The following is a 115,343-nucleotide window of genomic DNA, read 5'->3' on the forward strand; positions in this document are numbered from 1 at the left end:
CAGAAGGCTATGTGCTAGGGGTTCGCGAAAAAATACTTCCACGGCGCATGAGTGCGTGCCGTGGTGCACAGCAGACGTTGGAACTTTTCGCCGGAAGCATCGAGATGCTTCGCCCGCGGCGCGGCGATCATCTAGTGTGGAGACCGATATGATGATTCATACCCGGATCGTGCGCGTGATAGCTCTAGCGGCATTGCTCGCCGGTTGCGCTACTTCAGTGCCCAAGCAGATGGAATCGATCGTCGCCACGCAGCGCGAGGCTGATGATGCTTACGCGCATGGCGACATGCCCTTGGCGTTGCAACGTTACCAGTCACTGACCAAAGCATTGCCGAAGGAGGCTTCCTACTGGTTTCGCCTGGGCAACGTGCAATTCAAGCTGATGCAGCCCGATGCTGCCATCGCGTCGTATCAGCAGGCCATCACACTCAGGCCGGGATATACCGAGGCGTTGTACAACCTTGGCATCGTGCGCTTGCGTTTGGCGCAAGCGGCTTTTGTACAGGCTTCTCGGCAGAATGCTGCTCATGATCCGCTCGCCGAGCGTAGTGCGCACTTCGCGTATGACATCGCCATATTGACGAATCCCACAGCCGCCGCGTTGCATACCGACGAGCCGGCCACTGCTACTTCGTCAGCGCAGGCGCCAACATCAGTGCAACAGAGGGGCGCGGCGCAATGAAGCGTAGATGTCTTGCTGTGTTGCCGATCGCCGCCAGGCGGCGTGTACGCGGTCAGAGCCTGATCGAGTTCGTGATATGTATTGTTGTCCTGGGGCCGCTGTTGTTGGGCTTGTTCCAGGCAATTTTGTTGTATCGCGCCAAGGCGACGCTCGACTATGCCACATTGCAAGCGGCTCGTAGAGGAGCGACGAATTTCGCGCAGATCAGTGCAATGTGCGACGGGTTAGCAGGCGGACTCACGCCGTTGTATACGCACCAGGCCACGGCAGGCGCGGTGCTTGCGTCTTTTTACGTGGCCAAGGCCGACGTATGTGCAGGCAGTGCAGCTCAGATCACCATCATCAGTCCTACGCAGGCAGCCTTCAGCGACTGGAAGGAGACTCAGTATGACGGCGTGTCGGCGATTCCCAACGATAGCCTCCCTTATCGCGGCAGCAAGGTGGGCTCACGTAGCGGCATGACGGTGCAGGATGCCAACGTTCTGAAGATCGCCGTCACCTATAAATACCCGCTGATCGTGCCGGTGATCGATCGCATGGTTGGTACGCTGGATCTGGTGCGGTCGGCCACGGAGGGGCATACCGTCTATAGCCTGAGCATTGCTTCGCAGGCAATCGTGCGCATGCAGACCCCTATCCGTGACCCCAGCACGTTGCCGAACAGTTGATGGCTAGGGAGTTGCTTTGTCGATGTCCAACATGAAGAGAAACGCGTGCCTGCTCGCCATAGCAATGATTTGGCCGTGGGGGACGCTCTTGGCTGGCGACACGCCGGTGCCAGACGTAACGGTGAAGGCGATCTTGTCGGGCGATGGCATTCAGTCGCATGGGACTGGCAACGGCGGCGCCGGGGTGATGGCGGAAACGATCTCGCTAAAGGGCTCTAACGCGCGCATTGACTATGATGGTGGCTCACAGCTGCGCGGGAGTATTTTCCGAATCGGTGATCGTATTTGGTTGTTGCCGGCGGGTAGCAAGCGGCCGTTGCCCGTGAGTCATTTGCCGCTTGCCTCGGTGACGCATCTCAATACCGACAAGCCGTGCTGGGAACTGGGCTTCCCTTGCCTGCAAGTGGAGGATCGACTCATCGCTGGACGCCGCGCTACCGGCTGGCGCTACGACCACGCGGGCAAGGCGGGTCCTGACGGCACCGATAGTGGCGTGTTCTGGATCGATCAGGAAACCGGCGTAGTGCTGGCGATCAAAGCGAAGGACACCAGCGATCGGGCTTACAACATGGACACGATGGCGGTCGAGTATGCGCCGGTTCCGGACAGCACGTTCGCGGTGCCCTAGGCGATAGGTTTCATGGTCACTTTGTCGCAAGAAACGGCTGTCCGAGCCCGTCATGTGGAGCCGATCGCGTAATTCTGCGGCGTCGGTAGGCAAGACCCATTTAGGAGCGCGCGGAGGCTGCGAACACTCTGGCGGCTGCTTCGGTGCCTGGGCTAGGGGCCGTGGACCCGGCGGTCTTGGCCGTGGGCCAATGGAAGTCGCATGTTATTATTACAGGAATACCTGCCGATGCCTTATCAGAGCATTGTGCCGGGCAGGGGGATGTTGCGCTAATCGTTGCATCTTTGTTGGCGGTAGTAGGCAAATGCAGCTGCGCTGTGTGCATTCGGATGTCCATGACTCCGATGCGTGTGCCTGTTTTTGAGCGGAAGACGACTGGCGATATGACATTCAGGAAGGACATCAACGGCCTGAGGGCCGTCGCCGTTGTTCTCGTGCTTCTGTTTCACGGTGGACTGACCGCGTTTCCCTCCGGATTTATCGGGGTGGACGTGTTCTTCGTCATCTCCGGTTTTCTGATCACGTCCATCGTGAGGGCCGATCTGGCGGCCGGCAAATTTTCGTTTCCTGGCTTCTACGTGCGCCGGCTTTGGCGCATCCAGGTTGCGCTACTGGCGGTGATCGCCGCGACCTTTGTCATCGCGGCGGTCTTCTATTTGCCCGACGATTTCAACGTCTATTTCAAGTCTGCGATGCAGACGATGGGGCTGACGTCGAATTATTTTTTCGCCAAGACCACCACCGCTTACGCGGCCACTGGATCGCAGACTTTGCTGTTGCTGCATACCTGGTCGTTGTCGGTGGAGTGGCAGTGGTATCTGGTGATGCCGGTGGCGATGTGGTTGTTGTATCGCTATGCGTCGCCGCTGCAGACACGCATCGTTTTGCTGGTAGCGTTGTTGCTCGCGGCGGTCTTTGCATTGCGCCAGCCGGTGATGCACGGAGATGCGGCGTATTTCTGGTTCTCCGGCCGTATCTTCGAATTTTTGTTTGGCGCCCTGCTTGCCGTAATGATGGAAGGCCGAGCCAACCCGTCGGATACGCCGGCACTGAATCTGCTGGGCTTGCTTGGGCTTGCGCTGATTTTTGGCATAGCGATGAAGCCGGGTGTGATCGTCGAGTATCCGAACCGTTATGCCATTCTGCTGAGCGCCGCCTGTGTGGTGGTGTTGTGGATGGGGGGCAATGAGCGCTCCTGGGTCTCGCGGGTACTGTCGCTGGCGCCGGTCGTGTTCGTAGGCGATATCTCTTATTCGCTCTATCTCTGGCACTGGCCGATCTTTGCAACCTGGCGCTATCTGGAATTGCCGGAAGGCGCGGGATATCTGTTGCTGTGCTTTGCGCTGACGTTTGTGCTGGCTTACCTCTCTTATCGCTTTATCGAGGAGCCTTATCGACGGCTTCGTCCGAGCTTCGGCAAGTCGGTGCTGGTGCTGGTTGTCCTGCCGCTGCTGGCCGTGGCTGCGGTGTTTGGCGTTGCGCAGAAGTACGCTTTTTTCCCGGGGCGTTTTGGTCCGGAACTGGCGTATGTAGATAGCTCACTGAGCAAATACGAACCCGCCTTGCGCCGGCACTGTCTGCAAGGGCGCGGCACCAATGGCGGAAACGTGGATCTCCATTACCTGGATGTCTGCGTGGTAGGAAAGAAAGACGCGCCAGTGAAGAGCTTGATGATTGGAGACTCGTACTCCAATCAGTACTGGAACTTCATCGGTTTGCTGTCGAATGCTGCGGATATGTCCGTGGCCTCTTTGGCCACGCCCTCGTGCCTTGCGCTTCCAGGCATCACGCTGTACGGCTGGGATTCGATCAATTACCAGCAATACCGCGTCTGTGAAGATCGTACCAAGCACTACTACAGCATCATCCAGTCACATAAATTCAAGTACGTGATCCTTGGCGAGAACTGGGGGTATTACGAATTCCCGGCGCTCGTGAATCAACCTGGCGATCCTCAATCCGAGGCGCTGGGACAGGCGCGCATGGAGGCGGCGATACGGCACGCGCTGGACATCATCACCTCGACAGGTGCGATACCGGTGGTGATCAAGAGCGCGCCCACCATGCCTGGAGACTTCGATGGTTGCTTCTATCAGCACTTTAAATTGCGACAGAAGACCGGTGGAACCGATTGCACCCTGGGAAGCAGCAAGAGCGAGGCGGATATCTGGTACGACCATCTGTTCGAGCGCCTGCAAGCAAGCTATCCCACGCTGGTGCTGATCGACCCGCGGCGCGTGCAGTGCTCCGGCAACAGCTGCATGACCACCTACAAAGGGGTGCCGATCTATCGGGATACCGGCCATATGTCCGACTACGGCTCGTACCAGTTGGGGCAGCTGTATCTGCAAAGCCAGCCCAATCCTTTTACTGGCAATGCAGCTGAGGCCGGGCCGTCGGGTTAACGGTGGTCGGAGGGATGGTCTGGGCGTGGGGTAGAGGGATGCCAGCGGGATTTGAGGCGCTCCAGCGCCAGCGGGACCAGCGATAACAGTGCCAGCACACCCAGCGGGACCATCACGCTCGGATCGAAGATCAGCCCGATGCCAAACTGCTGCCCCTGGCTGAGTGCGTGGCCCAGGCCGGAGCCGATCGAGGTCTCGAAGGCGAGCATCAAAGTACCGCCGAACCAGGTGGCGCCCAGGAACAGCCAGAGCGAACAGCGCAACCAGGCCAGTGCCACCGTGATTAATCCGAAGGGTGCCACCGGCACCAACCGCAGGAACAAGGTGTAGACGACCGGGTGGCGTTCGAAACCGTGGTGCAGCCTTTCCGCGATAGCTGGGGGATGCTTGCTGCCGGCGCCGAAGGCATAGCGGCTGGCCAGGAACAGGATCAGCGAACCCAGGGTCAGTCCGATGGAGGAATACGTCGTGCCCTCAACGACGCCGAAGGCGAACCCTCCAGCCAGGATCAGCACGATGGTGACGGGGATGCCGGTACAGGTCGCAAGGGTGAGCAGGCCGATGTAGATCAGCCGGCTCAGCCAAGGGTTGTCGTGGATGTGCTGATGGAACTCCTGCTGATGCGCGACCAACTGCTCCGGATGGATGCGATCGAACACACCAGACGCCAGTAGCGCGATGCCTGCTGCGATCAGCAGGAGCAGCGGCAGCGCTGCGCGCAGGCGGTTCAATAGTGCTCCCCGCTGGCGCCGTAAGCGGCCAGGACGGTGCGGGCCTCACGACGCAGGATGTCGCGGCGCACGGTGATGCCGCGGCGTTCCAGTTCACCCACCCAATCGGCGGGCAGGGGACCTTCATCGAATTCGGTAAGTTCTTCCACGTCTTCGGAACGAGCGCCAATCAGCAGAGTGTCGATGCCGGCCCACACCGTTGCGCCATAGCATTGGCAGCACGGCTGGGAACTGGTCGCCAGAGTGTAATGGCCACCCTGTTCGTTGAGTCGGTAACTGGCCAGACGTTGCTGGGCGCTCATGTAGGCCAGCATTTCCGCGTGCGCCACGGAGCAGGTCTGAGGGACCACCCGGTTGGCAGCGGCGGAAATCAACCGGCCGTGCTCGTCAAATACGGCAGCTCCGAACGGGCCGCCGGTGCCGTGCTGGATATTGTGATGCGACAGCTCGATCGCCAGCCCCACGCGTTCCTCGTCGGTCAGATAGCGCCGACTTGCGTCGGCCACTTCTTCGATCCAGGGCGGCAGGGTGAGGTGGATCTGCAGCGGTAGCATCATGCAAAGAGCCTGTTTACGGTCTCGGCGTAGCCCGCGTTGTCACGGTGCGTCCGCCAGGTGGTAGTGCGCGGCGCAGCGCTTGCCTGGCTGGCAAGCCAAGCTGCGCGCTGCCGCATGGTGGACGCACCGTGACAACCCGAAGGGTCGGGTCTGTTTGCCCGCCGGGCTGCGTCCTCACTCAGTTGTGTATCGACATACACGTCTTCGTTCCTCCTTGCCCGACAGGCAAACAGATCCCGACGCGGGCCACGCCGAGACCATAACCAGGCTCTACCGGGCCCACGTGTCGCGCAAGGTAACGGTGCGGTTGAACACGGGAGCCTCCGGGCGGTGGTCGACGCGATCGGCCACAAAGTAACCCAGGCGCTCGAACTGGAAGCGCTGCTCTGGTTCGACGCCGGCAGCGGAAGGCTCCAGCCAGCCGCGCACGGTGCGCTTGGCATCCGGGTTGATGTGTTCGATCCAGGTTTTGCCGTCGCTTTCGTCATCCGGCGTGGCCACGTTGAACAGGCGGTCGTAGATGCGGATTTCCGCCGGCACGCCGTGTTTCGCGCTAACCCAGTGGATGGTGCCCTTCACCTTGCGATCGGCGCCGGGCATGCCGGAGCGAGAGTCCGGGTCGAGCGTGCAGTGCAGTTCGGTGACGTTGCCTGCTGCATCCTTGATGATCTGCTCGCACTTCACGATGCCCACGCCGCGCAGGCGTACTTCGCCTTCCGGCTTCAGGCGATGAAAGCCCTTGGGCGGTACTTCGGCGAAATCCTCGCGTTCGATCCACAGCTCGCGCGACAACGGGACTTGGCGTGTACCAAAGCTCTCATCCTTGGGATGATTCGGGAAGGTGAGGGTCTCTTCGTGACCTTCCGGCAGGTTGGTGATCACCAGCTTAAGCGGATCGATCACCGCCATGCGGCGCGCCGCGCTAGCGTCAAGGTCCTCACGCACGCAATTCTCGAAGATGGCGTAATCGATCACGCTGTTCTGCTTGCTCACGCCCAGGCGTTCGATCAGCAGGCGGATACCGCCTGGCGTGAAACCGCGGCGGCGCAGGCCGCGCAGGGTGTTCATGCGCGGATCGTCCCAGCCATCCACATGCCCCTCGCTCACCAACTGGGCCAGCTTGCGCTTGCTGGTGATCATGTAGCTGAGGTTGAGGCGGGAGAACTCGATCTGTCGCGGCTTGGCCGGTTCGGTGCGGAAGCCGGCGTCGCGCATGTGCTGCCACAGTTCCGGATGGTTCGGCAAATCCACGTTGTCCACGAACCAGTCGTAGAGCGGGCGGTGGTCCTCAAACTCCAGCGTGCACAGCGAATGGGTGATGCCTTCCAGCGCGTCCGACAGGCAGTGCGCATAGTCGTACATCGGGTAGATCGGCCACGCATCGCCCGTATTCTGGTGGGTGACCTTGCGGATGCGGTAGATCGCCGGATCGCGCAAGTTGATGTTGCCCGAGGCCATGTCGATCTTCGCGCGCAGGGTCTTGCTGCCATCGGCGAACTCGCCTTCGCGCATGCGGCGGAACAGATCCAGGTTTTCCTCCACGCTGCGATCGCGGAAGGGCGAATGACGGCCCGGCTCGGTCAGCGTGCCGCGGTATTCGCGCATCTGCTCGGCGGTGAGGTCATCCACATAGGCGTGGCCGTCCTGGATCAGCTTGATCGCGGCACGGTAGAACACTTCGAAGTAGTCCGAGGCATGGCGCAGGTCATGCCACTCATAGCCCAGCCAGCGCACGTCATCCTTGATGCCCTCGACGAACTCGGGGTCTTCCTTGCCCGGGTTGGTATCGTCCAGGCGCAGATTGCACCAGCCCGCGAACTCTCGGCCGATGCCGAAATTCAGGCAGATCGACTTGGCATGGCCGATATGCAGGTAACCGTTCGGTTCCGGCGGGAAACGGGTGCGGATGGCGGTGTGCTTGCCCTTGGCCAGGTCCTCACGAATGATCTGGCGGATGAAATCGCGCGGCCCGTCGGTCTCAGGGGTTTCAGCGGGCTTGGCGGCTGCAGATTCGGTGGACATCGGGTTCAAAGGTACGCACAGGGGGCGGAACCCCCAAGTTTAACCGTTTGAAAGGATGACGTAACCGCTTGCCAAATTGGCGGGTTTTCCGATGGTGTGTGGGTGAAAGCGCGCGGGAACGATGCTAGCGCCGGTTGGCCGCCAGCATGAGATAACGTTCGTGCAGGGCGGCAACCTGTGCGTCCAGTGCGGCTTCCGACCCGGCGTTGTCGATGACGTCGTCTGCCAGCGCAAGCCGGGCCGAGCGTGTCGCCTGGTTCGCCAGGATACGAGTCGCCAGATCCTCGTCGATCCCGTCCCGCGCCATCAGCCGCTGAACCTGAACCGTTTCTGGCACATCCACCACCACGACCCGGTCCACCCAGCGGTAATGGCCGATGTTCTCGGTCAACAGCGGAATGGAGAGCATCACGTAGGGCCCTTCGGCGTGCTGCGCCTGATCAAGCATCCACTGCCGCACACGTGGGTGGACGATCGCTTCCAGGGTCTTACGCGCTTTTGGGTCGGCAAAAATACGCTGACGCATTGCCGGCCGGTCCAGACGGCCTTGCGAATCCAGCACATCACGGCCGAATGCCGCCACGATCGCAGCCAGTCCATCACTACCGGGATCCACCACGACACGTGCCGCATAGTCCGCATCGCAAACAGGAACGCCCAACGACCTGAAGCGCTGCTCCACCACGCTCTTGCCTGAAGCAATGCCGCCGGTGAGTGCCACGTTAAACAGCATCGCCTTGTTCACCCGATACCAGAAATACGCATATAGGCATGCCACAGGTCATCACCTGCGACAAACCAGATCCAACCCGCCATGGCGATAAAAGGGCCAAATGGCATCGGCACTTCGCGGGCGTGTTTGCGCAACGCGATCAGAGTACCGCCGACAAGAGCGCCTACCAGGGAGGAGAGCAGTATTACGGGGAGCAGCGCACCTGGTCCCATCCACGCTCCGAGTGCCGCCAGGAGCTTGAAGTCGCCAAAACCCATGCCTTCCTTGCCGGTCAGGAGCTTGAATAGCCAGTACACGCTCCACAGGCTCAGGTAGCCGATGGCGGCGCCGAGAATGGCTTGTTCCGGATTCGCAAACAGGTGAATCAGGCTCAGTAATAAGCCAACCCACAAGAGGGAAAGGGTCATTTGATCGGGAAGCAACTGGGTATGAAAGTCGATGCCCGACAGGGCTATCAACATCCATGTGAGGAACAGCCCGGCCAATGCCACCCAGGTCGGACCGAACTTCCAGACGATGACAGCACTGAGTATCGTGCTCAGTAGTTCAACAAGGGGGTACTGAATGGAAATAGGTGTCTGGCAGTAGCGGCAGCGACCGCGCAGCAACAGCCAGCTGAAAAGTGGAATGTTGTCGTAAGCAGCCAGCGGATGCTTGCAATGTGGGCAGTGCGAAGTTTCTCGGACGATGCCAGGGGGGAACGGTTCACCTGATGCTTCTATGCCTAAAACATCGTGAGCTTCTTGGCGCCAGAGGGCATCCAGTCGTTTGGGTAAACGAAGGATCACCACATTAAGGAAGCTGCCCACCAACAAGCCGAGCACACCAGCAAAAGCTACCCAGATGGTCAACGGCAAATCGGGCATGCCCGGATCCTGATCATGAAAACGCCCCACATTATCGCCACAAAGCGACAAAATGAGGCGTTCAAGGTGTTGGCAGATTAGAACGTGCCGGCAAGTTTGAAGATGGGGAGGTAAAGCGCAATCACTATGCCACCGACCACCGTGCCCAAGATCACCATCATCAAAGGTTCGAGCAGTGAAGCCAGGGAGTCGACGGCGTTACTGACTTCCTCTTCATAGAACTCGGCGCATTTGAACAACATGTGGTCCAAAGCGCCAGATTCTTCGCCGATCGCGACCATTTGCGTGACCATGTTTGGGAAAAGGCCGGTCTGACGCATGGCCAACTGCAGTTGGTGACCTACGGCCACGTCATCGCGCATCTGGTGTACTGCCTCGGCGTACACAACACTACCCGTTGCACCCGCGACGGCGTCCATTGCCTCAACGAGGGGCACACCTGCCCGGAAGGTAACACCCAGAGTGCGCGAAAAACGTGCAATGGCTGACTGACGGAGGATGTTGCCCATCACGGGTATTTTCAGGGTGACACGGTCAAGGAAATGCGCAAATTTCACCGATCGCTTCTTTGCCATGATGATCGCCACAATACTGCCGCCAACGCCGACGATAAGAAGCCACCAGTACTCCTGCATGAATTGCGACATTGTTACAAGCAGCTGAGTAGGCGCTGGCAGCTGTGCGCCGGCATCCTTGAAGGTCTTGGCAAAAACGGGTACCACGAACAACAGCATGATCATGATGACCGCAACAGCAACCACCATCACCATGATGGGATAGAAAAGTGCTTTCTTGATCTTGCCCTTGATGCTTTCGGTTTTTTCTTTATAGGTGGCAACGGTATCGAGAATCGTATCCAGCACACCTGCCGATTCACCTGCACGTACCAAGTTGCGGTACAGCTCGTCGAATTCGACCGGATATTGGCCCAGCGCTTCATGCAAGGCTGAGCCGCCCTCGATGTTCTGTTTGACATCGACCAGCATATTTTTGAAGCGGGGATTCCTCTGACCATCGGCGATGATGTCGAAGGCCTGCACCATCGGTACGCCTGAGGCCATCATGGTGGCGATCTGTCGGCTGAAGATCGCCACGTCGCGCGCTTTGACCGACTTGCCAGTACCGGCAAACAAGGGTTTGGATCGTTCCCGTACCGTTTGCGGATTCATGCCCTGCCGGCGCAATTCGGCTTTCACCAGAGAGGCGTTCTTGGCCGGCATGGCGCCCTTCATGCGCTTGCCGCGCTTGTCCAGAGCGACCCAGTCGTAGGTCGGCATCTGGCTGACCTGGGCTCGCTGGATGCCTTGTTGCCGGGTGTTTTTCGTGGCGGCGGTAACCGTAGCCATGCACATCTCCCCCAATGGTTCAGTCCAGCACCGCCGCAGATGCGGAGGCAGGAAAGTCTTCAGCTTACGTCACTTCCAGGGGACATTTTCGTGGTCTCTGGCGCAAGTCCAGCATGAAAATGATCCCGGCGGTTTATCAGTCCTTAGTCACGCGGTCGATTTCGGTCAGGCTGGTGACTCCCTGCTTGACCTTGAGCAACGCCGAGGCACGCAGGTCATTGATACCTATTCTGCGAGCAGTTTCGGCGATCTGCAGGGCATTTCCACCTTCCAGCACGATCTTCTGGACCTCTTCGACCATTGGCATGACCTGGTAGATACCCACCCGCCCCTTATAACCCTCGTTGCATTCGGGGCAGCCATTTGCTTCGTAAATGGTCAGTCCTGCATCAATATCTTGCTGTGTGAATCCCGCGGCCAGCAGCACATGGGGTGGCAGCGTTATCTGCTTCTTGCAGCCGTGCAGGCGCCGTGCCAAGCGCTGGGCGATGATCAGGGTGACCGACGAGGTGATGTTGTACGGTGCGATGCCCATGTTCATCAGACGGGAAATGGTCTGAGGGGCGTCATTCGTATGCAGGGTGGACAGCACCATGTGGCCGGTCTGGGCGGCCTTGATGGCGATCTCGGCTGTTTCCAGGTCACGAATTTCGCCCACCATGATCACGTCCGGATCTTGGCGTAGGAACGAACGCAGGGCGGCCGCGAAAGTCATGCCCCGCTTCACGTTTTGCTGGACCTGGTTGATGCCCTCTACGCGGATTTCGACCGGGTCTTCCACCGTGGAGATATTGCGTTCGGCAGTATTGAGGATGTTAAGCGCGGTATACAGCGACACCGTTTTACCCGAGCCGGTGGGGCCGGTGACCAGTACCATGCCGTAAGGTTTGTGGATGGCGTCGAGGTAAAGCTCTTTTTGGTCCGTTTCGTAACCGAGCTTGTCGATACCCAGCTTGGCTGATGAGCTGTCCAGAATACGCAGCACTATCTTTTCGCCAAACAGCGTCGGCAGCGTGCTGACGCGGAAGTCCATCGCATGGCTCTTGGACAGGTTCAATTTGATGCGTCCGTCCTGCGGCACGCGCCGTTCGGCAATGTCCAGGCCGGCCATAACCTTGAGGCGTGATGAGATGCGGTTGGCAAGCTTTATCGGCGGGCTGGCCACGGCGCGCAGCATGCCATCCATGCGCAAACGAACGCGGTACAGGGTTTCGAACGGTTCGAAGTGGATGTCGGACGCGCCGCGTCGTATGGCGTCTATCAAAATCTTGTTGACGAACTTCACGACCGGGGCGTCGTCGTTGGCGTTGGCATCAATCCCGCCGCCTGCGCCCTCATCGTCACCGTTCCCGCTTTCAAGCGCAAGATCTTCCAGGTCGCCTCCGCCCAGGTCCGGCGTCGCGTTGTTCAGCGTGCTGACGGCGTTTTCGATGGCACGGGTGAGCTGGGTACGCTCGACCAGGATCGGTTCCACCATGCAGTTGGAGTGGAATTTGATCTCATCCAGGGCATGCAATTGCATCGGATCGGCGATCCCGACAAACAGCCGCTTACCGCGCTTGAGCAGCGGCAGTGCCTGGTGCTTGCTGATCAGTTCCTGGCTGATCAGGCTCAATGGCATGCTGGCAGGTGCAAGCGCTGTCACGTCCATCATCGGCATGCCGAATTCGGCGGACGCGATTTGAGCGAGGCGAATGTTGTCCACCAAGCCATGATCCAGCAGCCATGACGTCAGCGTTTTTTTCTGCTGGTTCGATTCTGCAACGGCTTTACGAACATCCGCCTCTGGCAACAAGCCTTCGGCCACCAAGCGGCGAGCCATGCCGGACAGGCCTAGCGTGGTGGACTGTGGTTGCGATGACATGTTGAAACCTGCTTAAAACCCCTGATTAGACTCGAATTTAGCGCACATTGAGCCGGCAGGCTATCGGTACTGGCCGGTTTGGCAAACTCAGGCACATCCAGCGTCGTTCCTGGCTCGCCAGGCGGCGCTGTCAGGGGATGCGTTGCCTTGGGAAGGGTGACTTGGACAGCAGTTCGGCCAGAATCTTTGAAATCCGGGCGATTGGCGCGGTACGTGCTTCATGCGTCACGCGTTATTATCGGTTGCCTCATGGGGAATCGACCTGTTTGAACAGTCTCAGCATCATCCTGCCTGCCAAGAACGAAGCGCCCGCCCTGGCCGAACTGCTGCCCCGCCTACGCGCTGCGCAGCCGCGCGCCGAGATCATCGTGGTGGACGACGGTTCTACCGACGATACGCGGACCATATGCGCCGGTAACGGTGTGAAGTGCCTGAGCTCTCCCTATTCCATGGGCAACGGCGCTGCTATCAAGCGAGGAGCCCGGGCCGCGACTGGCGAGATTCTGGTTTTCATGGATGGCGACGGCCAGCATGATCCCGCAGATGTGGCGCGCCTGGTCGAAAAGCTGGGGCAGGGATACGACATGGCGGTGGGAGCCCGTGATTGGGGTAGCCAAGCTGGAGTAGGTCGGGGCGTTGCCAATACCTTATATAACTGGCTTGCCACTCGGATGACCGGACATGAGGTGGCGGATCTCACCTCCGGTTTCCGAGCCGTCAAGGCGGACCGGTTCCAGGAGTTTCTGTATCTCTTGCCGAACGGATTTTCCTACCCTACGACCAGCACCATGGCCTTCTTTCGCAGCGCCTATCCCGTAGTCTATGTGCCCATCAAAGCGGCGCAACGAGTGGGTAAGAGTCATATCAAGCCATTGCGCGATGGGTTGCGTTTTTTGCTGATCATTTTCAAGATCGCCACGCTTTATTCGCCGTTGAAACTGTTTGTCCCCGCGAGTGCGTTATTTTTCTTGCTCGGTTGCGCCAACTATGCGTGGACCTATATACGCGAGGGTCGGTTGACGAACATGAGCACGCTGATGTGGAGCGCTGCCGTGATCGTTTTTCTGATTGGGCTTATTTCGGAACAGATTACTGCGCTGATGTATCGGCGAGATGCGTGATCCACAACACCACCGTCCGCTAGCGTTGCTAGTAACGCGCAACTTTCCGCCTTTGCTTGGCGGCATGGAGAAGGTCAATCAGCATCTCTTGGCTGAGTTGCAACCTGATTGGCGAGTTGCCCTTTGTGGGCCAGCCGGCAGTGCGCTGTATGTGCCGTCTCGAATCGAGGTAAAGCAAAGTCGCATAAGACCTCTGATCATTTTTCTGATTGCGACGTTGTGGCAGGCTTTCCGGATGGCGCGAAGGAAGAGGCCGGCATTGGTTTTGGCTGGAAGCGGCTTGACGGCACCCATTGCCTGGCTGGTGGCTCGCTGCAATGGCGCGAAAGCCGTAGTTTATTTGCATGGGTTGGACATCGTGGCGCCCAGCCGCATTTACCGTTGGTTCTGGCTGCCATTCATTAGACGCTGCGATATGTCATTAGCAAATAGTGGTAATACAGCGCACTTAGGTAAATGCATCGGTATCCAGGCAAGCAGTTTGCGCGTTTTGAATCCAGGAGTTGAGTTGCCATCTCTGGATGTGAGATTGGCCGACAATTTTCGCCGAGTGCACGGTTTCGGGGTACGCCCAATTTTGCTTTCCGTAGGAAGGCTTACTGAGCGCAAAGGGTTGGCTGAATTTGTGACGAGGGCGATGCCAGTCATTAAATCCAGTCACCCTGATGTTTTGTTGCTAATTATTGGCGAAGATGCGACTAATGCTTTGCACGCGAGAAGAACTGGTGAACGAGAGCGGATACTGGCTTCTGCTGAGAAGGCTGGGTTAGAGGAACATGTCAAGTTTCTTGGTCGGTGTGACGACGTAACTCTAAGCGCGGTGTATCAAGCTGCGGATTTGCATGTTTTTCCCGTGCTTGAATTGCCCGGTGATGTCGAAGGTTTTGGCATGGTGGCGCTTGAGGCGGCTGCTCATGGTCTGCCAACAGTTGCATTCGCAGTAGGCGGAGTTCCCGATGCAGTACTGGATGGACGTACCGGCACATTAATCGAGTCAGGTAATTATCTTGATTTTGCGAAAGCAGTTGTTCAAGGTCTTAAGAAAAATCGCGATAAAGAAGTTATAGCTGCTTGTCGTGCATTCGCTGCCAGCAAGGTATGGACTAAATTTGGAAATCAGTTGCGCGAGTTTCTGCGTGAGCTCCATGACTGACGCATCCCAAAATCGCGACGAAAGACATGATGCTCACTCGGCGAGCGAATCTGAACGGCGTTTGCCGCATGCGGTGCTTGATTTGCCTTCGCGTCGCCTTAAAGGGCTAAAAATTGAACGCTTGCTCGATCTAAGCAGCCGTCGGCAACCGCTGCGACTGCTTGAGGTCGGCACAGGCTCCGGAGGCATTGCACATTACTTCGGGACTCATCCTGATCTGAAGCTTTGCGTGGAAGCTGTTGACGTTCAAGACAATAGGCTGGTGACCGAAGGTTACACATACCAACAGGTAACAGGTACGCGGCTTCCATTTGCTGAAAGCTCCTTTGATGTGGTGCTTACGAACCATGTCATTGAGCATGTGGGTGATATCAGGGCCCAGCTGGCACATCTTGCGGAGCTTCGCCGAGTTCTGCGAGCAGACGGTATAGGTTATCTGGCGGTGCCTAATCGATGGATGGTCGTGGAACCACATTACAAGCTTCCCTTCCTGAGCTGGTTGCCTCGCGGATGGAGAACGCCATATTTGCGTATGATGCGCAGAGGAAATCTTTACGACTGTGAGCCGCTTGAACTGTCGCAGCTCGAAGACTTGCTTCATGGGTCGGGTTTTCAATACCGCAACCTTTGCCTGGAGGCGATGAGGTTGACGTTCGAGATCGAGAGGCCCCGGTCAATGGCAACACGCGTTTTGCACTATGTGCCAGATGGCGCTTTGAGGTTTACGTGTCCCGCCATTCCCACTTTGATTTACAGTTTCTGGCGCTGATTGTGTAATTAAATGTCGGACCACATTCGTTTGTCTCCAGATATAGATATTGGACAGATGCTTGATACGAAACAGTCGAAGTCTTTGCGCATCTGGCTGCCAACGATTCGTTCGGGTAGCGGCGCGGACGTATTTACCTTGCGCTTGGCCGAAGGATTGCGCAACGCAGGGCATGAGCCCATTTTGCAATGGTTCGACCTAGGCTATGAATTAATGCCGTGGCGCCTGAAAAAGGTGATTGCTCCGCCATCTATTGATGTCGTGCATGCCGGGAGCTGGCAGGGTTTTGCATTCAAGCGCCAAGGTATTCCATTGGTGATTACGGAGCATCAATACATAGCTCATCCTGAATTTGGGAAATCTCGTAATCTACTCCAGACGATCTATCATCGCTTGTTCGCCGAGCGATGGATGAGAGCCTCTTATTCTTGTGCCGATGCGATTGTGGCGGTTAGTGAGTTTTGCGCAGAACCCATGCGAAGAGATTTGGGTAGACGAATAGAGGTCATCCATAATTGGATCGATTTGGAGAAATTCTCACCACTATCGCGAGATAGCATGGCGACCATAAGCGCGGAGCACACGAAGCCGTTTAAATTAATATTTATCGGCAATCCGTCGCGTCGCAAGGGTGCGGAGTTGCTGCCTGAGCTAGCCAGGTTGCTGGGGCCATCGTTTCAGGTTTCCTGTCTTGGTGGGCTGCGCAAGTCCTTCCAAGACGACCGAGTGACAACAAATATGCGGCTGCTGCCACGTTGCGCGCCCGCAGATATGCCTTCGATTTATCAGTCTGCGGATGCTGTGTTGGTGCTTTCGCGCTATGAGTCGTTCGGTTATGTGGCCCTAGAGGCAATGGCATCCGGTGTGCCGGTTATCGGCTTCAATACCGCAGGCACTGGTGAGATATGCTTGCACGGTGAAACTGCCCTTCTTGCACCGCTGAACGACTTGCAAGAAGTGTCAAGATTCGCTCGCCAACTTGCCGAAGATCCGATCTTGAGAAGGCGGCTGGGACGAGACGGGCGGCGACGTGCCGAGAAGTATTTTGGTGAGCCTAGCGCAATAGATGCATATTTGGACCTGTATCGTCGCGTGATAAGAGATAATTGAAATGACGATTGAGGCCGAAAGCACCAAAGGCTTTTGCTCTTATGAGCTTGAGGCAGTTCCGGCATGCCCAGCCTGCGGCAACGAGAGCGGGAAAATTCGGTATGAAGGGCTGCAAGACCGACTTGAAGGAGTGCCCGGACGCTGGAATTTACAGGAATGCATGGCCTGTGGTTGCTTATTTCTCGATCCACGCCCCATGCGTGATGTCATTGGGAGGGCATACAGGTCTTACTATACCCATCTGTCGGGGGCGGTGTCATTCGCAGACGATAATGGTAATTCGTTATTGTGGCGTCTGGCGAACGACTACATGAATGCCCGTTACGGAGCGCATCGTTTTCCGGTGATGAAGATGGGGAGCGTCGCGATATCACTGGCGCCGCCAATCCGGCAGCAACTGGATTACTTCTATCGGCATCTTCCCCGTACCCCTGGACGGCTTCTTGACGTTGGTTGTGGAAATGGAGTTTTCCTCCGGCGCGCGAAGAATGCGGGCTGGGACGTCTCGGGGTTGGAGCCTGATGCGGATGCGGTAAGAGCGGCTGTTGAAGATGGTTTGGACGTATATCTTGGTGGTCTTGATGACTATCGGCCAAATGCGCCTTTTGATGTCGCAACGGCGGCTCATGTTATCGAACATGTGCATGATCCCAAGCTGTTTCTGCAGCAAATATGGGGCTTATTGGCAAAAAATGGCCGAATTTGGCTGGCGACGCCGAACGTTCAAAGTCTCGGACACAAGCGATTTGGAAGGGCGTGGCGCGGATTGGAGCCGCCGCGACATGTCGTTCTTTTTACGGCAAAAGCGCTGCATGCACTTTTGACAACAACAGGTTTCACCAACATTCGCTTTTTAAGGCGAGGACGGGGGGCGCGATATATCATCCACTCTTCACGTGAGCTTTCCGTTCTAGAGGGGCTGCGCAAGCAACGAATGTCGGCGAATTGGGTTGATTTGCGGGCGTCTATCTCAGCGGCGGCGTCGGAAGAACTGGTCGTCATTGCGGACAAGCTATGTTAGTGCAACGGCAGGTGGCTGGTCTTTTATTGAATTTTCGCGATGCGGGACGGAGTGTCGCCTGCGTTCAATCCCTGCTCGTCCAGCAAGTAGTGCCAGTGTTGGTTTGGGATAATTCGGAGGACGGCGGTAAATCGGCAGAAGAGATAAGCGATCATTTCAAGGGTGATGATCGAGTGAGTGTTATCGTAAGTGATCGAAATTTAGGGTTCGCAGGCGGGGTGAATCGTGGCATCGATCACCTGAGGAAAGTGTGCCCAAATGCATGGGTGTTGCTGATCAATAATGATGCGAAGCTGCTGCAAGGCGCGGTATTAAAGCTTTTGGGCGCGCTGGAGCGGAATTTGGACGCCAGGGTCGCTTACCCAAATATCAATCACGGTGAACGGATTCTAGGGACTGGGTACTACCAAAAGTTTCTTGGATTGCTGTTGTGGCAGCGGCGGCGCGGCTATTTTGCGTATCCCAGCGGATGTTGTTTCTTGATTGCGACGGAGCGGACCGCGTCTCCGCTTCTTGATGAAGATTTCTTTATGTACGGAGAGGATTGGGAGTTCGGTTGGCGACTTTCGAGAAACCCAGGTTCTATTGCACATGTCGATGAAGTACTCGTGATACACGAGGGGGCTGCGAGTAGTAGGATAGGCTCATTGTTTTATGAGTCGCATATGGTGGCGGCTCATTTGATTCTTGCTAGAAAGCTGGCCCGTAGTATTCCCGAATTATGGTTGCTACTGCTGCTGCGTGTGTTGATATTACCTTTGCGCGCGCTGGTTAGAGTCTTCCGTTTTCATTCGTTGATACCATTGCGAGCGCTTTGGCAGGGCACAAAAATAGCGTTGAAGCTATCCTAGGGTTAGTGGTGCAGGTTTGTCGGGGCCGATTGCTCGGAGCCTTTTGCTCACCATGTGCCAGCCAATGATAGCCATGCTTGATTCGGCGAAGCTCAAAGCAATGGCGAGCCCAAAGGCACGATAGTGAGGTCCCAGAAGGACCATGCTTGACACGAGAATTAGTACGCCGAGTACCTCAAATACCAATCGTTCAATGGGCTTCCCCAGCGCAACAAGTATCGTTCCTGCCGCCAATCTTAATGAAATCCCTGGGGCTGATAGCGCCAGCCAAGGCATCAGCCCTGCTGTTTCTACAAAGGCTTCGCCAAATAACCAAGGCAATAGCGGACTGCAAAGGACAAGCACAATCCCACTGATCAAGCCCCAGCCCAATGATAAGAGAGCGATCACCCAAATTAACCGAAGTCCCTCGTGGGTGGGCTTATGGGCGTGCCGAAACAAGCGCGGCTGAGCGGAAAGCAACATGCCTATGACTGGGGTAACACAGGAGGTCATCACACGAGTGGTGGTCGCATAAATGCCAGTGTCATGAGCGCCGATTAAGCGAATTGCGACGATTTTATCGATTTCGGACGGATTGGCTGCCACTAAATTCATGGCTGCATAGGCGGCCCCAGCGCGAAGTTCTTGCCGGGATACGAGCCGCGGTCTCCAGTTAAGCTCGACATAATGATGCGCAATGGCAAGCGCAAGAAGGGTTGCCAGAAATGATGTGAGCAACTGTAATGTTACATATGTCTGAAGACGTGATGATGCTTCCAGTGAGAGGCATAAGATGGCGGCAACGATTCGGAAAGAGAGCGGCAGCCATTGAACAAATTGACTTAGGGGCACTTTTTCGCGTGCTTGCAACGCATAGCTGGCCAAGTATGTCATTGGCGTCAGCAGTAATTCGGATGCCCCAACCATCAGCAAAAGTGTGGCTGGTAGGGGAGGGGTAGTGAGCAGCCTAGCAATCAGTACATAAACCACCAGGAGTGCAATGCCGACGGAAAGAGTCGTGGGCCATGCATAACGCCACACCGCTCCGATACCATTGGCGTCTTGTGCTCGTCGCGCTAACATCACGAAGCCACTCCCAAATGTTGGCAGCGTGCCGATAATTAGAGCCAAAGACGCAATGGCGCTAAAGTTGCCGAATACTTGTGGACCGAGTATTCGGGTGAGAAGGACAAGCACCGTGGCTTGTGTAACGATACGTACACCAAGCCAGAAAGTGGTTTTTAGGCTGCTGAGAGCGAGTTGCCCTTTCAAAGGTGGTTGACCGTTTCGTTGGAGGTGGGGGCTTTTTGCATCGCATGCTCCAGCTGATCAATATCGTTATTCAGCCGGCCACCCAGATTGAGTTCTTGAAGCGCGTCCAGTTGATGGCTGGCCTGACCCAGCTCTCCGTTGGCGATCAGCATTCTTATGAGGGTAATGCGATAAGCTGGCTCAGACGGTGCCGCCTTAACGGTTGCTTCAGCCATGCGCAGTCCGAGTACATCATCATCCAGAACATTCCAGGCATAGTCAGCGTACATCGATAGCAGACGCGCGCTGGGGTTGGGATGTGAGAGGGCTGCTAAATAAGCATCGATCATGCGATTCGGCGGTAGGTTGCAATCGTGATCGCGGGCACATCCGGTAAGGGCGCCGAGTGCGCTTTCATCCTGCACGCCTAGAGGGCGAGATTTAAGTTTTGCGATCATACTATTCCACCATGCATCTTTCAGCGGCAGATGCATACGCGAATTCATGAAAATTAGCGCTTGTTGCGGAAGGATGGACGAGTCAGGCAGCGCGGCGGCACGCTCTAGGGGTGCATAGGCCATGGCGGTGAATGGCGAATGCGGGTCGTATTGCGAGTAAATGATATAGGTTCGACCCAACTCGTATTCGGCACGTGGTGAATCTGGCGCGCGAGCGGCTAACGTTTCGGCCAGCTTTAACGGGGAGCCCCAGGCGGCGGCGGTAATGGCTGTTTCAAAGCTCCATAGCATTAAAAGCGTTATCAAAGTCGTGCTGCGCGCAAGGATGAAGCTTTGTCGCGATTGTGATGTTGTGCACGGTATGCCAGTGACAAGTACGGGAACCACAGCGAGCATCAGGCCGAAACTGGCGAAATAGTTGCGGTGCTCGTAGACAAGTTCCAACGGTAGAATGGTGGCCGTGAGTACGTGGCAGCTTAGGAATAGGGCCAAACCTAGCGATGCAAGTGGCCACCGCCTGCGCAGCATGGGAACCGATACAGCCAGGGTTATTAAAATCAGGATGCTCGGGAGCGTCGTCCACGGGTACCAAAGTCCGGTGGAGACGATGAAGTTATCGTGGTAGAAAGATAGTGCATCAGGTGTGGGTACTAAGATCCAGGCTATATAGTCGACAACTATGCGGGCTTCGCTGAGTAAGCGTGTGCTTAAGGTAAAGTTACGCGCTGCCCAGTTTTCCGGCCTCAGCACGTTCGGTAAAAGCCACGCAAGGCCAGCAATAAGGGGGATAAGCAAGCCGACTAAATAAAGGCAGATCAGGCGCCAGTCCTTTGACTGGCTATCGTGCGAAGCAGTATCGGTTTGTCTGCGAAAGCCGAACACTATCCATTCGAGCATAAACGCATAAAGCGGCAGCATCACTGCGGTTTCTTTTGCTAGCAATCCTGTCAAGGTAAACAAGGCAAGGCTGAACGCGCAGATGCCAAGCCCGGCCAAGTCTGATCGGCGCATGCCATGTTGCGTTTGGTCCGCTTTGGCGAGCATGTGCTTGCGCCCTACCACATAGCCGAGCAAGCCTAGCAGCACAAACACATTGGCCAAGCTTTCCATGCGCTGTACGACGTAGAGCACACTGGTAAGGTTGATGGGTAGTAGCATCCAGGAAAATGCGATTACGGTAGCGATGAAGCCGGCATTTTGTCTGTGGCGTGTATTTTGTGTGGCTGCTTTGTCTGTAAGTACGATAAGGGAGCGAGCTAACAGAAACACCAGACATCCGTTCAGTAGATGGATGACCAGATTGGTCAGCTTCATCCAATAGGGATCGAGTCCAGTAAAAAGGAAATTCACAGCAAAGCTCAGTGACGCCAATGGCCGCTTGAAGTCACTCGAAGGCGATGACAGTGCAGCATTGATTAGCGATGCGAGTGACGCGTTTGCGGGTTGTACTCCTTTGTTATCGACGATATTGGGGTTGTCATCGAAAAAGAAGGTGCCTGATAGTCCCGGCCAGTAGATGGCGGTGGTAAGCATGCCCCCAAGGATCAATAATACCCACGGAAGCCAGCGGTGCTGCAGAGTGGATTGAAGTGGCTGGCGAAGCATCATGGATTCCGGCTGGTTTGGCGTGTGGTATCGCTTTGCAGTGTGGCGCGCAGGTGCATTATTTCGCGGGGCCAATACTGTTGTCGTCGCAGCACCCAGTCGTGCAGCCGCGGCATACCGAAGTCCGGTTGTGCTTCCTGGTTGCGTTCGGCATCGTAATGATCCAGGTGGATCAGGCCAAGGCGGGGGTGGCCAGCCGATCCAAGCATGGCGGCTTGTTCGAGGGCGATGGCAGGGCGAACTTGAAGATCCAGCGCATGGTTGAAATCGTTAAGTGCTGTTTGCGCATCGCCTCGGCTAAGCGCCAGATGACCTTTCAAATGATAAATGTCTTGTTCTCGCCCTTGAATCGCGCTGAGGTATGGATTGGTGAGAGATGAATCCAGCAGACTGTCGATCGTGTCATAGGTCAACTGCGGACACGGGGTTGTTCCGATCTCATTGATGGTCTGGTTAAACCAGTTTGCAAGCAGGGCGCCAGTATCGCGGGCAGTGCTTAGGGAAAGGCGAGCGGCTCTGATCGTTGCTGAATCGATCTGTCCAGTTTGGCACTCCGCACTGATAAGCGGGAGGGCCAGTTGTACCTGATCGGGATATTTGGTGAGCAGCGGCTGCAGGCGGGCTATAGCTTGCTGTGGCTGGTTGTTTGCTATTTCTATATCGGCCGCATACGTTTGGGCGCGCGGGGAATTTGGGTTAAGTGCGGCCCATAGCATTGCCTGATCGCGGCTATCGCCCCATAACGTGGCACGTGCATGGGTCATCAGGCCCAAGCCCAGGAGTATCAGTGCTGAAAGCGCCGGTTTGGCAAGCCGACTCGTTGCTCTTGATACGTGAGACCTTCCAGTGATCTTTACCGTGACAACGTAGGCGTCGCATAGCCACAGTGCGAGCGGCCAGAACAAGAGCATGGCGGGCAGATAATTGCGATGCTCGAAATACAGTTCCAATGCCACGGTACTGGATTCGAGCGATTGGCCTACAAAATAGAACAATATGCCTGTTGCTAAGGAGGGCCAGCGTTGACGCAGCCGCCAGCTGCCAGCAATTAGAGCAACGATGCTGCAAAGTGCGGGCAGTGTCGTTATTGGCGACCACAGTGATGTGGACGCTTGAATCTGGTCGTTGAATAGCCCTGGAGTGAATGGGCGCGGCATCCATAGTAGTGTCAGGTAATCCATCAATACCCGGGGCTCGGTCAGCAAGCGCTGTCCTAAGGTCCACGGGCGGGCGGATGAAATGCCATGAATCAGGCCGCTCCAGCCTTGTTGCAATAGATAAGCGGCAACCATCGATGTGGGTAGCCATGCAAACAACAGCATGGTGTTGCGATAAGTTTTGTTGTCGTCCCAGCGGATGCCGTGGCGCATGGCCTTCACGTTGGCGGGCGCCGTTGCTGGATGGCCAGCACTCTCATAACTTCTGAGCAATATGTATTCAATTACCAGAGCCAATGCGGGAAGCAAGATTCCGTTGGCCTTGCTCAAGGTGGCTAATGAGGTGCAGCCACCTAAACCTGCAACAATCTCCATCAGACCAGCAGTAGTACGCCCTTGCTGGATCGCGCGCCGTCCATGTAGCCACAACAGCAGGCCGATGAGTGTGAACGTGGCGGGCAGCATCGCTTCCCGCTGCACGATGTACAGCGTAGTAGATACGAATAGCGGGTGCAGCAGCCAAATCGAGGCGCCCAGTAGGGCGGCCTTATCGATGGGGCTGCTGTCATGCTGCGCAAATCTGTTTTGAATGTGCCTGCCTAGTTGACGTAGGAGTAGAGCAAGCAGTCCACCATTAAGCAGATGCAGTAGCAGATTGGTGCGTTTGAATGGAAAGGGAATCGCTGGCCAATCGCGTGCATCGAGCAGAAAACTCAGCAGGGCGAGCGGGCGTCCTGTGGGGTCGGCATAGCCACTGGTGATGTAACGCCAGAACGTGGCCCAGCTATGGATCGGCCCCGTGTCACCCAGGACAGGCAAGCTGCCGTAATCATCAAAGAGAAAGCCACCATGCAGCCCAGGTGCAAGGAGCAATCCCGTGGAGAACAAAAGCAGCCCCAGCAAAGGCCAAAATGAAAAGCGGTGTAAATGTGTAAGCACGCGAAGGTTTGTCTAGTATGCATAGCAAAAAACGAAGGGCCACTATAAGTGGCCCTTCGCATGCGTGACTAACAATCAATAAAATGAAAAATCAGCCACCTGTGCGGCACGAAGTCGGCAGATATTGCGTCGGTACGGTGGTGGCCTTGGTGTTGCTGCAGCTCCAGGAGATGCTGCCGCCATTATTGATAGCCGACAATGCGAATGCGGAACCATTGATGGCTGCGTTGACCTGGTTGCCGCCGAATGTCGAAACGATGATGCCGTTGCCCGAGAGAGCAACTTGGGAAACGTACTTGCCCGAAACTGAGGTGGCGTTTGCGGGCAGGCCGATGGACGCCAAGGTGTTGGGGAAATCGCCTTGATTTGAGAAATATTCGGAGAGCGGGGTCTTAAGACCGTCGGCCAGTACGGCACCTTCAGAAACCTGCGCACGAATCAGGTAGTTCTGGTAGGCAGGAATGGCAATGGCCGCGAGGATGGCGATGATCGCTACCACGATCATCAATTCGATCAGGGTAAAACCTTTTTGCATGGTCTTCATGGTTGTTCCTCTGTTTTGGTTAGCTAACCGTAGACGCCCCCTGGGCCTCAGTCCCGAGCCCCCTAGGCGGGATCGGACCCATTCATCATGGTCAGGAAAGACCAGGAAGCCGTAAAAGTTGAAGCACTATACATGCCATTTTGCGGTTTCATTAACACCCCCAGGACACTGCAATACACACTACTGTGGCGAGCATCACGAAAGGCGCTTGCATCAATCAGCCAAGACACTTTGCGCGGCAGGATCAGTAAAGCTTAGATAGGCGCGCCGTGGACACTGCAGTGTCCAAATGTGACGTTTTTTGTCAGTTTTGCCCTCCAAGAAGAGCATTTGCGTCACATGCCACCCCTACTAGTTGCGGCAACTGGTGGGAAGATACTCGCTTGATACCGTAGTATTTGGCGGACCGCAGCTCCAGATGATGCTGCCAGTGCCAAGGGTAGGGGACAGCACTAGCACTTCGTTGCTAAGCGCTATATTGGCTTTGCCGCCGAAAGCCACGGTGACTTTTCCGGCAGAGACGTTTACGCTGGAAACATAATTACCCGATATGGAATTCGATGACGCTAAGCCGGCGGACAGATTGCTAGGTGGAACACGTCCCGTATTGGCAATATAGTCCCACACAGCCGTTTTGGCGCCGTCCCCGAGGCTATAGCCTTCGGCAACCTGTGCGCGAATCACATAGTTCTGATAGGCCGGGATCGCAATGGCGGCAAGAATGGCAAGAATGGCCACCACGATCATCAGCTCGATTAAGGTAAAGCCTTGTACAAGTTTGTTCCGAAGCATGGATGTTCCCCCTTGTTCTAAGCAGGGAACATAAGCACCCTTTGTACCAAAACGGTGCCGGTAATGGCTTTGAACGGCATGAAAATATGCCTTCGTTCAAAGCGATGTGATGGGCGTGACGGGGCTCACAATGCGAGCCTGAAGTGGCTCGCACATTCTGTTGGGTAACGCGGCGTGGAGCGATGTGCCGAAAATAGGTGCCTTGATTGGCTCAGTGTTCGGTCAGGATCCTATAGCTCTCTTCGGGGCGGTCGTGGTGTCGCTTGATAAAATGTGCAAACCACCGCCGCCGTTGTCCCTGTTTGTCGAGTTCCATGAGTGGCACGGCCGCGTTTTCCACTTGGATGGCTTCGTCAACCTTTCCTTGGAATACCAGTGCCTCGGCGAGGAATAGCTGCGGGGTTGGGTCTAGTTTTTCCTGCGAGGCGGCCAAACGCTCCACGCGCTCTGCTACATCATATTTGCCTTCCATTAATTGCACGGCACCGATATCGGCGAGATAGAGTCGGGTCGAGGAAGAGTTATCGTGTAGCTCTGGCATATCCCTAATGCGTTGCAGAAAAAAATCGGCGCGTTCGGGGTTGTGCTCGCGCAGCGATAGGGTGGCTGCGTTGAGAAAGCAATTTAGGCAAGGCGTATTGCTGGCTATGAGGTCATTGATCAGCCGCCAGGCATCGGCGTCATCACCCGCATCGAGATATCCGGCGATAAGTTCATCCTTGGCATCGACCGAGTCCGGGTTTTCCTGAAGAGCCCATTGCCACAAATTCACCTGAGTGGACCAAAGCGGAATGGTCACTCGAATGTTCATAACCGCCAACACTAACCAGATGGTGAGACTGATGTAGGCCATTGGCGGCAGTATGCGCTGCATGCTCGCCGGTGTAGGTAGCTCTGATAAAACCAACGGAAGCCATGCGCAAGCTATCGCTAGCGCGGTGAGGGCATAACGTTCGTGATACAGATTGATGTCAAAGTTTGCGGCAATAATGTGCAGTACCGGGAATAAGGCAAGCGTCACGCAGAGAATCAACGCCCCCATGTATTTGCGGTGTATCGTCAGAGCAATGCCAGTCGCCACGATACCAAAGGCTAGTGTGTCCCTAAGTAGCGATCCGATGTTGATCTTGAGAAATTGATCGATGTCTGCCGGATGGATGGGCCCCATATGTAATGTGGGCCATAAAAACATGCGCCAGTAGTGCAGATAGATAAAACTTGATTCTTGTAGCCGCGCCCATAGCGGTAGCATGGCGCCGCCAGCGTTTGGGATAAGGCGGCCGAGCGCCAAATGCCGAAAGGCAAGATAAGCGATGCCTGTCAGTAGCACGGCCAAATAAGTTGCCGCATGGCGCTTGAGGAGTTGGCACAATTGCGCGGCTATGGATTTTCCCTTCGGTTCTTTGAGGGAAAACCAATTCAATACCAGCAGAATTGGTAAGAACGCGATGGCGGATTCTTTGGCGCACGCTGCTAAAAAAAAACAGCTGCTAACGCCAAGTGCACGAAGTACCGGGTGCTGGATGCGTAGACTCCCAATCCAGCCTAACAACATAAAAAGCGTGGCGAGTAGGTCGAACTGACAGCCAATCCATACTACGGGCTCCACCAGCAGAGGATGCAGTCCGTAGAGCAGCATAGGTAATGCGAAGGTATAAAGATGTCGGCTCTGAGGCGATCGCATTGTGCCAAGCTGCATGGCCAATACGCCTACTAGCAAGGTGTCGATCAGGTGGATCAACAAAGAAACCAGATGCATCGGGCCAGGAGTTGCGCCGAAGGCGTGTACTTCGGCGGCGAACAAGGCGACACCAAGCGGCCGAAAATAGACGACCCAATCGTTGAATTTATTTAGCAGTAGATGTTGCCATTCATTGCCGTGACGCAACGACGCCACACGCTGAAAATCGATGATGTCGTCCCATACGAATTGCGCATGCCGTACCGGCCAATAGACCAGTGCAACAACGAATACGACGACGATAGCGCCAAGTACATGAATCCATCGGCTGCGATGGGTGGCGCTGATAGGTGTGACCATTGGATGCCCCGGGATGCTTTACGCAATGATCCTAGCAGGTGAGGCTTGGCGCCGATAAGTACTTGCGCGCAATGGGTTAGTGAGTTTCGTGCAGCGCCTTTTGCCTATGTAGGGTCCCCTGGTAGGCGCTCCATCTGGCTGATAGATTTGCCAGTGTTGTGAATGCAAGCGCGATTTCCAGGTTGCGGAAGGGTGTCGCATAGCGGGGTTCTGCCTGGAGGATGCAATAAATCAGCGTTACGAAGGCCAGCAAGGCGATCACGCTGATAATCGAAAGGGACGGCAGCGAAGTATTGGCGCGCGCACATTGTTCCCGCCAAGTCATGAGTAAACAAGCTAATGAGAGCCATAACAGCCAAGGGTTAAGGGCGTGGCAAATGGCGGCTAATGCGATCCAGGCAACATGGACTTGGAAAGGTGAGTTGATAACTGCATACGGGTATATATCGCCTTGCCCGATTTCAATCTCCCAGCCCCATAATTGATAAGGCTTTTTGAACAAATACCAAGTGAGATAGGTTACGGGATGTTGCTGCATGCGTTGCATGACCACCTTGATGCCCTTAAGTGGTGAGCTTAGCAATTGCTCATACTCTCCATTCATCGCGTTTAGGTCAGCTGTTGCCTCAATCTTGGCTGCTTCGCTCCCGAGCTTTGACGTTCGCCATGCGGAGTGATAGGTCGGCCATGAGCCCTGTATCAGGTTTTGCAGGGCGCGCCCCTTGGATGACGCGTGGATGTCAGTATTGGGCAGGTGCACATTACGTAGCCCCCATGCGAGAGGCAGGGCGGCGGATGCTAGCGCAAGGATCAAGCAAGTCTTGCGTAACGCCGGTGCGCGCCATGCAATGAGTATTGCCAGCAAAATACCAAAAGGTTGTAGTACCGCATTAGTCAAGGCCGCCATGCCAAGAGTCAGTCCGCTTGCCAGGGCCTTGCCAAGGGATTTGTGTTGGCAAGCTTTTACCCACAGAAGTATACCCAGCGCGCAGAGAAAACCCGATAACGTCTCAGTCAATAAGAAATCGTTGGTGGCGATGCTGTGCGGCCAGACTGCCATAAGCAGGCCAGCTGCAGCGGCCCAGCGGATTGAAAGCCACCGCCGACAGATCTGCATGCTAATCCCCACCGTCTCGGCGCCCAATAGGGCTTGGCAAAGCAGTGTGGTCCCGTAGGATATCCGGCCGGGTCCCAGTGCTTTTATCCAGAGCGCCAGGAACAAAGGGTAAGCCGGATCACGATAATTATCGGGTACAACTAATGGAGAGCCAGGCTTGCTGGAGGAAAATATCCCGTGGTGCAGAAGATTCCATGCACAGGCATAGTATTGGCCGGCGTCACCGCTTAATGGTTGAGGCACGATGGTGACGGTGACGTAATACCAGCGAAGAGCCAGCGCCAATAATGTTACGCCTGCTAATGTCAGTGGCCATGCCCACGGTCGAGCGGCAATGGGATCTTGAGTGCTTGCGTTTATCACTTTTTCCCCGTGAACGAGCAGGTGTGCCTACGTGCTACACGTAAGGTGGCGCGGTAGCCGATTGACTATTAGGCTCGGCTGCGACCCCATTTTTGCCTATGGCATCACACTGGCTGATCTTTGTAGAGATACTCTGACGTATTCTACATTGGCAATATTGGTCATGTTTGTTCATAGATCACATGGGAATCGGCTGCACAGGGATCACCATCTGTTGAGATGATGGGTTGCCCGCAGGGGTATTCTGATTCTTGGAGAGAAGGAGGAAGCCAGTCTTCCTGATACCGCTGAGAGCTTTCTGGACATCGCGCTGCCTACGTAGAATGGATCGGAATATCTCTGAGGGGACGTATCGTTGATCCGTCGCACACCAGGAGACGTTTTTATACTGCGCTGCTGCCCGGTGATGGCGCTTTTAATGAGGTTGGGCAAGGCGATTCCGGCAAAGTAGGGTGCGCGACTGGCCGAAGACTCGCGTAGGCAATTTTATTGTTATAAGGAGTTCGCATGAAATCTTTGATTGCAGCCTTGTTGCTGGTCGCGGCAGGTGCGTCCACTGCGGCGGACACCCGGAATGGCACGCTAGTGGAGAGTCATTCACCTCATCCTTTTGACATCAGCGATCTGGTGATGATGGATCGTGTTAGCGATCCGCAGCTTTCTGCGGATGGCAGGTATGCTGCTTTCAGCGTCCGCAGTACCGATTATTTGGCCAACAAGGGCGTCAACGCGCTCTACGTGCAGAACCTTGGTTTGGCGGGTGAGCAGTCAGTCAGGATAGTGGCGAAGCAGGTCTCTTCTCCGCGTTGGTCCCCGGATGGTCATAGCCTCTATTACGTAGCTCCGGCTGGCGATGTAGCCCAGTTATGGCGAATTGACTTTCCGGTGGGCAAGCGAGGCCTGGATCTTTCGGCCGCCTCGGTCCCGGTGCAAGTGAGTCATGGTCCCCTGGACATCGACGACTACAAGCTGTCGCCAGATGGCAAGAAAGTACTGCTCTCTTACGCAATGTTTGCCGACTGTAATGATTTGGCCTGTACCAAGGAGCGGCTGGATGGCCGTGCCAAGGACAAGTCCACTGGCACGCTTTATAACAAGCTATTCGTTCGGCATTGGGATACTTGGTCGGATGGCCGCCGTAATCAGCTTTATATCGCTCGGTTTGGGGTCGATGGCATGTTGCCGATTGAGCCGATTTTGCTCAGCAAGGGGATTGATGGCGATATCCCAAGCAAGCCGTTCGGCGATGACAGTGAGTTTGCCTTTTCTCCCGACGGTAATACGGTGTATTTCGATGTGCGCATCGCTGGAAACGATGAGCCGTGGTCGACCAATTTTGACGTGTTCAAGGTACCTGCCGACGGATCTTCTGTGCCACAAAACCTGACGGCTGCCAATAAAGCCTGGGATGCTTTCCCCGTGCCTTCGCCGGATGGAAAGACGCTTTACTACCTAGCCATGAAAACGCCAGGGTTCGAAGCGGATCGTTTCGGCATCATGGCTATGGACTTATCTACTGGAACGACTCGTGAAGTGGATCCATCCTGGGACCGTTCTGCAGGCAGTATGCAGGTCAGTGCCGATGGTAAAACGTTGTTCGTTACTGCGGACGATGAGGGGCAGCATCCGTTATTTGCAGTGGATGCGGCGACTGGGAAAGTGGATAAGCTGGTCAATGATGGTTCGGTAAGTTCCTACTCAGTAGCGGATAAGCGGATTCTGCTGGCGCGCGATGATCTCAAGCGTCCCTCCGATCTTTATACGGCATCCACGAATGGCGGCGATTTGAAGCAGGTGACACATTTCAACGAAGCGCGTCTGAAGAACGCCAGAATGGGCGATATGCAATTCTTTACGTTCCAAGGCTGGAACAACGAAACGGTGCAAGGCTATGTGGTGAAGCCGGTGAACTACAAGGCCGGTCACAAGTACCCGGTTGCTTTCATCATCCATGGCGGTCCACAAGGCGCGATGAACAACGACTGGAGCTATCGCTGGAATCCGCAGACATATGCGGGCCAGGGTTTCGCCGTTGTGACCATCAACTTTCATGGCTCCACTGGCTACGGCCAGGCCTTTACCAACGCCATCTCGGGCGATTGGGGTGGTAAGCCGCTGGAGGATATCAAGCGCGGCTGGCAGGCGGCGTTGGATAAGTACCATTTTCTGGATGGGGATCGTGCCTGCGCACTTGGCGCCAGCTATGGCGGCTACATGACCTACTGGATTGCCGGCGTGTGGAACAAGCCGTGGAAGTGCTTGGTCGATCATGACGGTGTATTTGATGCTCGCATGATGTACTACGCCACCGATGAACTATGGTTCGAAGAGCACGAGAACGGTGGTCCGCAATTCGACGTGCCGGAGAGGTACGAAAAGTTCAATCCGATTAATCATGTGAAGGATTGGCGCGTACCGATGCTGGTCATTCATTCAGGTGATGACTTCCGCATTCCGATTACCCAAGGCCTTGGTGCCTTCACTGCGCTGCAGCGTCAGGGTGTCCCAAGCGAATTCCTGACGTTCCCTGATGAAAATCATTGGGTGCTGAAGCCGCAGAACAGCGTGCTGTGGCACGAGACCGTCAATGCGTGGCTGAAAAAGTGGACGGCACCAGACACTGCATCTGGCAGGCAATAAACCTGTCTGTTACAAGAGACATCAAAGAGATGGCCGCGGCATGCGGCCATCGCCTTTTTATTTATGCGTGGTTGCATGGTTTGGTCAGCTGTTATTGCTGGGATAGCCATCCATCGCGCGGATTAATGTTTTGCGAGAGGTGGATTTATGGCATTAGACCAACATGGAAGGCTGGAACGTATTTTGATAGGTGTAGTGTTGCTGCAATTTCTTGCGTTGGTCACCATACCTCTGTGTGCGATTCCGTTGCACGTGTCCAGAAACTACGACGAGGGGTGGAATGCGTATTTCGCCCAGATCGCGATGCATGGTGGCGTACTGTATCCACCCATCGATGCCATGGTTGCAAACAACTATCCACCCCTATCGTTCTATTTGGTTGGGGCGGTTGGAAAAATGGTGGGGGACAATGTCGTCGCTGGGCGTCTGCTATCAGTGTTATCGCTGATAGTTGTCAGCATCAATGTGGGCAGATTAAGTCGTTGGCTGGGTGCAGGTCGGTCGCTAGCGGTGCTGGCTTCAGCATTATTTCTATTAGGTGTGTACACCTTGATCCCCGGTTACATGGCGACCGATGATCCACAATTTTTAGCTCATGCTTTTGTTACCTGGGGTGCCTTGATTTTTCTTAAGGCAAACGCTGAACGCCTGTGGAAATCGATGCTGCTGTCGGCGTTGTTGATCGTGGTCGGTGGACTCATAAAGCACAATGTAATTTCGCTGCCACTGACACTTTGTACGTGGGCACTATTTTATGATCGCCGTCGTCTAGGTGTATTTCTTGCTGCGAGTTTTGTGGTGGGGGTCGCCGCATGCATCATGGTCTATATGAGTTGGGGCATGGCAATGGTGCGAGATGTTTTGTTTAATCCCAGGCTTGTGTGGCTAGGCCGGGCTCTTTTAACCATGGAATACGTGCTACGTTTTCTGCTGCCTTACCTCATTATGACTATCGTGGGCTGGGTGCTACTGGGGCGTCGGGACAAGGCATCGTTTGTTGTGTTGTATCTAGCGTCGTCGATGCTAAACGGATTTTGGATGCTAGCTGGAGCCGGTGTAAACCTGAACATGTTGTGCGATGCAGTTATCGCGCTGACACTTGGGGTCGTGCTTTTTGTACAGGCTTTGTCTGATGATGGGTGGCCTGTTCGAATGCTTCATGGCCATGCAAAAACGGTCGCGTGTTTGTTGGTTGTGCTTCCATGGATGGCGGCAAGTCTTTTTGTTTACATTTCCAGGCCTGGCACGCACAACGTAGATGCCCTCGTGCATGCGCATCAGTGGGAGGAACTCTCACGAACGCTTTCGCTCTCAAAGGGTGAGGTGGCGTGCGAAACATTGGCGGTTTGCTATTGGGCGCATAAGCCGATGGAGATTGATTTTTTTAATTATGGTCAAAAACTTTACGCGAGATCGGCATATGCCGATGCGCCTGCCGGCTTCTTGGTCAAGGTTACCCAAAAATCCTACGCTTACGTGGTAATAGAAAAGAGTTCTCTATCTGACCCTCGTCTTCCCTTGGTTTTAATGCGCGCTCTGTTTGAGAACTATAAGCCGGTGGAAATAGTTGCGGATGAGGAGGTACTTTTGGTGCCTCGCACCTGATGGATGAATGAAGTGCGTATTTGCTTGTTCAGAATGTGACGCGGTTTATGGCCACTTGGCTCGCTTCGGGCTCATATAAATGGTGATGACGACAGGAGCCACTACAAGCATCGCGATTGAACAAGCCCAAGGTTTTCAGTTCAGGCATCTGTGTGAAGTTCATGCCTTATCAATTGGTAATTAATGTCGGGCGTCACGCCAGATTTTTCATCCATTCGTTCTGGTCGAAGATGATCAGAGGGGCTTCAGCTTCACCAGGGATCTATTGCCAGTACCGCAATTGGCCGCTTGCTCGTGGGTGAAATAATTGCTGAGTAGCTATGCTCGCCGCGCAGCAGCGGCAGTACTTTTAGTGTCAGGGTAGGGTGGGCTGCCTGCAGTGTAGCGAGATAAGCTTGTTGCGAAGCTGTTGCCTTCTTCAGCGATGATAGTGGCTTCGAGCGTTTCATCACATCGTCAATGACCTGATCGTAAGGCAGGTAATACTTTGGTAGCTGGTCAATATCTTTGCCTGTCTCCATGACTTGCAGTGCGAAATCTCCACTTCCCTTGCCCTTGGGTGGCAGTGCACCCACCAGCACCGGTCCAGTCAAGGAGCGCTTTCGGAATTCAGGCTGCAGGCTTTTGGCCAAATCAGCATCGCTGAGTTGACCCGCGGTTACCATCACCAATCGATCCACTTCGGCAACGATAAATACCGGCCGTGAGCTGATGATCACATAAAGACCGTAGCCGAAGGCGATGGCCTGCAATACGCCAATCACGCTCAGGTCCAGCAGCAATAATTTGGCGGGCTTATTGCGATTGACGACCAGCAAAGTCAGCAGCGGGCCAATACATACATCAACGCCCATCAGCAGCAGGATCAGTTTGCTGGCGCCGGCGGCGGTAAAGTAAGGCGAAGGAAACCAGACGAAGTAGAGCAATGACCCTATTAGCACCGCTATGGCGAAGCTGAGCGACAGGTGTATGGTGGCTGCTTTCCAACGATTCATGGCTCGACATCGTGACAGTTATTGATCGTCGCAAAATATACGACGCCTGATCGTAACTTTCCTAGGGGCGGACGCTGACCAAAAGAGAGGAACTTATTTCCCCGCTTGAATCAATGGTGCGTATTTCCTTGCGTCGGAGAGTAGAAGAGAGCGATGTGAAGGGTTGTATATCTATTCAGAGGGGTGATCCAGTTTGGCCAATGCGTCTGATTTAGAGCCACTTCGCTCGCTTGAGTGCGATATAGATCGTGCTCACCACGCACGCCACTATCACCATGACGGTCGGATAAGCCCAGGGCTTTTCAAGCTCAGGCATGTGCGTGAAATTCATGCCGTACCAGCTGGTGATCAATGTCGGGGCAGCCAGCATAGCGGCCCAGCCGGCGAGCTTCTTCATGACTTCGTTCTGGCCGAAGGTGACTAGCGACAAATTCACATTGATGGCGGCGGTGAGCATTTCACGCATAGCACCGATCGATTCGTTGACGCGGAAGACGTGGTCGTAGACATCGCGGAAGTAGACGCGCAGTTCGTCTGGGATGAGTTCGGGATGCAGGCGGACGAGTTGGTTGATGACATCTTGCATGGGTGCAACGGCTAGGCGCAGGGTCATCAGATCGCGCTGCATGTCGTAGAGGCGGCGGACGGTATTGCGGTTGAAGGTGTCGGCGAAAATATCGTTTTCGAGTGTTTGTAGTTCTTCGCGAAATTCGCGCACGATGGGGAGCAGATTGTCGACGATGTAGTCGAGTACGCCATAGAGGCCGTAACTGGGGCCGTGGGCGAGCAGTTCCGGGGTTTTCTCGCAGATATGGCGGGCTGGGGTGTATGACAGGGAGGCGCCGTGTCTGACGGTGATCAAGTAGCGCTTGCCGAGAAAGATATGCGTTTCACCGAAGGCGATGTGGCCACTGATCAGTTGTGCGGTTTGCACGACGATGAAGAGTGAATCGCCGTAGGTTTCGACTTTGGTGCGCTGATGCGCTTGTTGGGCGTCTTCGATGGCAAGGTCGTGCAGGTCGAATTCTTCCTGCAATTTCAGCAGCAGTGGTTCGTCGGGTTCGTGCAGGCCGACCCAGACGAAGGCGTCCGGGTCCTTTAAGATTTCGCTGATGTCATCGATGTGTATGTCGCATAGGCGCATACCATCGGTGCGATACGCAACACAATTCACCACCATGGATGTTTGGGGCTTATTTGCCGTTTCTTCGATGATCGTCATAAGTCGATGATGCTACGGGTCAGAAGAGCAGGCAATGCGGATGTATTAGGCGTGCCGGGCGCGCCTCAAGGTCCACGCCAACGCCAGCCAGCTAGGCAATGCAAACAAAATCCATGGCTGGTTCTGCTGCACTACACCAGGCAATAGGTGAAGAAGCAGGGCGACAAGTAGTGCAATGAGTTGGAGCAGCAGTGCGCCATTGGCGAATCGTGACAGCGTGATGCCCCGATGTGCGCGCCATAGTGGGCGCAGCAGCACAAACGCGAGCGGGTTGAACAGCAACAGATTGGCATTGGCCCAGGCCGAATGGTGTTCGGTAAGGGTCCACAGAATCAGCATCAGTAAGCCGGCGGTGCCGGCGAGTAGCAGGAACAGGTTGCCGAGCAGCGCGTAGATAAGTGATGCGCGGCGCCATGTGAGTACGAGCAGGCCGGCAATCAGAAGGCCAGCTATGCCAAGCGGGATGCGCAGATCTGGCGGCGTGGCAGGCGGAACTTCAAGGCGTTGGGGGGCGAGCAGGTCTTCGCTTTGTACCAGTGGTTGACTGCCGCCGTGACCATCCGAGATGGTGACGTTGCGAAGGCTTTTTTGCAGTTCTTCCGGCAGGAAGCTTTCCTGCCATGCGTTGAGTGGCTGATCGGCATAGGGGCCTAGGCCAAGGTCGAGGATCAGCATCAGCCAGGGCTGGGCGCTCATCAGGCGGATGGTTTGCTGGCGGAAAGTCATGCCGCCGGGCAAGGTGGTGAGGCGGGCTTTGATGACGCCGCCGAGCGCGCGATCGAGTGCATCGCGGACGCGGGTGGTGCAGTTGTCGATGTAATAGTCGTAGTTGTAGCCGGCGTTTTCAGGGCGCAGGTTCCAAAGCAGGAAGTCACGCAGCGCAGCGGCTTGATCAGGTGTCAGGGCGAGGCGTTGCTTGGTGATGGAGCGTCCGGCTTCTTTGTAGAAGTTTTCTTCGTCGGAGGTGACTTCGGCGTCGATCAGGTAGTGCATGCGACCGCGCGCGAAGTTGAGGAAGAAGTTCTTTTCGTCGAAGTTGAACACGCCATAGTTAAAGTTCACTTCTTCACCGCTGACGGTGTCGCGTACTTCGATGGCGTCGTGGCCGAAGCGTTCCCAGTAGATGTCGCCGGGGCCGTAAGTGATCAGGGAGACTTCCAGGTTAGCGCCCGGCGCGTTGGTGACGTCGGCTCGGGCGGTCGTCAGGAATGCGCTGCATAGGATCAGGGCAAAGGTCAGCAGCAGGCGGCTGGCGAGCTTCATGGGTGGGACCGGTGGGAAGTAAAGATGTAGCTTATCGGGAATGACTTAAAGAAATTTGTTTCGCCTATTGAAGCGGTGGGGCAAGAATGACCCCTCACCCCGACCCTCTCCCCGGAGGGGAGAGGGAGATACGCCGTATATCGGTGGGGCTTAGCGGCGCACGACGCGGAACTGCTGCACGCGTCGATCATCCGCCCGGGTAACATCGAATTCGAAGTCGCCGATGGCGATCTGCTCGCCGACTTCCGGCAGATGACCCAATTCGGAAGTGACCATGCCGCCGATGGTATCGAACTCCTCGTCGGAGAACGAGGCGCCGATTTCCTCGTTGAAATCCGCGATCGGGGTGAGTGCGTCCACGATCCATTCGCCCTCGGCCTGGGCTTGCATCAGATCGGGCTCTTCCTCGTCGTCGTGCTCGTCGTCGATCTCGCCGACGATTTCTTCCAGCACGTCCTCGATGGTGATCAGGCCGGCAACGCCGCCGTATTCGTCCACCACCAGCGCCATGTGATTGCGGCTGCGGCGGAACTCGGCCAGCAGCACGTTCAGGCGCATGGATTCGGGAATCAGTACGGCCGGGCGCAGGATCGAGCGGATGTCGAAGTCGTGCCCGTTGCCAAAGTACTTGAGCAGATCCTTGGCAAGCAGGATGCCGAGGATGTCGTCTTTGTCTTCGCCGTGCACCGGGAAGCGCGAGTGTCCGGATTCGACCACCGCGGCAAGGATGTTGGAGAGCGGCGCGTCGACGTCGATCATGACGATCTGCACGCGCGGCACCATCACGTCGTCGACGTTGAGCTCGGTGACTCGCAGCGCGCCTTCCAGCATGGGAAGGGTGTCGGCGCTAAGCAGGCCATTGGCCTGGGCGGTGCGCAACTCGTCGATCAGTTCTTCGCGGTTGCGGGGCTCGCCGGAAAACAGATGGCCCAGTCGATCCCACCATTTTCGGTGGACCGGGCCGCTGGTACTGCCAGGGTCCTCGTTCATTACTCTTGGGAATACGGCCCGAATGCGGGCGGGAGACCGAGTCTAGCGGAAAAATCGTGACGATTCAGGAACAAGCCGGTACGGACCCGGCGGGCCGGGCACGGCAGATGCCCGGCCGACCCGCTCGTTTCCTTTAGCGGAGAGCGTTCACCCCGTGCCGCACCGAAGCCTGGGCCACTGGGGGCGAGGGGCTTTGGCGCGCTGGCGCCTCACGCCAACCGCCGCCCAGCGCCTTGTACAAATTGATCTGGTTGACGGCCTGATCCAACTCAAGGCTGACCAGCTTCTGCTGGGCGGCGTAGAGGGATCGCTGGGCATCCTGAGTGGCGATGTAGTCGTCCATGCCATCCTTGAAGCGCACCTGGGAGATCGCGTAGACGCGCTGCGATTGATCCACAAGTGCCTGTTGAGCCTGAAGTTCGGGCTGGATGTGGTCACGCACGGCCAGCGAATCGGCTACCTCGCGGAACGCTTCCTGGATGGTGCCTTCATAGGCCGCCACCGCACCACCGTAGCGGGCTTTGCTCGCGCTGAGTTCGTTTTCATTCTTGCCCCAGTCCAGCACCGGCATGCTGCCGGAGACGCCGGCCGTCCAGGCGAGCGAGCCGGCGTGCAGCAGGCTGGAAAGTCCACCGCTCAACGCCCCCAACACGCCGGTCAGGGCGATATTGGGGAAAAAGGCCGCACGTGCACGGCCAATGTCGGCGTTGGCGGCGCGCAGCCGGTCCTCGGCGGCCACGATGTCGGGTCGGCGGTCGAGCAGCGAAGAGGGCAGGCCGGCTGGCACGTCGGTCAGCAGCGGCGCCTGCCAGGGGCGCGGTTTGGCGTAGTCGGGCAACACGGGCTGGCCGATCAGGACGGCCAAGGCATCCATGTCTTTGGCGATACGGATCTGCATGCCCTGCACATCTACCTGTGCAGCGTCCACTTGGGTTTGCGAACGGCGCATATCGAATTCCGATACGCCGCCATCGTGGTAGGCCTTCTGCATCACATCCGCGTGACCTTGCTGGGCTGCTTCGGTTTGCTGCGCCAGTTGCAGCAGAGCGCAGTCGGCGTTGAGGGCGAGATACGCGTTGGCCACCTCGCCGATCAAAGCGATGCGCGCTGATTGGTAGTCCGTGGCCGTGGCTTCGGCCAACTTGCCCGATTCGTGTGCGATCGCGCGCTGGTGGCCGAAGAAATCCAGCTCATAGCTGGTCATGCCGGCCTGCACCTGATACGTGTTGAAGGACGTTGCTGTGTTGCGGTTGTTCTCGATCGGACCGAGCAAGCCGTTGGCCGGTTGCTGTGACATGGCTGGCAAGCGCTGGCGGCCGGCGTAGCCCTGCAAGTCGATTTCCGGGAACAGGCTCGCGCGTGTTTCGCCATAGTCGGCGCGCGCTTCCTCCATCTTGGCGGCGGCGATGCGCAAGTCACGATTGTTGATCAATGCGATATCGATCAGGCGTTGCAGGACCGGATCTCGGAAGAACGCGTGCCAGTCCATCTCCGCAGCATCCATGGGCGCGGTGGGTGACGCGGTATTCGCCGTGTTCGATGGATAGCTATTGGGCACCGGCATGGCAGGTCGCTGATAAGTCGGTTCCATTGAACAACCAGCGAGCACACACGTGGCGATGGCGGTGGAAAGGAGTAGGGGTTTCATAAGGTTCTCCAGGTCATCGCGGAGGCGATGCGGTCACGCCGGCCATGCGCAGCAGTTGCGCAAAGGCGCGCAATGGGCGGGCTTTGATGGCGATGTTGTGCGGTGTCTGGCAGAAGATCAGCCGGATCAGGCGATGCCGTGTGGCCTCGTCGGGTTCGAATTGCACGCAAAGGCGACGCTGATCGATTCGTGTGACACGGGCCGGTACCCAACCCACATCGGGTACCGATACTTCCAGCGCGTCACCCGGCGTCGGTGCTATCGGAGGGCGGCGTATCGCTGCACCACTGAGTGAAATATCGATGAACTGGCTGGCTTGTAGCCGGCCACGATATCGCCAGCGTGTGGCGTGCGTGAATGGGAAGCGTTCTTCCTGTCGCGGTCGTGGCAGGTCCACACACGCGATGATCGCAGCGAGATCCAGTACCAGGGCGATCAGCGTCCAAGCCAGGTTGAAAACGATGCTGCCGTTTATCTCGGCGCTCATGACGGCATTTACCGCGCCGGCCATCAGGCACAGCATCAGGACGATGAAAAAGCTGGCGAGCTTCCAGTGGATCACGACCTTGCTGCGGTCCAGCCCCTTGGCGGTCACCTTGAACGGACGTCCAAACGGGCGGAAGCAGGCAGAAATCATGGTTCGCGTTACAGCGTAGGATGCAACCAGCTGAGTGACCTCAGTAAAAATGGGCAACGTCTTCCGGTCGGTGATCCACGGACCATAGAACCAGAAACCAATCAGCGCTGGCAGGCCGTAGAACATGAACTGCTCAGGCGTGGTGTAGAACGCGGCTACGCCGAAATACCAATACAGCACTGGCGCAATCAGCATCAGCAGCAGGAACGGCTTGCCGATCCAGTGCAACATGCCGTGGATGTAATGCAGGCGGTCAGCCAGGTGGTAGCCGGCATCGCGCAGCGGACCATTTTTCAGTAAGGCGACCTGCATCGTGCCCAGGCACCAACGGCCACGTTGGTTGATGTATTCGATCAGCCCTTCGGCCGAAAGACCCACGGAAAGACGTTCATTGAGCCAGCGCGTGATATAGCCGCGCTTGCGCAGTACATAGGTGGTGTGAATGTCTTCGCATACGCTATCGGTGGGAAAGCCGCCGACTTCCGTAATGGCCTTGCGCGATATCACGAACGAGGTGCCGACGCAGAAGGCGGAGTTCCACGCATCACGCGAGGGCTGGAACACATCGAAGAATACGCGCTGCTCGTCCACCCAACTGTCCGTTGCGCCAAGGTTGTGCTGGATCGGATCGGCGTTGTAGTAGAACTGGGGTGTCTGCACCAACGCCACGTTCGGTTCCTGGAACAGGCCCATTACGCGATAGAGGATGTTCTTCTGTGGCGCAAAGTCGGCATCGAGCACCAGGATGTAAGGCGCGTTGGTCTGCCGTGCGGACAACTTGAGACCGTTGTTCATGTTGCCGGCCTTGGCATGACGATTATCCGGGCGCCGTGCGTAATGCACACCCATCCTCGCGCAGTAGTCGCGCAGCCAATCGCGCCGCGTATCGTCCAATACCCAGACGTTGACGTGCGGGTAATCGATCGCTTTGGCCGCGACGATGGTTTTTTCGAGAATCTGAAGGTCTTCGTTATAAGTGGCGATAAACACATCGACGGCAGGAACGTTCCGGCCTGCAGCCCGCAAACGCGCCTCACCTGCATCGGCGAACGGGCGCGAGTCACGCCGGCGCACCATCACCACGATCGTCGCCAGCGTGTAGACAATGGACACCATTTCGAACGCGTAAAACACGTACGACCAGACGCTGGCAAAACCCTGATGCGCATCAGGCAGCGTTTGCGTGGTTCGCCACAGGGCATAGCGCAACAGCAGGATGCCCGCGAAGATGCCGAACACCAGCCGATCCAGCGCCCGCTGCGAATGGGCGAAGTGCGCCATGCCTGCTCCGAACACAAGCGTGAGCGCCAGGAACTGCAGCAGCAACGCTGAATCGACAAGAGGATTCACGGTGTGTTCTCCGCACGATTGATCGGCTGTCCGGTGAAGGGATTCCAGGCTTTGGCTGCGAGCGCGGTCCAAGCCGTCGCACCCAGATGCGGCTGGTGGTAATAGAAGAAGTCGGCGTAGGTGGACGTTGGGCCGATAGCGAAATCAGTGCTGATGCGCGCTTGTGGCGTGGCGTAGAGCATGCCGCCGTCACTGCGCTGGTTGGCCAACAATTGCCATAAGGCATCCGGCACCGGCTTGCCGCTGGCTTGCATGGCGGTGGCCACCTGCGCGGTGCCTTCCGTCCAGATGCCATCGGGATGGCGCATGTAACCATAGCCATCACCGCTGCGATGCTGTGCGTCGATCCAGGTCCAGACCTGATTCCATGCGGTGGGATGCGGCTCGAATGCCAGCAATGGCCATGCTTGCGCATCCAGTCCGGATTTATCGCGGGAGAGCGTCTTGCCGTCGTCGAGTGTGCCGACCAGGAAGCGATGCTGCGCGTTGTCCCACATCGCGTTGACGAAACTCGCCGCCAGCTTTGCTTGTTGCGTCAGCGCGCTATTCCCGGTTTCACGGGCGGCCCAGGTGGCCGCTGCATAAACATCGATGTTGTGTTCGGTCGCTTTCCAGTGCTGTGCCTGCTGGGCGTTGTCGTAACCAAACAGGCCGCCTTCGTACGCGGGTGGCGCGGTACCACCACTGGTATGTGTTTGAATCCAGTTCAGCTGCGCTACGGCGCCGTCCAGATAGCGCCGATCGTGCGTACTGTCGTAGACCGTCAATAGCAGCAAGGCCGCCCAAGCGACATTGCCGGTGGCCGTGCCTACCTGATACGGATCCTGGCTCCAGTAATTACCGTTGCTTTGCCAGTAACCGGGCAGCTGGATTTTGTCGCTCTGAATGACACCGCTGCGATAGGCATTGCGCAAGCGGCCATCCTTGAAAGTTGGATCATGCGCAGCAGCCAGCAAAAACGCATCGGCGATCCGCTGTGCCTGTGCTGGCTCGCCGCAAGCAGTGAGAGCGATGCCGGCAAGCGCGTTGTCGTACACGAAAGCGACATTGGCCAGTGCACGCGATGTCCCGGTAGCTTGCGTCAGCGTGGGATAACTCGGCAGCAGCATCGGACCGCTGCCGGGTATCGCCGCTGCAGCTGCGTGCAAGGCCATGCAACTGCTGCTCGCCAGTTGCTGCTGACTGTTATCCGCGGCGGCGGTATGCGTGAATGCGAGCATCGAAAAAAGCAGTGCAGCGCTTGCGGTGGAGTGTCTTCGCATGAGCATGCCAATCAGTCTCCGTACGTTGGGCTAGAGAAGGCTTGCGACCACGCTGCGTCCGGGCGTACAGGTCGGCGGATCAGCATGGGGCTGGCCGTTATCATCCCATTGTGCAAGGGCATAGACAGAACCATCTTCCGCATAAGGGAACGGAGCGCTGTAAGCGTTCTGCAAGGATTCGGTGACTTTGGGCAGCAGCTGCGTGACATGCGCGCGATGCGGGCGGCCCGAATCACCAAGCCGCACCAGCAATTCGCTGCCGATGTTCAAACGCGAGGCCATGCGCGCAGGAAAGACCGTCACGATGTTGGTTTTGCGGCAATCGGTAGCGCGTACCAGCGTTGCTCCAGCGGCGACTTGCGATCCGACTGGCGCGACAACTTCCTGTGCAGTGCCCGGCGCATAAGCCTTGACCACGTAGTCGGAGATCGCGTGGATGCGATCTTGCTCGCTATCGATCAGCTGACTCAGCTTGCTGAGCTGCTGATTCAGTGCATCCGTCTGCGCCTGTTCGTCCTTGATGCTGTTCTGCAAGTCAGCACGACGCTGGGATAGCTGCGGCAGTTGACCATCGCTGTCGTGGCCAGCAGACACGTATATGCCATGTTGTGCAGCGGCAACGCCTGCGCTGACGCTTTGTGCATTCTGATCCAGTGCATCGGCCTCGCTGCGTGCGGCATCGGCTTCGGATCGCGCTTCTTCCACGGCTGCAGCACTGACGGCGCCATCACGTTGCAAGGCCATGGCGCGTGCGTACTTGGCGTCGAGTTCTTCCAGTTTCGCTGAGGTGGCATCCTGCTGGGCTTGGACGGATTCATAGGCGCTCTGCAACTGCGCGACACTCGCATGTTGGTACTTCTGGTATTGCGTGTTGGTGTAGTCGAGCATGCGCTGATCGGCCTGCAAGCGGCTGCTGAGATCGTCCAGATGGCTTTGCAGCTCCAGGCGCTGCGTGAGCAAGGTGGTCAGCGCATCGTGTGCCACGGTGGTGTTCTTCACGACGGCAATGGTTTCACCCGGCTGGATCGGTTGGCCATTTTGCGCGTACTGCGCGCTGACGGTGCCGCTGATCGGCGTGGTGATCAGGATCGCAGGTGCGTTGAGAATGGCGCGCGTGGCGGTGGTCGAGAACCACGGTTCAAACAAGGTGGACACCAGCAGCCAGGCTACGAAGGCCATCAGTGCATAGCCAACAACGCGAGGAAGCGATGCAAGTGGCGATGGTTTTACGGGCCTGATCTCGCCAATGGGCGGTGGCGGAACGGGTTTGGGCAGCGGTTCGGTGGGAAGTAGTTGGGTCTTCAAAACGAGTCGCCTTTGTCAATCAAATCGAGGTCAAGCAGAAGCCTGCACCCGAGCGCCGAAGCGGGGTGGAAAGGCGCGCGCATCTCGTGCGAGATGACACCGTAAATAGTTTTAGGTCCGACGGGCAGAAGGCCTACTTGCCGCGAATCGTCCTTGCGACGGTTCCTTGTTGATGCAATGCGCCAACGTCGAACGCGTAAAGGAATAGTTGGGTTGCAATGAACCTCGCCTGTCTTGAAGCGTGTAAGTGCTCAGGATCAGTTAGATTTCGGTTCAAGAAATGGATGTATTTAACGTGATGACTACAACCGATCCACGTTTGTGCAACAGTGGCTTAGCACGTGGCTGGCGCATTGCAGCACGTTGTTCGGCTAAGTTATTGATCGTCGGTTGCGGAGGATCGCGTGCCAAGTGGGTGCCACTTGGTTTGATGTGATGACGAAGTGTTTAGCTGGTGGTGAGTGTCGTGATGCAGGATGTTCGTCATCTCAGCGAAAGCTGGGATCCAGCGTCTTCGCTGTGAAAAGTCACTGGATCCCAGCTTTCGCTGGGATGACGCGCCGTCGAGATTGAGCGTCAGAATGAGGGTGTGGCGGAGGGCGTGCGCGCGTAATTGACCAGCACGCTAGCCATCGTTTTCCACAACATACGGATCGGCGATGCCAAGTTTGGCGAGAATGCGTTTTTCCAGCGATTCCATCGCTTCGGCTTCGTCATCCTCGATATGGTCGTAACCCAGTAGATGCAGTACGCCATGTACCGTCATGTGCGCCCAGTGATCGTGCGCAGTCTTATGTTGTTCTGAAGCCTCTCGAGCAACCACCGGGGCGCAGATGGCCAGGTCACCGATCAGTGGCAAACTCACGTCGGGCGGAAGCTCGGCGGGAAACGACAGCACGTTGGTGGCATAGTCTTTGTGGCGATAGTCGCGGTTGAGTGTGCGACCTTCGCGTGTGCCGACGATACGGATGGAAAGTTCAGCGAGCTTGCGCCGTTTCGCGCCAGCGAGTGCGGCGTCCACCCAGCGGCGGAAACTCAGTGGAGAAGGCAGGCCCTTGCGCGCCACACCGTAGCTGATATGCACCTGATGTGAACTGGCTGCAGAGTTATTTCGCGCCATTGCCTTGCTTCCCTTCATTGGCGTCTTCGAAAGCTTCGTACGCACGCACGATCTTGGCCACCAGCGGATGGCGCACCACATCGCGTGAAGTAAAGAAAGTGAAGCTGATGCCATCCACGCCGCGCAGCACTTCGATCGCATGGCGCAGACCGGAGCGCACATGGCGAGGCAGGTCGATCTGGCTGACGTCGCCGGTGATGACTGCCACTGAACCGAAACCGATGCGGGTCAGGAACATCTTCATCTGTTCGACGGTGGTGTTCTGCGCTTCGTCGAGAATCACGTAGGAATCGTTGAGTGTGCGGCCACGCATATAAGCCAGCGGCGCGATCTCGATGACATTGCGCTCGATCAGCTTGGCGACTTTTTCGAAGCCGAGCATTTCATAGAGTGCATCGTAAAGCGGACGCAGATAGGGGTCGACCTTCTGCGAAAGATCGCCGGGCAGAAAGCCGAGTTTCTCGCCCGCTTCAACCGCCGGACGCACTAGCAGCAAGCGTTGCACACGATTGGCTTCGAGAGCCTCCACCGCGCTGGCCACAGCGAGATAGGTTTTACCGGTACCGGCTGGACCGACGCCGAAGTTGATGTCGTGAGTGGTGATGGCATGCAGGTAGCGCGCCTGGTTCGGGCCGCGTCCTTTGATGACACCGCGCTTCACCTTGATCAGCACTTCTTGCGCACTTTCGGCGGCTTCGTCGGTGATGGCATCGATGCCCGATTCGGCCAGATACAAGTTGATCCTGGCGCCGTTGAGTGATTCGCGTTCGGCGGCTGCGTAAAGTGCTTTCAGGACTTTTTCGCCGGCGCGCGCGGCGCCTTCCTCGCCGATCACTTGAAACAAGTTGCCGCGGTGATCGATCTCCACGCCCAGGCGCAGTTCCACCTGGCGCAGGTGTTCGTCGAACGGGCCGCAGAGGTTGGCGAGCCGGGCGTTGTCTTCCGGATCGAGGGCGAAATCGCGTTGGTTGAGACCGTCAGTCATAGGGTTCGGTGCATCACGTAGATATCTGTCGGGCCATGCACGGCATGGCGGAATGCCCCCGGCACCTGCCCGACTATGTTGAAACCGTGGCGCTGCCACAAGCGCACCGCGGTGGTATTGGTTGAAACGACAAAGTTGAACTGCATGGCGGTAAAGCCGGCCTTGCGTGCTTGCTGCATGGAGTGTTCACACATCTTGCCAGCAATACCTTTCCCGCGTGTTGCCGGCGACACCATGTAGCCGGCATTGGTGGCCACATGATCGCCTAGGCCCGGCTGATTGGGCTTGAGCATGTAGCAGCCAAGCACTTCCCCGTCCTGTTCGGCGATAAAGCAGCGGCAGGGGGGTGGTCCACCATTCGCGCGCCTGTTCCATGCTGAGATCGGGCGGATAGCTGTAGGTGTCGCCATTGGCGATCACGGCGTGGAAGATCGGCCAGGCGCGCGGGAATTCGTCGGCGTGGATTTCGCGCAGAATGAGTTCGGTGGTTGCTGTGGTGTTACTCATGCGTGGCTCTGATCTATGCCATGACGGCCGAATTTCAGTTTTACCTCACCGTCGTCCCGGCGAAGGCCGGGACCCAGTGACTTTTGCCTTGAAGACGCTGGGTCCCGGCCTTCGCCGGGACGACGAGCGAACTTGCGGCGCGGTGGAGATATTTCGTCATTCGAGATCGAGTCGATAGAAGCGTGTGTCGACGGGCATAAACAGAAAGCCTGTCGGCAGCAACGCCTTTTCGATTAACTCGAAACCATGCTTTTCGTAGAAGCGATGCGCAGCCCGGAATTTCTCCGTAGTGCCAAGAAAAATGCTGCGTACCTCTTGCTGCCGCGCCCAATCGATCGCCGTATGCAGCAATTTGGCGGCAACGCCCCATGCTGTACCACGGTAATTGGGGGCCACGAACATTTTGCGCAAGGCCACCAGTCCCTCGCCGATATCCTTCAGCGCAATCGTGCCGACTACCGTGTCGCCATTCAACGCGACCCAGAAGTTGCCTGTGCCGGTTTGATAGAACACCGGGATGTCCGACAGATCCGGTTGCCGTGCCAGGTCGATATCAAAGCCGAATTCGTCGCGCTGGATGGAAACAATCAGGGTCGTTGCAGCGCTGAAGTGCTCAGGTTCGTATGACACCACCTGGATGCTTGCACCTGAGCATGCGGCATCGGCGCTCATGATGGTGTGTCAGGCTGCCTGGCTGTCCGCGCCGCCGATCCGTCCACGCAGCGAATTGGTCATCGCTTCGGTGATGACCACGTCCACGAATTGGCCGATGAGACGACTCGGGCCGGGGAAGTTCACGTAGCGCATGTTTTCGGTGCGGCCGGTGAGTTCGTTCGCGTTCTTCTTGCTCGGCTTTTCCACCAACACGCGTTGCACGGTGCCGACCATCGCTTCGTTGATCTTCTTCGCGTTGGCGTTGAGCACGGCTTGCAGGCGAGCGAGGCGTTCGCTTTTCACCGCTGCCGGGGTGTCGTCAGCGAGGTTCGCAGCGGGTGTGCCGGGGCGTGCGGAGAAGATGAAGGAAAAGCTCTGGTCGAAGCCGATATCGTCGATCAGCTTCATGGTCTTTTCGAAATCCTCATCCGTTTCGCCGGGGAAGCCGACAATGAAATCGGAAGAGATGCAGATATCCGGACGCACCGCGCGCAGCTTGCGGATCTTCTGCTTGAACTCCAGCGCCGTGTAACCGCGCTTCATCGCAGTCAGGATGCGGTCCGAACCGGCCTGCACCGGCAGATGCAGGAAGTTGGCGAGCTTGGGTACGTTGGCATAGGCCTCGATCAGCGAGTCGGAAAACTCCAGCGGATGCGAGGTGGTGAAGCGGATGCGGTCGACGCCTTCGAGCTGCGCGATGGCGTGGATCAATACGGCGAGATCTGCGGTGCCGCCGTCATGCGTCGGACCGCGGTAGGCGTTGACGTTCTGGCCCAGCAGGATCACTTCGCGCACACCCTGGTCGGCCAGTTGCGCCACTTCCACGATCACGTCATCGAATGGGCGGCTGATTTCCTCGCCGCGGGTGTAGGGCACCACGCAGTAGGAGCAGTACTTGGAGCAGCCTTCCATAATCGATACGAAGGCAGTGGGGCCTTCAGCACGCGGTTCGGGCAGGCGGTCGAACTTTTCGATTTCGGGAAAGCTGATATCCACCTGCGGCTTGCCGGTAGCGCGCTTGGCCTCGATCAGTTCGGGCAAGCGATGCAGGGTTTGCGGGCCGAACACCAGGTCCACGTACGGAGCGCGCTTGATGATCGCCTCGCCTTCCTGCGAAGCCACGCAGCCTCCCACGCCGATCAGAACCTGCTTCTCGCCCTGTTTGTATTCCTTCCAGCGGCCGAGTTGGCTGAAAACTTTTTCCTGCGCTTTCTCGCGGATCGAGCAGGTATTGACCAGGATGACATCCGCTTCCGACTCGTCCTGGGTCAATTCCAGGCCATGCGACGCCTTCAGCACGTCGGCCATTTTGGCCGAGTCGTACTCGTTCATCTGGCAGCCGTGGGTCTTGATGAAAAGCTTGCCGCTCATGGCGTTGGGTACCGTGAAATCGAAAGGCGGGACGCGGGTAGCGTCGAACCAGGCATTTTACTAGGGCGGAGGGTTGGCTGCCAGCAAGGGATTTGATGGATCAAGCACTTGCGGGCTCTTGGCCGGCCGGCTGGCATGCTCGCTGGTCATGCTAATGGCAAGGGAGTCGTCGTCCCGGCGCAGGCCGGGATCCGGTGTCTTTGGTGGAGCATAAGTCTCTGGGTCCCGGCCTGGGCCGGGACGACGAACGGTAATGCGAGGCATGTTCCGGCTCACGAAATCAGCAATTTAGGCTTGGCTCGGGCAAGTTACCGGGGCACACTGCCGCCATGTTCGCTGCCGTACGCCAAGGGGGAGGCGCCGGCCCCAAGGCAAACCGCCTCCCTGCGCTTTTGTTGATCCTGTTCCAGGTGACGCTTGGCTGCGTCTTTTTTCTATGGTTTGCGCCGGCTCATGCGGGGGCGCTGTTCCGCTGTGTGGGGTCGCAGGGCGAAGTGGTCTTCAGCGGTAACGCCGCGGGCTATCACGACTGCAAGCAGGTCACGTCGTTCGCCACGGCAGCCCCTCATGCTGCGCGCGCAACGAAAGAAGTGACTTCGTTGGCTTGGGTAACTGGCTGGGCTGACACCACGGCCCAGCCCATCGCGCCGATCGTGGTTTCGCTGGACCGGGTGCAGGGCGGCGTGGAGACGACGGCGCAGGAAGCGCCAGCATCACCGCTTCTCACCGGGAAGCCAGGGCAATGGACGTATAGCGAATCACGCGATGCGCTGTCGGCCGCGCAGGCTTCCGCTGGGGCACAGGATTCACCGGACAACCGGGTGCTAACCGGCGCTGTTTATCGTGTGGTGCATAAAGACGGCAGCGTGGAGTACACCAACATCCAGCCCTCCGGTGCGCTGGCGCGCAACGTCACGCGACTTTTCAGCTATATCGCCACGTGCATGGCGTGCAATCTGCATTCGCCGATTAACTGGGGTACGGTGCACCTGGATCTCACGGATTATGCGGATGTGATCCACAACGCGAGTCTTGAGTCGGGCGTGGATGAGGCGCTGATCCGCGCGATCATCCATGCCGAAAGTGCCTTCAATCCACGCGCCATGTCGCTGAAAGGAGCACAGGGCTTGATGCAATTGATGCCAAGCACTGCGAACGACATGGGTGTGCTCGATGCCTTCGATCCGGCGCAGAACATTCACGGCGGCGCTCGCTATCTCGGTTTGCTGCTGAAGAATTTCAACGGCGACGTGCGGCTAACTGCCGCAGCCTATAACGCGGGACCTGGCGCTGTGCAGCACTACAACGGCGTGCCGCCATTTGCCGAAACACAGGTTTATGTGCAGCGCGTGGGCGAGTTGCTGCAGCGATACAACAAAGCCCTGCGCACAGGGCCGGCATCGGCGAGCCTTTGAATCTTGGATGGTTAGGAGCTGCTGCTGTTCGCGGCGGATGCCGCCGTGGGTGTCTGCAGCGGACGCTGGGCCACCGTCAGCATCAGGTGAAAGGGCACACCATTGCGCAGGCCTGACAACTCCACCTTGCTGCCGGGCTTGAGGTCGGCTTCGCGTCGGCTGAGGTCGGCCGGATCGCGGACATCTTCATTACCCAACTGCAGCAAGATGTCGTGGACCTGAAGGCCGGCGAGGGCGGCCGGTCCATTGGGATAAATATCCGTGACTTGCGCGCCCCGCGCTGCGGACGGCAGGCCGCTGTCTGCGGCCACGGGCACGAAGCCGTAGTCGGCGCCCAGCCAGCCGCGGATCACATGCCCGGTTGCGATTAATTGTCGCAGGACGTTGGTAGCTGTATCGACAGGAATGGCAAAACCGATACCTTCGGCATTTGCCGCCTTGCCGATCAACAACGTGTTGATGCCAACCAGATCGCCATTGCTATTGACCAGTGCGCCGCCGGAATTGCCGAGGTTGATGGCGGCGTCGGTCTGGATGAAATCTTCCGGACTGCTGTTGCTCAGCTGCCTGCCGATCGCGCTGATGATGCCCATCGTCACGGTCTGGTTGAGGCCGAGCGGGTTGCCGATGGCAAGCACCACGTCACCCACACGCAGCTTTTTCGGATCGGCCATCTGGATCACCGGCAGGTTGCCGGCGTTTTGGATCTTCAGCACGGCCAAATCGGTTTCTTCATCGGCGCCGACCAGGGTGGCCTTGGCCACGCGTCCGTCGTACAGCAGCACCTGGATGTCATCGGAATTGGCGATCACATGATTATTCGTGAGCACATAGCCTTCGGGGCTGACGATCACGCCGGAGCCAAGGTTCTGCTCGCGTCGTGTTACCGGCGGGCCAGCGGGCGTGTTGCCGAACAGCTGTTGCATCAGCGGATCGGTGAACATCTTGACGGCCTGCTCGGTGACGACCTTGTTGGCGTAGATGTTCACCACCGAGGGCGCGGCCTTGGCCACGGCGTCGGAATAGGAGGCCGGTGCATTGACCGCGGTGGATGTGGTTTCGGTACTCACCGCGGCAGCGGGCGCGTGTTCCAGTCCGAAGCGCGCGCGCAGCCGATCGCCAACGCCCGGCCAGACCAGGCTGATGACGAACGCAAGCGCCAACCCAAGCACCACGAAGCGGGCAATAAAGGCGACGATGCCGGCGGCATGCTTCATGTCGTAGTGCGAGTCCGTAACCGATTCGTGGAGTGTGGCAGAGCGACGTGACCGCCCCTGCGGTTTTATTGTAGGGTGCTGAACCTGAGACTAGACTAACGTGATTTTTGTAAGGTAACGAGGTAACGCAGTTTTTGCAGGGGCACGATCCTGGGGCGGTCGGCGAAGCGCAACCTTTTTCGTCCGCGACGGCAGTATCTGGTTTCTGCATTCTCAATGGCATGCAAGTACCGGAGAGCCTGATGGCGAACGAAGTCGTCGATCTAGGCCGCCGCCGCTTTCTCACTACGACAACTGCCGTAGTGGGGGGAGTGGGCGTGGTGGCGGCAGCAGTGCCTTTCATTAAGTCGTGGGAACCCAGTGCAAGAGCCAAGGCCGCCGGTGCGCCGGTCACCCAGTCACTCAAGAAGATCGAGCCTGGCCAGCAATTGATCGTGGCGTGGCGCAGCCTCCCGGTATTCATCGTCAACCGCACGCCTCCTCAGCTTGCGGCCCTGCCCAAGCAGGATCCTCGTCTGGTCGATCCCGGATCGACGGGTTCTTCCGTCGATCAGCAGCCCAAATACGCACAGAACGCCACACGCTCCATCAAGCCCGAGTGGCTGGTGATGATCGGCATCTGTACGCACCTGGGATGCGTGCCCGACTACGTGGGCGAGATGAAGGCCGAGCCCTTCGATCCGAACTGGCAAGGCGGCTATTACTGTCCCTGCCACCACTCACGCTATGACATGGCAGGCCGTGTCTACCAGGGCGTGCCGGCACCGAAGAATATGGAGATCCCTCCGTATCACTTCGTTGACGATACGACAGTGCAGATCGGTGTCGATCCGCAGGGGGCAGCGTAATGGCAAACGTCTTCTCCACTATTGGCGAGTGGGTCAATGAGCGCGCGCCCGGCTTGATGCCGGTGTATCGCAAACACATGACCGAGTACTACGCGCCGAAGAATTTCAATCTCTGGTACTACTTCGGTTCGCTGGCATTGCTGGTGCTGGCCAACCAGATCATCACCGGCATCTTCCTCACCATGAACTACGATCCGAGCGCGTCCGGCGCGTTCGATTCGGTGCAGTACATCATGCGTGACGTGGAGTGGGGCTGGCTGATTCGCTACATGCATTCCACCGGTGCATCGCTGTTCTTCGTGGTCATCTATCTGCACATGTTCCGCGGCATCCTGTACGGCTCGTACAAGAAACCGCGCGAACTGGTGTGGTTGCTCGGCATGCTGATCTTTCTGGTGCTGATGGCCGAAGCCTTCATGGGTTATGTGCTGCCGTGGGGCAACATGTCGTTCTGGGGTGCGAAGGTGATCGTGTCGCTGTTCGGCACGATTCCGGTGATCGGCAAGGATCTGGTCGAGTGGATCATGGGCGACTTCCTGCCCGCCGATGCCACGCTCAACCGCTTCTTCGCCCTGCACGTGATTGCCTTGCCGCTGGTACTGATCCTGCTGGTGGTGCTGCACTTGGCGGCGCTCCATGAAGTGGGGTCGAATAACCCGGACGGCGTGGACATCAAGCACGGCGCGAAGGGCAATCGCTGGGATGCGACCAAGCCCGCCGATGGCATTCCGTTCCACCCGTATTACACGGTGAAGGATCTGGTGGGCGTCGGCCTGTTCCTTGCCATCGGTGCCTTCATCATCTTCTTCCAGCCGACGTTCGGTGGCTGGTTCCTCGAGCATGACAACTCGATCCCGGCGAACAACCTGGTGACGCCAGCGCAGATCAAACCGGTGTGGTACTTCACCGCGTTCTACGCCATCGTGCGCATGATTCCATCCGCCTTCGGTACTGCGGTATGGGGCGTACTGGGCATGTTCGGGGCGATCGTGCTTCTGTTCCTGCTGCCATGGATCGATGCCGGCAAGGTGAAATCCATCCGCTATCGCGGCACCGGCTTCAAGGTGGCGCTCACCTTGTTCGTGCTGGCGTTCTTCGGACTGGTGCTGATCGGTACCGATTCCACCGCTGAGCTGATTCCGATGCTGTTCGGATCAAGTGTGGACGTCACCTCAGTGGAGAACCTGTTTGGCCGTGTGATGGTGCTGATCTACTTCGGCTTCTTCGTATTCCTGTGGCTTTACACGCACCTTGGTTGGGAAAAGACCAAGCCGGTTCCGGAACGGGTGACCACGCATGATTAAGCGCTACCTTTCCACTTTTGCGCTGGCATTCGGCCTGCTGCTGGGCACCTCCGCGGTGATGGCTGAGGGGCCGGACTTACCGTCCGCCGGTACCAACCTGCGCGACACCGCGTCGCTCCAACGCGGTGCCCATCTGTTCTTCAACTACTGCGTGGGTTGTCACTCGCTCAAGTACATGCGCTATGAGCGCATCGCGGATGACCTCGGTTTGACCGAGGACGACGTGATGAACAACTTCAACTTCACCGGTGGGAAATTCGGCGATCCGGTGATCTCGCACATGCCGGCGGACGATGCGCAGAAGTTCTTCGGCAAGGCACCGCCGGATCTGTCGCTGGAAGTGTCCGCCAAGGGGCCAGATTGGGTTTTTGCCTACCTCAACTCCTTTTATCTGGACCCCAAGAGCCCGATCGGCTGGAACAACCTGATCCTGCCCAACGCCGCCATGCCGTTCCCGTTGTGGGAGCTGCAGGGCGAGCAGGTGCCGGTCATGGCGGCAGCCAAAGCAGGTGACGATCCGCAGATCGAAAAGCTCAAGCTTGCCCATCAGGGCCGCCTGACGCCGGAGCAGTACCAGCAAGCCACGCGTGACCTGACCAACTTCCTCGAATACGTGTCCGACCCGGCGGCCCTGCAGAGGCGGCATTACGGCATCTGGGTGGTTTTGTTCCTGCTGGCTTTCACCTTCCTGGCCTATCTGCTAAAGAAGGAATATTGGAAGGACATTCATTAAAAGGATTTGTGACCGCCGCGTGACGATGGCGAGGGCCATCCCCGGCGGTCATACATAATGGGGAGAACAGTGCATGGTCCAGAACGCTCGTTCCCGGACAGTACTCGCCCTTTACTCCGCTGCCGATGATATTCAGTGTCATCGTGTACGACTGGTGCTGGCAGCGAAGGGAGTCGGCTACGATCTGGTCCAGGTCGACCCAGCCAAGCCGCCGGAAGACCTGACCGACCTTAATCCCTACAACTCGCTGCCGACGCTGGTTGATCGCGAGCTCACCCTTTACGACACCTCAGTGGTGTGCGAGTACCTGGATGAGCGTTATCCGCATCCTCCGCTGATGCCGATCGACCCGCTTTCCCGCGCACGGTTGCGGCTGGCGTCGGTGCGGATCGAGCGCGATTGGCTGCCCGAGATCGACCATATCCGTGCCGGTGGCCGCCCCGCGGATGCCGCCCGCAAGCGCCTGCGTGAGCAATTGCTGAGCACCGTGCCGCTGTTCAAGGCGTCGAAGTTCTTCCTCAACCCGGAGATGAGCTTGGTCGATTGCCTGGTGACGCCAGTGATATGGAGGCTGCCCGCGCTGGGTGTCGAGCTGGGACGGGAAGGCAAGCCGGTCATGGATTACGGCGAGCGCATGTTCCATAGCCAGGGCTATGCACGCAGCCTGACTTCCGAGGAAAGGGCGCTGCGGGCCTCCTGACCGGCGCGAGCCATCAGATGCTGCCCGGGCGGCAAGGAGCATGGGCAGTGTGCGGGTGTTCTGGACATCCCCGAACATTTCAAATTCAATACGCCGGGGCCGGCCGGGTTTGTCTACATACTTTCGGATGCCGGCCAGCAAGCGGCCACATTGCCTTCACCTGACGCTTGGGTGATTTGCGGGCAGATGGGGCCGGTGATCTCAAGCAGTATCCATTCAGAGCATCTTCCCGGTGACACAGCAGTCCCCCCATGGCATGACCTCCAATCGGCCCTATCTTTTGCGGGCCATTTACGATTGGATCAGCGACAACAACCTCACGCCCTACATGCTGGTGGACGCGGGCCACAATGGTGTGCGCGTGCCGCCGCATGTGATCAAGAACGGGCAGGTCGTGCTCAATCTGGCCATGCGCGCGGTCGCCAACCTGGACCTTGGCAACGAATGGATCAGCTTTCAGGCCCGCTTTTCCGGCGTCAGCCATAGTATCCAGATTCCAGTGCCTGCGGTCCTGGCGTTGTATGCACAGGAGAACGGCCAGGGGATGATGTTTCCGGCCGAGGAAGAAGATGGTGGCGATCCGCCTTCCGACACGCCGCCGTCACCGCCCGCACCTGAGCCTCCGACGGATGGCGATAAGCCGAAGCGCAGCGGGTCGCATTTGAGGGTGGTCAAGTAAGCGGTGGCTTCGTGTTGGGTCGCATGCGCATGCGACCCGATACAAGGCACGCAACGCACACGATCGATACGGTGTCACCCAGAATCAGTGCCGAACATCCCGATCGCCATTCCGACGCCGAAACGGCACCACGTTCCCGCTTTGCGCAACGTTGGCCCGTCCATCGGAATGATCGGGTAGCTCAGGTGTGTACAACTCGATGGTAGGCAGCACCAATGCAGTGAGCGTGTTGCCGATCATCCACAGGTGACCGGCCTCGCGATCGTTACCATCGATGCTCACCTCAAAACTGTAACGCCGCTCCACCACACGCCGCTCACCGATACGTCGCCAGCGCACGCCGCTCAAGCCGACCGTTTCATCCAGTAGTTGCAGCCCATACTGCTGGCAGCGTGTGCGCGCCTCCTGGATGGCGCGATCGCGGGCGCGACTGAGCGTAAGCCAGGTGCCGCCTAAGCCCAGCAGAATGATCAAGAGCAGAAGTGTCGCGAGGTCGCCCATATCTGCAGTGTGTGGGCGTCCAGTGGTCGCTACAAGTCAGTCGATTTTCAGGCGCAACGAAAGATCCACAGCCCGCGTGTTCTTGGTGAGCGCGCCGACCGAGATGAAGTCCACGCCGGTGCTGGCGTAGTCGCTGATGGTGCTCAGGTCGACGTTGCCGGAAATTTCCAGCGGTACGCGGCCGGCGGTATGGGCGACGGCATCGCGCATCAGTGGCAGGGTGAAGTTGTCGAGCATGATGCGGTCGACGCCGGCATCCAGCGCCTGCTGCAGCTCGTCGAGGTTTTCCACCTCTACTTCCAGCAGCAGGCTGGGATGCAGTTGCCGTGCCGCCAGGACGGCGGCGGCGATGCTGCCGGCGGCGATGATGTGGTTTTCTTTCACCAGGATCGCGTCATACAGGCCGATGCGATGGTTGTGCCCACCGCCGCAGCGCACGGCATATTTCTGCGCCAGGCGCAGGCCGGGCACGGTCTTGCGGGTGTCGAGCACGCGCACGTTCGTACCCGCCACGGCAGCAACATAGGTCGCGGTGGTGGTGGCGGTGCCGGACAGCAATTGCAGGAAGTTGAGCGCGGAGCGTTCGGCGCTGACGAGCGCACGCGCATTGCCGTGCATGACGCAGACCACGGTACCGGGGGCGATCCGGTCGCCATCGGTCACATGCCAGTCGATCTTCGCTTGTGGATCGAGTTTGTGAATGCAGGCGTTGAACCACGGGATGCCGGCGACGACGGCGTCTTCGCGGCAGGTGAGCTGTGCAGTGGCCTGGGCGTCTGCCGGCAGCAGGCTGGCGGTGGCATCGCCCATGCCGAGGTCTTCGGCAAAGGCGCGCTCCACATCAGCGTTGATCGTTGCCGTATCAGGCGGGGTGAAACGAAGTGCAGTGGTCATTCCGTGTCATTGGTGCGAGCCTCTTCGTGGCTCAGTCGATCAACGATAGCATCCATGGCGCGATCGAACAGTGCATTCGAAGCGAGGATGCGGGCACGCCCTTCGGCCATCACCGTCGCCAGTTCATACGGCGAGTAGTCCGCGACTTTCAGGCCGCGGCGGTTGACGAACAGATAGCGTCCGCTCATCGGGCTGATCCACGAAAGCTTGGCGCGTTCGAAATGGTCGTCTGTGCTGTTGAACTCCAGCCAGGTGCCGGGCTTGAGTTCGCTGACGTGCTCAAGTTCCTCGCGCACTTCCGGTGCGACAGTCGCTGCGTCGGGCTCGGCAAGGGCCGGATCGTCTTCCAGGTCAGCCATGCTTTCGGCCAGTGGCTGGATGCTTTCAGGAATCGGCAGCGGCGCGGGCGTACCTTCGGCGGCCTGTGGCTGCTGTTCGGTGGTGGGAATGGCCGCTTCGCCAAGCTGCTGGCGATAGTAGGTGTGCAATTGGCCGAGCAGGCGCTCGATGTCGGCGTCCTGGAAGGCTACGTTCGCCAGGCCCTTGCGCAGCGCGCGCTCGATGCCGGGCAGCAGCTGGCGCAGGTCGCGCTTGGCTTCCGGGGTGCGCACCGGCTTGGTGCTGGCGATAAAGGCGTCGACGAAGCGCAGCGCCTCGCGGAGCTCGGGCGATTCGTCGCCTTTGCGCAGGATGGTCAGCACCAGATAGTTGGCCCACGCGCGCGACAGCACGCCATGGACCAACGGTGGCAGCACATGGTCGCCAATGCGGTTGAGGATTTCACGTGCGGCGCGGCGGCGCGCCTGTTCCAGTTTCTCGCGGCCACGCGTCGATTCGGCGACGCGTTGCTCGGCCAGTTCGGCGCGGCGACGGTTGCTTTCCTGGAACTGCTGCAGTTCGGCGAACAGGCGATCGAAGATCGTCATGTCGTCGTCGAATTCCTGCAGCAAACGCTCGACGATGGCTTTGACGGTGTCGTGCAGGCGACCATCGCGGTCGGATTCTTCCGACCAGCTCTTGGCTGCCTCTGCCAGGCCATCGAGCAGGCGGCGCGCCGGATGTTGACGGTGCGCGAACAGCTTGCGGTCGATGATCGCGGCTTTCAAATACGGAATTTGCAGACGTGCCAGCATGACCTGCATCTGCGGCGGCAGATTGCGGTCTTCGAGGATGAACTCGAACAGCATGCCGACCAGGTCGATGGTGTCTTCGTCCATCGTGGCGATCTGGCCCGGCTTCTGGCCACGCAGAGAACCCAACTGACTTAGCAGCTGTTCTTTCAGCTGCAGCACCTGTTGGGTGATATCCATGGCGCTGGCGCCGCCCGTCGACAGCGGCATGACCGGCACCGTCGCCGCCTGACTTTGCAGCACGCTGAGCGCACCGATCAGTTCGTTGGCGGTGGGCAAGGGGCCTTGTGTCAAAGCCGAAAGCGGCACATCCGGATGAGCCCGGCGGGCGCCGAACAGGGTGCGCAGCGTCTGTAGTAATTCCGCCGACGCTTCGCTGTCGTCCGCCACCGGGGCGGCCACATCGCCGGCGGCAGCTGCGGCGGTGCCCGTGGCTGTTCCGCCGCCGGGGCGCACCACTTCGTGACGCAGCTGCGGCAGCACGCCGGCACGCATCAGCTCGGCATTGGTTTCCTGGTACAGCTCGTCCAGCGAAGCCATCACGTAGCGATCGAACAACTTGTAGATGATCAGCTTCACACGCATGTCGGCGCTGAGTTCGCGCATCGACAGACGGAACGCCTGAGCGAGCAAGGCAGGGCCGACCGGATTGGTGGCGTCTTCGATCTTCGCGCCGCCGCAGATCACCGAGAGACGCTGGTTCACTGCGAACAGGTCGCGAGCCAGGCGGGTCTCGTTCTTGCCGATCATGCTGGTGATGGCCAGCGATTCTTCCAACTCGTTGTCCGCCACCAGAGAAAGTTCGATCGAACCGGCTAGTGGCGTGGCAGTGCCGCTTTGCGAGGTCGAGCGCTGGCCGCTGACGAAATCATTCAGTTCGCGCGACACCTGCGCCAGGAAGCTACGCTCGATCACTGGGCGGCGCTTGCGCACCTCGCGCATGCCATCGAAGTAATGCATCTGCGCGGCGTTGTTCTCGGCCTTTTCGGCAAGATCGAACAGTGCATCGTCGACGTGCTCGAACATGTTGCCAATGTATTGCTGCAGGCGGCGGGTGGCGATGCTCCGGACGGCATTCAACAAGTCGCCTCCACGGCCGCTGGAGGGGTCCAGCCGCTGGCTCAAATTGACGATGTTCGATGGCTCGTTGGCTGGATTCATCGCCACACCCCTGTGGTTGGCCATTAACTTCTGTCGACGGACTGCCTGCTTATCCAAGCAACATAAGCGAAAACGGGTTTCCCCGCCATGCCGGACGTCAAGGATTTTAGCTTTGGTGTTCAACCCCAGGCCCAGGCGACAGGAACTTGCGTGGAGCTGACTTGGGGGCTTCGCATGGTGCATGGATGCGCCGCCTACGAAGCAAACGTGCAAGTGCTTGATTTGTGAAGCTGCGTCAGGTGCCGCACGCGGTGGGTCGGAGAAAAATCCGGGACGGATTTTTCAGGCCATGCTCAGGCGGCGAAGTCGTTGAATTGGGTGGTGCCGATACCTTCCTCGGGGAGCATCACCGGGATGCTGTCCTCGATCCGGTAGATCACCTTGCGGTCCACGGTGATCAGCCCTTCGCTCAACCGGGCCTGCACAGTGGCGCCCGCCACGTTCAACACCTGGCCGGCGTCGATGGCCTGGTTCACGGTGCTCAGTTCGCTGCTGGTGAGCGGACGCACCGGAGTCTTGCTTACCGGGCAGCAGAGAATGTCGAGCAGGCGCTTATCCATGGTCGGGCGAGAGGTATCGTTGCAATGCGGGGAAGCACGTACAATATCCCCTTTTGGACGACCGGGCCATGACGGTAACAACGGCAGCACCGCGGGTTGGTGTGGTGATGGGGTCGCGTTCGGATTGGGAAACCATGACGCATGCGGCTGACCTGCTCCAGGAATTGGGCGTGTCCCACGAGGTTCGGGTGGTCTCCGCACACCGCACGCCGGATCTCCTGTTCCAGTACGCGGAAGAAGCGGTCAGTCGCGGCATCCAGGTGATCATTGCCGGCGCCGGTGGGGCCGCTCATCTACCTGGCATGCTGGCAGCCAAGACTCGTTTGCCCGTGTTTGGCGTGCCCGTGCAGTCCAAGGCACTCAACGGTATGGATTCGCTGCTTTCCATTGCCCAGATGCCGGCCGGTATCCCGGTGGGCACATTGGCGATCGGCCGGGCCGGCGCGGTCAATGCCGGCTTGCTCGCGGCGGCGGTGCTTGCGTTGCACGATCCGGCGCTGGCCAAGGCGGTCGAGGCTTATCGCTCCCGTCAAACCCAGTCGGTACTGGATAACCCGGATCCTCGCGCGTGACCGAACGTAAGCAACCTGTTCTGGGCATTCTCGGTGGCGGACAGCTGGCCCGCATGTTGGCGCTTGCCGCGGCGCCGTTGGGCGTCAAGACCCTGGTGGTGGATAGCGCTGCCGATGCCTGTGCGGGCCAAGTAGCGCCCTTGCGGCTGGCCGACTGGACCGACTACGCCACGCTGGAAAAATTCGCCGCGGAAGTCGATGTGGTGACGTTCGATTTCGAGAACGTGCCGGCTGAGACGGCGCACTGGCTGGCTGAGCGCGTGGCGGTATTCCCTGATCCTCGCGCCCTGGCCGTCGCACAGGATCGTCTGGCCGAGAAGACACTGTTCCGCGAATGTGGCTTGCAGACACCGGCGTTCGAAGCGATCGATACCCGTGAAGATCTCGATCGTGCGCTAGCCGTCATCGGTGCGCCGGCGATTCTCAAGACACGCCGTCTCGGCTACGACGGCAAGGGCCAGTTCCGTATCAAGCAGTTGTCCGATGCGGACGCCGCCTGGGCTGCACTGGGCGCACAGGCCAGTGCGCATGGCCTGATTCTGGAAGCCTTCGTGCCGTTCGATCGTGAGCTTTCGGTGCTCGCCGTGCGCACACGCGACGGTGATTTTCGCATCTGGCCGCTGACCCAGAACTGGCACACCGATGGTGTGCTTAGCCTCAGTCTTGCGCCTGCGCCTGACGTGGATGCGCTGCAGGTGCGTGCCGCGGAATTGGCTCGCGTGCTTGCCGAGCGATTGGGCTACGTGGGTGTCTTTGCGCTGGAGCTGTTCGTCAAGGACGGGCAATTGCTTGGTAATGAAATGGCGCCGCGCGTGCACAACTCGGGTCACTGGACTATCGAAGGTGCGGTGGCCAGCCAGTTTGAGAATCACGTGCGCGCCGTGCTGGGTTTACCGCTTGGGGATACCGCGACACGCGGCTACTCGGTGATGTTCAACTGGATTGGTGATTTGCCGGATCCTACGCCTGTGCTCAGCACCGTGGACGGGCACTGGCATGACTATGGCAAGCAATCGCGGCCGGGACGCAAGGTGGGTCATGCCACGGTGTGTGCGCGGGAAGCGAAGGTGTTGGCAGCGCGAGTGGGCGAGATTGCGCAAGCGCTGAAGCGCGAAGAACAGGCAGTCCCTGCCGTTCACGCGTTGACGAAATAACCCTCTCTCCCCTTTGGAGAGAGGGCTGGGATGAGGGGACATTCTTACCTTGCGTCTGATTCGAAGCAGACGCCGAATACAGTGTTTCGCAAGAGTGCCCCCCTCACCTCGATCCTCTTCCTCGCTCCTCAAGACGAGGCCGTCCTTGGCCTCTATCCGCGTCCCAATGAGGAGAGGAAGAAGGGTCCTGCTTAGGCGAGGTTCTTCGCCGCGAAGTCCCAGTTCACCAAATCCCAGAACGACTCCACGTACTTCGGACGCGCGTTGCGGTAGTCGATGTAGTAGGCGTGTTCCCACACGTCGATGGTGAACAGCGGCTTGTCGCTGCCGGTGATCGGCGTGGCGGCGTTGGACGTGTTTACGATGCCCAGCGAGCCATCGGGACGCTGCACCAGCCAGGTCCAGCCTGAACCGAAGTTGCCGGTCGCCGACTTGGTGAACTCTTCCTTGAACTTGTCGAAGGAGCTGAAGGCCTTGGTGATGGCATCGGCCAACTTGCCGGTCGGCGCATTGTCCTTCAGCGGCTTGCGCATCGAGTGCCAATAGAAGGTGTGGTTCCAGATCTGTGCCGCGTTGTTGAACACGCCGCCGGAGGACTTCTTGATGATGTCTTCCAGCGCGGCGCCCTCGAACTCGGTGCCCTTGATCAGGTTGTTGAGATTGGTCACATAGGCCTGATGGTGCTTGCCGTAGTGGTACTCGAGCGTCTCGGCCGAGATGTTCGGCTCCAGCGCGTTCTTTTCATAGGGCAGCGGGGGAAGTTCGATCGCCATGGGTAACTCCTGGGCGTTGGCTGAGGAATGCGGTTGGCCGCCGATGGCGGCTGGTACACTACCGGTCTGCTGCATTGTAGTGATGAATCGAAACTTATGGACGTCAACGAGCGAATCAAGGCGGTGCTTGCCGAGCACCCGATCGTGCTCTTCATGAAGGGCACGCCAGAGTTTCCGATGTGCGGCTTCTCCAGTCGTGCGGCGCAGGCGCTAAAAGAGGCGAACGCCACGTTTCATGCCGTGAACGTGCTGGCTGATCCGGAAATCCGCGCTGCGCTGCCGCACTACGCCAACTGGCCCACCTTCCCGCAGCTGTTCATCCAGGGCGAGCTGATCGGTGGCTGCGACATTGTGGAAGACCTCAAAGCGTCTGGTGAATTGGTGCGCATGGCCCTTGATGTCGCGGGCGAGAGTCACGCATGAGTCTCCCGTTGCATCGCCTGCCCGAAGCCTGGACGCCATCCCATACCTTGTTGGATGGTCGCGTGGTGCTGGTCACTGGTGCGTATGGCGGATTGGGCAGCGCGGTGGCACGCGCTGCGGCACGCGCCGGTGCGACCGTGGTGATCACCGGTAAGCGCAAGCGCCGGCTCGAACAACTTTACGATGCGATGATCCAGGAAGGTCTGCCCGAACCGGTCATTCATCCGCTCGACATGGAAACGGCCACGCCACGTGATTACGAAGCGTTCGTCGAAGGTGTGCAGCGTGACCTTGGCCGTCTGGATGGAATCGTCCACGCGGCAGCGAGCTTTGCCGGCCTGACGCCGATTGCGATGTACAAGCCGGATGTCTGGTTGCGCGCCTTGCATGTGAATGTTTCCGCACCTTTTGCACTCACCCAGGCCTGCCTGCCGTTGCTGACGACAGCGCCCGACAGTGCAGCCGTGTTCGTGCTCGATAATCCGGAACTCGTGCAGCGCGCGCATTGGGGCGCCTACGGCGTATCGAAGGCAGCGCTGGAGCGCTTTGTTGCGATTCTCCATCAGGAGCACGACGAAGGTGCCTTCCGCGTGCACGCTTTGTTACCAGCCCCCATGCGCACCACGTTGCGCCGTACGGCTTATTTCGGCGAAGACACCTTGCAGCATCCTTTGCCGGATGACACCGCCGGTGCCGTGATCTATCTGCTGAGCAACCAGGCTGCGGCAGCACGCGGCGCTGTGTTGGACTTACGCGTGACATGATCGCAACAAGCGGTATTCAGTTGCGCGCTGGCGCGATCAGACAGGGGGTGGAATGGAAACGCAGATGACTACTTTGTCGGCGGCGATCCTGCTGTTCCTGATCATGGATCCGCTCGGCAATATCCCGATCTTCCTGAGCTTGCTCAAGGACGTGCCGCCCAAGCGCCGCCGTGTGGTGATGGTGCGCGAATTGCTGATCGCGCTGGCGGTATTGCTGGTGTTCCTGATGGGCGGGCAGCTGATCCTTAAGTTGCTGCAACTGCGGGAGGAGTCGATCAGCATTGCTGGTGGCATCGTGTTGTTCCTGATCGGCATTCGCATGGTGTTTCCGCCCGCAGACGGCGGCGGCATTTTCGGCGGTACCGGCGAGGGCGAGCCTTTTATCGTCCCGATGGCGATTCCCGGTGTGGCCGGTCCTTCGGCGATGGCTGCCTTGCTGCTGCTCACCAATACCGAGCCGGGACGTACAGCCGATTGGGCGATCGCGTTGCTGTGCGCCTGGCTGGCAACGGCGGTCATCCTGTTGAGTTCCACTTACCTGTTCCGCTGGCTGGGCAAGAGTGTGCTGACAGCACTGGAGCGGGTGATGGGCATGTTGCTGATTGCGCTTTCCGTGCAGATGTTCCTGAGTGGCATCGCGGCGTATTTGCACCTGAAGGTTTGACGCGCGCGCTTGCTTGTCGAGGACAGGTAACAAGCTCTTAAGAAATGGCCCGTGGCTCATCGTGTATTCTTGCGATTGAGACAAGTTTGACTGCGTAATTTCGCGCAGTTGTCACACTCGATCGGCAACATGGATGAAAATCAAGGGAGGCGGTCATGCTTCGCGTTGAACAGGCCCTTACCGAGCGTCTGCCATGGCTTGCACAGCATCCCATGATTCGTCGGCCTGTCGCCGGCATGCTGGGCCGCCTTGCCGATGAAGCGGGATTCAATCGGGTACTCGATCGTATCGGTAATGCCGAGGGTTCTGCGTTCGCCGAAAAGGCGCTCGACGTACTTGGTTGCAGTTATCACGTCGGCCAGCGCGAACGGGAAAATATTCCGGTCGAAGGCGGTGTGCTGATCGTCGCCAATCATCCACTTGGCATGCTGGACGCGATGGCACTGGTCGATCTGATCGGATCGGTGCGTAAAGACATCCGCATTCTGGGCAACGACTTCCTGGCGGCGATCCCGCAGCTCGGTCCGATCTTGTTGCCGGTTGACGTCTTCGGCAGCGGCGCAGCATCACGTTTGCGCAATGTCTATCGCGCGCTGGATCGCGGCGAAGCCTTGATCGTTTTCCCGGCCGGAGAAGTGTCGCGAATGGGACCGGCCGGTGTGCGTGATGGACGGTGGTCGGATGGTTTCGCCCGTCTCGCCATGCGCAGCAAAGTACCGGTGTTGCCGATCCACGTAGCGGCACGCAATTCGGCGATGTTCTACGGTCTGTCGATGCTGGCCAAGCCCTTGAGCACGGCGATGCTTCCGCGTGAGGCGGTTGCCACGAACGTAAGCCGGATCGGCTTCAGCGTCGGTGCGTTGGTCAGCGCAGAGGAACTGGAAGCACGTAGCGGCGGGTCGACCCAGCGCGCGGCGAACCTCATGCGGCGCCACGTATACCGGCTTGGTCGCCGGCGTGGTTTGATCTTCGGCGGCCAGGTGCCACTGGCGCATCCGGAACCGGTCGATCGTGTGGCGCTGGAGCTGGCTCAGTGCGAGAAGCTCGCTGATCTTGCCGACGGCAAGCAGATTGTGGTGCTGCGCGGATCCACCGATGGTGCGGCGCTGCGCGAGATTGGCCGCCTGCGCGAACTGACGTTCCGCAAGGTGGGCGAGGGCACCAACACGCGTCGCGATCTGGATACCTACGATGCGCATTACGAGCACCTGGTGCTGTGGGATCCCAAAGTCCTGCGCATCGTCGGCTCGTATCGCCTGGGTCACGGCGGACGCCTGATCACCGACCGCGGCATGGGTGGCCTTTACACCGCCAGCCTGTTCAATTATTCGCCCGCACTGGAATCGCGTCTGGCCCAAGGTCTTGAGCTGGGCCGCAGCTTTATCGCCCCGGCGTATTGGCGTTCGCGCGCACTGGATCAGCTGTGGCAGGGCATTGGCCTGTATCTGCAGCGCCATCCGGAATTGCACTACCTGTTCGGCCCGGTCAGCATGTCGGTCAGCTTGCCGCGTCAAGCCCGTGAGTGGATCGCTGCCGCGCATCAGCATTACTTCGGCGTGTCTGGTCTGGCTTCCGCTCGGCAGCCCTTCAAGGTGTCGCCGGATGTACTGGAAGGGGTCCGTCGTGAGCTGGAAGGCCTGGACGCGGCCAGTGGATTGGGGCGGCTCCGGAATCATTTGGATGCCCTCGGCGTCACCCTGCCGGTGTTGTATCGCCAGTATGTCGACCTGGTCGAGCCCGATGGTGTGCAATTTCTTGATTTTGGTGAGGACCCGGGCTTCTCCGGCTGCGTCGATGGCCTGGTGATGCTCGATCTGTCCCGCCTCAAGCCTGCCAAGCGCGCCCGCTACCTGGGCAAAGACGCCTAAGTTAAGCCCCGATCCAACGATAAGTGATTGTTCTTAGACGCACAAAGGCCGCCCCTGGGGCGGCCTTTGTCGTTTAGAGATCTACATCAATCCGGCTTTGATGTTTCCCAAGGCTGGCCTGCCGGGTGGTGGACAGCGCAGGGCAGTGATTCGCCGATTGAGATAAATCTGTAAAATAATTGTAAGGGTGGCGTGTAATCTTACTAAGGTATCGCTAAGGATACGTGACTGCTTTCCCCGTGCCTGATGCCGGAAACGACTCAGGTAGAGCGAACGAATCAGCCAGCTTACACGTGTTTCTCATCCAGGGTTTTGTATTAGGGACGGGGCCCTTCCACCTCGATCCCAAAAGAAAGTCGCACAACCGAGGGTTCCAAAAGAGGTTACACGCGGCTCATGAATCCATGAGCCCGAGGCCTCTTTTGTGTTGAAGAGAGCATGACGTGTGGCAGTCGGCCCGGGCCGGCAGGCCGGCCGATGTTGAGTGTCGTTACAGCTGTACCAACAGTCACGAAAAGCGGTGCCCGAGAAATATCGAAACTAACTACGGGACTAAAAATGAAACGAACGCATCTTTCCGCAGCAATTGGCGTGGCTTGTTGCTTGTCCATGGGTGTTGCGATGGCGCAAACCGCCAGCAACGATCAGACCCAGGGCAGCCAGAACACGGCGTCCGGCCAGCAGCGCGTCAATGCCTCCAGCACCTCCAACACCACCACGTCCAATGCTACGCAGCGCGATGCAAAGCAGATGTCGGCGGTGACCGTGCAGGGGCAGTCGCTCTCGCTAGGCGGTGGTTTGATGTCGGTGCAGACCGCACCGAAAGCCGTCTCGACCATCACGCGTGACGCGATCGAAAAAGCTAGCCCGGGCAGCAACTTCACCCAGATGATCGGTTCCATCCCGGGCGTGAACGCGGCGACGGACGACATCACCGGTCTGGCCAACGGCCACTACAGCATGCGCGGTTACGACTCGTCGGACATCGGCATGACCGTGAACGGCGCTCCGATCACCGATACCGGCAGCTACTCGGTGTATGCCACCGAATACGGCGATTCCGAGAACATGGGTGACATCACCGTGCTGCAGGGCATCCCCGATATCGACATGCCCGACTCAGGCGCCAGCGGCGGCCATATCGGCTGGGCGACCATCGACCCGTCGCATCAGGGTGGTGTGGATTTCACCCAGAGCATTGGCAGCAACGACTATCGCCGTACCTTTGTGCGCCTGAACACCGGCGACCTCGGCCCGGTGCGTTCGTGGATTTCGTTCTCCGACAACACCGCCGACATGTGGCGCGGTGAGGGCACCCTGAAGGTGACCAAGGTGGACGGCAAGTCGGTGTGGACCATCGACGACAACAACTCCATCAGCGCCTCGCTGCAGTACAGCCGCCAGAGCAACTACGAATACGACGACCTTACCAAGCAGCAGGAAGAGCAGCTTGGCTACAAGTACAACTACAACGACACCTGGACCCCGCTGAACAACCTCAAGGGCAAGGCCCTGTATAACGCGGCGTACAACGACGAAAATTATTGGGGCCTGCACACCAATCCGTACAAGAGCTACATGTTCAGCATGGACGGCGAGTTCAAGCTGGCCGATAGCACGCACCTGTCGGTCATTCCGTATTTCTGGTACGGCGATGGCGGTGGCGGTGGCGCTGGTGTTGCACAGGAAAGCACGTCGTTGATCAACAAGTATCTGTACGCCAACGTCGACCTCAATGGCGATGGCTTGATCAACAACAGCACCTATAGCTCCAAGCTCAAGAACTACAACAATTTCTACGGCGGCACGGTGTATTCCTATTCGTCCGCGCTGACCTATCGCCCGGGTGTGGTTGCCAAAGCCAACACCGATCTGGGCATGGACAACAGCCTCGAATACGGCTTCTGGTACGAGCGCTCGCGCAAGAGCCAGTCTGATACCTACGGTCTGCTCGACCCGGCCACGGGTACGCCGGACGACTTCTGGCTGAATTCCTCGTACCTGCTCTATCCCGGTGGCCAGGCGCAGAAGTTCTACGACGAATACACCACCACCGAGCTGAAGAAGGGCTTCGTCACCGACAACTGGACGCCGAACGACTTCTGGACGTTCCAGGGTGGCGTGTCGTACCTGTATGCGACGCGCACAGGTGCTGCTTTCGACTATCCGTACTCGACCAGCCAGACGTCCACCAACTTCAACAACAACTGGCACCGCCTCCTGCCGGCGGCCGGCATCAAGTTCCAGTTGGATGACAAGAATCAGTTCTACCTCGGCACCGGCAAGACCTTCCGCGTACCGAGCAACACGGCGATCCTGCTCGACGCCCTGGCCGATCTGAACAACGGCAAGCCGGAAATGTCCTGGAACACCGATCTGGGCTACCGCTTCTACGGTGATTCGATTTCGGCCAGCGCCGACATCTATCACAGCAACTACTTCAACAAGCAGGAAGCGGCGTATACCGAAGAGGGTGTGGAGTACTACACCACGGTTCCGCACATGGACATGCAAGGCTTCAACGGCGAGCTGAGCTGGAAGTTCCTGCCGAACTGGACGGTGTACACCTCCTACACCTACACGCAGGCCAAGATCCGCGGCGATATCGACGGTGGTCTGGGCAATGCGTATGACGGCGGCAACGGCGTCTATCCGACCAACGGCAAGACCATGCCCGATACGCCGCGCAACATCGGCAACGTCAGCCTCGGTTACGACGATTCGCGTGTGTGGGCAATGTTGACCGGTCGTGTGACCAGCTCGCTGTACGGTGACTACTTGAACACCGAGAGCGTGGGTGGCTTCACCACCTTCGGTTTCAGCGCCGGTTACCGCTTCGGCGACTGGGGCTGGCTGAAGAAGCCGTACATCAAGCTCAACGTCGACAACCTGACCAACCACGAAGCCTTCTCATACGTGTACTCGGCGTCGATGTTGTCCAAGCAGCCGGCCGGAGCGGCGCTTGCTCAGTACCTGTACTCCTCTGCACCGGAGTACGGTTTGCTGCAGCCGCGTGCGTTCGTGCTCACGTTCGGTACATCGTTCCAGTAAGCAGTGTGGCCTGCGCCGCTTAGTCGGTACAGGTTGTGCAAAAAAAGCCCCGCGGCTCGCCGCGGGGCTTTTTTATGGGGAGACCGTCCCATGGCCGGGCTCCATTGACCGCATTGCCCCGGAAGCGAGATGCTAGGCGGCCGCACACGTGACGCAGGCGAATCTGCATCACGTTGAAGTGGCAGGAGAATGATTGGAATGAATGACACGCAGATCGACAAGTCCGGCAAGCCCGCCACGGTGAGCGCACGTATTTCGCCAGCCGGCGGCCTGGACATCCTTTCCCGCAACGAGGTCGCGCGCTTGCGCGATGCCAGCGGCTCCGGCCTGCATGGCCTGCTGCGGCGTTGTGCGCTGGCCACCCTGACGTCCGGCGATATCAGCGACGATCCCCGCGGCATGTTCGAGCAATATCCGAATTTCGACATCCAGGTGCTGCAGCAGGATCGCGGCATCAAGATCGAGCTGTCGCATGCGCCAGCCAAGGCCTTCGTCGACGGCCAGATCATTCGCGGCATCAACGAACTGCTGGTAGCCGTGGTGCGCGATATCGTCTACATATCCACGCAGCTGGAGCAGGGCAACTTCGATCTGGATGATTCATCCGGCATCACGCATGCCGTGTTCGAGATCCTGCGCAACGCGCGTATCCTCAAGCCGCAAATCGACCCGAACCTGGCGGTGTGCTGGGGCGGTCATTCGATCTCGCGCGACGAATACGAATACACCAAGTCAGTCGGTTACCAACTCGGTTTGCGCGGGCTGGATATCTGCACAGGCTGCGGCCCTGGCGCGATGAAAGGTCCGATGAAAGGCGCCACGATTGCGCACGCCAAACAGCGCCGCCGCAACAATCGCTACATCGGCATCACCGAACCGGGCATCATCGCGGCTGAATCACCGAATCCGATCGTGAATCAATTGGTGATCATGCCGGATATTGAGAAGCGCCTCGAAGCTTTCGTGCGCATGGGACACGGCATCATCGTGTTCCCCGGCGGCGTCGGCACCGCGGAAGAAATTCTTTACCTGCTCGGTATCCTGCTGCATCCGGACAACACCGGTATTCCGTTCCCGTTGATCTTCACCGGCCCCAAGCAATCGGCCGCGTACTTCGAACAGATCGACAAGTTCCTCCGGCTGGCGCTGGGTGATGAAGTCGCGCAGCACTACAAAATCATCGTGGACGATCCGATCGCGGTGGCGCATGCGATGGTTCGCGGTGTCGACAAGGTGCGCAATCACCGCCTGGACAACAAGGACGCGTTCTTCTTCAACTGGTCGCTGAACATTCCTCTGGCCTTCCAACAGCCGTTTGTGCCGACGCATGAAGCGATGCGCAGCTTGGCGATTCACCGCGATCGTCCGCAGCATGAGTTGGCGGCAGACCTGCGCCGTGCCTTCTCCGGCATCGTCGCCGGTAACGTGAAGGACGAGGGCGTGCGTGCGATCGAGAAACACGGTCCGTTCGAGATCAACGGTGAGACCGAAATCATGCACGCGCTGGATCACCTGCTGCAGGCCTTCGTACAGCAACACCGCATGAAACTGCCCGGCGGCACCGCCTATGTGCCGTGCTATCGCGTGCTGACCAGCTGAAGGATTCACTGAAAATCGGGCCTGCGTCTTGACAGCCCAGGCCCCCATTCCCCAAACTATATAGCTCCCCGCCCGAATAGCTCAGCCGGTTAGAGCACTTGACTGTTAATCAGGGGGTCGTTGGTTCGAGTCCAACTTCGGGCGCCAGATAAAACAAGGGCTTGCGGCCTCCGCAGGCCCTTATCTTTTGGGGATGGCCAAGCGCCCGTGTTCTGCCGGCGCATCATTAAAACAACGCTTTCGGACCTGGCTTAACCCGGCGCTCCGCGTGGTGAATCATGTACAGTTTGGGCATGACCAATGGCCTTATTCCTGGGGGCCTGCTGATCGCGGTGGAAGGCATCGACGGCGCAGGCAAGACGACGGTTGCGCACAAGCTGGCGGAACGTTTGCGCGTGCGCGGCATGACCGTGATCGTGGGCAAGGAGCCGACCGCGGGTCCGTGGGGCGCGCAATTGCGGGCGACTGCGGCGCAAGGGCGTCTTTCCGTCGAAGAAGAGATGCGGCTGTTGTTGCTCGATCGCCGGCAGCATGTCGATGAAGTGATCAAGCCAGCACTCGATAAGGGCGACGTGGTCATGCTTGATCGCTATTACCCCTCGTCAGCGGCCTATCAAGGCGCGCGTGGGATCGCGGTGAGCGAGATTCTCCAACAGAACGCTTTTGCGCCTGCGCCGGATATCACCTTGGTGCTGGATCTTGCACCTTCGACCGGCCTGGCACGCATTCGCGCACGCGGCGACAAGCCCAATCATTTCGAAACGGAAGACAATCTTGCGCGTTGCCGCGACATCTTCCTGCAGATGGAGCTTCCCAGCCGTGTTGTGATCGATGCCTCGCGCGGAGCGGATGACGTGCTCGAAAGTGCCTGGGAGGCGATTGGCAACGTCATGTCAGCCAAGCAGCAGGGCACCGGCGCGACAGTTGAGCATGCAGGTGCGCGTCGTTAACTGATCGACGTAGCCACCAGTCATCCGCGCTGAATGTGATTGTGTCGTGCGGCGTACAACAAAAAGCCCCGCGCTTCTAACGCGGGGCTTTTCACTTCAGGGTTGCTTACTTGGCCTGCGAAGCTGCAGGGGTGGCGTGCCGTGAATTCAGTACGGCAGTGGCCGACTTGTCATCATGCTTGGTCGGCGGTGCGCCATGCACGGCCTTCGGTGGCGGACAGTTGTGGCAGAGCGAGTCCCAACTGCTGCATGCCGATGATCCGGGATCGCTCTGGCACTCCGTATACCAGCCGTCGCAAATCTGACAGCTTGGCAAGGCGAAGGATGTGGCGGGATGCATCAGTGCGCTGATGCCAAGCAGAACCGCGGCCGTAGATGACGCAGACACGAGTTTCATGGATACCCTCCTCGATGGTGATGTATCACCCCAGCTCGCTGTTTAAAGGATATGGCCGTGAAAGGGCGGTGAAGCCAGTTGATCTAGGCGGCCAATGGACACCCGATGAATGTATCGGTCTAGCGCTGCGCCCCGGCCGGCCGGGCCAATGCATCCCGATAAAGCGTTTCGTCGATCGCACCGCCCTTTAGCGCCCAGATCACCGCATCCACCCGATCTGCGCCCCAGAACAACTCGCCAAGCAGAAGAAAGGTCGGCACGCCGAAGACACCGGTATCGATGGCTTGTTGCGTGGTGTCGCGCAGGCGTTGTTTTACTTCGGGGCTGCCTGATGCGGCGCTGATGGCATCGGCGTCGAAACCGTTGTTCGCCAGCACGTCGTGCAGGCGGTGCGGATCGGCAATATCGATACCGTCCCGCCATGCCGCGGCAAGCAGGCTACGCGCCATCGCCAGCCGTTGCGTTCCGTCTTCGACGGTGTGCATTGCCCTCAGAGCGGCTAGTGGATTGAACGGATGGCTGGGTGGGCCGCGAAACGGCAGGCCAAGCTGCTGCGCCTGACGCATCACGTCGCGAAACACATAGGCGCGTTTGACGGGGATTTCGGCCGGTCCCTTGGTGCCATAGGTGTTGAGCAACGCGGCGAACAGAATGGGTCGGCAGTTGAGTTGTCCGCCGGCTGCGATGATCCGGTCGACTTGCTCCATGGCCAGCCATGCGTAAGGGCTGACGGGGTCGAAATAAAACGTGATGGGGGTGCTGGCTGTCATAGGGGGCTGGCGTGTTGTGCGCGAGCGCGGAAAGGGGTGTGCTTCACAATAATGGTGGTGTGGCGATGAGGCACGATGACTTTTCTCGCCAAACTTGAGTTAGAAGCATTGGGCTGCCCCGAAAGGCGGGAGGGGCGGCGGGTCCTGTGAGCGACATTAGGATGGCGATCTTTCGCAAAACGCCTCGCCATTCGGCCCGATTTGTGCTTGTCTAGTCAACCGGCCGTTAGACGCCAAAAGGATGACGCCTGTGTTGCTGTTGCAAGCCACCTTTGACCTGAACGACGAAGCACCGTCGCTTCGGCAGCGCCGGGCTTCCGGTCCGGGACCGCTGCGCCCGGCTCAGACGGATACCGGCACGGCACATGTCAGGCCCCGGCGGCAGGCGAGTCAGCGGATCCTGCTGTGCGCACCGGCCACGTTCAGAGGCCAGCGGACGGGGGCGATTCCGCTACCTGCCGGAGGCCAGCGGATCCTGTTTGTCGATCCGCAGGGTTGGGCCACCCGTCGCCGTACCCCGATCAGCGCGATCCCGCTTAGCGGCAGCCCCTATTTGGCTCGTCCGCTGCGCATGCGCTATGTGGCCTACACCACCTCCTTGCCGCGCGCGGCAGGCGATATGTCGACCGTGCTGCTGGCCGCCCAGCGGCATGTAAAGGCGTATCGGCAGCCCACCGCCAATACCCTGGCCATGGCCGCAGGGACGGCCGTGGTGGCGATCGTGACGCATTATTGGCACTCACAAGCGCTGCCGCCGATTGTCACTTCCCTCGCTATTGAGTCACCGCGACTGACGGTGGCGCTGCCACCGCCACCCATGATCGACGCGCCGCATCTGGTTGCGAGGCTCTCCCGGCGGACGTCATTGCCGGTGACGACGACGCCACTGCTTTCAGGTAACGATCTCCAACGTCTGGTGATGGCCTCGCCGGTACAGACAGTGCGCGGCGATGGTTTTGATCTGGATATCGCTTCGCCCAAAAGCCTATGGGCCGCAGCTGGCGCGCGTTACCGCATCGATCCACTGCTGATTTATGCCGTGGCGTTGGTCGAGAGCAAGAGCGCCCAGGCCGATGGCTCCATCACGCCCAGTCCGTGGGTGGTACGGGTGAACGGGCGCATGCACAAGGGATCGCGCGGGGATGCCGAGCGTGCGATTCAAATGGCGCGCCGAATGGCCTTGCCGGTGCAGGACGTCGGCATCATGCAGGTCTATTACCCGGTGCATCGGGATATCGAGCCCGATCCGATCGCGCTGCTCAATCCGGTACGCAACATCGAAGTGGGCACCGGTCTGCTGCACAAGGCGATGCAGCAAAGCCGCGATCCGGTGTTGCGTATTGGCTATTACCACAGCCATGACACAGCGCTGGCGCGCGGCTACGGACAAGCTGTGCTGAGTGTCTATCGCGGGCTGAAGATCGCGATGGCCAAGTCCTCTTCGGCCAATGCCGTGGCCATGGCGCGCGTGCCAACGGATACGCCTGTCACGCGAACGGGCGGGTAAGGCATCACAAAAAAAGCCCGCGTTTTAGCGGGCTTTTTTCTAGGCAGGCATGAAGCGATGGAAGCGCTTCAATTCGGCGCAACGCCTGGGCCGATGTATTTGCCGATGAATGTCTGTAGGTGGTTGTACAAATCCACGTTGTTTTGTTCGTCGTAGAAGCCGTGGCCCTCGTCGGGTTTGGTCAGCCATTCATACGGCTTATGTTCGGCATCCAACGCTGCCCGCATGGCCTTGGCCTGCGCAAACGGGGCGCGCTCGTCTTTTTCACCATGAATCAAAAGTACCGGCACGTTGATCTTGTCGGCCAACTTGTCTGGTGAGTTGGCAGCCAGTACGGCCGGATCGGTGCCGATGGCGGCCTTCAAATAATTGATGCCGCTGTCGTCGCCCTTGATGTCGCCTTTGTCGTACATCATGGCCAGGTCGTAGATGCCGGCGTAGCCGACTGCACATTTGAACAGGTTCGGTGCGCGGATCACCGTCATCAAGGCCGAATAGCCGCCGAAGCTCGCGCCGAATACGCAAACCCGTTTGGGGTCTGCGAAATGCTGCGTCTCGGCCCATTTCACGCCATCGATCAGATCCTGCTGAATGCGGGTACCCCATTTTCCGTAGCCGGATTTGACGAAGCCCGGCCCGCGTCCACCCGAACCGCGATAGTTCACTTGCAGCACCAGATAGCCACGGCTGGCCAGGAACTGTGCGTCGTTGTCGTAGAACCAGTCGTCATTGATCTCGAACGGACCGCCATGCGGCAGCAGCACCATCGGCAGGTCGTTCATCGAAGCGCCGGCCGGTACGGTGAGAATCGCTTCCAGCGGCGTGCCGTCGCTCGCTGTGAAACGCATCGACGTACGCGTGCCGAGCTTGGCGCGATCGATCCCTGCACCGACGGAGAACAGTTTTTTGATGGTGTTGTGCTGGATGTCGAACAGGTAATAGTCACCCGGGTTGCGGTCGCCACTGACCAGGAACACTAGACGGGTGCCGTCTTCGCTGAAGCTGGTGAAGTCCACGAAATCGTCGGGAAATTTCTTGCTCAGCGCCATGTAGAGCGCGGCGAGGTGTTCGTTGCCGTCAATCACGATCGGAGAGGGCACGCCGGTGACGGTCGTTGCGGCAAAGGGCTTTCGCTCGGGAGTCCATTGAACGAAGCCGATGCTGCCGAAGTCGTCTTTGGCCAGTACCTGTCGGTTCGTACCATCCGCATTGAACTGCACCAACGCGGCAGGCCCTCCTTTTGTGCTGGAGAAGGCGTACAAGTGCTGTCCGTCTGCCGTAAATCTGCTGGGCTGGAAACTCACATCGTCCGGGCTTTTGGGCATCGCCGCCCAACCGCCGTTGATCTGCTTGAAGACCACGAAATTCTGGGTTTTGTCGTAACCCCAGGCATAACGGGGCGTGCCGTCAGGACCCATGACGAAGTCCATGTTCTTGATCCCGATCTGGCTGATCAGATGACGTGTGCCGCTGATGGCATCCACGTCGTACAGCCAGGTGTTGTCCTGATCATTCCATTGGTAGGACTGCATATAGAAATGATTGTTCGCCTTGGCAGGCAGGCCGGCGACGGTGGCGTAGCCCTCGTCGATCTGGCGTACGTTGCCGTGCGACTCCAAGGCCCAGTCGCGGCTGAACATCGCCTCGACATGCGAACCATCCACATTGGTAGCCAAAATTTCACCGGTATACGCCGGCTTATCGAGTGATCCGTATAACCTTGCCCTCTCGATGATCAGTCGCGTCGGTCCCACCCAGTGAATATTGGCGGCCAACTGGAATTTGGGCATCTTTAGATAGCTGCGCGGGTGACTCATGTCGCTGAGCTGGTAAATCACCACAGCGTGGTTCTCGCCATCCTCGACATCGACGGCCAGGTACTGACCATCCGGCGAGAGGCGCGGCATGCTGTAGCTACCACGGTGCGCGAAGGCTTCTACGGGTATCAGATCGCCGGCGATGGCTATCGCGGGCATGAGCAGGCAAAACGCGACCGCAAGGGCGCGCAATCGTGCAATCCACATTCCATGTTCCCCTGTTTGTGTCTAGGTTGAGCGCGGCTCCACTTTGCAAGCTCTCCCCCGCAGAGCTGCGCCGCCAAGAGTGTATCCAAGCCAAAGGGAGTGGGGCAGTGGCCCTGACGTTCCGGCATGGGCCCGCTAAACTGCCGGCTTTCATCCCCACGGCTCTGCCATGTCGCCACCCTTTGTCGTTCAGTTCAACCCGGTCGCCTTGAAGTTGGGACCGATCCAGATCCATTGGTACGGACTGATGTACCTGCTTGGCTTTCTGGGCGTGTGGATACTGGGCGAGTACCGGCGCAAACGAGGCCGCTTGCCGGTGAGTCGGGACGCCTTCGGCGACCTGGCCTTCTACGGCATGATGGGTGTGATCCTGGGCGGCCGCATCTGGTACATGCTGTTCTATTACGCTGGCGGCCCCCGTTGGATCTGGACCGAGCCGTTGGCGCTGTTCCGCGTGTGGGACGGCGGGATGAGCTTCCATGGCGGCTTGCTGGGCGTGTTGGCGGCGGGGTGGTGGTGGTCACGCCGGAACAAGCTGCATTTCTTCGATACGGTGGATTTCGTGGCACCGCTGGTGCCGATTGGCCTGGGCCTGGGGCGGCTGGGCAACTTCATCAATGGCGAGCTGTGGGGCAAGCCCGGCCTGGTGCCCTGGGCGATGATCTTTCCCAGTGCTCATGATGAGGATGTTGCGCTGGCAGCCAGCAATCCCAATCTGGCTCAGCTGATGCAGCAATATAACGGGCTGCCGCGTCATCCCTCACAGCTGTACGAGATGGCGCTGGAAGGCGTGGTGATGTTCACCGTGCTGTGGCTGGTCTCCTTGAAGCCGCGTCCGCGCTATCTGATTTCGGGCTTGTTCGCGCTTATGTACGGCTGCTTCCGCTTCGCCGTTGAATTCGTGCGTGTGCCCGATGCGCAGCTTGGCTATCTGGCCTGGGGCTGGCTGACCATGGGTCAGGTTCAATCGCTACCGCTGATCATCGTTGGCCTGCTGCTGATCGGGCTGTCGCGCCGCGCACCCACCTTGCCGCTCGCGGCGCGTGAAACTCAGACGGCGTAAACTCTGAGATGCTCTGATCCATTCTGCGTAGGTGGCATGATATCCAGAAGGCTCTCAGGCTGTGTTGTGCGGCGCAGGGAAGGCCGGGTGCCTTGGCAAGCCGTACGGCATAGCCTGAGAGTCTTCTGGATATCACCCCGTCATTTGAAATGAATGCGTTGGGGCCGGCCTTGTCCGTCCGCATGCCTTCGGCCCATCGTCTCGACAGACGGCCAGTCTGCCTTCGCCGATGGTCCTGTGGTCTGCGAACGGACAAGGCCGGTGACACCTACGCAGAATGGATCAGAGCATCCCTAGCATGCGCGCTTATCTCGACCTGCTTCGTCACGTGCTGGAACACGGCACCGAAAAAACCGATCGCACTGGCACCGGCACGCGCAGCGTGTTCGGTTGCCAGCTACGTTTCGATCTCAACGAAGGCTTCCCGCTGGTTACCACCAAGAAGCTGCATCTGAAATCCATCGTGCATGAGCTGATCTGGTTCCTGCGCGGCGACACCAACATCGCGTACCTGAAAGAAAACGGTGTCAGCATTTGGGACGAGTGGGCGGACGAGCACGGCAATCTGGGCCCGGTTTACGGCAAGCAATGGCGTGCGTGGCCTACTGCCGATGGTCATGTGGTGGACCAGATTCGCTGGGTGATCGAAGAGATCAAGCGCAATCCCGATTCGCGCCGACTGATCGTTAGCGCGTGGAACGTAGGCGAGCTGCCGAAGATGGCACTGATGCCGTGTCATGTGCTGTTTCAGTTCTATGTAGCGGATGGAAAGCTCAGCTGCCAGCTGTATCAGCGTTCTGGCGATATCTTCCTCGGCGTGCCGTTCAACATCGCCAGCTATGCTTTGCTTACACACATGATCGCGCAGGTATGTGGTCTTGGTGTGGGCGATTTCGTGCACACGCTGGGCGATGCGCATCTGTACAACAATCATCTGGAGCAGGCGCGTTTGCAACTGACACGCGAGCCGCGTCTCTTGCCGCGACTGAAGCTCAATCCGCATGTGGAATCGATTTTTGATTTCCGCTTCGACGACGTAGTGATCGAGGATTACCACCCGCATCCCGCGATCAAGGCGCCGGTAGCCGTCTAACGCCGGCAGGCGTTGGCAAATCCGCTGGATTTGGCTCTGGTTTTTGAGCGCAAGAGCGCCACTATGACGGGGTGGCTGGCTGATTTGGCATACCTGCCATGTGTACCTAACCTGCGAAAGGCTATAATGGGCGGTCAGCGTGGCCAGGAATGTTTCCGGCTGCACGTACCGTTCGACCACTGTCATATTTGCCCGGAGCTTCCATGGCCATTTCGTTGATTGCCGCCCTCGACGAGAATTTTGCAATCGGTCGCAAGGGCCAGCTCCCCTGGCATCTGCCGGATGACCTGAAGTGGTTCAAGCAGTTGACGCTCGGCAAGTACGTGCTGATGGGCTACAACACGGCCATCTCGATCGGCCGCGCCCTGCCGGATCGCGAGAACCTGGTGCTGTCCAACCGTCATGAGGCACCGTTCCCGGGCCAGGTCACCGTGCGTTCCATCGAAGAAGCCCAGGCGCGCTCCAATGGCACCGGTCTGATGGTGATCGGCGGCGGCAAGGTGTTCCACGACGCGTTGCCGGCAGCTCAGCGCCTGTACCTCACCTGGGTCAGCGCGGCGGTGGATGGCGCTGATACCTTCTTCCCGGGCATCCACTTTGCGGAGTGGACCGAAGTGAAGCGCACACACCATAAGAAAGATAGCGATCACAGCTACGACTTCGACATGGTCGAGTACATCCGCAACCATTGATTCTTTACCGTGAGCGATCGCGCCGATAGCCGCATGCACGTCATGGCGGGTGTATTGCGCGATGCGCAGGGTCGCGTGCTGCTGGCGCAACGCCCTGAAGGCAAGCATCTGGCTGGCATGTGGGAATTTCCCGGTGGCAAGCTGGAGCCCGGTGAGCAGCCGCAACATGCGCTGGTGCGCGAGTTGCGCGAAGAGTTGGGTATTCAAGCCGATCTCGCCCAAAGCGTACCGTTGATCCGTGTGCCCTGGCGTTATGGCGAACGCGGTTTGCTGCTGGATGCGTGGCAGTTCACCCAGTGGCAGGGCACGCCTGTTTCGTTGGAAGGACAAGCACTGCAATGGGTACTGCCCTCAGCGGTGGATCCGACGATACTCGCGCCGGCAGATCGCCCCATCTTGCAGGCATTGCGTCTGCCTTCGATGTACGCGATCACACCGGCGGATATCACGACGCACCACGCCGAGTTCTTGTGTCACCGGATCAGCACTGCGCTTGAGCGTGGTGTCAGGCTGATCCAATTGCGGCTTCCGCAATGGCCGTTAGATGACGTGCAAACGTTGGCGATGTATTTGCAACGCCTCGCGTTGCCCTATGGCGCGCAGCTGCTGCTCAATGGCGATATCGAAGGCGCTCTCAAGCTGGGTGATGGCGTGGGCGTGCATCTGAAGTCTTCTCAGCTGGCAGCACTTGATAGACGTCCGTTGCCGTGGACGCAGTTGGTCGGTTGCAGTTGTCACGACGCGTCAGAGCTTGAACAGGCCGCGCGTGTCGGTGCCGATTTCGCCACCTTATCGCCTGTAGCGCCCACGGCCAGTCATCCAGATGCCACCCCTCTGGGCTGGCCCCGCTTTCAAAGCCTGGCCGAGGCGGCGGCGCTGCCGGTTTATGCACTCGGCGGCGTCACCCCAGCCCAGGAAGAACAGGCCCGTCGGCATGCCGGGCAGGGTGTCGCTGGCATCGGTGCATTCTGGTCAGGCACACCCTGATGCTTGCCCCTCAGCACCGGCAGCAGTAGCGTGCCCCCATGCGCATCATTTATCGAGCCCAGAACCTGATCGATGCCCACCTGGTGAAGGACGCGCTCGAAGGCGCGGAAATACCTGCTTTCATCTCCGGCGAATACCTTACCGGTGGGGTAGGCCAGCTGCCGGCGCTGGATTACGTCGCAGTGCTGGTGCCCGAATCGAGCCTGGATGTCGCCGAGCCGATCGTGCGCGAGATCGACCGCGCCCTGGCCGAAGCAAGGCAGGTTCTGCAGGACGACGACGGCGGCGTGGACAGCCTGTTGCCGGTGCCAGGCTAGAACCCTTCATGTCTGATCCCTCTACTACCGCGGCGCCTGCGGGCGCCAGCAGCGACGTGTCCACGCGTGCCGCCGTCATCCAGATGGCGGCCGGCGCGATGCTGCTGTCCAGCACCAGCCTGTTTGTGGTCTATGCGCACACCGCGCCTACCGTTTCCGGCTTCTACCGCATGTTTTTCGGGGGCGGCATGCTGTTGGTCTGGGTGGCGCTTCGCGGACGCTGGCAGCGCTTCACCGTGCGCGATCTTGGTTGGGCTCTGCTACCAGCGGCCGGTTTCGCGGCTGACCTGATCCAATGGCATCGCAGCATCCTGTGGGTCGGGCCGGGGATCGCCACGTTGCTGACCAACTTCCAGGTATTCCTGATGGCCTTGGTTGGTTTTACGTTTTACCGCGAGCGCCCCGGCCGCTGGTTCGTACCTGGCATGTTGCTGGCGATGGTGGGCTTGTGGCTGCTGGTCGGCGCGCATTGGTCGATGTTCGATGCGCGACATCGCCTGGGCGTATGGCTGGGCTTGGGCAGCGGCGTGGCCTATACCGTTTACCTGCTGAGCTTCCGGCGGGCACTAAAGACGCACACACGCCTTTCCCCAGCACAATTCCTGGGACTGATGAGCTTGCTATGTGCGCTCATGCTCTGGCTTTGGGGCAGCGGCGAGGGGGATAGCTTTGCCTTGCATGGTGTTGCGAACTGGAGCGTCTTGCTGGCACTGGGATTCTTCGGTCAAGTGCTCGCATGGCTGCTGATGGTGCAAGCCATGCCGCGGTTGCCGGCGTCGCTGGTGGGATTGCTGCTGTTGCTGCAGCCGGTGCTGGCTTTTGTGCTGGATGTGATTCTGCTCGGGCGTCCCACGATGTCCGGGGATTGGACCGGGCTGGCGCTTGCGCTGGCAGGTATCCTACTCGGCGCGCTGCGGCCCGGTCGTCGCGCGATCAAAGCTTGATGGGAGTGAATGCATGACATCGTTTGAGGGTCTGATCCGCGCGGTACCGGATTTTCCGAAGCCGGGTGTGATTTTCCGTGACATCACGCCACTGCTGGCCGATGGCGCGGCGTTTGCGCGCTGTATCGATGCCATGGCCGAGCCGTGGCAGGGCCACGCAGTGCAGGCTGTCTGTGGCGTTGAATCGCGCGGGTTCATCTTTGCGTCGGCCCTTGCGCAGAAACTGGGTGCCGGCTTCATCCCGCTGCGCAAGCCGGGCAAGCTGCCGCCTCCGGTGATGCATGCCGACTACCAGCTCGAATACGGTACAGACCGCCTGGAAGCCCGTGCAGATACCGTGCGCCAGGGCGAACGCGTGCTGCTGGTCGACGACGTGCTGGCCACAGGGGGAACCTTGGGTGCGGCGCGCGACCTGCTTGGGCAGCTTGGGGCCGACCTGGTCGGCGCCTCGGTGGTGATCGAACTGCTGGCCCTGCAGGGAAGGAAACTCTGGCCCGACAACATTCCGTTACATACCTTGTTGCATTATTGATTCCCAGACATTGGAAGGAGGATGCGGTCATGCTTGGCATTGGTGCCTGGAAACAACGCATGCCTCATTCGGACGAGGCCTTGCCCGGGCGCGAGCAACCGCTCGTGCCCACCGACAGCCATCATGTGCATGGGCGCTCGCTGCAATCGGAGGCTTTCCCGGGCAGCGAGAGCGTGTTGTTCGGCATGGGTTGCTTCTGGGGTGCCGAGCGCAAGTTCTGGAATCTGCCCGGTGTGCTCACCACCGCAGTGGGGTACGCGGGAGGCTATACGCCCAATCCGTCGTATCGCGAAGTGTGCTCAGGCATGACCGGGCATGCCGAAGTTGTACGGGTGGTGTACGACCCGTCGAAGATCTCCCTGGATACTTTGCTGAAAACGTTCTGGGAAAACCACGATCCGACGCAAGGCATGCGTCAGGGGAATGATGCGGGAACGCAATATCGTTCAGCCATCTATACGTCCAATGTGGCTCAGCTTGATGCTGCACAGGCTTCGGCTAGGCGTTTCCAGGCTGAGCTGGCGCAAGCGGGGTACGGCAATATCACGACCGAGATTGCGATGGCGGGGCCGTTCTATTTCGCCGAGGACGATCATCAGCAATACCTGTCCAAGAACCCGGATGGATATTGCGGGCTGGGTGGTACCGGCGTGACGTGTCCGATCGGGCTTTCGGCTGCTTACTGAGTCATGCGCGCGTTCAAACCGTGCGCCGACGCTTAGCAGGAGTGATGTTCACCGCACTGTGCGGATCGAGCAGGTCATGTGGCAATTTCTTGAACACGTCAGCCAACAGCTTCAGGAAACTGCTCATCGCCGAACTCTTGCGCCACACCATGGCGATCTTCCGGCTCGGCGCATGCCCACTGAATTCGACCAGTTGCAGGTTGGGCACCTGGGCGATCGGCGGTTTCACGGCGAGCGTGGGCAGCAGGGTGATGCCCACGTTGGCGGCAACCATTTGCCGTAGTGTTTCCAGGCTGGTGGCGCGGAAACCGGTTTTTTCACCCGCACCGGCCATATGGCAAACCTCCAGCGCCTGATCGCGCAGACAGTGGCCATCCTCGAGCAGTAGCAGATTCTGGTCGGAAAGATCGTTGAGCTTCAATTGCTGGCGCTTGGCCAGCGGATGCGATTGCGGCACGGCCAGCAGGAAAGGTTCCTCGAACAGAAACTCGCTATGCAGACTGTCGTCGTGCAGGGGCAGGGCGACGATGCAGGCGTCGAGCTTTCCCTCGCGCAGACGATGCAGCACCGTCTCGGTTTTTTCCTCAACCAGCAGCAGCTCCAGGCGCGGGAAGCGATCGCGCATCATGGGTACGACATGCGGGAGCAGGTAGGGACCCAATGTGGGGAAGATACCCAGGCGCACCGTGCCGGATTCCGGGTCCACCGTGCGGCGGGCGACGCCCTTGATCTGCTCGATTTCGTTGAGTACTTCACGGGCGCGATTGGCGATATCGCGGCCGACATCGGTCAGCAGCACTTTGCGCGGGGTGCGCTCCACCAAAGCCACGCCCAGTTCGTCTTCGAGCTTCTTGATCTGGGTGGATAGCGTGGGCTGGCTGACGAAACAGGCTTCCGCGGCGCGGCCAAAATGGCGGTGCTCGGCCAGGGAAACCAGATAATGGAGATCGCGCAGGTTCATGGATTGCCCTAATTATAGATGCAGTCTATGAACCCAATGGTAGTGATCGATTTTAACAATGCAAGTGCTGCATTCGCCCACTTGGTGTGGCGCAAGGAGCTGAGGGATCTGCAGTTTCCGCCGCTGGCCGATATCAAGAAGGGCCTTAGCCATGCGCCAGGCATCAACATGTCGACCTCGTGGGCTCATCAAAGGTCCGATCGGTGGCCATAAAAAACCCCGGCATGTGCCTGCCGGGGTTTTTTGCACTACGCGTTGTCGATTACGGATTGTAATCGGCCAGAACGGAGATGTTGCTGTAAATGCCTTGCGATGCGGCGACGCGGATGTAGTAGGTCGTCGCTTGTGGCTGCGCGATCACTACAGCCTCGCTGGTGCCTGGCTTCACGGAGCTGAAGTCCGCGTCGCTACCGTCTGCTGCCGGAGCGGTGCCCGCTTTCACATACATCGCAACGTTGCCTGAGCCGCCAAGTGTGCGGATGTTCAACGTGGTCGCGCCCGACGGCACTACGATCGAGTAAAGGATGCTGCCGCTGCTTGCGCTCTGACCCGACAGCAGCGAGCCTTTGGTCAGCACAATGGGTTGTTCTCCACCATTGTCGCCGCCGTTGTCACCACCACCATTGTCGTTACCGAGTGCCAGATTGACAGCCGCATAGGCATCGAGAATGCCCGCACCGATCGGCTGGTCTTCGGTCACCGGGAACGCACGCGCCGATTTCACCAGGATATTGGTGATTTGTGCGGGTGTAAGTGCCGGCAGGCCAGCGGCTTTTACCGCACCGACGATCATCGCCACTGCGCCGGTCACGTGCGGGGTAGCCTGCGAAGTGCCGGCCATGCCGCCGTATGCCTGGACGGGATCTGCTGGGTAGATGGGGCTCGTCGTGCCGAGATTGAGGGCTTGCCAGATGAACCCTTCATTTACCTGCGTGCCTGACGATGCGTCGTTGGCATAAATGCCACCACCCGGCGCTGAGAGGGTGATGCCGTTGCCGTAGTTGGAATAGAACGCGCGCTTGCCGGTAATGCCGTTCGCCGCTACGGCGATCACGCCAGGGCAACTGGCCGGTGTGAAACCTGAAACATTCGCCGAGCTGTTGCCAGCCGCCACCACGACGGCGGTGCCGCGGCCTAGAGCATCCTGGATGGCCTGGTATTCCGGATCATCTGCGGCGCATTGGTCCTCGCCGCCCAAGCTCATGCTGATGACTTGCGCGATGTGGGTGTTGTCGGGAACACCATCGACATGGCCGCCCGACGCCCATTCGATCGCATCGGAAATATCGGAGTCGTAACCGCCGCAGTGACCAAGCACGCGAATCGGCAGCACTTTCGCGTTGTAAGCGATACCTGCCATGCCCATGTTGTTGTCGGTCAGCTCGCCAATCACGCCGGCTACGTTGGTACCGTGCCAGCTGCTGTTTTCCGCTGCGGTGCCTGCGCCGCACTCGTTCCGGGTCGTCCAATCACCCGTATCCCAGCCGCCAGGTACGCGGCCATCGACCGCGCGGCCGGACACGGTGTGATCGTCGATGAAGTCGTAACCCGCATCGCCCAGCGATGTGTCCAGATCGGGATGCTGCGTGATGCCCGTATCGATGACCGCCACGGTGACGCCGGTGCCGTCTGCGATATTCCACGCATTGTTGACGTTGGCGCCACCGACAGCATTGGAGAAATTCCATTGGTAATCGGCGTAGTACGTATCGTTCGGCGCTACGGGCGTTGGCGCGTCGGTCGGCTTGCCCAACGAGGCGGGTGCCTTGAAGTCCTGCACCGCGTGCAACATGCGATCGGGCTGGACGTGCGCAACGGCAGGATCGGAAGCGATCTGCGCCATCAGCGTATTCGCTTCGCTCTGGCTCAACTTGCGCGACGTGCGAATCAGGTCAGCGCCCATGGCGAGCTTGCGCTGATAGGAGGCCGAAAGCGCTGGTGTCGTTGTTCCGTTCACGGACATCGTTGCGTTGTTGAGGCCCACGTGACCGATGGCGGTAATGACGTTTTGAAGAACGGCAGCACTGCTGTCACGTTCGGACGTACCGGGCTTATAGGTGATGATGAAGCGATCATAGTTTTGATCAGCGTTGCTCACGCCGACAAACTTGGCAGAGAGCGAAGGGGCGTCTGCGGCATGAATGGCTGGCACGAGCAGAGCCAGTGCGGTCGCGAGCGCGCTGATGCGTAAGGATGAAAGTGACTTCATACATGGATCCTTGAAGTGAGTCCGGGGCTATCCGCGCGCCGGATGGAAAGACGGGCGATGCGGAGTCGCCCGGTAATCGCCACGCCGTGGCGGCGTGGCAAAAGGGACGCTCTGTGCATCGAGTCGATGAACAGAGCGCTATCGGTTACCAGCCGAAGCTGACGCCAACGCTGCCGCTGGATTCGCCGCCGCCGGCAATCGAGCCGCCGATCAGCACGGCACCATTGCCGGGAATGCGGTGCGCAATACCGACCGCCAATGCGGACTGGCCCGCGTAGGTGCCTGCCGCTGCACTGACGCGGTTATCCGTACCTGGTGCCGCGGCGATAGCGCCCGCCATGCCGGCCATCGCGGTACCCATGGCACCGACGCGATTCAGACGCAGATTGACGGAATGGAACTGGCTGTTCACCTGATCGCGGAAAGCGTTGAAGTTATCGCTGCTGACCAATCCCGCCGTCTTCTGATCGGTATATGCATTGGCGGAACTCAGGGTTTGCGCATCGCCGTTATCGGCATAAGTCTCCGCTGCGCTGATGGCACTTTGCGTGGCCGCCGTGACCTGGCCTACGTTGGCAGCATCCGTTGCATTGACACCGGCGGCCACGTTGGTGATCTGACGTTCCGCGCCAACGCTGCCAACCGACACCGTGTTGGCTTGATCGGCGACAGAACCCGCACCGATCGCCACGGCGTTCGATGCAGTGACCTGGCTGCCTTGACCAATGGCCGTACCTGACGACGCTGTCACATTGCTATCGGCGCCCACTGCCACCGCATTGGTAGCCGTGCTCGCGATTTGTGCATTGTTACCCAAAACTGTGCTGGTTGGATCCGTAGTGCTCGCGATCGAGGTAACCGTTGCGTTCTGTGGACTGGCGTTGTTTGTGATTGGTGCGATGTCGATATTGCGGGTGATTGCAGGCGCCGCGTACACCTGGGTCGCGAGACTGCTCACGCGTCCATTGAGCGAATTGATGCTGCTGAGTGCACCAGTCATGGCGCTATCCAGTGCTCCGAATGCAGCGCCCACATTGGCGTAACTATTGCCCTGAATGCTGAATGTCGAAGCGCCCATCACACCGTTCGCGCCTACGGTGAAGAGGCCGGCCTGCTTCAGCTGAGAAACGTTGACCGCGTCGGTGTCCGCTGTACCAGCTGCCACATTCGTGATTTGGCGTTCTGCCCCCGCGCGCCCCACCGACACGGTGTTGGCACGATTGGCAACCGAGTTGGTTCCCAGTGCGACTGCGTTGGTGGCCGTCGCTGAGGAGGAGACACCTAGGGCCATCGCGCCCTGAATGGTGGCGTTGGCCTTCTCACCGAGTGCAATGGAATACTTGCCGGCCGCATGCGCATTGCCACCGAGTGCCATGGCATATCCGCCACTTGCATTGGCTTTGAGGCCAAGTGCCACTGTGTCGTCGTTCGTTGCCGATGCTTGATCGCCCACGGCTGTCGCGCTGAACGCGTAGGGAGCATAGGCGGCCGACGTCTTGGTCGTGGCTACGGCATTCGCACCGAGTGCCAGGGAACCATAGCTGCCCGCGTGGGCACTCGCGCCTACGGCCACCGTGTTGCTTGAACCGGTTGCTGTGGCGTTGTGCCCCAGCGCTACGCTATTGGTGCCGCTGGCAGTTGCCGATGCTCCTGCGGCCAATGCGTAAGAAGCGGTAGCCGACGCATTATCGCTGCCGTTGTTCTTGCCGTTTGCGGTGAAATAGCGAGAGGTCTGAGCACCCGCATCGGCAACATTTGCGACTGCATCCAGCTGCGATTTATTCACGGCATCGGTGCCTTGCGTGCCGGCAGCGACATTGGTGATCTGACGTTCGTTGCCAACGCTGCCCACCGAGACCGAGTTGTCACGATCGGCAACCGAGAGCGCGCCTAGCGCAACGGCGTTGGCACCCGTCACCTGGCTTAGCTCACCGATGGCGACGCTGCTATCGCTAAGTCCGTTGCGCCCTGCGCCAGCGCCGATGGCCACTGAACGATTGCCGTTGGCGATAGAGCCCACACCCACAGCCGTACTTTCGTCACCTTCGGCTTGCGCATAGCTGCCAATGGCCGTGGCGCTCTGGCCCTGAGCATCGGTTCCGCCTGCAATAATCTGATTAGTTGTCTGATCAACAAAGATGCCCACGCCACCGATGGCGGTCGCGGCACTATTTCCTGCGTGAGCGGTAGTGCCGATGGCGATGGCATTTTGTGCGCCCGCACTGACGTCGGAGAAAAGGCCAAAGGCCATCGAGTTGAAAGCGTCGTGCTCTACCGTTGCAAAGGTGCCTAGGGCGATCGAACTGCTGGCGCCCGTGTTGACCTGCGAGAGTGCGCCCATCGATATGCCGAAATCGGCACCACTCGCCACGGTGCCGCCATTCGCAGCGAGCGAATACACACCACTTGCCGACGCGTTGTAGCCGAGCGCTGTCGACTCCTGTGCAATGGCTTGTACGTTCTGGCCGATTGCCGTGCTGGAATCGCCGAACGCTGCGCTGCTATAGCCAGCAGCAAGACTGTACTGACCCATGGCATTAGCACCGCTACCGAAGGCGGAAGCACCATCGCCCATGGCAAAGCTGCCCGAGCCGACGGCGATACCGTATTGGCCGGTAACGAGCGCGTCGTCATTGCCTTGACCGGTGGCCGCAAAGTAGTGGCTTGCGGAAGCGACGCTGTTGGCCAATGTGTCGAGCTGCGATTTATTCACCGCATCGGTCGCTTGCGTGCCGGCGGCAACATTGGTGATCTGACGATCGATGGCTGCGTGCTTGACGCCGTAACCATCAGTCCATTCTGCATCGGCACCCACTGAAACCGTATTGGCGCGATCTGCATACGAGCCCGATCCCAGTGCAACAGCATTAGAAGCGCCATAGGCCACTTCGCTGCTTTCGCCAAGTGCTGTCCCGTTTGCGTCAAAGCTGAAGGCGTTCGCACCGATGAGTGTGCTTTGCGGGGCCCAATCCGCGATAAAACTGCCTGCGCCCACCACCGTGCCGCGATAAGCATCTGCTTGTGCGTTGGAGCCGACCGCGGTGATTTGATCGACGGCGTTCTCGCTGCCTGCTCCAGCACCCAGCGCTGTCGAGTTATCGCCAAGTGTCCATGCACCTGCACCGACTGCCAACGTGTTGTAACCGATCGCCTGAGTCGCCTCGCCCAAAGCGGTGGAGAACATACCTGTGGACTGGCTGCCCCATCCCAGCGCGATGGTACCCATGTTGTCCGTTTGGGCGCCTTCACCGATGGCGATGCTGCGCACGCCATATGCGTGGCTGTTCGGGCCCATCGCAATCGATGACCAACTGGTAGACGAGCTGCCCGAGCCAATGGCGATAGCGCTGTAGTAACTCGCCTGCGCGTTATTACCTAATGCAATCGTATAGTCCCCAGTTGCAGAGCTGCCATAGCCGAGAGCTGTGCTGTACTGGCCGATGGCATTAGTGCCGCTGCCGAACGCGGAAGCGCCATCGGCCATGGCGAAGCTGGCAGAACCGGCGGCAGTGCCGTATTGGCCGGTAACGAGCGCGTCGTCGTTGCCCTGACCCGCCGCAGCGAAGTAGTGGGAAGCGGAACTGACGCTATCGGCCAAGTTGTTGAGCTGGGACACGTTCACGGCGTCGGTGCCTTGTGTGCCAGCGGCGACGTTGGTGATCTGACGCTCGTTGCCAGCGCTACCTACCGACACCACATTGTCTTGGTCGGCGATTGACCCAGCGCCGAGCGCAATGCTGTTGTTGCCGGATGCGGAGCTATTTTGACCAAGCGCAAGGCTGCTCGCACCGGCGGATAGGGCGTCGTGGCCGATAGCGACGCTATCGGTGCCGCGCGCGAGTGACATGTAGCCCAGCGCGGTGGCGTAGTCGCCGAGCGCAGTGGCGCGAACACCCAAGGCAGCGCTGTAGTTGCCAGTGGCCATCGCCAGAGGGCCGCACGCAAACGCATTGCTTGAAGCCAGCGGCTGATTGGCAGTCGTGAACGATCCGGTGCATACATCGGCGTGGGCCTTTGCAGGTACCAGCGTGGTGGCGAGCACGATGGCAAGCGACAGCCCGGCGAGGCGAAGGCCACAGCGCTCCTGTTTGTTGACGACGCCAACGACTTTGCAGCGAGCCAATTCCGACGCTACGACGACAACGCCTAGCGATGCGTTCCAAATTTTGCTGTAGATCTTGTTCATGCGTGTTGCTTTCTCCATGCAAAAAGATAGGCAGGACGTGCCTGCACGCTTGTGCGTGCCGCATCGAGGCGCTGAAAGCTGGAATGAAGTTCCCCTCGAGCCTGCTGTCTGTGTGTGCCTCAGCCGATTTCCCTGATGTCGGCGTTGGTCATGTTGAGCGGCTTGAGCATCTCGGCACGCGGCCAAGGTAGTCACTCACGCAAATGCACGGAGACTCACTTTTTTTCACGTACGCTCACGTTTGGAGACGACCTCATTGGGTCATGTACGTGTTGTTCAGATTGTGCTGTGCGTGACGTGCAGGCGTAGAGAGGCAGTGCGGCATTCTTCGAACTGTCGGGGTGTTGCACCGAAAGCGCATGGAACGAGCGAAGTTATCTGACAAGGTATGTCGGCATGCATCGCATGTCGCGCGGAACATCGCGCCGCGCTTACGCTGTAAGTCAGCGGGGCAATGAAGACATGGAGCGAGATGCATCGCACGAAAGCAAATAGCCCTTGCCGCGTACGGTTTGCAGTGGCAACGCCTCCCCGGTGCTGGCGAGCACCTTGCGACGAAGACGGTGAATCGTCATTTCGAGACGGTGCGGATCGAAGTCGTACGCGTTACGCGCAATGGCTTCGATCAATGCTTCACGCCGCACGAGCTGACCGTTCTTGATGGCCAGTGTCATCACGATGCATTGCTCCGCCGCGGTAAGTGTCACGACATTGCCGCGAGGAGATACCAGCCGCCAACCACCGTTTTCGAGCCGCCATTCCGGCCGGGAAGGTGAGTTGGCGACGGTTTTGTTTGAGAGTTGGCAGGTCAATCGCCGCTTGAGGCTGTGTAGCATCGCTGCCAGAAGATCCAGATCCACCGGCTTGGTGAGATAGAGGTCTGCACCGCTTTCCAGTGCTTGAATAGGATGTTGACGCCTATCCCGTCCGGTGAGCATGACAATGCCGATATTCGACATGGCACGCAGGTGCTGTGCGACGGTAAAGCCATACTCATCGGGAGGGCAGACATCCAGTAATACGATGTCGAAGCGCTGTGCCAGCATGATCCTGTAAAGCTCCGCCGCGGAGGTGGCGCCGGCGCCACGAAAACCGCAGTTCTTCAAGGCGGGCAGCAGAATGTCCTGTAGTAGTTCGACATTGCTTTCCAGCACGGCGACATGCAAAGCGGGCGCGGAGGACGGTCGGTGATCCATCATCGACTCGGGTTTCTGTACGGGAGAGGGCGTTTAGCTTAGGGCGGTCGGATAAGTCCGATCAGAGGGCTATGCCGTATGGCACTGTGGCAGAGCGCCTACTTGGCATAGCGTCAAATGTTTTGGACACCGTAGGTGGGTTGATATGAAGCGTCTTTTCCGTCCTTTGGCCATGACCGCGCTGGCGGTTTGTTGCGGTGCCGCGTTTGCGGCAACGCCCGCCGACCAGGCACCGCATGGTCAGCTGCCGCGCTGGGCTGTGCCTGTGTCGTATCAGCTCGCCTTCAAGGTCGATCCGGCGCAACAGGGTTTTTCGGGAACGACCACCATCAAGGTGGACTTGAAGCAGGCAGCAGATCATCTGTGGTTGGACGGCCGTGACCTCGATGTTTCCAAGGTCACGATTACCGACGCCAGTGGCAAGGTCCACGATGGCAAGTACGTCGCCGTTGCGCCGAAAGAGGGCGTGTCGCGTATTGATTTCGGCAGCACGCTCAAGCCGCAGCAGCTGACATTGACTATTGAGTACACCGCGCCGCTCAACGAGCAGCTGCAGGGCCTCTACAAAGTCAGTCATGCGGGTGTACCGTACGCGATGACGCAAATGGAGCCGATCAGCGCGCGCTATGCGTTCCCCAGTTTCGACGAGCCGGGCTTCAAAACGCCCTATGACATCGCACTGACGATTCCGTCGGATCTGGTGGCCGTTGCCAATACCAAACAGATCAACGAAGCGCATGCCGGCGACAAGTGGAAGACGTTGACGTTTGCACAGACGCAACCGCTTCCCAGCTATCTGGTCGCGTTTGCCGTGGGTCCGTGGGATATCGTCAACGGCCCGGATATTTCGCCAGACGATTATCGCACCGAGGTTCTCCCGTTGCGCGGCATTGCAGCGCACGGCGAAGGCCATCGCATGCAGCATGTGTTGAGCGAAACGCCGAGCATCATTCACACGCTGGAAAACTATTACGGTTTCGGCTATCCGTTCGGCAAACTCGATCTGCTCGCCGCTCCGGATTTCTCCGCTGGCGCGATGGAAAATCCGGGTTTGGTGACTTTCCGCGATTGGCTGCTGTTGCTCGATCCGGATTCTCCGGCCAAGTATGTACGCGGTTCGTTCAACGTGACGGCGCACGAACTGGCCCATCAGTGGACCGGTGATACCGTGACACTGGCGTGGTGGAACGACATCTGGCTCAACGAAGCTTTCGCCACCTGGATGCAGCAGAAAGTCACCATGAAGGTGCATCCGGAATATCGCGCCGATCTCGATCGGATCAGCGGTGCAGAGGGTGCAATGCATAACGACAGCCTGACCACGGCGCGTCAGATTCGTCAGCCGATTACCGGCAATGGCGATATCGAGACAGCGTTCGACGGCATCACTTATCAGAAGGGTGCTGCTGTACTCGGTATGTTCGAGGGCTATGTCGGCGAAGACACCTTCCAGAAGGGCATGCGTGCTTACATTCAGGCACACAAGTTCGGCAACGCGACCGCTGACGATCTCGTGGGCGCCATCGCTACCGCCGCAAATCAGGGTCCGACATTCAAGCATGCTTTCAACAGCTTCCTCGATCAGTCCGGTGTTCCCTACGTGCAGACGCGACTGGAGCAGAAGGATGGCAAGACCATCCTTCATCTGAGCCAGGATCGCTATCTGCCGGTTGGCAGCACGGGCGATGTAAATCGCGTGTGGGGCATTCCGGTTTGCGTGCGTTACGCCACCAGCGACGGTACGAAGCAGAGTTGCGAATTGCTCGACAAGCCGACCGGCACGATGGTGCTGGCAGACGCCAGCACGCCGACCTGGGTGATGCCCAACGCCAACGCGCGTGGTTACTACCGTTTCAATCTGAGCAAGACGGAATGGGCCGATCTGACCCAGCACGTCGCCACGCTCAGTGACACCGAGCAGCTCGCTTACGCAGACAGCATCGACGCGGGTTTCCGTCACGGTGAGTTGAACGCCGGCGACGCGATGGCCGCGCTCAAGCCGCTGACCAGCGTGACGACTCGCGAGGTCGTGGTGGCACCGTTGCAGACGATCGAGTGGATCTATAGCAACGAAGCCGTGACCGACGCACAGCGCGCCAAAATCGTGGCGTGGGTGAAGGATGCTTACATGCCACGCATGGAGCAGCTTGGCTATCAACGCAAGCCCGGCGAAGCCGATGGCGATTCGTTGTTGCGCAGTGCGTTGGCCAACGCACTCGCACTGGACTTCAAAGTGCCGGAAGTGCGGGCAGCCTTGCTCAAACAGGGTGATGCGGCGCTTGCCAAGAACGCCGACGGTCATCTGAATCTGACTGCTGCAGATCCGGATCTGCTCGGCGTCGCCCTTGCTGTGGCCGTGCAGGAACATGGCGAGCCAGCACTCGACGCCCTGATTGCCGAACTGCCTCAGACCACAGACCCTGCGTTGCGCAACGCCATGCTCGATGGGCTCAGCGCGACCGATACGCCCGCATTGGCGGACAAAGCGCGTGACTTCTCGTTGAGCAAGCAAGTCAAGGTCGGTGAAATGGCGGCCATTCTGCGCGGTAGCCATGACACGCTTGCCGCTCGTGATGCACTGTGGCACTGGTTCACGGGTCACTACGATCAGGTCGTTGCGCGTACCGGCAGCTTTGCCGGTGGCCGTCTGCCGGCACTGGCCGGTGGTGGCGGTTGCTCCACGGCGGAAGCGGATCGCTTGCAGGCTTATTTCGCGCCGCGCCTGAAGGATGTGACCGGCGCCGACCGTGGCCTTGCCCAGACGCGTGAGCAGACCTTGTTGTGTGCCGCGCTGAAGGCCAAGCAGGATCCCTCGAAGATCTAACCGCAAGCCAGCGTAGATCGACAGGTGCCAGGCGGTGCGAACCGCCTGGCATTTTCTTATCCGGTTACCGGAGAGGCACCCGTCTTCTCACTCCCCCGATTCCATCTAAACTGGGCGAAACGCCGCCAAGGGGAAAGCCGCATGCGTCGATGGATAGGGATGTTGGGTCTGCTGTGGATGGTCGCGCCGTTATTTGCCCAGGACGTGCCGCCCGCATTGCACGATTGGCAGGACTGGGTGCTGCACGATGTGCCGGAACATGCTTGTCCCTTCCTGGCCAACCGCAATCCGGGCGCCGGCAACTATCAATGCATCTGGCCAGGCCGTCTTGGCCTGGAGGCCGACAAGGATGGCGGACGATTCAGCCTCAGCGTCCATGTTGACGCCGCGAGCTGGGTCGGGGTGCCGGGCGACGATCGTAGCTGGCCCCAGCAAGTCTCGGTGAACGACAAGGCCGGGCCGGTGTTACTGCACGAAGGGCATCCCGCATTGTGGCTGGAGCCGGGCGATTACACCGTGCGCGGCACGCTGCCATGGGAAACGCGTCCGACACGGCTGCGTGTGCCCATGACCATCGGTCTGGTCTCGCTCAGTCTGGATGGCCAATCGGTCGACCACGTCGAACGCAATGGCGATCAGCTCACGCTGGGCGAAGCCGTCACGGCGCAGCGTCAGGCCGATGCGCTTTCGGTGCGTGTCTACCGGCATCTTTCCGATGGCATGCCTGCGATGCTCGATACACAAGTGCAGTTGAACGTCACCGGCAGTTCGCGCGAACAACTGCTTGGACCTGCGTTGCCCAAAGGTTTCGTGGCGACCGCATTGAACAGCGATCTCCCCGCGCAACTCGATAGCGATGGACGATTGCGCGTGCAACTGCGTCCCGGTCAATGGACCTTGCAGCTCTCTGCACGTGGGGTGGATACCCTGCAGCAGGTGACGCTCAACCTGCCGCCGGATCCGTGGCCGCGCCAGGAAATATGGAGTTACTCGGATGACCCCGGTTTGCGCAGCACGCATATCGACGGTCACGCCACGGACGCCGCGCAGGCGGGGGTGCCATCGGACTGGAGCAGCTTGCCGGCTTACGTTCTGGACGCAGACAGCGGCTTGACGGTAGAGCAGGGCACGCGTGGCAATGAAGGCAGTGCGGCCGATCAGCTTCAATTGCAGCGGCAGATATGGGTCGATTTTGATGGCCAAGGTTTGAGTGCCAGCGATCATCTCACCGGCACGTTGCAACACACGCAAAGACTCGATGTTGATAGTCCCTGGCAATTGCAACGCGCCTCACAAGGCGACGATCCGTTGCTGGTCACGCATACGGACAAGGGGCATAGCGGCGTCGAATTGCGCGGCAAGGATCTGGATCTTCAGGCGGGCTTGCGCATCGCCGATCGCAGTGGCTTGCTGCCAAGTACCGGATGGCAGGCATCGCTGGAGAGCATCGATGCCACGTTGCATCTTCCTTATGGCTACCGACTGATCGGCGCAAGCGGCGTCGATCGCTCGCCCGATTCCTGGATCGCACAGTGGAGTTTGCTGGATCTGTTCATCGTTGCGTTGATCGCTCTGCTGGCCGGACGTTTGCTGGGATGGCGCTGGGCGCTGGTGGCGATCGTTTTCCTGGTGCTGTCGCAACATGAGGCCGGTGCGCCACGCTGGACACTGGGCCTGGCACTGGCATTTGCGTTGCTGAAAAAAGCGTTGCCGCAAGGTCGATTGGAGCGTGTGGCGCATGGGATTGCTGCTGCGGCACTTGCGCTGGCGGTGCTATCGACGCTGCCTTTCGCATTGACGCAATTGCAAAGTGCTTTGCACCCGCAATTGGAGGCCGATGGCGGTATCTTGAGGAAGGAGCGCCCCGTCAACATGGTCGAGCGATACGCGGCCAAGCGAGAAGTGGCTCCGTCGCCGCCTGCTCCCGTGGAGGAGCAGGCCATGCAGGAGTCCGCTCCACCCGCCCCTCCTACGCCAGCTATGCCAGCACCAGCTATGCCATCACCGGCACCCGCCGTCGAAGAGGCGTCGGTATCGCCTGCAGCCTCCGGAGGGAATCACAATCTTGCCAGCGTCGTCGTGACCGCAAGCGCGATGCCTAGCTCGGTTTATGTGAATGAAACCGACAACCGCAGTGTGATCCAGGCGGGTGCGGGTGAACCGGCCTGGGACGTTGGCAACAATTACCAATTGAGCTGGTCAGGGCCGGTGACATCTGAACAAACCATGCGTTTGGTGATCGCGCCGGCATGGCTGGTGCGATGGCTGCGCGTCGTCATGCTTGCGCTACTGGTGGTGCTGCTGGGTCGGATGGTGCAGAACCTGATCAAGCCGCTATCTTCATCCTGGCGCGGCTGGTCGCAGGGCAGGGCCACAGCGGCATTGCTGGTCATCGCGTGCTTGCCACATATCGCTCACGCGCAGTCGACACCATCGCCGAATGTGTTGAATCAATTGCAGGCGCGGCTGACCGAAGCACCCAAATGCGCACCCGATTGCGCTGTGGTTCCTACCGCGACGGTACAGGCCAAGGACGATCTGATCACCGTCGACATGGAAGTGCATGCTGGCGCGCCTGTCGCGCTACCCATGCCACAGACAGACGGCGGCATGCAGGTGATCAGCATCAGCGTGGACAACAACGCCAATGCCTCCATCGGCAGAAACGAAGGACAGCTGGTGGTGCGGCTGGTACCTGGCGTGCATCACGTCAGCTTCAGCTATCGCGTCAGACCTGTTGACAGCACAACGCTGAACTTTACGCTGCGTCCGCAGTGGGTGTCCTTCAACGGACAAGACTGGTCGTTGGATGGCATCGATGCCGGGCGGATGCTGGGCGACAGCATGACGTTCAATCGCGTCAAGACAACTACCGATGGCAAGCAAGCGCCACTGCCACAACAAACGTTCCCGCCTTATGTGAGTCTGACGCGCGATCTGCGACTAGGCGTGGATTGGACGGTGTCCAACACAGTGCAACGCATCGCGCCTAGCGATGGTGGTTTTACGTTGGAGCTACCCTTGCTTCCCGGCGAGCATCCGCTGGGCGATAACGTGCGCGTGCAGCATGGGCGCATCAGCGTCACCTTCAACGCCAGCCAAAGCAGTGTGGCCTGGATCAGCCGTCTCGATCATGCCGATAGCCTGCAGCTCAAGGCGCCCACGCTTGAGGAGCGTGCCGAGGTATGGCTGTTGCATCCAGCGACGATCTGGCACGTCGAGGCGAAGGGTGTGCCCGTCAGCGATAGCAGCGATGGTTTGCGCTTTGAGCCATTGCCCGATGAAACGCTGGCGTTGACCATCACACGCCCGCAACCTGTGGAAGGCGACAGTCTTGCCTTCGACAGCGTGAGTGCGAGCAGCAATGTCGGTGATCGCGCGACTGAAACCTCGTTGGATCTCACGGCACGCAGCACGCGTGGTGGCGATCACGCCATCTCGCTTCCCGCAGGTACAGCGCTGCTGGACGCGATGCGCGACGATGTATCACTCAGTCTGGCGGTCAAGGACGGCAAGCTGAGCTTGCCCTTGCTTCCTGGCAAACATCACTACGTGTTGCATGTGCGCGAACCGATCGGCGCAAGTTTCCGGTCGATCACGCCTGCTTATGCTTTGGCTGCACCATCCAGCAACATTTCGCTGCAGCTGAAACTGCCGCAGGATCGCTGGGTGCTCTGGACCTGGGGGCCAAGCATGGGACCGGCCGTGTTGTATTGGGCGCAGTTGGTCGTGTTGCTGCTGACCGCGTGGCTGCTCTCCCGTTATGCGCCGACGCCGCTGCGTTTCCATCACTGGCTGTTGCTCGGTTTGGGCTTTTCTGCGTTTGCCTGGAGCGCCTATGCCTTTGTGGTGTTCTGGTTGATTCTGCTCGGCTTGCGTGCGCGTCATTCGGGATCCATGGCGAATCTGGCCGGTAACCGCTTCAATTTGCTGCAAGCGGGGCTGGCGGTGGTGACCGTGTTGGCGTTGTGCATGCTGGTCTCGGCCGTACCTACCGGTTTGCTTGGCCTGCCCGATATGCATGTCACGGGAAACGGTTCCAGCGCATGGGATCTGAACTGGTTTGGCGATCAGACAAAGGATGATATTCCGCGCGCGGGTGTCTTCAGCGTGTCGCTCTGGTTCTACAAGATCGCCATGCTGGCATGGGCGCTGTGGCTCGCGAACGCGCTTATCGGCTGGTTGCGATGGGGCTTCGGCGCGTGGACGGATGGCGGTTATTGGCGTAAGCATGAGCCGAAGCAGATCGCGCCGCCGTCTCAAGTCGCGTCCACGGAAGGGTCGCCAAACGATGCTTAAAGTTCGCCAAGCATTGCTGACCGCAGTGCAGCGGCTCGGCGATCGAGTCGATGCTGAGGTGCTGCTGGCCTATGCATTGAGCAAATCGCGCAGTTGGTTGATCGCGCATGCGGATGATTTGCTCTCGGCGGAACATGCTTCGGCGTATACCGTGCTGGTCGAGCAACGTGAGGCCGGTGAGCCGGTGGCGTATATCACGGGGCGGCGCGGGTTTTGGTCGCTGGATCTGGAGGTCACGCCGGACACCTTGATCCCTCGGCCAGAGACCGAACTGCTCGTGGAGGAGGCGCTCGAGCGCATACCGATCAGCAAGACCGTCAACGTGGCCGATCTTGGCACGGGTACGGGCGCGATTGCGCTGGCGATTGCGCGTGATCGGCCACTTGCGCAAGTGATCGCAACAGATGCTAGCGCCGATGCATTGGCCGTTGCGCGACGGAATGCGAGCCGTCACGACATCCTTAACGTCAGCTTTGTGCAGGGTGACTGGTTTGCCCCCTTGGGCGATCAGCGCTTCGATGTGATCGTGTCCAATCCGCCGTATATCGAAAACCATGATCCACATTTGAATCAGGGCGATCTGCGTTTTGAGCCGATGAGTGCGCTTGCCTCCGGTGAAGACGGCCTGGACGATATCCGACGCATCATTCGTGATGCAGGGCGGCATCTTTTGCCGGAAGGTTGGTTGTTGTTTGAGCACGGTTGGAATCAGGGTGAAGCGGTTCGCATGCTGCTGTGCAATGCATCTTTCGCGAAAGTTTCGACCATGCGCGATCTGGAACAGCGCGAACGGATGACGATGGGATGCTGGTCAGTCAGCAAAGATTGTGGTTCGTCGTGAACATCGGCGTAGACTGCAGCCGTCACTAAGAGGCCCGGGTAACAGCGGCGCATCCGGGCATTAGAAAGGCAATAGCCTGTCCCGGACCGATCGCCATGAATGCTCGCCATCGTGTCGTTATCCGTCGTCAGTCAGCGCGACGTTATGTGCCGTGTGTCATCCGGCTGTTGCTGATTCCACTGGTTCTTCCGATTTTTACGCAAGAGGTCATCGCGCAAACTGCGCCGGCATCATCATCTACCGCTGAGCCGCCACCATCGCCCTCCACTGCCAAGAAGTCCGCAGTGACACTCGGCGAAGTGATGGTTACCGCAAACCGTCGCCGCGAACCCGAACGTGACGTGCCGATGCACGTCGATACAGTATCGGCGATATCGTTGCAGCAACTCGGCGCCAAGAATCTCAATGACTACGTGTCCTATCAGCCGGGTGTGTTCTTCGCCAGCGCGGGCGGAACAGGGCAGGGCGAACTGATCATGCGCGGTGTATCGACCGGCAACCAGACCAGCCCGACGGTGTCGGTTTACATCGATGACGTACCGGTGGGCGGCAGCACCGTGTATGCAGCTGCGGCGACTTTCGTGTTCGATCCGGCGCTGCTCGATCTCGATCACATCGAGTTCTTGTATGGTCCGCAAGGCACGTTATATGGCGCCGGCTCGATGGGCGGTCTGGTGAAGTACGTGACGGTGAAGCCGGATGCCAGCGGTTTCTCAGGCAGCGTCGGTGGCGATATCTCCAATACCAACCGCGGCGGGATGAGTTATACCGAACACGCCACGCTGAACATTCCGCTGGTAAAAGATAAGGCTGCGCTACGTGTGGCGGTCGTGGACCAGCACATTACCGGCGTTTATCGAGCCGTGGGTGAAACGCCGGCCGGCGGCGACGACCGCACGCATACCAAAGGTGCGCGCGTGCAGTTGGAAGTCGATCCCACCGACAAGCTCACCTTCAACGTCACAGCGATGGCGCAGAAGATCGCGGCCGATGGTTTGTCGATGGCCGATTACAACCTGGAAGGGCAGCCGATTTCCGGTGGTCCCTACACGCGCGCGCTCAATCATCGCGAACCTTTCACCCAGACACTAGAGTTGTATTCGTTTCATGCGGGTTACGACTTTGACTACGGCACGCTGGACTGGATCAGTTCCTACCAGAATTTCGTCAACCACAGCGTGCAGGATTATCCGGATTCGTTCCTTGACCTCTTGAACGAACTGGGCCCCTTGCTGGGCGTGGATCAACAGCTCAGCTCGCTGTATGTCGACTCGCAATACACCGTGCACAAGACATCGCAGGAAATGCGGCTGACCTCGCGCAAGAATCCCAATGTCGATTGGCTCGGTGGTTTCTGGTTCAACCGCGAGAATGTGTGGGAGCAGTATGTACTGGAAGGCGATAACCAGTTCGCGCAGGGGCGAACCAGTCTGATCCAGCAGAACGTCAATGCCGGTTTCGAAGAGTATGCGGGCTACGGTGATCTCACCTGGCACATCAGGCCGACGCTGGATTTGACGGTGGGAGCGCGCGCAAGTGGCAACTCGCAGCATCTTTCCAACTTTGAGGAAGGGCCGGTCGCAGGTAGTCCAGGCGGGTTCCGAGAGCATTTGGTCAGTGATGATGTCACCAAAATGGCTACCTTGAGCTGGCGGCCCAATGACAAGGACAACTATTACTTGCGAGCTTCCACCGGCTATCGACCAGGCGGTTTGCAAGCGCCGATCGAAAGCACTTTGCTTGGTCCCAATCCGAATGCGAAGGACACATTCGGTTCGGACAATCTGCAAAGTTATGAGCTTGGTTACAAGAGCAGTCAATTGGATGGCCATCTAAACGTGGGTATCGACGGTTACGACATCGAATGGCACCACATGCAGCTCTACACGTATACCCTGGGTAATACCATTATCCAGAATGCAGGCGACGCGCGCGTGGAAGGCGTGGAGATGCAGGCTAATTACTCGCAGGGTCCTTGGCAGTTCGGCGCTTCATCGGCCTTTACCGATGCGTACACCAAGAATGGCAGTCCGGAGCTGGGCATCCAACAAGGTTCGCCTTTGCCGTACTCAGCGAAGTGGGCGGGCACGCTCAGCGGGAAGTACAAGTTCATCCTGGCCGGAACGGATGCGTATTTTGGCGCCAACCTGCGCGCATCGACGCATCGCAATGCGGGTTTCTCCGGCGATAGCAGCGATCCGAATTTTTATTTGCCGGGATTCATGTTCCTGGATATCAATACCGGCGTGAACCTGCGCAACGGCGCGAACATCGATTTTTACGTGCGCAACGTACTGAACCGGCAGATCCCGATCGGCACCTTGAACGATGAGGCGGTGAACTTCCTGGCCACGGTTGGCGGCCCGATGCTGGTGCAGATGTCCACGCCGCGTACGGTGGGTGTGTCCTTCAACGTGCCGTTCTAGCCATTCAGCAATCTTAAAAAAAGTAAACAATCGCGGCGTTTTTCGCAACGTCGCCCCTTTGCGTCTGCGTTGCACAATGCAGGGCCTGTTTGGGCGCAGCACAGATAGAGGGTTTACACGCATGGTGAACGATTCCCGCCGCAACGTCTTTCGGATGGCATTGCTGGGTGCGGCGGCTGCGCCGTTTTCCCTGCGTAGCGCTACTGCCGCCGCTACATGCAAAGACGGTGACCCTCAGGCCGTGACGTGGGGTAGGGGTGTCGAGGGCCAGCGCAAGGCCGACCTTGGCGACGGAACGTATCGAAATCCGATCGTTTCCGGTGATCATCCTGATCCGACCATCCTCAAAGATGGCAACGATTACTACATGACGTTTTCGCCCTTTGAAGCATTTCCTGGGCTGATCATCTGGCATTCCACCGATCTGGTGAACTGGGCGCCGCTCGGTCCGGCACTTTCAAAGCCGCTCGGTACGGTGTGGGCGTCTGACTTATGCAAGCACCAGGGCCGTTACTTCATCTACATGCCGGCCAATCCGGGAGCAGGTTGGTCGATCTATGTGATATGGGCCGACGACATCAAGGGCCCGTGGAGCGACCCCATCGATCTGAAGATCGGTGATTGCATCGATCCCAGTCATGTTGTGGGTGAGGACGGCAAGCGCTATCTGTTCGTCAACGGCGTTCGCCGCATAGGACTTTCCGACGATGGCTTGGCCAAGGATGGCGAACTGCAGTCGGCCTATAAGCCCTGGCGATATCCCGACGACTGGGTCGTGGAGAACTTTGCGCCGGAAGGACCGAAACTGTTGCGACGTGGTGAATGGTTCTATCTGATCATGGCCGTGGGTGGCACGGCGGGGCCACCCACCGGTCACATGGTAATTGCGGCACGCTCCCGCTCCATCCACGGTCCGTGGGAACACTGTCCGCACAATCCGCTGGTGCGCACCATGAGTGCAGCGGAGCCGTGGTGGTCGCGCGGACATGCGTCTTTGGTAGAAGGACCGGCCGGTGACTGGTGGATGGTTTATCACGGTTACGAAAATGGCTTCAGGACCTTGGGACGTCAGACGTTGCTGGAACCGATCGAATGGACGCAAGACGGATGGTTCCGCGCGAAGGGTGGTGATCTTTCCGCGCCGCTTGCAAAACCGAAGGGAGGTGCTGCGAGCTCGTCGGGTTTTGCCTTGTCGGATGACTTCGCTCACAACCGGCTGGGCATACAGTGGTGCTTGCATGATGCGTCGCCTGGCGAGAGAGCGCGGATCAGTTATGAAGCTGGAGGGATGAATATCGCCGCCAAAGGACGCTCACCGGCAGATAGCCCCCCGGTGACATGCCTGGTGGGCGATCGCTCCTACGTGGTGGAAGCCAGCCTGGAGCTGACCGGCGATGCCGAAGGCGGTCTGTTGCTGTACTACAACCCGGTGGCGTTCGTTGGCGTGGGGTTTTCGCCGGATGAAATGAAAACCTACGAATATGCGCAGGAGCAAACCTGGATGCGCACGTCCATGCCGACCCGGCGCGTACGCATTCGGCTGACAAACGAACAGAACGTCGTCACCTATCACTACTCGCACGACGACGGTAAAACCTGGATCCTGCATGGTCTTCGCATGGAGGTCTCAGGCATTCATCACAACGTGTTCGGCGGCTTTGTGAGCCTGAAGGTCGGCATCTACAGCGCGAACGAAGGCAGCGTTGTGATCAGAGACTTCAGCTATCGCGCGATTTCGTAGGTTGGGTCACCCCGGATTAAATCCGGGGTGACCCACGGTCTATGGCATGGCAGTTAATGCCCCGTGCCACTGATCTGCGTCGGCGGCTTGATCGCGTAAAGCAGCGCAGGCAGGAACACGAAGGTCGCCAGCAACACTGCCACCAGGCTTACCAGCAGCATGCGTCCCATGCTCGACATGCCCAGATCGTGCGACAGTGCGAGTGAGCCAAAGGCCGTGCCCGTGGTCAGTGCGGAGAACAGCACCGCACGCGCCGAGGCGGAACTGATGAAACGGCGCATGCCGGCACGCCAGTTCATCACGAAGTACACGTTGAACGATACGCCTACGCCCAGCAGCAGCGGCAGCGAGATGATGTTGGCGTAATTCACCGCCATGCCCAGCGCGCGGGCGAGCAAGGCGGTGAGCAGGGCAGACATACCGAGCGTCAGCAGCACGATGCCGGTGTCTTTGACGCGGCGGATGACCAGCATCAGCACGATCGCGATGGTGATAATGGCCAGCACGGCAGCCTGTTTGAACGCATTCATCATGGTTTCGGCAGAAGCGATGGTCGTGACGGCAGGGCCACCCGCGTCGGGAGCGATCTTTTGCACGGCCTCCACGAAACGGCGCAGGCCCTCGGTGTCCTGATCATTGACCGTGGGCGAAACCTGGATGCGCACCTGTCCGGAAGGACTCACCCAATCGCGCTTGATGGATTCGGGCAATGTCTCAAGCGTCACGGCTTTCGCGTTCAGCGCATCACGCAGGCTCTGCAGCTGAGCGGGCAAGAAACGGCTCACGGCTTCATTCATCGCCATCAAGCGATCGTCGGGGGCCTTGGCGAGTTTCTGCAGCGCCGCGTCGATGCCGTACAGCGGTGAGTCGGCCGGCATTTCCGCATGAGCATCGACGATGGCATCGTGCGCATCTTCGATCGCCGAGCGCAGCGCCGCAGGCGTGATCGGTGGCGCTGACGGATCGACATCCAGCGACGGCAACATCAGTACTTGCGCCTGATTGAGCTGATCCAGCGAGGCCTCCTGATGGGCCGGCACGAAGGTCGCCGCCGAGATCACGCTGGAGACTTCTGGCAGTTTCTCCAATTTGTCGGTGAGCGTGCGCGCCGTGGCCAGGTCGGGCACCATGATGTTGATGTTGAAAGGATTGGTGATCGGATTGTCAGCCAGACTGCGCAGCGTGCGCATCGGTTCGGACGTCTGGTCCTGTGTATTGAGCGGGTTGGCGTCGAACGGCATGCGTATCGCCGCATACAAGCCAATAGCGCCGAGCAGGGTGAACGCAATCAGCACCGGCTTGTAATGGCGATGCAAGACCACGTCCATCTTTGGGCCGAACGCCAGCGACAGTTCCTGTGTCTGGCGTTGCGGCTTGAAGATGCTGAATAGTGCAGGTAGCAGGCTTAGCGTACAAAAAAGCGCGATGCCCATGCCGACACCGGCAATGGTGCCCAGTTCGGCGACACCGACGAAGCTGGTGGGTGAGAAGGCGAGGAAGCCACATGCCGTCGCAGCGGCGGCGACCGCGATCTGGCTACCGGATACGCGTGCGCATTCGGCAATGGCGACGTTGATCTCGGCGTGCAGCATGCGCATCTCGCGCATGCGCACGGCGAACTGAATGCCGAAGTCCACCGCGAGGCCCACGAATAGCACAGCAAACGCCACCGAGATCACGTTCAAGGTGCCAATCGCCAGCGCGGCAAAGCCGATCGTCAGCGCAAAGCCCACCAGCAAGGTGATCAGGATCGGAATGATGCGGCGGAACGAATGCATGGCCAGATACAGCCACAGAGTGAGCAATAGCAGACTGCCGATGGTGCTCCACACAATGCCCTTGGTGAGCGCGCCGAACTGCACGTCGGCGAGCGCGACCGGGCCGGTGTAATCGATACGCACACGGCCGCTCTTCACATCAGGCAGGTTGTCGCGGATGTGCTCCATGGCCCTGGTCGCGGCACGTCCTGGTTCCAGGGAATTTTCATCCAATACAGGATGCGTCAACACGAAGGTGACGTTTTCAGGCTGCTGGGTGATATCCGAGCCGAGCAAGCTCTGCCAGGACAGCGGCGTGGGATGGCCATCCGCAGCATTGTCGAGCACCTGACGCAACTGATCCAGCGCGGGTTTGTAAGGCGTCAGGTCGGCATGCTGGATGCGCACACCCGCTGCCATCAGCGACACGCCGTTCAACAGCCCGCGTGCTGACGGATCGGCGGCCAGCGGACCGAGCAACGGCTGCGCGTTCATCAGCGAATTGAGCAGCTTGGCCAGTTCGTCCGGGTCGGGCAGCAACAAGCCTTCCGAGCGGAAGAAGGGATCGGCATCCGGACGGCTTACGTCGATGAAATGCTTTTTATCCGCCTCCATCGCCTTGGCCAGTTGCGCGGCGGTTTCGGCCGATTCCTCCGGCGTCGCGCCACGCACCACCGCAACCAGCAGATTGTTGAACTGCGGGAATTCGCGGTCGAACGCCATGGCGTGCTGACGCCAGGGCAGGGTTTTGGCGAACAGATTGTCGGTATTGGTGTCCACGCTCAGGCGATGCGCGGCCAGCCAGATGCCGGCTCCCGCCATCACGACGTAGAACAGCACCACATACACGGCAAAACGCCGGCAGAATTGGACAAGACGGACGATAAGCTCAGTCACGGGCCTAACGCTTCCTTTGAAATGATGAAATCAAAACGTTGCGCTCTACTTCCTCTCCCCCGCCAACAAATCCGGTAAACGGGGAAGAGGGAAAAGCTATGCGCTACTCAAGCACTTGCCTGGTTCAATGAACCTAGCTTCGGAAAACGGGTAACGATGGCCTTGCGAATCCCTGGCAGATCAAGTCCGGCCTCGCTTAGTACTTCCTCGCGGGTACCGTGTTCCAGATACGCATCGGGCAGGCCCAGATGCAGGATCGGCAAGGTTACACCATGTGCTGCCAGACATTCGGCCACCGCGGATCCCGCGCCACCGGCGACCGCGTTGTCCTCAAGCGTGACGAAGGCACCGTGGTCTTTCGCTAGCTCCAGCAGCAAGGTTTCATCCAGCGGCTTCACGAAACGCATGTTCACCAGCGTGGCATCGAACGCGTCGGCGATTTCTGTGGCCGGCGCCAGCATCGCTCCGAAGCTCAGGATCGCCAGGCCGTGGCCACGGCGGCGCAGTTCCGCCTTGCCGATCGGCAGCGTCTCCAGTTCCTTGGCGATCGCCACGCCCGTACCGGTGCCGCGCGGATAGCGGACAGCCGCCGGACCGTTGTGGTGAAAACCCGTGGTAAGCATGGCGCGGCATTCATTCTCGTCAGCCGGTGCCATGATCACCATGTTGGGCAAGCAGCGCAGAAAGCCCAGATCGAAACTGCCTGCATGGGTGGCGCCATCCGGTCCCACCACCCCTGCGCGGTCGATGGCGAAGGTGACATCCAGATTCTGCAACGCGACATCGTGAATCACTTGATCGTAAGCACGTTGCAAGAAGGTGGAATAGATCGCGACCACAGGCTTTGCGCCTTCACAGGCCATACCTGCTGCCAGCGTGACCGCATGTTGCTCAGCGATGGCGACGTCGAAATAACGCTGCGGATATTCACGGGAAAAACGCACCAGCCCCGAGCCTTCGCGCATGGCCGGCGTGATGCCGAGTAAGCGTTCATCCGCTGCGGCCATATCGCATAGCCAGTCGCCGAAGACATCGGAGTAGGTCGGTTTCGTTGGTCCGGCTTTCTTCACCACACCTGCGCTTGGATCGAACGGACCGACAGCGTGATATTCGATTTGCGCCTGTTCCGCTGGCGCATAACCTTTGCCCTTGGTGGTGATCACATGAAGCAGCTGCGGGCCAGGCAGATTCTTCACCGCACGCAGCGCGTGCAGCAATGACTGCACATCATGGCCATCGACCGGACCGTTGTAGTGAAAGCCCATTTCCTCGAACAGCGTGCCAGGCAGGCGCGTCATCGACTTGTTTAAGCCACCGACGTTCTCGCTGATCGACATGCCGTTGTCGTTGAACACCACCAGCATGTCCGCATTCACATCAGCCGCATGATTGAGTGCTTCGAACGCCATGCCGGCCGTCATGGCGCCATCGCCAACGACCGTGATGATCTTGCGCGCATCACCTTTGCGTTTCAGCGCGATGGCCATGCCCAGCGCAGCAGAGATCGAGGTGGATGAGTGACCGACGCCAAACGTGTCGTACTCGCTTTCCTCGCGACGCGGAAATGGCGCCAAGCCATTTTTCTTCTTGATGGTGGTGATGCGGTCGCGGCGACCGGTGAGGATCTTGTGCGGATAGCACTGATGACCCACGTCCCAGATCAGCCGGTCATGCGGGGTGTCGAACACCGCATGCAGCGCGACCGTCAGTTCCACCACGCCCAGGCCCGCTCCGAAATGACCGCCAGAACTTGCGACAGCCTCGATCAGATACCCCCGCAGTTCATCGGCGATCACACCAAGCTGGTCGTCGGGTACGCGGCGAAGATCCGCCGGCGACTCGATCGCGGACAGATGCGGGTAGCGGGACAGGTCGATCATTGGCGTATTGTTAACCCTGCGTTAGGGCGGGGCAAGCAAAACCCGGGGCGAGGTCAGGGCCCCGGTCAAGCTGCACTCAGTTTGGAGCCTGTTCTTACGCCAAGGCTTCGCGCCGATTCCGGGGCAGATGGTTCATGAGGAACTCCATCTGGTCCGCCAAGATATTGCGATTGGACAGGATCAGGTGCTCCACCCAGCTGGGCCGGTAGGGCACGGCCAACAGGGGCATGTTGGCCTCCTGCGGGGTACGGTTCGACTTCTTCAGATTGCAGGCCAGGCAGGCGCTGACCACGTTTTCCCATTCGTCGCTGCCACGCTTGGAGATCGGCAGCACGTGATCCCGGGTCAGCTCGCCGCGGCTGAAACGCTCGCCGCAGTACATGCACAGATAACGATCGCGCCCAAAAAGGGCGCTGTTGGTAAGGGCTGGGGCGGGGTCAATCGCGTGGTCGCGGCAATGTCCAGTACTGGCCACGATGGGGTGAAGCTGGATCTGGCTCTGTCTGCCCAGGACGCGGTTATGGCCGCCGTGCACGGTCAGGCAAGGGTCGCCGAGGGTCCAGGCCACCGCCTCCCGCACGTAGAGGCAAACCGCGTCCTGCCAGCTGATCCAGTCAAGGATCCGGCCGGCGGCATCCAGCGACAACACGCGGGTCGAGTTCAAATCGGCCAGCTTTGGCACTTCCATCAGCATGCGTTCCGTCCTTCACCTCAGTAGCGAAAGAGCGCCCATCCATGCAACGGTGCTCGGGTTTTCCGCAGCATAGAACAAGTTGATTGCAAAACGCATGCAAAGAGCCGCGGATATAGTCTCAAAACCGGGGGTTGGACTGATTCGCCCCTGGGCCTGCGGCGCTGATATAGTGGCCGTTCATCTGTAGACCCGACGCCGGGTTTGGGAGGGGAAGCCTGGGTGGCGGCCCCGGCACGGCGGGGCAGAGGTAAGTAACGTGGCTGAAGTACTTTTCTACGAGCGTCCTGTGCCGCTCAATCGCACCGCACACAAGGATCTGCGCATCAAGGGGCTCACCAACCTCAAGTTTGCGCACAGCGTGCATTCCGTGCCGCTGACCTGCACCGAGTTCCCTGTCACCGCCCGCGACATCCCGATCCTGTTCGCCGGTCCCGACATGGCTAGCGCCGGTCCCATGGCACTGCTGGGTCTGCGCCAGAGCGAAAACCTGTTCCTGGATAACGAAGGCCAGTGGGCGCAGGGCATCTACATCCCGGCTTTCGTTCGCCGCTATCCGTTCGTGCTGGCCGAAAAGCCGGCGGGCACGGAAGGCGACGATTTCACCGTATTCCTCGATGAAGCCTACGAAGGCTTCAACGACAACGACGGCGAGCGTCTGTTCAAGGAAGACGGTTCCGAAACCGACGTGCTGAAGAACGCCGTAAACTTCCTTGGCGAATTCCAGCAGCACGTGGCGCGCACTCGTCAGTTCATGGAAGACCTGAAGAAGTATGACCTGCTCGAACCGCGCAACATTCGCCTGGAACGCAACGGCAACGTGCTCAACCTCAATGGTCTGTTCGTGATCAACGAGGAAAAGCTGCGCAAGATCGACGCCGAAACCGCGCATCGCTTCCTCACCGACGGCACCATGGGTTGGATCTACGCACACTTGCTGTCGCTGCAGAACATCGACCGCGTGAGCCAGCGTTTGGCCCAGCGTGAAGAAACCGAAGCGGCGAATCAGACCAAGAACTGATGGCTTGCGAAGTGATTGCGAAAAAGCCGCCCTCGAGGCGGCTTTTTCTTTGCTTGCACAACAAGCGTCTGTTTAGACTTGCGGCGCAATCGTGCTCAAGGCCGCACGGCAATAACCTCGATTTCCACTCGAAACCCTGGATTCGCCAACGCCGCCACCTGCACCGCCGAACGCGCTGGCAACTTGGGTTGTTCCTTCGTACCGAATAACTTTGTATAGCCGGCCATGAAACCGGCGAAGTCCATGTGTCCGTCGTGATCAGGATCGCCAACCAGGAACACATTCATCTTCACGATATCGCCCATATCCAGATGCATGGATTGCAACTGCTTCTGGATGTTGGTGAGTACGCCGACGGTTTGTGTTTCGGTATTGCCATAGGCTGATACGGAATCTTTCGCTGCCTTGGGGTCGGCCACAGGCGGTACATTGCCGCTTAGGTAGATGGTGGATTTTCCGGAAGGCACTTCTACCGCGGCGGATATCGGGAAATTGCTGTTGGGCATGCGATAGCGCTCCACGTCCTGCGCAGAGCTTGCGACCGATAGCAGCAGCGCAGCGAGTGCGGCAGCATGAATGACCTTGTGCATGACGCCTCTCCTCTTCATGGGCTGGATGGTGTTGGATGGTCTTGGGGATGCAGGGCGGCGACTTGGGCTGCCGTGATGCTGTCGCGATAATCGTTGCCGAAATGCGTGCGCACGTAGTTGATCACCTCGGCGATCTGCTCGTCGCTCAGCTTGGTGTCTTCGAAGAAGCTGCGTTGCGTGATGGGCTTCGTCGCAAACGAAGGCATGTCATGCCGGCCGAACAGGATGACAGCCGCCATGTAGGGCGCCGATACCAATTTGGGATTGCCAGTGAGCGCCGGATAGGTGCCTGCCCCCGTTGCGCCTTTGGCATCGTGCATGTGGCAGCCTTGGCAAATATGCTGGAAGATCTCTTCGCCATTGGCGTTCTTGATGCTGGTGCGCGTGTAGAGCGCATTGTCAGAAGACTGTGCCTTCACTGCACCAATGCCACCGAGCAGCACGGCGGCGCTACCCAGGCACAAGATCAGCCGATTCATGCGGCACCTCCGGCCACCATGCGTTGATGCAGCCGTGTGACTACATCCAACGCTGACGTGACGGCACCTTCCTGCCACGCCGGCAGATACGAGACATGTTCGCCGGCTAGTGCTATGCGCCCGTCGATCTGGCAGAGATTGCCGTAGTGCTTTGCGCGCAGTTCGTCCGACCAGGAGGCGAAACACCCCATGGTGAACGGTGCGCGATGCCACGCGACAGCGATGCCGTTTTCGAACTCCGTTTTGTATTGCGGATGAATCTGACTGCCGTATTCCACTGCCTTGCGAATCCGTTCCTCCGGCGTCATGGCCGTGAATTCGTAAGCATTGAGGCCCCAGATATAACCGCCCAGCAGCACGCCTTTGCCTTTGCTGTTGAAGTCGCTGCTGGGGTAGCTGATGTTGTTGATCGGCAAGTCGGTGGCAGTGATGCCACCATAGATGTCTTCATCTTCTTCCCAGAAGCGGCGCTTGAACTGCAAGCCCACCTTCACCGTGGCTGCATAGGGCACCGCACCAATGGCATTGGCCATGGACGCGCTGACGTTCATGGGAATCTGACTGAGAATGGAGAGTGGAATGGTGCAGATGCACCAGTCGCCATGTGCTTTCTGCGTTGAGCCGGGATGCCGCGCGTCCACATAGGAAACCGTGACGCCCTGCTCATCCTGCTGGATGCCAGTGACTTTGGCGTTGTAGTGAATCAGACCTTGCAGTTCGTGGCCGAATGCTTCGCCGATACGCCCCATGCCGCCGACCGGCTGAAACAGTGTGGTCTGGAATTCGAAGATTTCACCTTCCGTCAGGTTTCGCCACAGCTGTGAATTGAGCACGTCATGCAGTTGCAGCGGCTGTGAATCGGTGGGCTTGGCGGACAGTCCGCCACCAGGCAGCTTGTCATAGCCGCGACGATTGCTGACGGAAGGGCCTTGGGCATACGCGTAGTTCTTGTCGAGCGCGCCCCACTCGCGCAACGAGTCCAGTAACTGAGCCTGATCCTCTTTGCTGATCTGCGCATCCAGCTTGCCTTGCTGAGCCACCTTCGCCAGCAGCTCGGCCGTATGCCCGCGATAATCGGCATTGATCGTACGATAACGCTGCGGCTTGCCACCGAAGGCGTTCGCGCCGTGGAGGTAGGCGTTGTAATTGATCTGCACGAACGGCTCGAGCGGTACGTTGAGCTTCTTGCAGTAATCGAGCAGTCCGCGATGGTGATACGGGATGCGCCATGGTCCCGGGTTGATATACAGCCCGCGATCGAACTGGCAATGCTGTGTCTCGCCGCCCAGTTCGGTATAGGTGTCGCCGCCACGCAGCGTCCAGTTACGGCCGCCGGGACGCGCGTTGTATTCCAGCAGCTGCACTTTGTAGCCAGCCTGGCGCAACTCATAAGCGGCCACCATGCCTGCCAGCCCGGCGCCGAGTATCAGTACCGATGCGCCCCGTGGTGCGCCCTGCAGCTTCGGCGAGCCCTTATAGGGCGATTCTGCGGCAAATCCCAGACTGCTCATCGCCTGGTACATCGCTGCGCCACCGGCACTCAGCCCGATCATGCGCAGCAGATCGCGGCGCGTCATCGACGATTCCAACCCTTCCCCGTGCATCACTTACCCCTTGCAACATAAGTGATCAGCACATCGCATCTGGCGCGGAGGCGACAGTGACATAAGGCATGTTTACCAACACCCTGTGTTCCCGGCGCACGCGGAGAGGGCACACGGATGTGCCCGGTTTTGGGGAGCGAGGAAGGCTGGAACCCGGCGTCTTAATAGCGCAGCAGTCACTGGGTCCCGGCCTTCGCCGGGACGACGAGATGGAGAATTGCGCTAGTGGGTTGGCTTGGCCAGTCTCAACAGATCAAGGCTGTATCCGGCCGCTTCATACAGTGCCCGCGCCCGCTCGTTGCCGGGAAACACCGCCAGCGTCACCATCTGGCACTGATGCTCGCGTGCCCAATCCTCTGCGTGTTCGATCAGCGCTTTGCCTACGCCCTGGCCCTCATGGCGCGGCACGACGGCAAGGTCGGAGATATGGCAGTTGGCGCGGCCGTTGAAGTAATCCTGCGTCTTCTGCAGATGGATGAAGCCCACGCGTTCACCTTCGTCATTCTCGGCGATGAACACGTAACTGTTGGAAGGTTGTTCATCCAACTGGCGGCTCAGGTCCCTGCGAATGCCTTCGATACATTCATGCCGCCTGCGCCAGGCGGGGAGGGTGAAATCCACGAAGCGCGGAACCAGGCCAAGGATGAAGTCGTCATCGTCTTCGGCGAGACGGATATGAAAAGCGTTGTCACTCATGCGTCGACCGGTCGGTAAGAGCGGGGAACGGGTAGGTCGGTTCTACACCCAAGTGGGGCGTGGATGGAAGCCTCCTGCCTTTGCTCCTCCCCCGGTGCGGAGGGGAGGAGCATGACCATGGCGTTCCTTCAGTCGCCGATGACGGGCAGCGAGATATAGCTGGCCTGATCCGCCGAGTGATAAATCCGCTGCGTGGCCTTCTGATAATCCCCTGGCTTGGCCCAGAAGATGTTGGACACAAAGGTCTGCGGATTGCGGTCGTAGAGCGGGAACCAGCTCGACTGTACCTGCACCATCACGCGGTGGCCCGGCAGGAAGACGTGATTGGCGTTGGGCAATTCGAAGCGGTAGGCCAGCGGCTGGTTGGCGGTGAGCGGTTTGGGGTTGTCGTAGCCTTCGCGATAGCGGCCGCGGAAGATGTCCATCGCCACGGCGAGTTGATAGCCCCCCATTTCCGGCTGTTCTGCGACCTGATCGGGATACACGTCGATCAGCTTCACCACCCAGTCGCTGTCGGTGCCGCTGGTCGATGCGGTCAGATGTACGACGGGTGCACCAGCAATGGTCAGCGGCTGGGTGAGTACGTCGGAAACATACGTGACGACATCGGTGCGGCCGGACGCTTCGCGTTGATCGTCCACCAGCCACTGCGGCCAGGTGAGACCGTTGTCGTAGCCGATCGGTTGAATCGGGCGTGCGCGGAACGGTACGGGGCGAGCCGGATCGGAGATGTATTCGTCATAGCTCGCGCCGTTGGCAGGCGCGCTGAAACCGAGCTTGTTGCCGGCTTGCAGATACAGCGGACGGCTCTTGGCCTTGCAGCCATCTTCACAGGCGAGCGGCCAACGACTGAGGCGTTGCCATTGGTTGGTGCCGGTCTGGAAGGCAGTGACTGGCGCAATATCGGCTTTGGGTGCGCCATCTTTCAGGTATTGCGCCAGATACGGGCGCAAGATGTGTTCGCGGAAATATTTGGCAGTGTCGCTGCCGAACTGGATCGCGCCGAGCGAGCTGCCTTCCTCGATTTCCTGTCCGTGATGCCAGGGCCCCATGACCAGCTTGACCATCTCGCCGCTGGTGTCTTTGGGTTTGATCGCGCGATACACGGCCAGTGCGCCGTAGATGTCTTCCTGATCCCACAAGCTGTGCACCAGCATGGTCGGCACTTTCAGCGGTTGCGCGGCGAGCACTTTATCGACGGCTTGTTCGCTCCAGAACGAGTCGTAGGCCGGATGCGCAATCATCTTGTTCCAAAAACCAAGCTGCTCCATGCCGTACTGGCGCCCCAGTTCACCGGCGGAGCCTGCCTGCATGAACAGGTCGTATTCGTCGTGATAACTGGTCCACCACTTGTAGCAGTTGTCGCGGCAGGCAGACTGCTCGTAGATGTAGGACATGTTCTGCTGGCGGAAGGCGCCGTGATGGAACCAGTCATCGCCCATCCAGCCGTCCACCATCGGATTCATCGGCACGGCGACTTTGAGTGCCGGATGCGGATGGATGATCGACATCAGCGGTTCGAAACCGTCGTAGGAAATGCCGATGGTGCCGACTTTGCCGTTCGACTCCGGCACGTTTTTCACCAGCCAGTCGATGGTGTCGTATGTGTCGCTGGCGTCATCGACCGGAGTGGGATTGAGCGGGCCGTGGATCGGCCGGTTCATCACGTAATCGCCTTCGGAGCCGTATTTGCCGCGGATGTCCTGGATGACGCGGATGTAGTGATCTTCCACGATCACGTCGGTGGCGTTGTCGTAGCCTTCCAGCATTGGGCCAAGATGGCCGCTCATCATGTGATGGGTGAGTTCTTTCGCATCGTAAGGCGTGCGGGTGAGCACGATGCCGGCGTGTGTTATGCCCTTGGGAATCAGGATCACTGTGTTGAGCTTTACGCCATCGCGCATCGGAATCATCACGTCGCGTTCGACGTAGTCGTAGCTGCTCGTGACTGGCGTGAACTGCGCAGGTGTTTCGCTGGGGTAATTCGGGTATTGCGAAGGGCCGGGCGGATCCGTCGCCAGTACTGCGCCGCTCAGGGTGAGCAGCAGGGCAAACATCGCAGGCTTGAGCCCGCGTAACGCGATCGCGGCACGACTCGACTTCATGGTGACTCCCCGTTGGATGTGCAGCTAGCCTAGCCTTAATGCACAGGCTGGGCATGCGGCAGTGCCGAAAGGCATATCGCTATCGTTCGGGCGTTTTGGTCCTCGGAATACTGAACTTCACTAGGCGTCATTCCGGCGAAGGCCGGAATCCATGATGCACACGAAGCGTGGATTCCGGCCTTCGCCGGAATGACGCTGAGGTAAAGAATCGCTGTGAGGTAAGAGGTTAGTTCGACGAAACACCCAACAAAAAACGCCCGGATTGGCCGGGCGTTTTGTGCAAACTGCGCCAGTTGTTGCTTTACGCAATCGCCGGCAACGTCTCCACGCCCGCTTCGATCGCGGCCTTGTGCATATGCGTACGCGGCAGGATACGTGCGAAGTAGAACGCCGCCGTATCACGCTTGGCCTGTTTGAACTCGGCCTGCTGCGTGCTCTTCTCCACGGCAGCCACCGCACGCGCCCAGAAGTAGGCGAGCGTGATGTAGCCGCTGTAGTAGAGGTAATCGTTCGCGGCGGCACCCAGTTCTTCCGGATTGCTCTGGATGCGCTGCGCCAACTTCAGCGTCAGCTCACCCCATTCTTTGGCCAGTGCACCGAGCGTGCCGATGTAGGGACGCAGCGCTTCATCGGCCGCA

Annotated in this window: 93 protein-coding genes and 1 tRNA gene (2 of these 94 running past the window's edge); 44 read left to right on the forward strand and 50 right to left on the reverse strand. The window is 58.9% G+C overall.

Annotated features, from left to right (window positions below):
- From ISN74_RS03085 to ISN74_RS03105, 5 genes are all read left to right on the forward strand, one after another.
- Nucleotides 1–152: the end of a DUF192 domain-containing protein gene (locus ISN74_RS03085; RefSeq protein WP_188797299.1), read on the forward strand. It extends 202 nt beyond the left edge of the window; the window shows 152 of its 354 coding nt (coding positions 203–354); its start codon lies off the left edge, out of view; it ends in the stop codon at nt 150–152.
- Nucleotides 149–682: a tetratricopeptide repeat protein gene (locus tag ISN74_RS03090; protein ID WP_188797300.1), complete on the forward strand. Its 534-nt coding sequence runs from the start codon at nt 149–151 to the stop codon at nt 680–682. Before ISN74_RS03085 ends, ISN74_RS03090 begins: the two co-directional genes overlap by 4 nt.
- Nucleotides 679–1,350 carry a TadE/TadG family type IV pilus assembly protein gene (locus ISN74_RS03095; RefSeq protein WP_188797303.1) on the forward strand — a complete coding sequence of 224 codons (672 nt, stop codon included), beginning with the start codon at nt 679–681 and terminating at the stop codon, nt 1,348–1,350. The genes ISN74_RS03090 and ISN74_RS03095 overlap by 4 nt, the downstream gene beginning before the upstream one ends.
- 31 nt (nt 1,351–1,381) lie before the next feature.
- Nucleotides 1,382–1,978 carry a hypothetical protein gene (locus tag ISN74_RS03100; protein WP_188797305.1) on the forward strand — a complete coding sequence of 199 codons (597 nt, stop codon included), beginning with the start codon at nt 1,382–1,384 and terminating at the stop codon, nt 1,976–1,978.
- A 383-nt stretch (nt 1,979–2,361) separates the two neighbouring features.
- A complete protein-coding gene (locus ISN74_RS03105; protein ID WP_188797307.1) occupies nt 2,362–4,383 on the forward strand; it encodes an acyltransferase family protein in 2,022 nt (673 codons plus the stop codon).
- On the opposite strand, the gene ISN74_RS03110 is transcribed toward ISN74_RS03105, so the two are convergent.
- From ISN74_RS03110 to pilB, 7 genes are all read right to left on the reverse strand, one after another.
- Nucleotides 4,380–5,114, reverse strand: a complete 735-nt coding sequence (locus ISN74_RS03110; RefSeq protein WP_188797309.1) for a TVP38/TMEM64 family protein — start codon at nt 5,112–5,114, stop codon at nt 4,380–4,382. The genes ISN74_RS03105 and ISN74_RS03110 overlap by 4 nt on opposite strands.
- Nucleotides 5,111–5,668, reverse strand: a complete 558-nt coding sequence (locus tag ISN74_RS03115) for a nucleoside deaminase (protein WP_188799476.1) — start codon at nt 5,666–5,668, stop codon at nt 5,111–5,113. The genes ISN74_RS03110 and ISN74_RS03115 overlap by 4 nt, the downstream gene beginning before the upstream one ends.
- 273 nt (nt 5,669–5,941) lie before the next feature.
- Nucleotides 5,942–7,693 (reverse strand): glutamine--tRNA ligase/YqeY domain fusion protein, encoded by a 1,752-nt coding sequence (locus ISN74_RS03120; RefSeq protein ID WP_188797311.1) that lies wholly within the window; start codon nt 7,691–7,693, stop codon nt 5,942–5,944.
- Nucleotides 7,694–7,817: 124 nt separating this feature from the next.
- Entirely contained in the window at nt 7,818–8,426 is a 609-nt protein-coding gene (coaE, locus tag ISN74_RS03125; protein ID WP_188799477.1) for a dephospho-CoA kinase, read from the reverse strand.
- A gap of 8 nt (nt 8,427–8,434) precedes the next feature.
- Complete coding sequence (locus tag ISN74_RS03130; protein ID WP_188797313.1) at nt 8,435–9,292, reverse strand: prepilin peptidase; 858 nt, start codon at nt 9,290–9,292, stop codon at nt 8,435–8,437.
- Between the two features lie 77 nt (nt 9,293–9,369).
- On the reverse strand, nt 9,370–10,638 hold the full coding sequence (locus ISN74_RS03135) for a type II secretion system F family protein (protein ID WP_188797315.1): 1,269 nt from the start codon (nt 10,636–10,638) through the stop codon (nt 9,370–9,372).
- Nucleotides 10,639–10,774: 136 nt separating this feature from the next.
- Nucleotides 10,775–12,502, reverse strand: coding sequence for a type IV-A pilus assembly ATPase PilB (pilB, locus tag ISN74_RS03140; protein ID WP_188797317.1), 1,728 nt, complete (start codon nt 12,500–12,502; stop codon nt 10,775–10,777).
- Nucleotides 12,503–12,768: 266 nt separating this feature from the next.
- Between pilB and ISN74_RS03145 the strand changes: the two genes are divergently transcribed.
- Genes ISN74_RS03145 through ISN74_RS03170 form a run of 6 tightly spaced genes read left to right on the forward strand, consistent with a single transcriptional unit; the run spans nt 12,769 to nt 18,527 of the window.
- A complete protein-coding gene (locus ISN74_RS03145; RefSeq protein WP_188799478.1) occupies nt 12,769–13,623 on the forward strand; it encodes a glycosyltransferase family 2 protein in 855 nt (284 codons plus the stop codon).
- Nucleotides 13,616–14,776: a glycosyltransferase family 4 protein gene (locus tag ISN74_RS03150; RefSeq protein ID WP_188797318.1), complete on the forward strand. Its 1,161-nt coding sequence runs from the start codon at nt 13,616–13,618 to the stop codon at nt 14,774–14,776. Before ISN74_RS03145 ends, ISN74_RS03150 begins: the two co-directional genes overlap by 8 nt.
- Nucleotides 14,769–15,545 (forward strand): class I SAM-dependent methyltransferase, encoded by a 777-nt coding sequence (locus ISN74_RS03155; protein ID WP_188797321.1) that lies wholly within the window; start codon nt 14,769–14,771, stop codon nt 15,543–15,545. Before ISN74_RS03150 ends, ISN74_RS03155 begins: the two co-directional genes overlap by 8 nt.
- A gap of 12 nt (nt 15,546–15,557) precedes the next feature.
- Nucleotides 15,558–16,655 (forward strand): glycosyltransferase family 4 protein, encoded by a 1,098-nt coding sequence (locus tag ISN74_RS03160; protein ID WP_188797323.1) that lies wholly within the window; start codon nt 15,558–15,560, stop codon nt 16,653–16,655.
- Between the two features lies 1 nt (nt 16,656).
- A complete protein-coding gene (locus tag ISN74_RS03165) occupies nt 16,657–17,676 on the forward strand; it encodes a class I SAM-dependent methyltransferase (RefSeq protein WP_188797325.1) in 1,020 nt (339 codons plus the stop codon).
- Nucleotides 17,670–18,527 (forward strand): glycosyltransferase, encoded by an 858-nt coding sequence (locus ISN74_RS03170; protein ID WP_188797327.1) that lies wholly within the window; start codon nt 17,670–17,672, stop codon nt 18,525–18,527. The genes ISN74_RS03165 and ISN74_RS03170 overlap by 7 nt, the downstream gene beginning before the upstream one ends.
- Here the strand turns inward: ISN74_RS03170 and ISN74_RS03175 are convergent.
- From ISN74_RS03175 to ISN74_RS03205, 7 genes are all read right to left on the reverse strand, one after another.
- Nucleotides 18,519–19,781, reverse strand: a complete 1,263-nt coding sequence (locus ISN74_RS03175) for a lipopolysaccharide biosynthesis protein (RefSeq protein ID WP_188797329.1) — start codon at nt 19,779–19,781, stop codon at nt 18,519–18,521. The two genes, ISN74_RS03170 and ISN74_RS03175, sit on opposite strands and share 9 nt — an antisense overlap.
- Nucleotides 19,778–21,826 carry a hypothetical protein gene (locus tag ISN74_RS03180; RefSeq protein WP_308420742.1) on the reverse strand — a complete coding sequence of 683 codons (2,049 nt, stop codon included), beginning with the start codon at nt 21,824–21,826 and terminating at the stop codon, nt 19,778–19,780. The genes ISN74_RS03175 and ISN74_RS03180 overlap by 4 nt, the downstream gene beginning before the upstream one ends.
- Nucleotides 21,823–23,868 carry a tetratricopeptide repeat protein gene (locus ISN74_RS03185; RefSeq protein WP_203546694.1) on the reverse strand — a complete coding sequence of 682 codons (2,046 nt, stop codon included), beginning with the start codon at nt 23,866–23,868 and terminating at the stop codon, nt 21,823–21,825. Before ISN74_RS03185 ends, ISN74_RS03180 begins: the two co-directional genes overlap by 4 nt.
- Before the next feature lie 142 nt (nt 23,869–24,010).
- Entirely contained in the window at nt 24,011–24,463 is a 453-nt protein-coding gene (locus tag ISN74_RS03190; protein ID WP_188797332.1) for a pilin, read from the reverse strand.
- Nucleotides 24,464–24,814: 351 nt separating this feature from the next.
- Nucleotides 24,815–25,255 carry a pilin gene (locus tag ISN74_RS03195; protein ID WP_188797334.1) on the reverse strand — a complete coding sequence of 147 codons (441 nt, stop codon included), beginning with the start codon at nt 25,253–25,255 and terminating at the stop codon, nt 24,815–24,817.
- 211 nt (nt 25,256–25,466) lie between these two features.
- On the reverse strand, nt 25,467–27,296 hold the full coding sequence (locus tag ISN74_RS03200) for a tetratricopeptide repeat protein (protein WP_188797336.1): 1,830 nt from the start codon (nt 27,294–27,296) through the stop codon (nt 25,467–25,469).
- Nucleotides 27,297–27,372: 76 nt separating this feature from the next.
- Complete coding sequence (locus tag ISN74_RS03205) at nt 27,373–28,698, reverse strand: ArnT family glycosyltransferase (protein WP_188797338.1); 1,326 nt, start codon at nt 28,696–28,698, stop codon at nt 27,373–27,375.
- Between the two features lie 585 nt (nt 28,699–29,283).
- Between ISN74_RS03205 and ISN74_RS03210 the strand changes: the two genes are divergently transcribed.
- Nucleotides 29,284–31,416 (forward strand): alpha/beta hydrolase family protein, encoded by a 2,133-nt coding sequence (locus ISN74_RS03210; RefSeq protein ID WP_188797340.1) that lies wholly within the window; start codon nt 29,284–29,286, stop codon nt 31,414–31,416.
- A gap of 147 nt (nt 31,417–31,563) precedes the next feature.
- The gene (locus tag ISN74_RS03215; RefSeq protein ID WP_188797342.1) at nt 31,564–33,021 is read left to right on the forward strand and encodes an ArnT family glycosyltransferase; all 1,458 of its coding nucleotides are present in this window, start codon (nt 31,564–31,566) and stop codon (nt 33,019–33,021) included.
- 251 nt (nt 33,022–33,272) lie between these two features.
- Here ISN74_RS03215 and tfpZ read toward each other — a convergent pair whose 3' ends face one another.
- The 14 genes from tfpZ to miaB all read right to left on the reverse strand — a co-directional run bounded on the left by tfpZ (nt 33,273) and on the right by miaB (nt 48,330).
- Nucleotides 33,273–34,016, reverse strand: coding sequence for a TfpX/TfpZ family type IV pilin accessory protein (gene tfpZ, locus ISN74_RS03220; protein ID WP_188797344.1), 744 nt, complete (start codon nt 34,014–34,016; stop codon nt 33,273–33,275).
- Between the two features lie 211 nt (nt 34,017–34,227).
- Nucleotides 34,228–35,238 carry a magnesium/cobalt transporter CorA gene (corA, locus tag ISN74_RS03225; RefSeq protein ID WP_229678969.1) on the reverse strand — a complete coding sequence of 337 codons (1,011 nt, stop codon included), beginning with the start codon at nt 35,236–35,238 and terminating at the stop codon, nt 34,228–34,230.
- 45 nt (nt 35,239–35,283) lie between these two features.
- Nucleotides 35,284–36,501, reverse strand: coding sequence for a lipoprotein N-acyltransferase Lnb domain-containing protein (locus ISN74_RS03230; RefSeq protein ID WP_188797345.1), 1,218 nt, complete (start codon nt 36,499–36,501; stop codon nt 35,284–35,286).
- A gap of 150 nt (nt 36,502–36,651) precedes the next feature.
- Nucleotides 36,652–37,491 carry a CorC family transporter gene (locus ISN74_RS03235; protein ID WP_188797354.1) on the reverse strand — a complete coding sequence of 280 codons (840 nt, stop codon included), beginning with the start codon at nt 37,489–37,491 and terminating at the stop codon, nt 36,652–36,654.
- A gap of 133 nt (nt 37,492–37,624) precedes the next feature.
- A complete protein-coding gene (locus ISN74_RS03240) occupies nt 37,625–39,139 on the reverse strand; it encodes an efflux transporter outer membrane subunit (protein ID WP_188797356.1) in 1,515 nt (504 codons plus the stop codon).
- Between the two features lie 13 nt (nt 39,140–39,152).
- The gene (locus ISN74_RS03245; protein ID WP_229678970.1) at nt 39,153–41,126 is read right to left on the reverse strand and encodes a glycosyltransferase; all 1,974 of its coding nucleotides are present in this window, start codon (nt 41,124–41,126) and stop codon (nt 39,153–39,155) included.
- The gene (locus ISN74_RS03250; protein WP_188797358.1) at nt 41,123–42,394 is read right to left on the reverse strand and encodes a hypothetical protein; all 1,272 of its coding nucleotides are present in this window, start codon (nt 42,392–42,394) and stop codon (nt 41,123–41,125) included. Before ISN74_RS03250 ends, ISN74_RS03245 begins: the two co-directional genes overlap by 4 nt.
- A gap of 24 nt (nt 42,395–42,418) precedes the next feature.
- Entirely contained in the window at nt 42,419–43,693 is a 1,275-nt protein-coding gene (locus tag ISN74_RS03255; protein ID WP_188797359.1) for an HlyD family secretion protein, read from the reverse strand.
- A gap of 625 nt (nt 43,694–44,318) precedes the next feature.
- Nucleotides 44,319–44,813 (reverse strand): rRNA maturation RNase YbeY, encoded by a 495-nt coding sequence (ybeY, locus tag ISN74_RS03260; protein ID WP_188797361.1) that lies wholly within the window; start codon nt 44,811–44,813, stop codon nt 44,319–44,321.
- Entirely contained in the window at nt 44,800–45,798 is a 999-nt protein-coding gene (locus ISN74_RS03265; RefSeq protein WP_188797363.1) for a PhoH family protein, read from the reverse strand. The genes ybeY and ISN74_RS03265 overlap by 14 nt, the downstream gene beginning before the upstream one ends.
- On the reverse strand, nt 45,795–46,091 hold the full coding sequence (locus ISN74_RS21070; protein ID WP_229678971.1) for a GNAT family N-acetyltransferase: 297 nt from the start codon (nt 46,089–46,091) through the stop codon (nt 45,795–45,797). Before ISN74_RS21070 ends, ISN74_RS03265 begins: the two co-directional genes overlap by 4 nt.
- Nucleotides 45,985–46,305, reverse strand: coding sequence for a hypothetical protein (locus ISN74_RS21075; protein WP_239004493.1), 321 nt, complete (start codon nt 46,303–46,305; stop codon nt 45,985–45,987). The genes ISN74_RS21070 and ISN74_RS21075 overlap by 107 nt, the downstream gene beginning before the upstream one ends.
- Before the next feature lie 156 nt (nt 46,306–46,461).
- On the reverse strand, nt 46,462–46,977 hold the full coding sequence (locus tag ISN74_RS03275; protein WP_188797365.1) for a GNAT family N-acetyltransferase: 516 nt from the start codon (nt 46,975–46,977) through the stop codon (nt 46,462–46,464).
- A gap of 9 nt (nt 46,978–46,986) precedes the next feature.
- Nucleotides 46,987–48,330, reverse strand: coding sequence for a tRNA (N6-isopentenyl adenosine(37)-C2)-methylthiotransferase MiaB (miaB, locus tag ISN74_RS03280; RefSeq protein WP_188797367.1), 1,344 nt, complete (start codon nt 48,328–48,330; stop codon nt 46,987–46,989).
- Nucleotides 48,331–48,659: 329 nt separating this feature from the next.
- On the opposite strand from miaB, the gene ISN74_RS03285 reads away from it, so the two are divergent.
- A complete protein-coding gene (locus ISN74_RS03285) occupies nt 48,660–49,745 on the forward strand; it encodes a lytic transglycosylase domain-containing protein (RefSeq protein ID WP_188797369.1) in 1,086 nt (361 codons plus the stop codon).
- Between the two features lie 11 nt (nt 49,746–49,756).
- Here the strand turns inward: ISN74_RS03285 and ISN74_RS03290 are convergent, their stop codons facing one another.
- Entirely contained in the window at nt 49,757–50,962 is a 1,206-nt protein-coding gene (locus ISN74_RS03290; RefSeq protein ID WP_188797370.1) for a trypsin-like peptidase domain-containing protein, read from the reverse strand.
- 242 nt (nt 50,963–51,204) lie between these two features.
- On the opposite strand from ISN74_RS03290, the gene petA reads away from it, so the two are divergent.
- The 5 genes from petA to ISN74_RS03315 all read left to right on the forward strand — a co-directional run bounded on the left by petA (nt 51,205) and on the right by ISN74_RS03315 (nt 55,226).
- Nucleotides 51,205–51,810, forward strand: a complete 606-nt coding sequence (gene petA / locus ISN74_RS03295; protein ID WP_188797372.1) for a ubiquinol-cytochrome c reductase iron-sulfur subunit — start codon at nt 51,205–51,207, stop codon at nt 51,808–51,810.
- Nucleotides 51,810–53,114, forward strand: a complete 1,305-nt coding sequence (locus ISN74_RS03300) for a cytochrome b (RefSeq protein WP_188797373.1) — start codon at nt 51,810–51,812, stop codon at nt 53,112–53,114. Before petA ends, ISN74_RS03300 begins: the two co-directional genes overlap by 1 nt.
- On the forward strand, nt 53,107–53,847 hold the full coding sequence (locus ISN74_RS03305; RefSeq protein WP_188797375.1) for a cytochrome c1: 741 nt from the start codon (nt 53,107–53,109) through the stop codon (nt 53,845–53,847). Before ISN74_RS03300 ends, ISN74_RS03305 begins: the two co-directional genes overlap by 8 nt.
- Before the next feature lie 73 nt (nt 53,848–53,920).
- Nucleotides 53,921–54,547, forward strand: coding sequence for a glutathione S-transferase N-terminal domain-containing protein (locus tag ISN74_RS03310; protein WP_188797377.1), 627 nt, complete (start codon nt 53,921–53,923; stop codon nt 54,545–54,547).
- A 256-nt stretch (nt 54,548–54,803) separates the two neighbouring features.
- Nucleotides 54,804–55,226 carry a ClpXP protease specificity-enhancing factor gene (locus ISN74_RS03315; protein WP_188799482.1) on the forward strand — a complete coding sequence of 141 codons (423 nt, stop codon included), beginning with the start codon at nt 54,804–54,806 and terminating at the stop codon, nt 55,224–55,226.
- Nucleotides 55,227–55,310: 84 nt separating this feature from the next.
- Here the strand turns inward: ISN74_RS03315 and ISN74_RS03320 are convergent, their stop codons facing one another.
- The 4 genes from ISN74_RS03320 to ISN74_RS03335 form a co-directional block, all read right to left on the reverse strand.
- Nucleotides 55,311–55,727: a DUF3301 domain-containing protein gene (locus ISN74_RS03320; RefSeq protein ID WP_188797379.1), complete on the reverse strand. Its 417-nt coding sequence runs from the start codon at nt 55,725–55,727 to the stop codon at nt 55,311–55,313.
- Between the two features lie 36 nt (nt 55,728–55,763).
- A complete protein-coding gene (nadC, locus tag ISN74_RS03325) occupies nt 55,764–56,621 on the reverse strand; it encodes a carboxylating nicotinate-nucleotide diphosphorylase (RefSeq protein WP_188797381.1) in 858 nt (285 codons plus the stop codon).
- A complete protein-coding gene (locus ISN74_RS03330; RefSeq protein ID WP_188797383.1) occupies nt 56,618–58,912 on the reverse strand; it encodes a DUF1631 domain-containing protein in 2,295 nt (764 codons plus the stop codon). The genes nadC and ISN74_RS03330 overlap by 4 nt, the downstream gene beginning before the upstream one ends.
- A gap of 293 nt (nt 58,913–59,205) precedes the next feature.
- On the reverse strand, nt 59,206–59,472 hold the full coding sequence (locus ISN74_RS03335; protein ID WP_188797384.1) for a Trm112 family protein: 267 nt from the start codon (nt 59,470–59,472) through the stop codon (nt 59,206–59,208).
- Nucleotides 59,473–59,540: 68 nt separating this feature from the next.
- Between ISN74_RS03335 and purE the strand changes: the two genes are divergently transcribed.
- Together purE and ISN74_RS03345 are read left to right on the forward strand one after the other, a co-directional pair.
- Nucleotides 59,541–60,044, forward strand: a complete 504-nt coding sequence (gene purE / locus ISN74_RS03340; protein WP_188797386.1) for a 5-(carboxyamino)imidazole ribonucleotide mutase — start codon at nt 59,541–59,543, stop codon at nt 60,042–60,044.
- Entirely contained in the window at nt 60,041–61,198 is a 1,158-nt protein-coding gene (locus ISN74_RS03345; protein WP_188797388.1) for a 5-(carboxyamino)imidazole ribonucleotide synthase, read from the forward strand. Before purE ends, ISN74_RS03345 begins: the two co-directional genes overlap by 4 nt.
- Nucleotides 61,199–61,389: 191 nt before the next feature.
- Here the strand turns inward: ISN74_RS03345 and ISN74_RS03350 are convergent, their stop codons facing one another.
- A complete protein-coding gene (locus tag ISN74_RS03350) occupies nt 61,390–61,971 on the reverse strand; it encodes a superoxide dismutase (RefSeq protein WP_188797390.1) in 582 nt (193 codons plus the stop codon).
- A gap of 96 nt (nt 61,972–62,067) precedes the next feature.
- On the opposite strand from ISN74_RS03350, the gene grxD reads away from it, so the two are divergent.
- The 8 genes from grxD to tmk all read left to right on the forward strand — a co-directional run bounded on the left by grxD (nt 62,068) and on the right by tmk (nt 71,290).
- Nucleotides 62,068–62,394: a Grx4 family monothiol glutaredoxin gene (gene grxD / locus ISN74_RS03355; RefSeq protein ID WP_188799483.1), complete on the forward strand. Its 327-nt coding sequence runs from the start codon at nt 62,068–62,070 to the stop codon at nt 62,392–62,394.
- A complete protein-coding gene (locus ISN74_RS03360; RefSeq protein ID WP_188797392.1) occupies nt 62,391–63,158 on the forward strand; it encodes an SDR family NAD(P)-dependent oxidoreductase in 768 nt (255 codons plus the stop codon). The genes grxD and ISN74_RS03360 overlap by 4 nt, the downstream gene beginning before the upstream one ends.
- 64 nt (nt 63,159–63,222) lie before the next feature.
- Nucleotides 63,223–63,822 (forward strand): YhgN family NAAT transporter, encoded by a 600-nt coding sequence (locus ISN74_RS03365; RefSeq protein ID WP_188797394.1) that lies wholly within the window; start codon nt 63,223–63,225, stop codon nt 63,820–63,822.
- A gap of 155 nt (nt 63,823–63,977) precedes the next feature.
- Nucleotides 63,978–65,690 carry a bifunctional ornithine lipid synthase OlsF gene (olsF, locus tag ISN74_RS03370; protein WP_188797396.1) on the forward strand — a complete coding sequence of 571 codons (1,713 nt, stop codon included), beginning with the start codon at nt 63,978–63,980 and terminating at the stop codon, nt 65,688–65,690.
- 558 nt (nt 65,691–66,248) lie between these two features.
- Nucleotides 66,249–68,741, forward strand: a complete 2,493-nt coding sequence (locus tag ISN74_RS03375; RefSeq protein ID WP_188797398.1) for a TonB-dependent receptor — start codon at nt 66,249–66,251, stop codon at nt 68,739–68,741.
- Nucleotides 68,742–68,939: 198 nt separating this feature from the next.
- The gene (gene ppnN / locus ISN74_RS03380) at nt 68,940–70,340 is read left to right on the forward strand and encodes a nucleotide 5'-monophosphate nucleosidase PpnN (RefSeq protein ID WP_188797400.1); all 1,401 of its coding nucleotides are present in this window, start codon (nt 68,940–68,942) and stop codon (nt 70,338–70,340) included.
- A 70-nt stretch (nt 70,341–70,410) separates the two neighbouring features.
- Nucleotides 70,411–70,487: transfer RNA gene (locus tag ISN74_RS03385), tRNA-Asn, on the forward strand.
- A 146-nt stretch (nt 70,488–70,633) separates the two neighbouring features.
- On the forward strand, nt 70,634–71,290 hold the full coding sequence (gene tmk, locus ISN74_RS03390) for a dTMP kinase (RefSeq protein ID WP_188799484.1): 657 nt from the start codon (nt 70,634–70,636) through the stop codon (nt 71,288–71,290).
- A 106-nt stretch (nt 71,291–71,396) separates the two neighbouring features.
- Here the strand turns inward: tmk and ISN74_RS03395 are convergent, their stop codons facing one another.
- Both ISN74_RS03395 and ISN74_RS03400 read right to left on the reverse strand, forming a co-directional pair.
- Nucleotides 71,397–71,687: a hypothetical protein gene (locus tag ISN74_RS03395; RefSeq protein WP_188797402.1), complete on the reverse strand. Its 291-nt coding sequence runs from the start codon at nt 71,685–71,687 to the stop codon at nt 71,397–71,399.
- A 119-nt stretch (nt 71,688–71,806) separates the two neighbouring features.
- A complete protein-coding gene (locus ISN74_RS03400) occupies nt 71,807–72,457 on the reverse strand; it encodes a 2-hydroxychromene-2-carboxylate isomerase (protein WP_188797404.1) in 651 nt (216 codons plus the stop codon).
- Nucleotides 72,458–72,707: 250 nt separating this feature from the next.
- Between ISN74_RS03400 and ISN74_RS03405 the strand changes: the two genes are divergently transcribed.
- The gene (locus ISN74_RS03405; protein WP_188797406.1) at nt 72,708–73,964 is read left to right on the forward strand and encodes a transglycosylase SLT domain-containing protein; all 1,257 of its coding nucleotides are present in this window, start codon (nt 72,708–72,710) and stop codon (nt 73,962–73,964) included.
- 68 nt (nt 73,965–74,032) lie between these two features.
- Here ISN74_RS03405 and ISN74_RS03410 read toward each other — a convergent pair whose 3' ends face one another.
- Entirely contained in the window at nt 74,033–75,988 is a 1,956-nt protein-coding gene (locus ISN74_RS03410) for a S9 family peptidase (protein WP_229678973.1), read from the reverse strand.
- A gap of 169 nt (nt 75,989–76,157) precedes the next feature.
- Here ISN74_RS03410 and lgt point away from each other — a divergent pair, with 169 nt between their 5' ends.
- The 8 genes from lgt to msrA all read left to right on the forward strand — a co-directional run bounded on the left by lgt (nt 76,158) and on the right by msrA (nt 82,302).
- The gene (lgt, locus tag ISN74_RS03415) at nt 76,158–77,051 is read left to right on the forward strand and encodes a prolipoprotein diacylglyceryl transferase (RefSeq protein ID WP_188797408.1); all 894 of its coding nucleotides are present in this window, start codon (nt 76,158–76,160) and stop codon (nt 77,049–77,051) included.
- Nucleotides 77,052–77,349: 298 nt separating this feature from the next.
- Entirely contained in the window at nt 77,350–78,144 is a 795-nt protein-coding gene (locus ISN74_RS03420; RefSeq protein WP_188797410.1) for a thymidylate synthase, read from the forward strand.
- Nucleotides 78,145–78,347: 203 nt separating this feature from the next.
- On the forward strand, nt 78,348–78,836 hold the full coding sequence (locus tag ISN74_RS03425; RefSeq protein WP_188797412.1) for a dihydrofolate reductase: 489 nt from the start codon (nt 78,348–78,350) through the stop codon (nt 78,834–78,836).
- A gap of 9 nt (nt 78,837–78,845) precedes the next feature.
- Entirely contained in the window at nt 78,846–79,823 is a 978-nt protein-coding gene (locus ISN74_RS03430) for a Nudix family hydrolase (RefSeq protein ID WP_308420743.1), read from the forward strand.
- 38 nt (nt 79,824–79,861) lie between these two features.
- Complete coding sequence (locus ISN74_RS03435; protein ID WP_188797414.1) at nt 79,862–80,140, forward strand: putative signal transducing protein; 279 nt, start codon at nt 79,862–79,864, stop codon at nt 80,138–80,140.
- Between the two features lie 8 nt (nt 80,141–80,148).
- Entirely contained in the window at nt 80,149–81,084 is a 936-nt protein-coding gene (locus ISN74_RS03440) for a DMT family transporter (RefSeq protein WP_188797416.1), read from the forward strand.
- 13 nt (nt 81,085–81,097) lie between these two features.
- The gene (locus ISN74_RS03445) at nt 81,098–81,616 is read left to right on the forward strand and encodes an adenine phosphoribosyltransferase (protein WP_188797418.1); all 519 of its coding nucleotides are present in this window, start codon (nt 81,098–81,100) and stop codon (nt 81,614–81,616) included.
- A 29-nt stretch (nt 81,617–81,645) separates the two neighbouring features.
- Complete coding sequence (msrA, locus tag ISN74_RS03450; protein WP_188797420.1) at nt 81,646–82,302, forward strand: peptide-methionine (S)-S-oxide reductase MsrA; 657 nt, start codon at nt 81,646–81,648, stop codon at nt 82,300–82,302.
- A 13-nt stretch (nt 82,303–82,315) separates the two neighbouring features.
- On the opposite strand, the gene oxyR is transcribed toward msrA, so the two are convergent.
- The 4 genes from oxyR to ISN74_RS03470 form a co-directional block, all read right to left on the reverse strand.
- Nucleotides 82,316–83,263 carry a DNA-binding transcriptional regulator OxyR gene (oxyR, locus tag ISN74_RS03455; RefSeq protein ID WP_188797422.1) on the reverse strand — a complete coding sequence of 316 codons (948 nt, stop codon included), beginning with the start codon at nt 83,261–83,263 and terminating at the stop codon, nt 82,316–82,318.
- Between the two features lie 262 nt (nt 83,264–83,525).
- A complete protein-coding gene (locus ISN74_RS03460; protein WP_188797424.1) occupies nt 83,526–85,472 on the reverse strand; it encodes a S8 family serine peptidase in 1,947 nt (648 codons plus the stop codon).
- Nucleotides 85,473–85,617: 145 nt separating this feature from the next.
- Nucleotides 85,618–89,658 (reverse strand): ESPR-type extended signal peptide-containing protein, encoded by a 4,041-nt coding sequence (locus ISN74_RS03465; protein ID WP_188797426.1) that lies wholly within the window; start codon nt 89,656–89,658, stop codon nt 85,618–85,620.
- Nucleotides 89,659–90,101: 443 nt separating this feature from the next.
- On the reverse strand, nt 90,102–90,854 hold the full coding sequence (locus tag ISN74_RS03470) for a response regulator transcription factor (protein WP_188797428.1): 753 nt from the start codon (nt 90,852–90,854) through the stop codon (nt 90,102–90,104).
- 145 nt (nt 90,855–90,999) lie between these two features.
- Between ISN74_RS03470 and ISN74_RS03475 the strand changes: the two genes are divergently transcribed.
- The 5 genes from ISN74_RS03475 (at nt 91,000) to ISN74_RS03495 (ending at nt 102,985) form a co-directional block, all read left to right on the forward strand.
- A complete protein-coding gene (locus tag ISN74_RS03475) occupies nt 91,000–93,678 on the forward strand; it encodes a M1 family metallopeptidase (RefSeq protein ID WP_188797430.1) in 2,679 nt (892 codons plus the stop codon).
- A gap of 141 nt (nt 93,679–93,819) precedes the next feature.
- Nucleotides 93,820–97,977 carry a hypothetical protein gene (locus tag ISN74_RS03480; RefSeq protein ID WP_229678974.1) on the forward strand — a complete coding sequence of 1,386 codons (4,158 nt, stop codon included), beginning with the start codon at nt 93,820–93,822 and terminating at the stop codon, nt 97,975–97,977.
- Entirely contained in the window at nt 97,970–98,818 is an 849-nt protein-coding gene (gene prmC, locus ISN74_RS03485) for a peptide chain release factor N(5)-glutamine methyltransferase (RefSeq protein WP_188797432.1), read from the forward strand. Before ISN74_RS03480 ends, prmC begins: the two co-directional genes overlap by 8 nt.
- 95 nt (nt 98,819–98,913) lie before the next feature.
- Nucleotides 98,914–101,244 carry a TonB-dependent receptor gene (locus ISN74_RS03490; RefSeq protein ID WP_188797434.1) on the forward strand — a complete coding sequence of 777 codons (2,331 nt, stop codon included), beginning with the start codon at nt 98,914–98,916 and terminating at the stop codon, nt 101,242–101,244.
- Nucleotides 101,245–101,365: 121 nt separating this feature from the next.
- Complete coding sequence (locus tag ISN74_RS03495) at nt 101,366–102,985, forward strand: family 43 glycosylhydrolase (RefSeq protein ID WP_188797436.1); 1,620 nt, start codon at nt 101,366–101,368, stop codon at nt 102,983–102,985.
- A gap of 53 nt (nt 102,986–103,038) precedes the next feature.
- Here ISN74_RS03495 and ISN74_RS03500 read toward each other — a convergent pair whose 3' ends face one another.
- The 3 genes from ISN74_RS03500 to ISN74_RS03510 all read right to left on the reverse strand — a co-directional run bounded on the left by ISN74_RS03500 (nt 103,039) and on the right by ISN74_RS03510 (nt 108,213).
- Nucleotides 103,039–105,639, reverse strand: a complete 2,601-nt coding sequence (locus ISN74_RS03500) for an MMPL family transporter (protein WP_203546695.1) — start codon at nt 105,637–105,639, stop codon at nt 103,039–103,041.
- Nucleotides 105,640–105,746: 107 nt separating this feature from the next.
- Nucleotides 105,747–107,519 carry a 1-deoxy-D-xylulose-5-phosphate synthase gene (gene dxs, locus ISN74_RS03505; RefSeq protein ID WP_188797438.1) on the reverse strand — a complete coding sequence of 591 codons (1,773 nt, stop codon included), beginning with the start codon at nt 107,517–107,519 and terminating at the stop codon, nt 105,747–105,749.
- Between the two features lie 94 nt (nt 107,520–107,613).
- A complete protein-coding gene (locus ISN74_RS03510; protein ID WP_188797440.1) occupies nt 107,614–108,213 on the reverse strand; it encodes an HNH endonuclease in 600 nt (199 codons plus the stop codon).
- 256 nt (nt 108,214–108,469) lie between these two features.
- Here ISN74_RS03510 and ISN74_RS03515 point away from each other — a divergent pair, with 256 nt between their 5' ends.
- The gene (locus ISN74_RS03515; protein ID WP_188797442.1) at nt 108,470–109,231 is read left to right on the forward strand and encodes a SapC family protein; all 762 of its coding nucleotides are present in this window, start codon (nt 108,470–108,472) and stop codon (nt 109,229–109,231) included.
- A 95-nt stretch (nt 109,232–109,326) separates the two neighbouring features.
- Here the strand turns inward: ISN74_RS03515 and ISN74_RS03520 are convergent, their stop codons facing one another.
- The 6 genes from ISN74_RS03520 to ISN74_RS03545 form a co-directional block, all read right to left on the reverse strand.
- Nucleotides 109,327–109,821 carry a RidA family protein gene (locus ISN74_RS03520; protein WP_188797444.1) on the reverse strand — a complete coding sequence of 165 codons (495 nt, stop codon included), beginning with the start codon at nt 109,819–109,821 and terminating at the stop codon, nt 109,327–109,329.
- Between the two features lie 14 nt (nt 109,822–109,835).
- Nucleotides 109,836–110,300, reverse strand: a complete 465-nt coding sequence (locus ISN74_RS03525; protein WP_188797446.1) for a c-type cytochrome — start codon at nt 110,298–110,300, stop codon at nt 109,836–109,838.
- Complete coding sequence (locus ISN74_RS03530) at nt 110,297–111,877, reverse strand: flavin monoamine oxidase family protein (protein ID WP_188797448.1); 1,581 nt, start codon at nt 111,875–111,877, stop codon at nt 110,297–110,299. Before ISN74_RS03530 ends, ISN74_RS03525 begins: the two co-directional genes overlap by 4 nt.
- A gap of 249 nt (nt 111,878–112,126) precedes the next feature.
- Nucleotides 112,127–112,600 (reverse strand): GNAT family N-acetyltransferase, encoded by a 474-nt coding sequence (locus ISN74_RS03535; RefSeq protein ID WP_188797451.1) that lies wholly within the window; start codon nt 112,598–112,600, stop codon nt 112,127–112,129.
- Between the two features lie 128 nt (nt 112,601–112,728).
- Nucleotides 112,729–114,705, reverse strand: a complete 1,977-nt coding sequence (locus tag ISN74_RS03540; protein WP_188797453.1) for a CocE/NonD family hydrolase — start codon at nt 114,703–114,705, stop codon at nt 112,729–112,731.
- Nucleotides 114,706–115,006: 301 nt separating this feature from the next.
- Nucleotides 115,007–115,343 carry the final stretch of an acyl-CoA dehydrogenase C-terminal domain-containing protein gene (locus tag ISN74_RS03545; protein WP_188797456.1) on the reverse strand. Its footprint extends 1,439 nt past the window's final position, so the window shows 337 of its 1,776 coding nt (coding positions 1,440–1,776); its start codon lies beyond the right edge, outside the window; it ends in the stop codon at nt 115,007–115,009.

This window comes from Dyella caseinilytica (genome assembly GCF_016865235.1).
Classification (GTDB): Bacteria; Pseudomonadota; Gammaproteobacteria; order Xanthomonadales; family Rhodanobacteraceae; genus Dyella_B; species Dyella_B caseinilytica.

Coding starts and splice junctions, on each gene's coding strand:
- ISN74_RS03235 (WP_188797354.1), bottom strand. CDS start 37,491: ATGAACGAGGACCCTGGCAGTACCAGCGGCCCGGTCCACCGAAAATGG.
- ISN74_RS03445 (WP_188797418.1), top strand. CDS start 81,098: ATGACATCGTTTGAGGGTCTGATCCGCGCGGTACCGGATTTTCCGAAG.
- ISN74_RS03095 (WP_188797303.1), top strand. CDS start 679: ATGAAGCGTAGATGTCTTGCTGTGTTGCCGATCGCCGCCAGGCGGCGT.
- ISN74_RS03365 (WP_188797394.1), top strand. CDS start 63,223: ATGACTACTTTGTCGGCGGCGATCCTGCTGTTCCTGATCATGGATCCG.
- ISN74_RS03275 (WP_188797365.1), bottom strand. CDS start 46,977: ATGAGCGCCGATGCCGCATGCTCAGGTGCAAGCATCCAGGTGGTGTCA.
- ISN74_RS21070 (WP_229678971.1), bottom strand. CDS start 46,091: ATGCTCAAGCCCAATCAGCCGGGCCTAGGCGATCATGTGGCCACCAAT.
- ISN74_RS03230 (WP_188797345.1), bottom strand. CDS start 36,501: ATGAAGCTCGCCAGCCGCCTGCTGCTGACCTTTGCCCTGATCCTATGC.
- tfpZ (WP_188797344.1), bottom strand. CDS start 34,016: ATGAATCGTTGGAAAGCAGCCACCATACACCTGTCGCTCAGCTTCGCC.
- ISN74_RS03310 (WP_188797377.1), top strand. CDS start 53,921: ATGGTCCAGAACGCTCGTTCCCGGACAGTACTCGCCCTTTACTCCGCT.
- ISN74_RS03440 (WP_188797416.1), top strand. CDS start 80,149: ATGTCTGATCCCTCTACTACCGCGGCGCCTGCGGGCGCCAGCAGCGAC.
- ISN74_RS03160 (WP_188797323.1), top strand. CDS start 15,558: ATGTCGGACCACATTCGTTTGTCTCCAGATATAGATATTGGACAGATG.
- lgt (WP_188797408.1), top strand. CDS start 76,158: ATGTCGCCACCCTTTGTCGTTCAGTTCAACCCGGTCGCCTTGAAGTTG.
- petA (WP_188797372.1), top strand. CDS start 51,205: ATGGCGAACGAAGTCGTCGATCTAGGCCGCCGCCGCTTTCTCACTACG.
- ISN74_RS03150 (WP_188797318.1), top strand. CDS start 13,616: ATGCGTGATCCACAACACCACCGTCCGCTAGCGTTGCTAGTAACGCGC.
- ISN74_RS03210 (WP_188797340.1), top strand. CDS start 29,284: ATGAAATCTTTGATTGCAGCCTTGTTGCTGGTCGCGGCAGGTGCGTCC.
- ISN74_RS03320 (WP_188797379.1), bottom strand. CDS start 55,727: ATGGGCGACCTCGCGACACTTCTGCTCTTGATCATTCTGCTGGGCTTA.
- ISN74_RS03465 (WP_188797426.1), bottom strand. CDS start 89,658: ATGAACAAGATCTACAGCAAAATTTGGAACGCATCGCTAGGCGTTGTC.
- ISN74_RS03200 (WP_188797336.1), bottom strand. CDS start 27,296: ATGGTCACACCTATCAGCGCCACCCATCGCAGCCGATGGATTCATGTA.
- ISN74_RS03535 (WP_188797451.1), bottom strand. CDS start 112,600: ATGAGTGACAACGCTTTTCATATCCGTCTCGCCGAAGACGATGACGAC.
- ISN74_RS03435 (WP_188797414.1), top strand. CDS start 79,862: ATGCGCATCATTTATCGAGCCCAGAACCTGATCGATGCCCACCTGGTG.
- ISN74_RS03215 (WP_188797342.1), top strand. CDS start 31,564: ATGGCATTAGACCAACATGGAAGGCTGGAACGTATTTTGATAGGTGTA.
- ISN74_RS03105 (WP_188797307.1), top strand. CDS start 2,362: ATGACATTCAGGAAGGACATCAACGGCCTGAGGGCCGTCGCCGTTGTT.
- ISN74_RS03460 (WP_188797424.1), bottom strand. CDS start 85,472: ATGAAGTCACTTTCATCCTTACGCATCAGCGCGCTCGCGACCGCACTG.
- miaB (WP_188797367.1), bottom strand. CDS start 48,330: ATGAGCGGCAAGCTTTTCATCAAGACCCACGGCTGCCAGATGAACGAG.
- ISN74_RS03360 (WP_188797392.1), top strand. CDS start 62,391: ATGAGTCTCCCGTTGCATCGCCTGCCCGAAGCCTGGACGCCATCCCAT.
- ISN74_RS03335 (WP_188797384.1), bottom strand. CDS start 59,472: ATGGATAAGCGCCTGCTCGACATTCTCTGCTGCCCGGTAAGCAAGACT.
- ISN74_RS03090 (WP_188797300.1), top strand. CDS start 149: ATGATGATTCATACCCGGATCGTGCGCGTGATAGCTCTAGCGGCATTG.
- ISN74_RS03510 (WP_188797440.1), bottom strand. CDS start 108,213: ATGCTGATGGAAGTGCCAAAGCTGGCCGATTTGAACTCGACCCGCGTG.
- ISN74_RS03420 (WP_188797410.1), top strand. CDS start 77,350: ATGCGCGCTTATCTCGACCTGCTTCGTCACGTGCTGGAACACGGCACC.
- ISN74_RS03190 (WP_188797332.1), bottom strand. CDS start 24,463: ATGAAGACCATGCAAAAAGGTTTTACCCTGATCGAATTGATGATCGTG.
- ISN74_RS03350 (WP_188797390.1), bottom strand. CDS start 61,971: ATGGCGATCGAACTTCCCCCGCTGCCCTATGAAAAGAACGCGCTGGAG.
- ISN74_RS03330 (WP_188797383.1), bottom strand. CDS start 58,912: ATGAATCCAGCCAACGAGCCATCGAACATCGTCAATTTGAGCCAGCGG.
- ISN74_RS03425 (WP_188797412.1), top strand. CDS start 78,348: ATGGCCATTTCGTTGATTGCCGCCCTCGACGAGAATTTTGCAATCGGT.
- ISN74_RS03115 (WP_188799476.1), bottom strand. CDS start 5,668: ATGCTACCGCTGCAGATCCACCTCACCCTGCCGCCCTGGATCGAAGAA.
- ISN74_RS03165 (WP_188797325.1), top strand. CDS start 16,657: ATGACGATTGAGGCCGAAAGCACCAAAGGCTTTTGCTCTTATGAGCTT.
- ISN74_RS03475 (WP_188797430.1), top strand. CDS start 91,000: ATGAAGCGTCTTTTCCGTCCTTTGGCCATGACCGCGCTGGCGGTTTGT.
- ISN74_RS03315 (WP_188799482.1), top strand. CDS start 54,804: ATGACCTCCAATCGGCCCTATCTTTTGCGGGCCATTTACGATTGGATC.
- ISN74_RS03520 (WP_188797444.1), bottom strand. CDS start 109,821: ATGCACAAGGTCATTCATGCTGCCGCACTCGCTGCGCTGCTGCTATCG.
- ppnN (WP_188797400.1), top strand. CDS start 68,940: ATGAATGACACGCAGATCGACAAGTCCGGCAAGCCCGCCACGGTGAGC.
- ISN74_RS03195 (WP_188797334.1), bottom strand. CDS start 25,255: ATGCTTCGGAACAAACTTGTACAAGGCTTTACCTTAATCGAGCTGATG.
- ISN74_RS03120 (WP_188797311.1), bottom strand. CDS start 7,693: ATGTCCACCGAATCTGCAGCCGCCAAGCCCGCTGAAACCCCTGAGACC.
- ISN74_RS03240 (WP_188797356.1), bottom strand. CDS start 39,139: ATGAAACCCCTACTCCTTTCCACCGCCATCGCCACGTGTGTGCTCGCT.
- ISN74_RS03525 (WP_188797446.1), bottom strand. CDS start 110,300: ATGAATCGGCTGATCTTGTGCCTGGGTAGCGCCGCCGTGCTGCTCGGT.
- corA (WP_229678969.1), bottom strand. CDS start 35,238: ATGACGATCATCGAAGAAACGGCAAATAAGCCCCAAACATCCATGGTG.
- ISN74_RS03480 (WP_229678974.1), top strand. CDS start 93,820: ATGCGTCGATGGATAGGGATGTTGGGTCTGCTGTGGATGGTCGCGCCG.
- pilB (WP_188797317.1), bottom strand. CDS start 12,502: ATGTCATCGCAACCACAGTCCACCACGCTAGGCCTGTCCGGCATGGCT.
- ISN74_RS03395 (WP_188797402.1), bottom strand. CDS start 71,687: ATGAAACTCGTGTCTGCGTCATCTACGGCCGCGGTTCTGCTTGGCATC.
- coaE (WP_188799477.1), bottom strand. CDS start 8,426: ATGCTGTTTAACGTGGCACTCACCGGCGGCATTGCTTCAGGCAAGAGC.
- dxs (WP_188797438.1), bottom strand. CDS start 107,519: ATGATCGACCTGTCCCGCTACCCGCATCTGTCCGCGATCGAGTCGCCG.
- ISN74_RS03400 (WP_188797404.1), bottom strand. CDS start 72,457: ATGACAGCCAGCACCCCCATCACGTTTTATTTCGACCCCGTCAGCCCT.
- ISN74_RS03265 (WP_188797363.1), bottom strand. CDS start 45,798: ATGACTGACGGTCTCAACCAACGCGATTTCGCCCTCGATCCGGAAGAC.
- ISN74_RS03540 (WP_188797453.1), bottom strand. CDS start 114,705: ATGAAGTCGAGTCGTGCCGCGATCGCGTTACGCGGGCTCAAGCCTGCG.
- ISN74_RS03305 (WP_188797375.1), top strand. CDS start 53,107: ATGATTAAGCGCTACCTTTCCACTTTTGCGCTGGCATTCGGCCTGCTG.
- ISN74_RS03100 (WP_188797305.1), top strand. CDS start 1,382: ATGAAGAGAAACGCGTGCCTGCTCGCCATAGCAATGATTTGGCCGTGG.
- ybeY (WP_188797361.1), bottom strand. CDS start 44,813: ATGGCGCGAAATAACTCTGCAGCCAGTTCACATCAGGTGCATATCAGC.
- ISN74_RS03180 (WP_308420742.1), bottom strand. CDS start 21,826: ATGATGCTTCGCCAGCCACTTCAATCCACTCTGCAGCACCGCTGGCTT.
- ISN74_RS03135 (WP_188797315.1), bottom strand. CDS start 10,638: ATGGCTACGGTTACCGCCGCCACGAAAAACACCCGGCAACAAGGCATC.
- msrA (WP_188797420.1), top strand. CDS start 81,646: ATGCTTGGCATTGGTGCCTGGAAACAACGCATGCCTCATTCGGACGAG.
- ISN74_RS03130 (WP_188797313.1), bottom strand. CDS start 9,292: ATGCCCGATTTGCCGTTGACCATCTGGGTAGCTTTTGCTGGTGTGCTC.
- ISN74_RS03250 (WP_188797358.1), bottom strand. CDS start 42,394: ATGCTCATGCGAAGACACTCCACCGCAAGCGCTGCACTGCTTTTTTCG.
- olsF (WP_188797396.1), top strand. CDS start 63,978: ATGCTTCGCGTTGAACAGGCCCTTACCGAGCGTCTGCCATGGCTTGCA.
- grxD (WP_188799483.1), top strand. CDS start 62,068: ATGGACGTCAACGAGCGAATCAAGGCGGTGCTTGCCGAGCACCCGATC.
- tmk (WP_188799484.1), top strand. CDS start 70,634: ATGACCAATGGCCTTATTCCTGGGGGCCTGCTGATCGCGGTGGAAGGC.
- ISN74_RS03285 (WP_188797369.1), top strand. CDS start 48,660: ATGTTCGCTGCCGTACGCCAAGGGGGAGGCGCCGGCCCCAAGGCAAAC.
- ISN74_RS03490 (WP_188797434.1), top strand. CDS start 98,914: ATGAATGCTCGCCATCGTGTCGTTATCCGTCGTCAGTCAGCGCGACGT.
- ISN74_RS03290 (WP_188797370.1), bottom strand. CDS start 50,962: ATGAAGCATGCCGCCGGCATCGTCGCCTTTATTGCCCGCTTCGTGGTG.
- prmC (WP_188797432.1), top strand. CDS start 97,970: ATGCTTAAAGTTCGCCAAGCATTGCTGACCGCAGTGCAGCGGCTCGGC.
- ISN74_RS03155 (WP_188797321.1), top strand. CDS start 14,769: ATGACTGACGCATCCCAAAATCGCGACGAAAGACATGATGCTCACTCG.
- nadC (WP_188797381.1), bottom strand. CDS start 56,621: ATGACCACTGCACTTCGTTTCACCCCGCCTGATACGGCAACGATCAAC.
- ISN74_RS03300 (WP_188797373.1), top strand. CDS start 51,810: ATGGCAAACGTCTTCTCCACTATTGGCGAGTGGGTCAATGAGCGCGCG.
- purE (WP_188797386.1), top strand. CDS start 59,541: ATGACGGTAACAACGGCAGCACCGCGGGTTGGTGTGGTGATGGGGTCG.
- ISN74_RS03375 (WP_188797398.1), top strand. CDS start 66,249: ATGAAACGAACGCATCTTTCCGCAGCAATTGGCGTGGCTTGTTGCTTG.
- ISN74_RS03410 (WP_229678973.1), bottom strand. CDS start 75,988: ATGTGGATTGCACGATTGCGCGCCCTTGCGGTCGCGTTTTGCCTGCTC.
- oxyR (WP_188797422.1), bottom strand. CDS start 83,263: ATGAACCTGCGCGATCTCCATTATCTGGTTTCCCTGGCCGAGCACCGC.
- ISN74_RS21075 (WP_239004493.1), bottom strand. CDS start 46,305: ATGAGTAACACCACAGCAACCACCGAACTCATTCTGCGCGAAATCCAC.
- ISN74_RS03495 (WP_188797436.1), top strand. CDS start 101,366: ATGGTGAACGATTCCCGCCGCAACGTCTTTCGGATGGCATTGCTGGGT.
- ISN74_RS03170 (WP_188797327.1), top strand. CDS start 17,670: ATGTTAGTGCAACGGCAGGTGGCTGGTCTTTTATTGAATTTTCGCGAT.
- ISN74_RS03470 (WP_188797428.1), bottom strand. CDS start 90,854: ATGGATCACCGACCGTCCTCCGCGCCCGCTTTGCATGTCGCCGTGCTG.
- ISN74_RS03530 (WP_188797448.1), bottom strand. CDS start 111,877: ATGACGCGCCGCGATCTGCTGCGCATGATCGGGCTGAGTGCCGGTGGC.